The 112897-nt window shown below is 64.2% G+C and carries 103 protein-coding genes, 1 tRNA gene and 1 riboswitch (1 of these 105 running past the window's edge); of the genes, 65 read left to right on the top strand and 39 right to left on the bottom strand.

Annotation, left to right across the window (positions count from 1 at the left end; genetic code table 11):
* Positions 1-277 carry the beginning of a hypothetical protein gene (locus tag ACZYTC_RS02135; protein ID WP_488988798.1) on the bottom strand. Its footprint begins 332 nt before the window's first position, so the window shows 277 of its 609 coding nt (coding positions 1-277); the start codon lies at positions 275-277; its stop codon lies beyond the left edge, outside the window.
* 173 nt (positions 278-450) lie between these two features.
* Here ACZYTC_RS02135 and ACZYTC_RS02130 point away from each other — a divergent pair, with 173 nt between their 5' ends.
* The gene (locus ACZYTC_RS02130) at positions 451-2103 is read left to right on the top strand and encodes an FAD-binding dehydrogenase (RefSeq protein WP_441770373.1); all 1653 of its coding nucleotides are present in this window, start codon (positions 451-453) and stop codon (positions 2101-2103) included.
* A 47-nt stretch (positions 2104-2150) separates the two neighbouring features.
* Here ACZYTC_RS02130 and ACZYTC_RS02125 read toward each other — a convergent pair whose 3' ends face one another.
* Positions 2151-2492, bottom strand: coding sequence for a hypothetical protein (locus ACZYTC_RS02125; protein WP_434957721.1), 342 nt, complete (start codon positions 2490-2492; stop codon positions 2151-2153).
* A gap of 188 nt (positions 2493-2680) precedes the next feature.
* Here ACZYTC_RS02125 and ACZYTC_RS02120 point away from each other — a divergent pair, with 188 nt between their 5' ends.
* Complete coding sequence (locus tag ACZYTC_RS02120) at positions 2681-2995, top strand: DUF6665 family protein (RefSeq protein ID WP_434957722.1); 315 nt, start codon at positions 2681-2683, stop codon at positions 2993-2995.
* A 13-nt stretch (positions 2996-3008) separates the two neighbouring features.
* Here the strand turns inward: ACZYTC_RS02120 and ACZYTC_RS02115 are convergent, their stop codons facing one another.
* Positions 3009-3704 carry a GntR family transcriptional regulator gene (locus tag ACZYTC_RS02115; protein WP_434957723.1) on the bottom strand — a complete coding sequence of 232 codons (696 nt, stop codon included), beginning with the start codon at positions 3702-3704 and terminating at the stop codon, positions 3009-3011.
* A 437-nt stretch (positions 3705-4141) separates the two neighbouring features.
* On the opposite strand from ACZYTC_RS02115, the gene ACZYTC_RS02110 reads away from it, so the two are divergent.
* The 8 genes from ACZYTC_RS02110 (at position 4142) to ACZYTC_RS02075 (ending at position 12831) form a co-directional block, all read left to right on the top strand.
* On the top strand, positions 4142-4876 hold the full coding sequence (locus ACZYTC_RS02110) for a DUF969 domain-containing protein (RefSeq protein ID WP_441770371.1): 735 nt from the start codon (positions 4142-4144) through the stop codon (positions 4874-4876).
* Between the two features lies 1 nt (position 4877).
* Complete coding sequence (locus ACZYTC_RS02105; RefSeq protein ID WP_441770370.1) at positions 4878-5831, top strand: DUF979 domain-containing protein; 954 nt, start codon at positions 4878-4880, stop codon at positions 5829-5831.
* A gap of 23 nt (positions 5832-5854) precedes the next feature.
* Positions 5855-6538 (top strand): pyroglutamyl-peptidase I, encoded by a 684-nt coding sequence (gene pcp / locus ACZYTC_RS02100; protein WP_454815377.1) that lies wholly within the window; start codon positions 5855-5857, stop codon positions 6536-6538.
* 45 nt (positions 6539-6583) lie between these two features.
* Complete coding sequence (locus ACZYTC_RS02095; protein ID WP_441770369.1) at positions 6584-7360, top strand: LamB/YcsF family protein; 777 nt, start codon at positions 6584-6586, stop codon at positions 7358-7360.
* Positions 7360-9048, top strand: a complete 1689-nt coding sequence (locus ACZYTC_RS02090; protein WP_441770368.1) for a 5-oxoprolinase subunit B/C family protein — start codon at positions 7360-7362, stop codon at positions 9046-9048. The genes ACZYTC_RS02095 and ACZYTC_RS02090 overlap by 1 nt, the downstream gene beginning before the upstream one ends.
* A gap of 49 nt (positions 9049-9097) precedes the next feature.
* Entirely contained in the window at positions 9098-10822 is a 1725-nt protein-coding gene (locus ACZYTC_RS02085; protein ID WP_441770528.1) for an acetyl/propionyl/methylcrotonyl-CoA carboxylase subunit alpha, read from the top strand.
* A 215-nt stretch (positions 10823-11037) separates the two neighbouring features.
* Positions 11038-11709 (top strand): spermidine synthase family protein, encoded by a 672-nt coding sequence (locus ACZYTC_RS02080; protein ID WP_441770367.1) that lies wholly within the window; start codon positions 11038-11040, stop codon positions 11707-11709.
* 216 nt (positions 11710-11925) lie between these two features.
* Positions 11926-12831: a S1C family serine protease gene (locus ACZYTC_RS02075; protein WP_441770366.1), complete on the top strand. Its 906-nt coding sequence runs from the start codon at positions 11926-11928 to the stop codon at positions 12829-12831.
* Positions 12832-12971: 140 nt separating this feature from the next.
* On the opposite strand, the gene yghU is transcribed toward ACZYTC_RS02075, so the two are convergent.
* On the bottom strand, positions 12972-13832 hold the full coding sequence (gene yghU / locus ACZYTC_RS02070; protein WP_488988797.1) for a glutathione-dependent disulfide-bond oxidoreductase: 861 nt from the start codon (positions 13830-13832) through the stop codon (positions 12972-12974).
* Between the two features lie 311 nt (positions 13833-14143).
* On the opposite strand from yghU, the gene ileS reads away from it, so the two are divergent.
* The 3 genes from ileS (at position 14144) to ACZYTC_RS02055 (ending at position 18488) form a co-directional block, all read left to right on the top strand.
* The gene (ileS, locus tag ACZYTC_RS02065) at positions 14144-17233 is read left to right on the top strand and encodes an isoleucine--tRNA ligase (RefSeq protein WP_488988796.1); all 3090 of its coding nucleotides are present in this window, start codon (positions 14144-14146) and stop codon (positions 17231-17233) included.
* The gene (gene lspA / locus ACZYTC_RS02060; protein WP_434957733.1) at positions 17230-17736 is read left to right on the top strand and encodes a signal peptidase II; all 507 of its coding nucleotides are present in this window, start codon (positions 17230-17232) and stop codon (positions 17734-17736) included. The genes ileS and lspA overlap by 4 nt, the downstream gene beginning before the upstream one ends.
* 122 nt (positions 17737-17858) lie before the next feature.
* On the top strand, positions 17859-18488 hold the full coding sequence (locus ACZYTC_RS02055; RefSeq protein WP_488988795.1) for a hypothetical protein: 630 nt from the start codon (positions 17859-17861) through the stop codon (positions 18486-18488).
* 91 nt (positions 18489-18579) lie between these two features.
* Here the strand turns inward: ACZYTC_RS02055 and mutL are convergent, their stop codons facing one another.
* The 6 genes from mutL to ACZYTC_RS02025 form a co-directional block, all read right to left on the bottom strand.
* On the bottom strand, positions 18580-20382 hold the full coding sequence (gene mutL / locus ACZYTC_RS02050) for a DNA mismatch repair endonuclease MutL (protein ID WP_488988794.1): 1803 nt from the start codon (positions 20380-20382) through the stop codon (positions 18580-18582).
* Positions 20383-20665: 283 nt separating this feature from the next.
* On the bottom strand, positions 20666-21091 hold the full coding sequence (locus tag ACZYTC_RS02045) for a hypothetical protein (RefSeq protein WP_434957736.1): 426 nt from the start codon (positions 21089-21091) through the stop codon (positions 20666-20668).
* 217 nt (positions 21092-21308) lie between these two features.
* On the bottom strand, positions 21309-22550 hold the full coding sequence (locus ACZYTC_RS02040; RefSeq protein WP_434957737.1) for a M16 family metallopeptidase: 1242 nt from the start codon (positions 22548-22550) through the stop codon (positions 21309-21311).
* Between the two features lie 279 nt (positions 22551-22829).
* A complete protein-coding gene (locus ACZYTC_RS02035) occupies positions 22830-24137 on the bottom strand; it encodes a M16 family metallopeptidase (protein ID WP_441770359.1) in 1308 nt (435 codons plus the stop codon).
* A 411-nt stretch (positions 24138-24548) separates the two neighbouring features.
* Complete coding sequence (gene rsmD, locus ACZYTC_RS02030) at positions 24549-25109, bottom strand: 16S rRNA (guanine(966)-N(2))-methyltransferase RsmD (protein ID WP_488988793.1); 561 nt, start codon at positions 25107-25109, stop codon at positions 24549-24551.
* Positions 25110-25120: 11 nt separating this feature from the next.
* Positions 25121-27517: a pseudouridine synthase gene (locus ACZYTC_RS02025; protein WP_488988792.1), complete on the bottom strand. Its 2397-nt coding sequence runs from the start codon at positions 27515-27517 to the stop codon at positions 25121-25123.
* A 130-nt stretch (positions 27518-27647) separates the two neighbouring features.
* Between ACZYTC_RS02025 and ACZYTC_RS02020 the strand changes: the two genes are divergently transcribed.
* A complete protein-coding gene (locus tag ACZYTC_RS02020) occupies positions 27648-28091 on the top strand; it encodes a nucleoside deaminase (RefSeq protein ID WP_434957741.1) in 444 nt (147 codons plus the stop codon).
* Positions 28092-28130: 39 nt separating this feature from the next.
* Here ACZYTC_RS02020 and ACZYTC_RS02015 read toward each other — a convergent pair whose 3' ends face one another.
* Together ACZYTC_RS02015 and ACZYTC_RS02010 are read right to left on the bottom strand one after the other, a co-directional pair.
* The gene (locus ACZYTC_RS02015; protein WP_488988791.1) at positions 28131-29612 is read right to left on the bottom strand and encodes a sulfatase-like hydrolase/transferase; all 1482 of its coding nucleotides are present in this window, start codon (positions 29610-29612) and stop codon (positions 28131-28133) included.
* Between the two features lie 548 nt (positions 29613-30160).
* Positions 30161-31066, bottom strand: a complete 906-nt coding sequence (locus ACZYTC_RS02010; RefSeq protein ID WP_488988790.1) for an arginase family protein — start codon at positions 31064-31066, stop codon at positions 30161-30163.
* A 254-nt stretch (positions 31067-31320) separates the two neighbouring features.
* Here ACZYTC_RS02010 and hisS point away from each other — a divergent pair, with 254 nt between their 5' ends.
* The 4 genes from hisS to hisG are packed head-to-tail and all read left to right on the top strand — an operon-like array spanning position 31321 to position 35467.
* Positions 31321-32796: a histidine--tRNA ligase gene (gene hisS, locus ACZYTC_RS02005; protein ID WP_434957743.1), complete on the top strand. Its 1476-nt coding sequence runs from the start codon at positions 31321-31323 to the stop codon at positions 32794-32796.
* Between the two features lie 57 nt (positions 32797-32853).
* Entirely contained in the window at positions 32854-33333 is a 480-nt protein-coding gene (locus tag ACZYTC_RS02000; RefSeq protein WP_488988789.1) for a GIY-YIG nuclease family protein, read from the top strand.
* Between the two features lie 32 nt (positions 33334-33365).
* On the top strand, positions 33366-34481 hold the full coding sequence (locus tag ACZYTC_RS01995) for an ATP phosphoribosyltransferase regulatory subunit (RefSeq protein ID WP_434957745.1): 1116 nt from the start codon (positions 33366-33368) through the stop codon (positions 34479-34481).
* A complete protein-coding gene (gene hisG, locus ACZYTC_RS01990; protein ID WP_441770354.1) occupies positions 34481-35467 on the top strand; it encodes an ATP phosphoribosyltransferase in 987 nt (328 codons plus the stop codon). Before ACZYTC_RS01995 ends, hisG begins: the two co-directional genes overlap by 1 nt.
* 91 nt (positions 35468-35558) lie before the next feature.
* On the opposite strand, the gene ACZYTC_RS01985 is transcribed toward hisG, so the two are convergent.
* From ACZYTC_RS01985 to ACZYTC_RS01950, 8 genes are all read right to left on the bottom strand, one after another.
* The gene (locus ACZYTC_RS01985) at positions 35559-36476 is read right to left on the bottom strand and encodes a dihydrodipicolinate synthase family protein (protein WP_488988788.1); all 918 of its coding nucleotides are present in this window, start codon (positions 36474-36476) and stop codon (positions 35559-35561) included.
* Complete coding sequence (locus ACZYTC_RS01980) at positions 36473-37477, bottom strand: ABC transporter ATP-binding protein (RefSeq protein WP_488988787.1); 1005 nt, start codon at positions 37475-37477, stop codon at positions 36473-36475. The genes ACZYTC_RS01985 and ACZYTC_RS01980 overlap by 4 nt, the downstream gene beginning before the upstream one ends.
* Before the next feature lies 1 nt (position 37478).
* Positions 37479-38489 (bottom strand): ABC transporter ATP-binding protein, encoded by a 1011-nt coding sequence (locus ACZYTC_RS01975; protein ID WP_434959688.1) that lies wholly within the window; start codon positions 38487-38489, stop codon positions 37479-37481.
* A gap of 8 nt (positions 38490-38497) precedes the next feature.
* On the bottom strand, positions 38498-39442 hold the full coding sequence (locus ACZYTC_RS01970; protein WP_488988786.1) for a dihydrodipicolinate synthase family protein: 945 nt from the start codon (positions 39440-39442) through the stop codon (positions 38498-38500).
* A gap of 17 nt (positions 39443-39459) precedes the next feature.
* Positions 39460-40341 carry an ABC transporter permease gene (locus ACZYTC_RS01965; protein ID WP_434957749.1) on the bottom strand — a complete coding sequence of 294 codons (882 nt, stop codon included), beginning with the start codon at positions 40339-40341 and terminating at the stop codon, positions 39460-39462.
* A gap of 1 nt (position 40342) precedes the next feature.
* Positions 40343-41302, bottom strand: coding sequence for an ABC transporter permease (locus tag ACZYTC_RS01960; RefSeq protein WP_434957750.1), 960 nt, complete (start codon positions 41300-41302; stop codon positions 40343-40345).
* A gap of 218 nt (positions 41303-41520) precedes the next feature.
* Positions 41521-43098: an ABC transporter substrate-binding protein gene (locus ACZYTC_RS01955; protein WP_488988785.1), complete on the bottom strand. Its 1578-nt coding sequence runs from the start codon at positions 43096-43098 to the stop codon at positions 41521-41523.
* A 49-nt stretch (positions 43099-43147) separates the two neighbouring features.
* Complete coding sequence (locus ACZYTC_RS01950) at positions 43148-43882, bottom strand: FadR/GntR family transcriptional regulator (protein ID WP_488989968.1); 735 nt, start codon at positions 43880-43882, stop codon at positions 43148-43150.
* Between the two features lie 98 nt (positions 43883-43980).
* On the opposite strand from ACZYTC_RS01950, the gene ACZYTC_RS01945 reads away from it, so the two are divergent.
* From ACZYTC_RS01945 to ACZYTC_RS01935, 3 genes are all read left to right on the top strand, one after another.
* On the top strand, positions 43981-44949 hold the full coding sequence (locus ACZYTC_RS01945; RefSeq protein WP_434957752.1) for a Gfo/Idh/MocA family protein: 969 nt from the start codon (positions 43981-43983) through the stop codon (positions 44947-44949).
* Positions 44946-45941 carry a Gfo/Idh/MocA family protein gene (locus ACZYTC_RS01940; RefSeq protein WP_434957753.1) on the top strand — a complete coding sequence of 332 codons (996 nt, stop codon included), beginning with the start codon at positions 44946-44948 and terminating at the stop codon, positions 45939-45941. Before ACZYTC_RS01945 ends, ACZYTC_RS01940 begins: the two co-directional genes overlap by 4 nt.
* Positions 45942-46069: 128 nt before the next feature.
* Entirely contained in the window at positions 46070-46921 is an 852-nt protein-coding gene (locus ACZYTC_RS01935; protein ID WP_441770349.1) for an oxidoreductase, read from the top strand.
* A gap of 88 nt (positions 46922-47009) precedes the next feature.
* Here ACZYTC_RS01935 and ACZYTC_RS01930 read toward each other — a convergent pair whose 3' ends face one another.
* A complete protein-coding gene (locus ACZYTC_RS01930) occupies positions 47010-47504 on the bottom strand; it encodes a hypothetical protein (RefSeq protein ID WP_488988784.1) in 495 nt (164 codons plus the stop codon).
* 303 nt (positions 47505-47807) lie between these two features.
* Between ACZYTC_RS01930 and ACZYTC_RS01925 the strand changes: the two genes are divergently transcribed.
* From ACZYTC_RS01925 to ACZYTC_RS01905, 5 genes are all read left to right on the top strand, one after another.
* Positions 47808-48431: a Maf family nucleotide pyrophosphatase gene (locus tag ACZYTC_RS01925; RefSeq protein WP_434957756.1), complete on the top strand. Its 624-nt coding sequence runs from the start codon at positions 47808-47810 to the stop codon at positions 48429-48431.
* Entirely contained in the window at positions 48428-48643 is a 216-nt protein-coding gene (gene yacG / locus ACZYTC_RS01920) for a DNA gyrase inhibitor YacG (protein ID WP_434957757.1), read from the top strand. Before ACZYTC_RS01925 ends, yacG begins: the two co-directional genes overlap by 4 nt.
* Positions 48640-49710, top strand: a complete 1071-nt coding sequence (locus tag ACZYTC_RS01915) for an Ldh family oxidoreductase (protein WP_441770347.1) — start codon at positions 48640-48642, stop codon at positions 49708-49710. Before yacG ends, ACZYTC_RS01915 begins: the two co-directional genes overlap by 4 nt.
* Before the next feature lie 80 nt (positions 49711-49790).
* Positions 49791-50264, top strand: coding sequence for a nuclear transport factor 2 family protein (locus tag ACZYTC_RS01910; protein WP_441770346.1), 474 nt, complete (start codon positions 49791-49793; stop codon positions 50262-50264).
* A gap of 102 nt (positions 50265-50366) precedes the next feature.
* Positions 50367-50924, top strand: a complete 558-nt coding sequence (locus ACZYTC_RS01905; protein WP_441770345.1) for a TetR/AcrR family transcriptional regulator — start codon at positions 50367-50369, stop codon at positions 50922-50924.
* A gap of 5 nt (positions 50925-50929) precedes the next feature.
* Here ACZYTC_RS01905 and ACZYTC_RS01900 read toward each other — a convergent pair whose 3' ends face one another.
* On the bottom strand, positions 50930-51394 hold the full coding sequence (locus ACZYTC_RS01900; RefSeq protein WP_434957761.1) for an Lrp/AsnC family transcriptional regulator: 465 nt from the start codon (positions 51392-51394) through the stop codon (positions 50930-50932).
* A gap of 182 nt (positions 51395-51576) precedes the next feature.
* On the opposite strand from ACZYTC_RS01900, the gene ACZYTC_RS01895 reads away from it, so the two are divergent.
* The 3 genes from ACZYTC_RS01895 to ACZYTC_RS01885 are packed head-to-tail and all read left to right on the top strand — an operon-like array spanning position 51577 to position 54096.
* On the top strand, positions 51577-52296 hold the full coding sequence (locus tag ACZYTC_RS01895; protein WP_434957762.1) for an aspartate/glutamate racemase family protein: 720 nt from the start codon (positions 51577-51579) through the stop codon (positions 52294-52296).
* Between the two features lie 25 nt (positions 52297-52321).
* Positions 52322-52852 carry an L-2-amino-thiazoline-4-carboxylic acid hydrolase gene (locus tag ACZYTC_RS01890; RefSeq protein WP_434957763.1) on the top strand — a complete coding sequence of 177 codons (531 nt, stop codon included), beginning with the start codon at positions 52322-52324 and terminating at the stop codon, positions 52850-52852.
* Entirely contained in the window at positions 52849-54096 is a 1248-nt protein-coding gene (locus tag ACZYTC_RS01885; protein ID WP_441770344.1) for a Zn-dependent hydrolase, read from the top strand. Before ACZYTC_RS01890 ends, ACZYTC_RS01885 begins: the two co-directional genes overlap by 4 nt.
* 68 nt (positions 54097-54164) lie before the next feature.
* Here ACZYTC_RS01885 and ACZYTC_RS01880 read toward each other — a convergent pair whose 3' ends face one another.
* The 3 genes from ACZYTC_RS01880 to ACZYTC_RS01870 form a co-directional block, all read right to left on the bottom strand.
* Entirely contained in the window at positions 54165-55499 is a 1335-nt protein-coding gene (locus tag ACZYTC_RS01880; RefSeq protein WP_441770343.1) for an SGNH/GDSL hydrolase family protein, read from the bottom strand.
* Positions 55500-55780: 281 nt separating this feature from the next.
* Positions 55781-57070: an NAD(P)/FAD-dependent oxidoreductase gene (locus tag ACZYTC_RS01875; protein WP_441770527.1), complete on the bottom strand. Its 1290-nt coding sequence runs from the start codon at positions 57068-57070 to the stop codon at positions 55781-55783.
* Between the two features lie 113 nt (positions 57071-57183).
* Positions 57184-58617 (bottom strand): glutamine synthetase family protein, encoded by a 1434-nt coding sequence (locus ACZYTC_RS01870; RefSeq protein WP_434957766.1) that lies wholly within the window; start codon positions 58615-58617, stop codon positions 57184-57186.
* 350 nt (positions 58618-58967) lie between these two features.
* On the opposite strand from ACZYTC_RS01870, the gene ACZYTC_RS01865 reads away from it, so the two are divergent.
* From ACZYTC_RS01865 to ACZYTC_RS01835, 7 genes are all read left to right on the top strand, one after another.
* Entirely contained in the window at positions 58968-60155 is a 1188-nt protein-coding gene (locus ACZYTC_RS01865) for an ABC transporter ATP-binding protein (RefSeq protein ID WP_434957767.1), read from the top strand.
* Between the two features lie 12 nt (positions 60156-60167).
* Positions 60168-61118, top strand: a complete 951-nt coding sequence (locus ACZYTC_RS01860) for an ABC transporter permease subunit (RefSeq protein ID WP_488988783.1) — start codon at positions 60168-60170, stop codon at positions 61116-61118.
* Positions 61115-61933 (top strand): ABC transporter permease subunit, encoded by an 819-nt coding sequence (locus ACZYTC_RS01855; protein ID WP_434957769.1) that lies wholly within the window; start codon positions 61115-61117, stop codon positions 61931-61933. The genes ACZYTC_RS01860 and ACZYTC_RS01855 overlap by 4 nt, the downstream gene beginning before the upstream one ends.
* Positions 61934-62481: 548 nt before the next feature.
* Entirely contained in the window at positions 62482-63630 is a 1149-nt protein-coding gene (locus ACZYTC_RS01850; RefSeq protein WP_488988782.1) for an ABC transporter ATP-binding protein, read from the top strand.
* Positions 63630-64460 carry a carbohydrate ABC transporter permease gene (locus ACZYTC_RS01845; protein WP_488988781.1) on the top strand — a complete coding sequence of 277 codons (831 nt, stop codon included), beginning with the start codon at positions 63630-63632 and terminating at the stop codon, positions 64458-64460. Before ACZYTC_RS01850 ends, ACZYTC_RS01845 begins: the two co-directional genes overlap by 1 nt.
* Positions 64461-64517: 57 nt before the next feature.
* Complete coding sequence (locus tag ACZYTC_RS01840; protein WP_488988780.1) at positions 64518-65813, top strand: extracellular solute-binding protein; 1296 nt, start codon at positions 64518-64520, stop codon at positions 65811-65813.
* A gap of 158 nt (positions 65814-65971) precedes the next feature.
* On the top strand, positions 65972-66877 hold the full coding sequence (locus ACZYTC_RS01835) for a carbohydrate ABC transporter permease (RefSeq protein ID WP_434957773.1): 906 nt from the start codon (positions 65972-65974) through the stop codon (positions 66875-66877).
* A gap of 8 nt (positions 66878-66885) precedes the next feature.
* Here the strand turns inward: ACZYTC_RS01835 and ACZYTC_RS01830 are convergent, their stop codons facing one another.
* The 3 genes from ACZYTC_RS01830 to ACZYTC_RS01820 form a co-directional block, all read right to left on the bottom strand.
* The gene (locus ACZYTC_RS01830; protein ID WP_488988779.1) at positions 66886-68751 is read right to left on the bottom strand and encodes an AsmA family protein; all 1866 of its coding nucleotides are present in this window, start codon (positions 68749-68751) and stop codon (positions 66886-66888) included.
* Positions 68748-69062, bottom strand: a complete 315-nt coding sequence (locus ACZYTC_RS01825; RefSeq protein WP_434957775.1) for a hypothetical protein — start codon at positions 69060-69062, stop codon at positions 68748-68750. The genes ACZYTC_RS01830 and ACZYTC_RS01825 overlap by 4 nt, the downstream gene beginning before the upstream one ends.
* Before the next feature lie 93 nt (positions 69063-69155).
* Positions 69156-69830: a polyamine aminopropyltransferase gene (locus ACZYTC_RS01820; RefSeq protein ID WP_488988778.1), complete on the bottom strand. Its 675-nt coding sequence runs from the start codon at positions 69828-69830 to the stop codon at positions 69156-69158.
* A 265-nt stretch (positions 69831-70095) separates the two neighbouring features.
* On the opposite strand from ACZYTC_RS01820, the gene ACZYTC_RS01815 reads away from it, so the two are divergent.
* The 11 genes from ACZYTC_RS01815 (at position 70096) to ACZYTC_RS01765 (ending at position 82203) form a co-directional block, all read left to right on the top strand.
* Entirely contained in the window at positions 70096-72177 is a 2082-nt protein-coding gene (locus ACZYTC_RS01815) for an acetoacetate--CoA ligase (protein WP_488988777.1), read from the top strand.
* A 145-nt stretch (positions 72178-72322) separates the two neighbouring features.
* Complete coding sequence (locus ACZYTC_RS01810; protein WP_488988776.1) at positions 72323-72724, top strand: DUF2946 family protein; 402 nt, start codon at positions 72323-72325, stop codon at positions 72722-72724.
* Positions 72725-72813: 89 nt separating this feature from the next.
* Complete coding sequence (locus ACZYTC_RS01805) at positions 72814-74184, top strand: PepSY-associated TM helix domain-containing protein (protein ID WP_488988775.1); 1371 nt, start codon at positions 72814-72816, stop codon at positions 74182-74184.
* Positions 74185-74276: 92 nt separating this feature from the next.
* The gene (gene copC, locus ACZYTC_RS01800) at positions 74277-74669 is read left to right on the top strand and encodes a copper homeostasis periplasmic binding protein CopC (protein ID WP_488988774.1); all 393 of its coding nucleotides are present in this window, start codon (positions 74277-74279) and stop codon (positions 74667-74669) included.
* A complete protein-coding gene (gene copD / locus ACZYTC_RS01795; protein WP_488988773.1) occupies positions 74669-75550 on the top strand; it encodes a copper homeostasis membrane protein CopD in 882 nt (293 codons plus the stop codon). Before copC ends, copD begins: the two co-directional genes overlap by 1 nt.
* Positions 75551-75651: 101 nt before the next feature.
* The gene (locus ACZYTC_RS01790) at positions 75652-76281 is read left to right on the top strand and encodes a hypothetical protein (RefSeq protein WP_488988772.1); all 630 of its coding nucleotides are present in this window, start codon (positions 75652-75654) and stop codon (positions 76279-76281) included.
* Between the two features lie 90 nt (positions 76282-76371).
* Positions 76372-77085: a type 1 glutamine amidotransferase gene (locus ACZYTC_RS01785; RefSeq protein ID WP_434957783.1), complete on the top strand. Its 714-nt coding sequence runs from the start codon at positions 76372-76374 to the stop codon at positions 77083-77085.
* Between the two features lie 120 nt (positions 77086-77205).
* Positions 77206-78672 carry an FAD-linked oxidase C-terminal domain-containing protein gene (locus ACZYTC_RS01780; RefSeq protein ID WP_488988771.1) on the top strand — a complete coding sequence of 489 codons (1467 nt, stop codon included), beginning with the start codon at positions 77206-77208 and terminating at the stop codon, positions 78670-78672.
* Positions 78669-79847: a glycolate oxidase subunit GlcE gene (gene glcE, locus ACZYTC_RS01775; protein WP_488988770.1), complete on the top strand. Its 1179-nt coding sequence runs from the start codon at positions 78669-78671 to the stop codon at positions 79845-79847. The genes ACZYTC_RS01780 and glcE overlap by 4 nt, the downstream gene beginning before the upstream one ends.
* 2 nt (positions 79848-79849) lie before the next feature.
* Entirely contained in the window at positions 79850-81145 is a 1296-nt protein-coding gene (glcF, locus tag ACZYTC_RS01770) for a glycolate oxidase subunit GlcF (protein WP_488988769.1), read from the top strand.
* A 20-nt stretch (positions 81146-81165) separates the two neighbouring features.
* Positions 81166-82203 carry an alpha/beta hydrolase gene (locus ACZYTC_RS01765; RefSeq protein WP_488988768.1) on the top strand — a complete coding sequence of 346 codons (1038 nt, stop codon included), beginning with the start codon at positions 81166-81168 and terminating at the stop codon, positions 82201-82203.
* A gap of 165 nt (positions 82204-82368) precedes the next feature.
* On the opposite strand, the gene ACZYTC_RS01760 is transcribed toward ACZYTC_RS01765, so the two are convergent.
* Positions 82369-82758 (bottom strand): ArsR/SmtB family transcription factor, encoded by a 390-nt coding sequence (locus tag ACZYTC_RS01760; protein WP_434957788.1) that lies wholly within the window; start codon positions 82756-82758, stop codon positions 82369-82371.
* Positions 82759-82838: 80 nt separating this feature from the next.
* Between ACZYTC_RS01760 and ACZYTC_RS01755 the strand changes: the two genes are divergently transcribed.
* Positions 82839-84287 carry an MFS transporter gene (locus tag ACZYTC_RS01755; protein ID WP_454815466.1) on the top strand — a complete coding sequence of 483 codons (1449 nt, stop codon included), beginning with the start codon at positions 82839-82841 and terminating at the stop codon, positions 84285-84287.
* 269 nt (positions 84288-84556) lie between these two features.
* Positions 84557-86749, top strand: coding sequence for a malate synthase G (locus tag ACZYTC_RS01750; RefSeq protein ID WP_488988767.1), 2193 nt, complete (start codon positions 84557-84559; stop codon positions 86747-86749).
* A gap of 47 nt (positions 86750-86796) precedes the next feature.
* Here the strand turns inward: ACZYTC_RS01750 and ACZYTC_RS01745 are convergent, their stop codons facing one another.
* Together ACZYTC_RS01745 and ACZYTC_RS01740 are read right to left on the bottom strand one after the other, a co-directional pair.
* Complete coding sequence (locus tag ACZYTC_RS01745) at positions 86797-87450, bottom strand: tetratricopeptide repeat protein (protein ID WP_434957792.1); 654 nt, start codon at positions 87448-87450, stop codon at positions 86797-86799.
* 178 nt (positions 87451-87628) lie between these two features.
* A complete protein-coding gene (locus ACZYTC_RS01740; protein ID WP_488988766.1) occupies positions 87629-88384 on the bottom strand; it encodes a DUF3053 family protein in 756 nt (251 codons plus the stop codon).
* A 374-nt stretch (positions 88385-88758) separates the two neighbouring features.
* Here ACZYTC_RS01740 and ACZYTC_RS01735 point away from each other — a divergent pair, with 374 nt between their 5' ends.
* Both ACZYTC_RS01735 and ACZYTC_RS01730 read left to right on the top strand, forming a co-directional pair.
* The gene (locus ACZYTC_RS01735; RefSeq protein ID WP_488988765.1) at positions 88759-89637 is read left to right on the top strand and encodes a DUF975 family protein; all 879 of its coding nucleotides are present in this window, start codon (positions 88759-88761) and stop codon (positions 89635-89637) included.
* Positions 89638-89773: 136 nt separating this feature from the next.
* Positions 89774-91039, top strand: coding sequence for a hypothetical protein (locus ACZYTC_RS01730; protein ID WP_441770324.1), 1266 nt, complete (start codon positions 89774-89776; stop codon positions 91037-91039).
* Here the strand turns inward: ACZYTC_RS01730 and ACZYTC_RS01725 are convergent.
* A complete protein-coding gene (locus ACZYTC_RS01725) occupies positions 91032-91712 on the bottom strand; it encodes a TerB family tellurite resistance protein (protein WP_434957796.1) in 681 nt (226 codons plus the stop codon). The genes ACZYTC_RS01730 and ACZYTC_RS01725 overlap by 8 nt on opposite strands.
* A gap of 27 nt (positions 91713-91739) precedes the next feature.
* Positions 91740-92474, bottom strand: coding sequence for a 5,6-dimethylbenzimidazole synthase (bluB, locus tag ACZYTC_RS01720; protein ID WP_441770323.1), 735 nt, complete (start codon positions 92472-92474; stop codon positions 91740-91742).
* 43 nt (positions 92475-92517) lie between these two features.
* Positions 92518-92698: riboswitch (cobalamin riboswitch) on the bottom strand.
* A 137-nt stretch (positions 92699-92835) separates the two neighbouring features.
* On the opposite strand from bluB, the gene ACZYTC_RS01715 reads away from it, so the two are divergent.
* The 9 genes from ACZYTC_RS01715 (at position 92836) to ACZYTC_RS01675 (ending at position 101464) form a co-directional block, all read left to right on the top strand.
* Entirely contained in the window at positions 92836-93456 is a 621-nt protein-coding gene (locus tag ACZYTC_RS01715) for a cupin domain-containing protein (protein ID WP_434957798.1), read from the top strand.
* A gap of 137 nt (positions 93457-93593) precedes the next feature.
* A complete protein-coding gene (locus ACZYTC_RS01710) occupies positions 93594-94535 on the top strand; it encodes an ABC transporter substrate-binding protein (RefSeq protein WP_434957799.1) in 942 nt (313 codons plus the stop codon).
* Between the two features lie 86 nt (positions 94536-94621).
* A complete protein-coding gene (locus ACZYTC_RS01705) occupies positions 94622-95440 on the top strand; it encodes an ATP-binding cassette domain-containing protein (RefSeq protein WP_441770321.1) in 819 nt (272 codons plus the stop codon).
* Complete coding sequence (locus ACZYTC_RS01700) at positions 95437-96444, top strand: ABC transporter permease (RefSeq protein ID WP_434957801.1); 1008 nt, start codon at positions 95437-95439, stop codon at positions 96442-96444. Before ACZYTC_RS01705 ends, ACZYTC_RS01700 begins: the two co-directional genes overlap by 4 nt.
* A 2-nt stretch (positions 96445-96446) precedes the next feature.
* The gene (locus ACZYTC_RS01695; protein WP_488988764.1) at positions 96447-97535 is read left to right on the top strand and encodes a phosphotriesterase family protein; all 1089 of its coding nucleotides are present in this window, start codon (positions 96447-96449) and stop codon (positions 97533-97535) included.
* A gap of 130 nt (positions 97536-97665) precedes the next feature.
* Positions 97666-98454, top strand: coding sequence for a glutamine amidotransferase (locus ACZYTC_RS01690; protein ID WP_434957803.1), 789 nt, complete (start codon positions 97666-97668; stop codon positions 98452-98454).
* 3 nt (positions 98455-98457) lie between these two features.
* Entirely contained in the window at positions 98458-99372 is a 915-nt protein-coding gene (locus ACZYTC_RS01685; RefSeq protein WP_488988763.1) for a ribokinase, read from the top strand.
* Positions 99369-100211 carry a BtpA/SgcQ family protein gene (locus ACZYTC_RS01680; RefSeq protein WP_488988762.1) on the top strand — a complete coding sequence of 281 codons (843 nt, stop codon included), beginning with the start codon at positions 99369-99371 and terminating at the stop codon, positions 100209-100211. Before ACZYTC_RS01685 ends, ACZYTC_RS01680 begins: the two co-directional genes overlap by 4 nt.
* Positions 100208-101464 carry a Zn-dependent hydrolase gene (locus ACZYTC_RS01675; protein WP_434957806.1) on the top strand — a complete coding sequence of 419 codons (1257 nt, stop codon included), beginning with the start codon at positions 100208-100210 and terminating at the stop codon, positions 101462-101464. Before ACZYTC_RS01680 ends, ACZYTC_RS01675 begins: the two co-directional genes overlap by 4 nt.
* 48 nt (positions 101465-101512) lie before the next feature.
* Here the strand turns inward: ACZYTC_RS01675 and ACZYTC_RS01670 are convergent, their stop codons facing one another.
* A complete protein-coding gene (locus tag ACZYTC_RS01670; protein WP_488988761.1) occupies positions 101513-102247 on the bottom strand; it encodes a hypothetical protein in 735 nt (244 codons plus the stop codon).
* Between the two features lie 196 nt (positions 102248-102443).
* The gene (locus ACZYTC_RS01665) at positions 102444-105458 is read right to left on the bottom strand and encodes a PAS domain-containing sensor histidine kinase (protein WP_488988760.1); all 3015 of its coding nucleotides are present in this window, start codon (positions 105456-105458) and stop codon (positions 102444-102446) included.
* A gap of 183 nt (positions 105459-105641) precedes the next feature.
* Here ACZYTC_RS01665 and ACZYTC_RS01660 point away from each other — a divergent pair, with 183 nt between their 5' ends.
* The 3 genes from ACZYTC_RS01660 (at position 105642) to ACZYTC_RS01650 (ending at position 107250) form a co-directional block, all read left to right on the top strand.
* Positions 105642-106022, top strand: a complete 381-nt coding sequence (locus tag ACZYTC_RS01660; protein ID WP_434957809.1) for a phasin — start codon at positions 105642-105644, stop codon at positions 106020-106022.
* 571 nt (positions 106023-106593) lie between these two features.
* Complete coding sequence (locus tag ACZYTC_RS01655; RefSeq protein WP_149253972.1) at positions 106594-107043, top strand: phasin; 450 nt, start codon at positions 106594-106596, stop codon at positions 107041-107043.
* A gap of 130 nt (positions 107044-107173) precedes the next feature.
* Positions 107174-107250, top strand: a tRNA-His gene (locus ACZYTC_RS01650).
* 1050 nt (positions 107251-108300) lie between these two features.
* On the opposite strand, the gene ACZYTC_RS01645 is transcribed toward ACZYTC_RS01650, so the two are convergent.
* From ACZYTC_RS01645 to ACZYTC_RS01630, 4 genes are all read right to left on the bottom strand, one after another.
* The gene (locus tag ACZYTC_RS01645; protein WP_149253971.1) at positions 108301-108510 is read right to left on the bottom strand and encodes a cold-shock protein; all 210 of its coding nucleotides are present in this window, start codon (positions 108508-108510) and stop codon (positions 108301-108303) included.
* Positions 108511-108743: 233 nt separating this feature from the next.
* Positions 108744-109736 (bottom strand): FCD domain-containing protein, encoded by a 993-nt coding sequence (locus ACZYTC_RS01640; RefSeq protein WP_488988759.1) that lies wholly within the window; start codon positions 109734-109736, stop codon positions 108744-108746.
* A 33-nt stretch (positions 109737-109769) separates the two neighbouring features.
* Positions 109770-110639: a substrate-binding domain-containing protein gene (locus ACZYTC_RS01635; RefSeq protein WP_488988758.1), complete on the bottom strand. Its 870-nt coding sequence runs from the start codon at positions 110637-110639 to the stop codon at positions 109770-109772.
* Between the two features lie 25 nt (positions 110640-110664).
* Complete coding sequence (locus ACZYTC_RS01630) at positions 110665-111777, bottom strand: mandelate racemase/muconate lactonizing enzyme family protein (RefSeq protein ID WP_488988757.1); 1113 nt, start codon at positions 111775-111777, stop codon at positions 110665-110667.
* A gap of 298 nt (positions 111778-112075) precedes the next feature.
* On the opposite strand from ACZYTC_RS01630, the gene ACZYTC_RS01625 reads away from it, so the two are divergent.
* Both ACZYTC_RS01625 and ACZYTC_RS01620 read left to right on the top strand, forming a co-directional pair.
* The gene (locus ACZYTC_RS01625; RefSeq protein WP_434957814.1) at positions 112076-112375 is read left to right on the top strand and encodes a transcriptional regulator; all 300 of its coding nucleotides are present in this window, start codon (positions 112076-112078) and stop codon (positions 112373-112375) included.
* A complete protein-coding gene (locus ACZYTC_RS01620) occupies positions 112372-112698 on the top strand; it encodes a hypothetical protein (RefSeq protein ID WP_434957815.1) in 327 nt (108 codons plus the stop codon). The genes ACZYTC_RS01625 and ACZYTC_RS01620 overlap by 4 nt, the downstream gene beginning before the upstream one ends.
* Positions 112699-112897: the final 199 nt, after the last annotated feature.

Genomic DNA, 112897 nt, shown 5'->3' with positions numbered 1-112897 from the left:
GCACCACGGCCCGGCGCCCGGCCTTGATCGGGCGACCGTCGGGCAACGCCGTGGCGAGGGCGGCCGAGTTCGGCGTGACGAGCCAGCGCCCCGCCTCGACCGCCTGCCCGGCCCTCATGACCGGCACTTGCTCGGGATTGCGCAGGTGATAGAGCGAGGCGCCCAGCGAAATCGCGGCCGCTGCAAAACCGCCGATGCCGGTCAGCACCTTCGCCTTGAGGCTCTGGCGTGAAAACCCGGCGCGCAGCTTCGACAAAGTCCCGTTTGTATCGGCCATGAAACCGACTTAGTCGCTGAACGTCGCCTGGGCAAGATGCCGCGAACGGGGAGAAGACCGGACTCGCGCGCATTTTCTGCGCCATGCACGCGTCATGATCGTCACATTCACCGGGTTCTGCCGTCGCGGCATTCAGAGCATGATGTCTGATGTCGCGAGTCGCGGGAGGGAAGATGGCCGATGCGGATGCCATTGTCGTGGGGGCGGGCCTGGCCGGGCTAGTCGCGGCCACCGAGCTCACCACCGCCGGAAAGCGGGTAATCCTGCTCGACCAGGAGCCGCGCCAGAATCTGGGCGGCCAGGCCTTCTGGTCGCTCGGCGGCCTCTTCCTGGTCGACAGCCCCGAGCAGCGCCGCCTCGGCATCAAGGACAGTTTCGAGCTCGCCTTGCAGGACTGGATCGGCACGGCAGCCTTCGACCGCGAGGAGGATTACTGGCCCCGGCGCTGGGCCGAGGCCTATCTCGCCTTCGCGGCCGGAGAGAAACGTGCCTGGCTGCGATCGATGGGCCATCGGATTTTCCCGGTCGTCGGCTGGGCCGAACGCGGCGGCGGCAGTGCCGGTGGCCCGGGCAATTCGGTGCCGCGCTTCCACCTCACCTGGGGCACGGGTCCGGGCGTGGTCGAGCCTTTCGAAAGGCTCGCATTGGCGGCCGAATCGGAAGGCAGGCTGGCGCTGCGGTTTCGCCATCGCGTCGACGGCCTGATTCGGAGCAGCGGTGCGATCACCGGCGTGGAAGGCAGCCTGCTCGCTCCCAGCGAAGTCCCGCGCGGGGTCGCCACATCACGCGAGGTGGTGAGTCACTTCTCCCTGACCGCACCGGTGACGATCATCGCCAGCGGCGGTATCGGCGGCGACCTCGATCTGGTGCGCCGCCATTGGCCGCGGCGCCTCGGCCAACCACCCGAGACGATGGTCACCGGTGTCCCCGCTTATGTCGACGGGCGCATGCTCGCCCTCGCGGCACAGGCCGGGGCACGGCTGATCAATCGCGACCGCATGTGGCACTATGTCGAAGGTCTCAGGAACTGGGATCCGATCTGGCCCGGGCACGGCATCCGCATCCTCCCCGGCCCCTCCTCGCTCTGGCTCGACGCGCGCGGCAACCGCCTGCCCGGCCCGCTCTATCCGGGCTTCGACACACTGGGAACGCTGACCCATTTACGCACCACCGGCTTCGACCATAGCTGGTTCATCCTGACCCAGAGCATCATCCGCAAGGAATTCGCACTGTCGGGCTCGGAGCAGAACCCCGACCTCACCGGCCGCGACTGGAAATTGACGCTACGCCGCGCCATCGGCCGGCGGGCGACCGGACCGGTGGAGGCCTTCAAGCAGCATGGCGCCGATTTCGTGGTGGACGAGGATCTCGAACGCCTCGTCGCCGGCATGAACACCCTAACGAAAGAACCCCTGCTCGACGCCACCGCGATACGGCAGCTGATCGAGGCGCGCGACCGCGACCTTGCCAACGGCTTCGGCAAGGACGGCCAGATCATGGCTATCCGCAATGCCCGACATTATCTCGGCGACCGGCTGATCCGCACGGCACGGCCGCACGCTTTGCTCGATCCCGCCCACGGGCCCCTGATTGCGGTCAAGCTCAACATCCTCACGCGCAAGACTCTGGGAGGCCTGGAAACCGATCTCGACGGCCGGGTCTTCGGCGAGGATCTCGCTCCTCTGCCCGGTCTTTATGCCGCCGGCGAAGCCGCCGGGTTCGGCGGTGGTGGCATGCACGGCTATCGGGCCCTGGAAGGCTCCTTCCTCGGCGGCTGCCTGTTCAGCGGCCGGCAGGCTGGCCGTGCGGCGGCGGGCGCGGTGTAGTCGCGGATCTGTCTTGGGTGCGCCTCAGGCGCTGCCGAGGAAGCGGCTCACAGGCCGCCGAGGAAGCGGCCGAGATCGACGATGCCGACCGAATAGGCAAGCTGGACCAGGCAAATCGCGGCCGCGACTGCGGCAAGCGCCGTTCGCGGCAACCAGCGCTGCGCCCAAGGCCCGTCATTCCATAAGAGCCTGGCCGTGATGGCCAGGCCGATGCCGGCCAGCACAAGGCCGAGAATGTTGAAGCGCGACTGCGAGACCAATTGCCCGTTCACCGAGAAGCTCTCGGAGGTCCCCACGAACAGCCAGAGAGGCAGAATGCCAAGGACAAGGCCCGCCAATGGCGGGCGCAGACGCTGAAAGGGGGTCTGCGCTGCAAGGGGAAGCTCCATGTCACATCCCTCATGAAGACTGAACCGGGCAGCAGGCACGCTGCCAGCCCATAATTGACCTTGGGAGAAGGCACTCGCTGTTCCAAAAGGGACAGGCGCCGGCAGCACCCTCGCCCCCAGGGCTTCCCGGCGCCAGTTTGCCGCTCGACGATATCGACAAGCGTTCCAGGCGGCGGCAGAATGCCGGCATGAGCATTCGCCTGCCCCAGAACCTCTCCCCTGCTGCCGCGCGTACAGCCCTCGATGTCCTCGGCGCCGAAATCCACGTGGAGAAGGCCGCATCGCTGGGGCGCGCGGGCGAGGCCGCCGGCCGGGCCATGGCGGCGCTGCTGCGTGCGGCGCCCGACGATCCAGACCGCCCAAATCTGTTGGCTGAGGCCGTCGACGCGGTCTATGGCTATTTCATCCAGAGGGAGCTGATGGGCATGGCCTCCCATGGCGGTGTCATCCGCGAGCTCAAGATACCGCCCGAAGTGCTGGCGAGACTGGGCGTCAGGCGCTGACGCGTCCGATCACTTACAAGTCACCGATGCTGCCATCAGCCAGGCGCCGCGCATAGACGGCAAGGACCAGGCGCTCGGAATGGACGAGGTAATCGCCGAGCAATGCCGCCGCCTTTTCGAAACTGCCAGCTTCAGCCAGTTCGAGAATGGCGAGGTTCCTGTCGACGAAGGGAGCGTGCAGGAATTCGGCATCCTGCAGCATGCCGAAGGCGAGCCGCAGCTCGGCCAGGACCTGGGCGAACAACAGGTTCAACCTTTCGCTGTCGGCCAGTTCCACTACGGCCATATGAAAGGCCATGTTGGCGGTACCCACTCCAGGCCAGTCATCCGCCACCCGGCAACGCATGGCCTCTTCGAATGCATCGCGCATGCGCTTCTTGGCAGGATGGCGCGGATAGGCCTGCGCGAGAGCCTGACACTCGATCAGGCGCCGGACCCGGTAGATGTCGATGATCGAGGCGATACTCGGCACCGCCACGAACACACCGCGATTGGGAACATGCCTGAGCAGGCCATCCTTCGTCAGCACCCGGAAGACCTCGCGCAGCGTGTTGCGGGAAATGGCAAGATCATCGCTGAGCGCCTGCTCGGACAGCCGCTGCCCGGGCGCGAGTTCGCCTTGGGTGATCTTGCGCCGCAATTGCTCGGCGACGCGTTCGCCCAGCGTCAGGGCGAATGCCGCGGGACGGGGATCACCCCGCGGGGTCATGGGCGGTGCCTGGTGCCATTGTCCGATCTTCACTCAACGCTGCCATTCCGACTGTCCATGACGCCGGGCTGGATTGTAGGGCAATCCTGGGGATTCACAACGAGGCAGCGCCAAGATCTCGACAGGGATGGACCGTGGAGCTCCCCTTTGAGCGGAAGATGCGCTGGCCGGCGAGCCACACAAGGCCATCCCTGCGCAGACTAAAGCCCACCTGCCACCGGCTGCGGATTGGGCAGACCTGCCGCCTGCCCTTTCGGCCCCGCTTTTTGATCGCTCGGGAGCATCGACATATTGTTGAACAATATTAGTGTTACGTTCAATCAAAATGCTTGATCAAGCCATCAATTTAGATGATATTGCCGACAGATCGGGAAATATCACCCTACAAGAACCGGTCGAAATTCCAGACCATCCAATGTCCCCGGGGAGCGAACACCGTGCCTAGTGACATCAGCCTATGGCCCCTCATCGGCGTGGCCATCATCGTCGTGGGCTTCGTCCTGCGCTTCAATCCCATGCTCGTCGTGATCGTTGCCGCCATCGGCACGGCTCTCGCGGCGAGCTTTCCGCCACTGCAGGTTCTCTCGGCCATCGGCACCGGCTTCCTGAAAACGCGCAATCTGGCGGTGATCCTGCTGCTCCCGCTCGCCGTAGTGGGCCTGCTTGAACGCCATGGCCTGCGCCAGCATGCACAGGCCTGGATCAGCAAGATCCGCTCGGCGACATCGGGCCGCCTCCTCATCGTCTATCTGGCCGCCCGGCAATTGACCGCTGCGGTGGGCTTGACCAGTCTTGGCGGCCATCCCCAGATGGTAAGGCCGCTGATCGCGCCCATGGCGGAGGGTGCGGCCGAGGTTCGGCATGGCTCGCTCACCGAGCGCGTGCGCCATAAGATCAGGGCCTTTGCGGCCGCTACCGACAATGTCGGCCTGTTCTTCGGCGAGGACATCTTCGTCGCCTTCGGCGCCATCGTGCTGATGACGACATTCCTAAGAGAGGCTGGCGTCGAGGTCGAGCCGCTCCATGTCGCCCTATGGGGCATTCCCACTGCTGCCACCGCCTTTGTCATTCATGCGTTCCGACTGTCTCGCCTCGATGCGGCTATCGCCCGCGAGCTGGCCGAAGCGCCGTCCGAAACCGGCCTGCGGCCTGAAACGCAGTCGGAGGGCTGACATGATCCTCTCGCTTTCCCACCTGTTCTATCTCGTCGGGGCAATCCTGGCCGTCACAGCCGCCATGACCCTGGCCGACCGCAACCATCCCAAACGCTTCAGCAGTGCCCTGTTCTGGGGTCTCTATGCGTTGGCCTTTCTGGTCGGAGATTTCCTGCCGCCGGCCGTGGTCGGCGTGGGTGTTGCCGCCCTGGCGCTGATCGCGGGGCTCGGCGGAGTCGGCGCCGGCCACCACAGCATTCCTAGCGTCGCCGAAGCGGTGGCCAGTGCAAAGCGGCTCGGCAACAAGCTGTTCGTGCCGGCGCTCGCCATTCCGCTGCTGACCGTGGCGATCACGCTTTCGGGCCATTACGTCACCATCGGCGGCACGCCGCTGTTCGATCCCAAGAATACCACCCTGCTCGCCCTCGGCCTCGCCTGCATCGTCGCGCTGGGGCTCGCCTGCTGGCTGACGCGCGAAACGCCGGCACAGGGCCTGCGCGAATCCCGCCGTCTCACCGATGCGCTCGGCTGGGCCCTGGTCCTGCCCCAGATGCTGGGCATGCTTGGCCTGGTCTTCTCCGATGCCGGCGTCGGCAAGGCGGTCGCCCATCTCACCACCAGCTATGTCAACATGGACCTGCGCCTGGTGGCAGTCGCCCTCTATGTCGTCGGCATGGCATTGTTTACCGTGATCATGGGCAATGGCTTCGCCGCCTTCCCGGTGATGACGGGCGGGGTCGCCGTGCCGGTCCTGATCGGTGTCTATCACGGCAATCCGGCGGTCATCGCCGCCATCGGCATGCTGTCGGGCTATTGCGGTACGCTGATGACCCCCATGGCCGCCAATTTCAACATCGTGCCGGCCGCGCTCCTGGAAATCGACAAGAACGCGGTCATCCGTGCGCAAATTCCGACGGCGCTAGCCCTGCTCGCCGCCAATATCGTACTGCTCTATGTCCTGATGCCCCTGTAGGACACTATTCGCGGAAAGCCGTCATGAGTCCCAAAAAGCCGCCAGACAAGACGCCGCCAAACGTGTTGATCACCGGCTTCGAGGCGTTTGAAGACGATGAGACCAACGCCTCCTGGGAGATTGCCCGGGCGTTGGACGGCTGGATCTGCGAGGGAGCTCGCGTCCGCGCCGTGCAATTGCCCTGCGTGTTCGGGGCAGCCATCGAGCGACTGGACGAGGCTCTGAGGCAATGGCAGCCCCGTCTCGTCGTCAGCCTCGGGCAGGCGAGCGGGCGCCCCGAGATCACGCCCGAGCGCGTGGCTGTTAATCTCGACGATGCGCGCATTCCCGACAATGAAGGCCGCCAGCCGATCGATATCCCGGTGATATCAGGTGCGCCGGCCGCCTATTTTTCTTCCCTGCCGGTCAAGGCAATCGTGCGGGACCTCCGGGCGGCGGGGCTGCCGGCCTCGCTGTCCAACTCCGCCGGCACCTTCGTGTGCAACCACATCTTCTACGCCCTGATGCATCGGCTGGCGACACAACGCCCACTCGCCAAGACGCGAGGCGGGTTCGTGCACGTGCCCTGTCTGCCCGAGCATGCCGCACGCCGGCCTGGACTGCCGAGCTTGGCGCTGGGGACGCAGGTCGAGGCTATCAGACATCTCACGCACACCGCCCTCACCGTCCAAGAGGACGTGCGAGAGAGTGGCGGACAAATCCATTGAGCCGCCAGGCATCTGAGCAGCAAAAATTATCGGGAGCTTCGTGCCATGAACATCGATCTCAACAGCGATCTCGGCGAAAGCTTCGGCGCCTGGCGCATGGGTGATGACGAGGCGGTGCTCGGCATCGTCTCCAGCGCCAATGTGGCCTGCGGCTTTCATGCCGGCGATCCCACCGGCATCCTCGCCACGCTGCGGGCCGCCAAGGCCAAGGGCGTGACGGTCGGGGCGCACATCGCCTATCCCGATCTCGGCGGCTTCGGGCGGCGCAACATGGATGTCGCCAGCGAGGACCTGATCGCCGACGCCATCTACCAGATCGGCGCGCTCAAGGGCCTGGCCACCGCTGCCGGCACCACCGTGCGCTACGTCAAGCCACATGGCGCCCTCTACAACACCATCGCCAAGGACCGGCGGCAGGCCGAGGCCATCATCGAGGCGATCCGGCAGATCGATCCCGAGCTCACGCTGGTGGCCCTGGCCGGATCTCCCCTCATCGGCTGGGCTCGCGCCGCCGGCCTCACCGTGGTCGCCGAGGCCTTCGCAGACAGGGGCTATATGCCCGATGGCTCGCTGGTGTCGCGCCGCGAGCCCGGCGCGGTGCTGCACGACCCGCAGGAGGTGGCGGCGCGCATGCTCCACCTGGTGACGGAAGGCACGGTTCCCGCGATCGACGGCAGCGCGGTCCGCATCGAGGCGGATTCGATCTGCGTCCATGGCGACAGCCCCGGCGCCGTCGCCATGGCACGCGAAATCCGCGCCTTGCTGGAGCGATCGGGCGTAGCCATTCGCTCCTTCATGGCCTCGACGGGCGGAGAGCGTTGATGCGCTTCCTGCCGGTCAATCTCGATGCCCTCATGGTTGAGCTCCCAGACCTGCCGCAGACATTGGCTTTGCAGGCCTCCCTGGGCGCCGAGCCCATCGCCGGCATCGAGGATATCGTGCCCGCGGCCCGGACCCTGCTGGTGCGCTACCGTCCAGCGGCGATCACGCAACGGGACCTGATCACCGCCATCGGCCAGCGACGCCTCGATGCCGATGTCGAACAAAGCGGTACTCTGATCGAGATCCCGGTCCGCTACGATGGGGAGGATCTCGCCGAAGTCGCCGATTTCCTCAAAATTCCGGTCGAGGAGGTGATCCGGCGCCATACCGGCAGCGAATACGCAGTGGCCTTCACCGGCTTCGCACCGGGTTTTGCCTATCTCAGCGGCGGCCATCCGAGCTTCGATCTGCCCCGGCGTGCCACGCCGCGCCCGCGCTTGGCCGCAGGCTCCGTGGGCCTGGCCGGTCGCTTCAGCGCCGTCTATCCGCAGGCGAGCCCCGGCGGCTGGCAGATCATCGGCGTGACGGACCTGCCGATGTGGGACCTTGCACGCGAGCGCCCCGCTCTGCTGCAGCCCGGCGATCGTGTGCGCTTCGTCGAGGTTGGCGAAGGTAAGAGCCCCCACCCCCTCTCACCATCGGGGAGAGGGGAGATGGCGAGACCTGCACCCCTCTCCCCGGTGGGGAGAGGGGCCGGGGGTGAGGGAAACGACCCCACCTCCCCCCTCTTCGAGGTCATCAAGCCAAGCCCCCAGATGCTGTTCCAGGATCTGGGTCGCCCCGGCCAGGCGCGGCAGGGTGTCAGCGTTTCCGGCGCCATGGACCGCGCCGCCCTGCGCAGTGCCAACCGGCTGGTCGGCAACCCCGGCCCAATGCCAGGCCTCGAGATTGCCTATGGCGGCTGCGAACTTCTCTGCCTCGGCGAAACGGTGGTCGCCGTCACCGGTGCCGACGGGCCGCTCACTTTGACCACCGCCGAAGGCTCCCGCCACCCCGTGCCGCGTCACGCCGCCATCGCGCTTGCCACCGGCGACAGACTGCATTTCGGGGAGCCGCAGGCCGGCATGCGCTTTTACCTCGCCGTGCGCGGCGGTTTCGCCATTGCCCCGGTACTGGGCAGCGCCGCCACCGACACGCTCGCCCAGATCGGGCCGCCGGCCGTCGTGGTCGGCGATCGCCTATCCGGACTCACGCCGCCGCCCGGCGCCGTGACGGCGTTGCCGGATGTGCCACCCGTGCTGCCTAGGCTCGGCGAACCCGTCATTCTCGACGTCGTCATGGGGCCGCGCAGCGACTGGCTCTCCGAGGCAGCGCTCGAGGATTTTGCGAACCAGTCCTGGTCGGTGACGCCCCAGTCCAATCGCATCGGCATCCGCCTCTACGGCGAGCGGGCGCTGAAGCGCGCGCCGGCAAGCGAGGGCAAGGAACTGCCGAGCGAGGGCACGATCCAGGGCTCGGTCCAGGTGCCGCCCTCAGGCCAGCCGGTGCTGTTCCTCGCCGATCATCCGCTGACCGGCGGCTATCCCGTCATCGCGGCGGTCGCCCCCTACCATCTCGACCGCGCCGGCCAGATTCCCATCGGAGGGCAGATCCGTTTCCGGCCGATCACCCAATTTGCCGAAACGTCTTGCGACCTGGCGGAATCGCCTGGAGTCGCAAAGGCGCGTCGAACCAAAAAACCAGAGTAAACAAGCCTTTCCGCTTTAACGCGCTTTGCTCAAGGGGACGATAATGCCCATCAAGAAGGTCCTGATCGCCAATCGAGGCGAGATCGCCGTGCGCGTGATACGGGCCTGCGCCGATTACGGCGTCGCCTCGGTCGCGGTCTATGCCGATGCCGACATCGACGCGCTGCACGCCCGCATGGCGGACGAGGCCTATGGCCTGGAAGGCGACAAGCCAGCCGAGACCTATCTCGACATCGACAAGCTCATCGCCATCGCCCGCCGCAGCGGCGCCGATGCCGTGCATCCAGGCTATGGCTTCCTCTCCGAGCGCGCCGGTTTTGCGCAGGCCGTCATCGATGCCGGCCTGACCTGGATCGGCCCGCCTCCATCGGCCATCGAGCAATTGGGCGACAAGGTACAGGCCCGCAAGCTCGCCATGGCGGTCGGAGCGCCCCTGGTCGCCGGCACCGCCGATCCCGTTGGTGGCCCCGACGAAGTTCTCGCCTTTGCCGAACAGCACGGCCTGCCGATCGCCATCAAGGCCGCCTTCGGTGGCGGCGGGCGCGGGCTGAAAGTCGCCTGGCGCATGGACGAGGTCGCCGAACTCTATGACTCGGCCGTACGCGAGGCCGTCACCGCCTTCGGCCGCGGCGAATGCTTCGTCGAGCAATATCTCGATCGCCCCCGCCATATCGAAGCTCAGGTGATCGCCGACAGCCATGGCAATGTCGTGGTGCTCGGCACGCGCGACTGCTCGCTGCAGCGCCGCAACCAGAAGCTGGTGGAAGAAGCCCCGGCGCCCTTCCTCAGCGACGAGCAGCGCGCCCGCATTCACCAGGCGGCGCGCGATATCTGCGCCAAGGCCGGCTATGTCAGCGCCGGCACGGTGGAATTCCTGCTGAGCGCCTCGGATGCGATCTCCTTCCTGGAGGTCAACACCCGTCTGCAGGTGGAGCATCCGGTAACGGAGGAGACGGCGGGCATCGATCTGGTGGTCGAGCAGTTGCGCGTCGCCGACGGTCATCCTCTCAGCATCAGCGAAACGCCGGCGCCACGAGGCCATGCCCTGGAGTTCCGCATCAATGCCGAGGATGTCGGACGCGGCTTCCTGCCGACGCCGGGCCTCATCACCGCCTTCGAGCCGCCCTCCGGCCCCGGCGTCCGCCTGGATACCGGCGTCACTACCGGCTCGACCATTCCCGGCAGCTTCGATTCCCTGATGGCCAAGCTCATCGTCACCGGCGCGACGCGGGGCGAGGCCATTGCGCGAGCCCGGCGCGCCCTCGCCGAGTTCCGCATCGAGGGGGTCGCCTCGGTCCTGCCCTTCCATCGCACGGTGATCGGCCATACCGACTTTACCGGTGAGCGGGATTTCAAGGTCCACACCCGCTGGATCGAGACCGACTTTGCCGCCACCCTTGCAGCCGCCACGCGGCCAGAACCGCTGCCGGCGGCGACATTGCTGCGCACCGCCGTGGAGATCGACGGCCGGCGCGTCACTCTGGGTCTGCCCCCCGCCTTGCTGGGCGGCCTCCAGGCCGTGCCATCAGCGGCGCCGGCAGCAGCCGCGCAAGCCGAAGTCTCGCCCGATGCTGTGGTCGCGCCGATGGCCGGCACACTGCGCTCCTGGCAAGTGGAAGACGGCGCCGAGGTCGCGGAGGGCGATGTCGTCGCCGTGATGGAGGCGATGAAGATGGAAATGCAGGTCAAGGCACACAGGACCGGAAAGCTGGCGCAGGAAGTCCAAGCTGGTGCCACCGTGACGGCCGGCATGGTGATGGCGCGCATTGGATAGGACAACGATCTATAGGAAAGGCACGGATAGCCTTCTCCCCCTTGCGGGACCGGGCACTTCCGATAGAAGTGCCATGGGTGGCCGAGCGTAGCGAGGTCAGATGAGCGGTCGCACCATTCTTTAAGTACTGTCGCGAAACCCCTCATCCGCCCCTTCGGAGCACCTTCTCCCACAAGGGGAGAAGGCTATCCGCGCCTGTCTGGAAAGAGCCTGCCGTGATTCCCTGGAAACACCTCGACACCGCGACGATCCCCAATGGCGGCGCAGAACTGCGCCTCAAGCAGCGCGGTAGTGAATTCTCGATCAGGCTCGGCAGCATCGAGCTGATGAACAGCCGGCTCAGCGGCTCGGAAGAGGCGCTGGCGACGATGACCGCCGAGCGCCTGGCGGCACGCAAGCATCCGCGCATCCTGATCGGCGGGCTCGGCATGGGCTTCACCCTGCGCGCCGCCCTGGCAAGCTTTCCCGAGGATGCCGAGATCGTGGTCGCCGAACTGGTGCCCTCCGTCGTCACCTGGGCCCGGGGGCCCATGGCCGAGATCTTCGCAGGCAGCCTCGATGATCGGCGCGTCAGCATCGAGCTCGGCGATGTCGACAGAATGATCCGCTCCGGGCGCCGTTTCGACGCGATCCTGCTCGACGTCGACAACGGTCCGGAAGGGCTGACCCATGCCGGCAATGATCGCCTCTACAGCCTGGAAGGCCTCGCGGCGGCACGGGGAGCACTGACCGCAGGCGGCCTGCTGGCCGTGTGGTCGCAAGGTTCTTCCTCGGCCTTTGCCCGGCGGCTGCATCAAGCGGGCTTTGCGGTGGACGAAGTTCGCGTGCGCGCCAACAAGGGGCGCAGCGGCGCCCGGCACGTGATCTGGTTCGCGAAACGGAGCTGAGTGCGGTCCGGCCGATACGGCGCGAAACTCGCCAGGAAGAAGCCTTCAAGCGACCAGATCGGCCAGCCGCGATCGGCCTCCCGTCATCATGGCGCTTCCCCTTATGCCCTTGCAGCACGACGCCAGGCTGCATACCTCTAGGAAATCTTCATTGCCCGGATTGCGGGTATTGCGCATGCTGCCTTGCTGCAGGCGCCCTTCACCAAGATGAAAGCGATGACACTTCGTTCGATCATGCGCTCGGTCGTGGCCGTGCGGGCCAGGATTCCACAGGACGCCTTCACCGCGGCTGCGCTCGGCACCGAGCGTGAAGGCAGTGGCGTGGTCATCCGCGACGACGGGCTGGTGCTCACCATCGGCTATCTCGTCACCGAAGCCGACGAGGTCTGGCTGACCACGCAGGAGGGGCGTGTGGTTCCCGCCCATGTCCTGGCCTATGACCAGACAACAGGCTTCGGCCTGTTGCAGGCGCTCGGCCAACTCGGCCTGCCGGCCCTGGGGCTTGGCAGTTCCGGCAAGACGGCGGTCGGCGAGGAAGCCGTTTTCGTCGACGGCACGGGGCGCCATGTCGAGGCCCGCATCGTGGCCAAGCAGGAATTTGCAGGCTATTGGGAATATCTGCTCGATGAGGCGATCTTCATCGCACCCGCCCATCCTGCCTGGGGCGGTGCGGCGCTGGTTGGCGAAGACGGCAGGCTGCTGGGCATAGGCTCCCTGCTCCTGCAGATGGAACGGGGCGGCGAGGATTTCGACATCAACATGGTCGTGCCCATCGACCTCCTGCCGCCCATTCTCGACGATCTCCTGACGCGTGGCCAGGTCGATAAGCCGCCGCGTCCCTGGCTCGGCGCCTTCTCGGCGGAAAGCAACGGCAAGGTCGTGGTCGCCAGCGTGGCCAAGGGCTCACCGGCTGCCAAGGCGGGACTGAAGGCCGGCGACGTCATCTCCGACATCCGCAACGAGGAGGTCCAGGGCCTTGCCGACTTCTATCGCAAGGTGTGGAGCGGCGGGCCCGCGGGCGTAGAAGTGCCGATGCGCGTGCTGCGCGGTGGCCGGGAGAGCTGGCTTCGCGTCAAATCGGCCGATCGCAACGCCTTCCTGCGCAAGCCGCCCTTGCAGTGACGGGCAGCGCTTCCTGGGATCGCAGGCATCTCTGCCTGCTCTTCCCATCCATCTGTCGCAGTACTTCAAGAGCAGGCAATCGTGACAATCTTCGATGAGGATTGTCACTGAGATGCCGACGATCCCGAGAGGGTCGCGCCTCAGCTCGCCTGCGTCTTCGTCTCGAAATCGCTGGCGTCGTGCCGCTCGCGCAACTGGCTCGCCGGCTCGCCCGAGGTGCGGTTGACCATTCGCCCGCGCTGCACGGCCGGACGCTGGAAGATCGCCTCGGCCCAGCGCTGCACGTTCTTGTAGTCCTCGACCTGCAGGAACTCGGCCGCGCCATACTGCCAGCCCCTGGCGAGGCCGCCATACCAGGGCCACACCGCCATGTCGGCGATGGTGTAGTCGCTGCCGGCCAGATATTCCACCTGCCCCAGACGGCGATCGAGCACATCGAGCTGGCGCTTGACCTCCATGGCGAAACGGTCGATGGCGTATTCGATCTTGGTCGGCGCATAGGCGTAGAAATGGCCAAAGCCGCCGCCGAGATAGGGCGCGCTGCCCATTTGCCAGAACAGCCACGACATGCACTCGGCGCGCGCAGCGGCATCCTTGGGCAGGAATTCCCCGAACTTCTCGGCGAGATAGAACAGGATCGAGCCGGATTCGAACACCCGGATCGGTTCGGCGCCGCTGCGATCGAGCAATGCCGGGATCTTGGAGTTCGGGTTGACGTTGACGAAGCCCGAGCCGAACTGGTCGCCCTTGCCGATCTCGATCAGCCAGGCATCATATTCGGCGCCCTTGTGGCCGCGAGCCAGCAATTCCTCCAGCAGAATGGTGACCTTGACGCCGTTCGGCGTGCCTAGCGAATAGAGCTGGAGGGGATGACGGCCGACCGGCAATTCCTTGTCATGGGTGGGGCCCGCAATCGGCCGGTTGATATTGGCGAACGCACCGCCATTCGCCTTGTTCCAGGTCCAGATCTTCGGGGGCGTGTAGTCGGACGAACCGGTCATTCTCGAACTCCAGGTCAGAGCATGTCAGTGAAAGGGCCAGCAAGCGCAAAGGCTGCCTTCATGGCAGATAGGGAGGGGCTGAAGCTCATGCTAGGGCAACGTAGGCGGCTCTGCCCCAGAAAATCCCGGCCTCTCCTTCCCTCGGCGCTTTATCCCGAGCGCAGAGCCTGCTATCACGCGCGCTATGAATTACGCGTTGCGCATAGCCCGAATTATCGTCCCGGCTTCCGCGTGCGGGCTCGGCTGAGCTCCGCGGAAGGTCCGGGTTTGCGCCGCTTTTCCTTTTCCTCCGTATCGACGGATCCCTGTTCATGACCGATGTTGCGTCCCCCTCCAGCGAGACCGCCGAAGCCTCGAAGGCGAGTCCTGAGGGTTTCGACTATTCCAAGACCCTGTTCCTGCCGCAGACGGCCTTCCCCATGCGCGGCGGCTTGCCGCAGAAGGAGCCTGAGATCCTGGCGCGCTGGCAGAGTCAGAATCTGCGCCAGCGCCTGCGCGAGGCTTCGGCCGGCCGGCCGAAATTCGTGCTGCATGACGGCCCGCCCTATGCCAATGGCAACATCCATATCGGTCACGCGCTCAACAAGATCCTGAAGGATTTGGTGGCGCGCTCCCAGCAGATGCTCGGCTTCGATTCCAACTATGTGCCGGGCTGGGACTGCCACGGCCTGCCGATCGAATGGAAGATCGAGGAGCAGTACCGCGCCAAGGGCAAGAACAAGGACGAGGTGCCACTGGTCGAGTTCCGCCGCGAATGCCGGGCCTTCGCCGAGCATTGGGTTGGCGTGCAGCGCGAGGAGTTCAAGCGCCTGGGCGTCGAGGGCGACTGGGCTCATCCCTATCTCACCATGGCCTTCTCAGCCGAGGCGCAGATCGCCCGCGAGATCATGAAATTCGCCATGAGCGACCAACTCTATCGTGGCTCCAAGCCGGTGATGTGGTCGGTGGTGGAGAAGACCTCGCTCGCCGAAGCCGAGATCGAGTATGAGGATCATACCTCCGACATGATCTGGGCGAAATTCCCGGTGCGCTCGGGGGCCACGCGCGACGAGGTGGCCAAGGCTGCCTTCGTGGCCTGGACCACCACGCCCTGGACCATTCCCGGCAACCGCGCCATCGCCTACTCGAGCCGCGTCGCCTATGGCCTCTACCGCGTCACTGCTGCACCCGAGAACAATTGGGCTAAGGCAGGCGACAGCTTCATCCTGGCCGACAAGCTCGCCGAAGAGGTGTTCAAGGCCGCCAAAGTGGAGGCCTATGAGCGCGTGGGCGGCGTCGAGGCCGGTGAACTCGCGAGCCTTACGGCCGCCCATCCGCTGGCGGGCTTCGACCACTTCTATGGCTTTGTCGTGCCCCTGCTCGAGGGCGAGCATGTCACCGACGAGGCGGGCACCGGCTTTGTGCACACCGCCCCCAGCCATGGCCGCGAGGACTTCGACGTCTGGACCGCGCATCAGCGGGAACTGAACGCCCGCGGCATCAGCACCTATATCCCCTATCCCGTGGATGGCGACAGCTTCTACACCGCTGATGCTCCGGGCTTTGCCGGCAAGCGCGTCATCACCGAGAAGGGCGACAAGGGTGATGCCAACGACGCGGTGATCAAGGCGCTGGTGGCCGAAGGCAACCTCGTGGCCCGCGGCCGCATCAAACATCAGTACCCGCATTCCTGGCGCTCGAAGAAGCCGGTGATCTTCCGCAACACGCCGCAATGGTTCATCGCGATGGACAAGCCCATCGATGTCGTGCCGCCAGGCACGGTGCCGGCAGCGACGCCGGTCCGCATGGAAGGCGGCGCTCTGCGCAACGATATCGGGCCGACGCTCGGCGACGGCTCCTCGCTGCGCGAACTCGCGCTTAACGCCATCCGGCAGACGCAATGGGTGCCGGCCGCCGGCGAGAACCGCATCACCGGCATGATCGCCAACCGCCCGGACTGGGTGGTCTCGCGCCAGCGTGCCTGGGGCGTGCCGATCGCCGTGTTCATGCGCGACAAGCCGGGCGGCGCCGTCGAGATCCTCAAGGATGAGGCCGTCAACCAGGCCATCGCCGCGGCGTTCGAGGCCGAAGGCGCCGATGCCTGGTACCAGGAAGGCGCCGCCGAGCGCTTCCTCGGCGCGCGGGCCGGCGAAGGCTGGGTCAAGGTCGACGACATCCTCGACGTCTGGTTCGATTCAGGCTCCACCCACGCCTTCACGCTCGAGGATCCCAGGCACTTCCCAGGCCTTGCCGGCATCCAGCGCAAGATCGACGGTGGCGATGATACCGTGATGTATCTGGAAGGCTCCGACCAGCATCGCGGCTGGTTCCATTCCTCGCTCCTGGAAAGCTGCGGCACGCGCGGACGGGCGCCCTACGACATCGTCCTCACCCATGGTTTCACCATGGCGGAGGACGGCAAGAAGATGTCGAAGTCCCTGAAGAACGGCGTCGATCCCCAGGACGTGATCAAGCGCTCGGGCGCCGACATCCTGCGCCTGTGGGTGGCAACCTCCGACTATACGGACGACCAGCGCATCGGCCCCGAAATCCTCAAGACGGTGGAGGATACCTATCGCAAGTTGCGCAACACCATGCGCTGGATGCTGGGTACGCTCGCCCATTTCGAGGCCGGTGACACCGTTGCCGCCGCCGAGATGCCGGAACTCGAGCGGCTGATGCTGCACCGGCTGGCCGAACTCGATCGCGAAGTGCGCACCGCCTATGAAAGCTATGACTACAAGCGCGTGGTCGCACTGCTCGCGACCTTCATGACGGCGGACCTGTCGGCCTTTTACTTCGACGTGCGCAAGGACGCGCTCTATTGCGATCCGAAATCGTCCCTGCGCCGTCGGGCGGCGCTGAGTGTGGTCGACAAGCTCTTCACCTGCCTGGCCACGTGGCTGGCGCCGGTGCTGTGCTTCACCATGGAAGAATCCTGGACCTCGCGCTTCGGTGAACAAGCTTCCGTGCATTTGCAGCCCTTCGCGGCGGCCGATCCGGCCTGGATCGATCCGGCACTCGCCGAAAAGTGGGACCTGGTGCGCGAGGCACGCCGCGTGGTCACCGGCGCTTTGGAGCATGAACGCGCCGCCAAGCGCATCGGCTCCTCGCTGGAAGCCGCGCCAACAGTCCATGTCGCCGACGAGGCGACGCTGGCGGTGCTGCGCAGCGTCGATTTCGAGGATGTCTGCATCGTCTCAGGGTTGACGCTGGCGGCCGGCGAGGGTCCCGCCGAGGCCTATCGCCTCGACGGCGTCCCCGGTATCGCGGTGGTTCCCGGCCGGGCGGGTGGCGTCAAATGCGCGCGCTCCTGGCGCTATTTCGATCCCAGTACCGCTGATCCCGCCTTCCCCAACATCACGCCGCGCGATGCGGCGGCGATGCGTGAATGGCAGGCGGCGGCAGGGGCTCAGCAATGAAGTCCTGGTTTATCGGACGGCATTCATTCCTTGGCGTGGTGGCGGCAATTCTCGCCGTCGCCATCGACCAGGGCCAGAAATATTGGGCGCTCTATATCCACGACATCGCCAATTCAGGCCCGGTCGACTGGACTCCCAATCTGCAATTCGTGCTGGTGTGGAACCGCGGCGTTTCCTATGGCATGTTCCAGCAGGAAACCGAGTTCGGCCGCTGGGCGCTGATATCCTTCCGCATCGCCGCGGTGGTGCTGTTGCTGGCCTGGCTTGCCCGGATATCCACGAAAATCGGCGCGATCGCCATCGGCCTGATCATCGGCGGCGCACTCGGAAATGCCATAGACGGCGTGCTCTACGGCGCCGTCGCCGACTTCTTCCTGCTCCATGCCGGCGATTTTTCCTGGTATGTCTTCAACCTGGCCGATGTCGCCATCGTTGCGGGCGTGGCCCTGCTGTTGTATGACATGGTGGTGAACAAAGAGCCACAGACGCACGGGTCCTCCTGACTTTTCAGGTACTGGTTGCCCGAAAGTGTATCGGTTTCTTGGTTTTGACGCATTTTTCGGGCAGTAGAGCGAAGATCTCTCCCGGAATTTGCACCGAAATCTAGCAGTGATTGGGATATAGGATGCGGACAAAGATTTGGCTTGGCCTGGCTGCGGCGACGGCACTGGTTGCCCTGGCGCCGGCCGGCGCGGCGAATGCGCAGTCCCTTGGGCAGAACTTCTTCCAGAAGATGCTCGGCACCGGCGACGATGCCCCGGCTATCAACTATTCCGACCGTGCGCCGCTGGCAAAACCGGGCAAGCTCGACCTGCCGCCGCCTGGTACGGCCGCGACTTCCGACAATGATCCGAACTGGCCGGTGGACCCAGACTACAAGAAGCGCAAGGCCTCCGGCGTCATTCCGCGCGGCAAGGCCGAGCATGGCGATGGCCGTCTCTCCCCTGATGAGATGGCGGCTGGCCGCGTTCCGGGCGCCGGTCGGGTCGATGCGCCGGAGCCGTTCGACGCGGCCAAGGCCAGCTCCGTTCCGCTCAAGCCCAGCGAACTGCAAAAGCGCCTCAACCTGGGTGAGGACACCACACCGCTCGCCGCCGGCGTCGAGCCGCCGCGCCGCTCGCTGACCGAGCCGCCGGTGGGCTACCGCAAGCCGCTCGCCTCGGCGCCGCTGGCCGGCAATGAGCCCCTGCCCTCCGAAGGCAACAAGAGCGAGTCCTGGTACGACCGAGTGTTCAAGACCCAAAAGGTCAAGTAAGAAGCGCTCAAGCAAGCACAATGCCGATGGCCGGTCCAGCTCCATCTCTCGATGGCGCTGGACCGGCCTTTTCTTTTATATACCGCCGAGCTTATCGCCGCCCGAACAGGGCCTCGATGTCGCTGAGCTTCAGCGTCACATAGGTCGGCCGGCCGTGATTGCACTGGCCGGAATTGGGCGTGATCTCCATCTCGCGGAGCAGCGCATCCATCTCGGCTGGCAACAGGCGTCGCCCGGCCCGCACGGAACCGTGACAGGCCATGGTGGCGGCGACATGGTCCAGGCGCCGTTCCAGCACGATCTCCGACCCCCATTCGGCAAAGCCGTCGGCGAGGTCGCGGATGAGCGCAGCCGGATCGGTCGTGCCCAGTGCGGCCGGCGTAGCCCGGACTAGCAGGGCACCCGGCCCGAACGGTTCCACCACCAGGCCGAGGGCCGCCAGATCCTCACCCGCTGCCGTCAGGCGCTCGACATCGGCGGGATCGAGATCCACGACTTCCGGGATCAGCAGCAATTGCGACTTGGCGCCGGCAGCCGCGCGCTCCCGCTTCAAGCGCTCATAGACGAGGCGCTCATGGGCGGCATGCTGGTCGACGATGACGACGCCCTCCCGGGTCTGCGCCACGATATAGGTCTCATGCAGCTGGGCGCGCGCCGCGCCAAGCGGCCGGTCGAGGCTGTCGGGCGCGGGAGATACCACCGTGGCCCGCGCATCGGCGGAAGGCAGCACCAGCGTGTCGAATCCGGCCTGGGCCGGCGCGGCAAAGCCGCTTCCACCGCCGCCCGTGCCGATCCCCCCCGGGCGAGGCGCTGCGGGCGAAGCCCGCCAGTCCCAGTCGAGATCGGCGGGGCGCTCGAGACTGCGCGCAAGCAGGCCGAGGGCGACATCGGCATTGCCGCTCGAGCTGCGGCCGGACTCGCGTTCCAGCGCAGAGCGGATGGCCGAGACGATCAGGCCGCGCACCAGGCCGCCGTCCCGGAAGCGGACCTCGGCCTTGGCCGGATGGACATTCACGTCGACATTCTGCGGGGCAATGTCGAGGAAGAGGGCCAGAACCGGAAAACGGTCCTTGGGGAGATGATCGGCATAGGCGCCGCGTACGGCGCCCAGCAGCAGCTTGTCGCGCACCGGCCGCCCGTTGACGAATAGATATTGATGCTGCCCCGTACCCCGATTGAAAGTCGGCAAGCCGATATGGCCATGCAAGCGGGTATCGCCGCGCGTCACGTCGATGGCGATCGCATTGTCGATGAAATCGGCCCCCAGCAAGGTACCCAGGCGCGTCTCCTCGTCACCACCAGGCCAGGTTGAGGGCGAATGGTCTTCGCCCGCGAGGGTAAAGGCAATGGCGGGATTGGCCATGGCGAGGCGCTTGACGATATCGCCGATCGCCGCCGCCTCGGTACGCTGGGTCTTGAGGAATTTCAGACGGGCTGGCGTGGCATAGAAGAGATCGCGCACCTCGATGCGAGTGCCCTCCCCGATGGCGGCCGGGCGGATCGCCTGGTGCTCGCCCGCCTCGATGGCGATCATCGCCCCCGTCGCGGCGCCACGCTCGCGTGTGGTGATGCTGAGGCGCGACACCGAGGCGATGGACGGTAAGGCTTCGCCGCGAAAGCCCAGCGTGTTGATAGCGAGCAAATCTTCCGTCGGCAGTTTGGAGGTGGCATGCCGCTGCACGGCCAAGGCCAGATCCTCGGACGACATGCCCGAACCATCATCGACGATGCGGATCAGGCGCTGCCCGCCTCCCTCGGTGACGACCTCGATCCGACTGGCACCGGCATCGATGGCGTTCTCCACCAATTCCTTCACGGCGCTTGCCGGCCGCTCCACCACTTCGCCGGCAGCGATGCGGTCGATCAGGATCTGAGGAAGAGCGCGGATGGCCATGGGGCGAATCGTCCATCGGCGGCTGATTTTCACCAGTGAGAAATCAGGCGCGAAATCAAAGACTTGATACATTCTATCCCCCACCTGGGGAACGAATGCATCACGTGCTTGAGACAATACACCATGGGACCGGCCATCGGAACGGCCGGCAGACGCGCCTCAGACTCCAAGGCGTTTTGCGATGAGACGGACTCGCTTCACCGAGACGTTCCAGCCAATCCGTAGGATTGGCTGGAAACGAGGAGCTAAAGCATACAGGCGTTCAGTCATGAACGTGCTTTGCTCATTGCACGTCGACATTGACGACGACGTCGAGCACCTTGCCGTCGGGAAAAGCCTTGCGATAGGCAAATTGATCGGGACCATGATAGCCGGGGGCAGAGCTGTAGAGTACTTGCCAGACCGGCACACGCTTCGAATTGCAGCCGGCACTGGAATTGCCGGCCTCATAGGGCGAAAAGTCGCGCGCCCGGCGGATGCTCGCCCGGCCATAGGCTGCCTGCTTGGTGACATGGGCCGCAACGCCGGGCACTTCCCTGCAGGCGGGGGTGATGTAGGAAAATTGATCGATCTTGCTGACGCGCCCGGACGACACGGCAACGGCAGCGCCGCTGACGTCGGAACCACGCGAAGTTCCAGAACCACTGGTCGCACAGCTTGCTGCCATCAGGCCAACAAGGACGACAGCCGAAACACTCCAAAGCGTCATGACATCCTCCCGCATCAGCGACCCCCGCCGCTTCTCGACGAGCGACAGGGTGATGCAGACAGCCCCTTCGTGCAATAGTCAGTGTGACGTAAGCAGAACGATTTAACCTTGCTCGGCGAGAAGAGAACGATCGGGACGGCTCGCTTTTCTCGCCATTTCTTGCGGATCACCGCTATTTTCTTGGCGCTGTTCCGTTGGCCTCGCCGAAAAGCTCGGCTTAGGACAATCCCTCCGGACGCCCGACGGCGACGACGAAGGGCTTGCCGCCCCCGAACATGCGTCGAGCCACGCGCTTGGTATCGTCCAGTGTCACCGCTTCGACCAAGCCGTTGCGGCGGTCGATGAAATCGATGCCGAGCTGCTCGATCTGGATCATGGTGAGCTGGTTGGCGATCTTGGTCGATGAATCGAAGCGCAGCGCATAAGAGCCGATGATGTATTTCTTGGCGCTTTCCAATTCGGCGGCGGCGGGCCCATTGCGGGCGAGTTCGGCCATCTCAGCCTCGATGATGGCGAGACTTTCGGCAGCCTTGTCATTGCGGGTGGCGACGCCACCACCGACGAAGGCAGCCCGGGCAAGTGCGCCGAGCTGGGTGGAGACCGAATAGGCCAGGCCCCTCTCCTCCCGCACTTTCTGGAACAGGCGCGAAGAGAAGCTGCCGCCACCGTAGATGTGATTGAGCAGGAAGGCGGCCATGAAGTCTGGATCGTCGCGCTTCACGCCGGGCGTAGCGAATTGCAGCACCGTCTGCGGCACGTCGAGGTCAATAATCTTGCGCACGCCCAAGCCGGCGAGTTCCGCTTCGGGCACCGGCTGCAGCAGGGCCGTGGTCGGTAGCGAGCCGAACACCGTGTCCAGCATTTCCTCGGCGTCATGGGCATCAATGGCGCCGACGATGGACACCGTCAGCCCATCCTTTGCCAGCAGGCGCCGATGCTGCGCCGCGATCTCGTCGCGGCTGACGGCGCCGACGCTCTCCAGGGTGCCGCGCGACGGGCGGCCATAGGGATGGTCGGGGAAAAGCCCTGCAAAAAAAGCCAGCGATGCCATGGCGTTGGGATCACCGGCCTCGCGGCGCAAGCTGGCAAGCAGGCTCTGGCGCACGCGCTCGACCGCGGCTTCCTCGAAGCGCGGTTCGCTGACGGCATAGTGCAGAAGATCGAAGGCGAAGGCCTTGCGGTCGGCCAGGGTGCGCAGCGAACCATTGATCTGGTCGCGCGCGGCATGGAACGACAACTCGACCGCATTCTCCTCCATCAGGCGCTGGAAGGCCTCGTCGTCATGGGGACCGGCGCCCTCGTCGAACAGCGCCGACATGATATGGGCCAGGCCTGGCCGGTCGGCCGGATCCTGTGCGGCTCCCCCCTTGAAGGCGAAGTCGATTGCGATGACGGGCACGGCATAGTCCTCGACCAGCCAAGCTTCAATGCCAAGGGGCGAGACGATCTTCTGGATCATGGAAACACTCGTTCACAAAAGCCGATCGTCATGGCCGGCAAAGCCGGCAATGACGGCAAGAGCGTCTGGCGATCTGGCGGAACCGTCAAGAATCGCAAAGACGCGTTGAAACAAAGAGTTAGAGCAAAAAGACGTTTCCACTTAAACGCGTTTTGCTCCTGGACTGACGCGCCGCTGCAAGACTGTCCCGCCATTGGAGGCGCGGCGAAGCAATCCAGATAATCAAATGCGGCGCGGCCGGATTGCTTGGCTGCGCCCGCGATGGCGGTTCGAAACGGATCAGGCCTGCCCTTCGAGCAGGCCGACCACCGACTTGCCCTCCAGCAGGACGGCACGGCCCAGTTCCGGCAGCCGCCCGGCCGGCACAGCGGCGATGCGCTGCGGCCAGAGCTGCAGATCCTCCACCTTGCCGCCGACGGACAGGGTGGCGCCATAATAGCGCGCCAAGGTCGACTGATTGTCCTGGGCATAGATCGCATCGGCGACAAGGCGTGTCTTGGCACGCTCCAGTTCCGCCTCGCTGACGCCCTCCTCGACGACACGGCCGATCTCCTCGTCAACAGCCGCCTCCAGCGCTTCGAAGCTGACGCCTGGCATCGGGATGGCCCAGACGCCGAAGCGCGTCTCGTCCACGGCGGAGCCGCCATAAAAGGCGCCGGCCGCCGACGCCACCTTCTTGTCGACCACCAGGGCGCGATAAAGCCGCGAGGTCTGCCCGCCGCCAAGGATCTGCGACAGAAGATCGAGCGCCTCGCCCTCGCCATTGCGGGCCTGGATATAGGAAGGAGCGCGCCAATGACGCTGATAGATCGGCTGCTCCACCCGCTTGTCGGCCAGACGAACGCGGCGGTCGGCACGCTGCCTGGGTTCCTGCGGTCGCCGGCGTGGCGGCGGATCGGCGCGCCGGGCCACCGGGCCGTAATGGCTCTCGGCCAGTTCGCGCACCTCCTCGGCCGTCACGTCACCGGCCACGATCAGCGTGGCATTGTTCGGCGTGTAGAAACGGTTGTGGAAATCGATGGCGTCCTGCCGGGTCAAGCCCTCGATCTCGTCCTCCCAGCCGATGATCGGCGTACCATAGGGATGGTGCGTGAACAGGGTCGAGGCAATCTCCTCGGCCAATTGGGAATTGGGATCGTTGTCGACGCGCATCTTGCGCTCTTCGAGCACGACATTGCGCTCGGGATTGACGACCTCGTCGGTGAGGGCCAGCCCGGTCATGCGGTCGGCCTCGAACGCCATCATGGCGCCGAGATGCTCCTTGGCCACCCGCTGGAAATAGGCGGTATAGTCATAAGAGGTGAAAGCGTTCTCCTGCCCGCCGAGTTCGGCGACCTGCTTGGAAAAGCCACCCGGATTCTTCTCCGTGCCCTTGAACATCAGATGTTCAAGGAAATGCGCGATGCCCGACTTGCTCTTGGGTTCGTCCGCCCCACCCACCTTGTACCAGACCATGTGGGTGACCACCGGCGCACGGCGGTCGGGAATGACCACGACATGCAGGCCGTTGGGAAGCGTGAAATCCGTGATCGCCGGGCCCTGGGCATGGGAAGCACCGCCGAGACCGGGGATAAGCGCAAGCGTCATAGAAGGTCCGATCGGGAGGGAAAGCGAAGGGGTCCACCCAATATGGGTAGAAAACGGGTGAAGTGAAGTATCCCTTACCTCCTGGAGCATGGACCTAGCAAGGTATAGGTCAGAAGAAAGCCATCCTCCTGGCTTCTGCGATCCTTTTCGGCATGCTTCTCCAGATTGCGTATGTCGCCGATGCGCCCGTTCACGCCGCCATCTCGATGCTAGCAGGCATGCCGCGGCGCAGAGAGTTGGCCACCATGCACATCGCCCTTGCCCGCTCGATCACCGGTTGCTGATCGGACCCGTTACGCATGCGGCAACGCACTTCCAGCGTCACAGCCGTCGCGATAGCCTTTTCCCTCTCCGAGATGTCGTCGGACTAGGGCAGCAAGGCAGGGAGAGCGGAAGCGACTGAAGTAGCGGTCAGCCCGGCTCGTAGCTGAAGAAGGTCAGCCTGGTGCCCGTATAATCGCGCTGATCGGCCAGGGCGAAGGAGGGCGGCGCTTCCAGAGGCGCATCCGTCGCTTCCTCGACCACGCACAAGGCTCCCTTGGCCAGCCAGCCGCCATTGGCGAGGCTGGCGAGGGCAAGGGAAGCCAGCCCCTTGCCATAGGGAGGGTCGAGGAAGGCAAGCGAGAAGGGCTCGCTCGAGCCGATCATGCCGAGCTTGGTGGCGTCCCGGCGAAACAGCCGGGTGCGTCCGCCCAGGGACATCGCCTCGATATTGCCGCGGATCAGGCCGCGTGCCTCCGCGCCCTCGTCGACGAAGGTGGCAAAGCTGGCGCCACGCGACAGGGCCTCGAAACCGAGAGCCCCGGTGCCGGCGAACAAGTCGATCACCCGGGCATCGCGCACGGGATTGTCATAGCCATGGGTCAGGATGTTGAACAGGGTTTCACGCAGGCGATCCGAAGTCGGCCGGATCGCGTCCGACTTCGGTGTCGCCAATTGCTTGCCGCGAAATTGCCCGCCGACGATACGCATCGACCAGCCCGTCAACGCCCCCGGCGCGGCGAGCCGCCCGGCTTACCGCCGGGACGCGGCTTGGAGGGACGCTCACCGCCTTCATTGCGATCCCTGAAGGGGGCACGCGGCTTGAACGGACGATCACCGCTCCCCTCATCACGCGAGCGAAAAGGTTTGCGCGGACGCTCGCCATCTCCATCGCGGGAGGGAGTGCGCGGCTTGAAGGGACGATCACCACCCTCTTCGCCCCGCGGGCGGAAAGGCTTGCGCGGGCGCTCGCCACCTTCGTCGCGATCACGGAAGGACGGACGCGGCTTGAAGGGGCGATCACCGCCCTCCTCGCTGCGCGCACGGAAAGGCTTGCGCGGGCGCTCGCCACCTTCGTCGCGGTCACGGAAGGACGGACGCGGCTTGAACGGACGATCACCGCCCTCTTCGCTGCGCGCACGGAACGGCTTGTGTGGACGCTCGCCACCTTCGTCGCGATCACGGAAGGACGGACGCGGCTTGAACGGACGGTCGCCGCCCTCCTCGCTGCGCGCACGGAACGGCTTGCGCGGACGCTCGCCACCTTCGTCGCGATCACGGAAGGACGGACGCGGCTTGAAGGGACGGTCACCGCCCTCTTCGCTGCTGGCACGGAACGGCTTGCGCGGACGCTCGCCACCTTCGTCACGATCACGGAAAGCGGGGCGCGGCTTGAAGGGACGGTCACCGCCCTCTTCGCTGCGGGCACGGAACGGCTTGCGCGGACGCTCGCCACCTTCGTCACGATCACGGAAAGCGGGACGCGGCTTGAAGGGACGATCGCCGCCCGCCTCATCACGCGAGCGGACAGGCTTGCGCCGAGCCGGTTTGTCATCAGGAAGGTCGGTAACGCGCTGAACGAGCACACGGCGGCCATGTCGATCCTCGACCAAACTGCCGCGCATCACGCGTTCCTTGCCCCCTTCCTCGGACTTGACCCGCAGCCCGCGCACCGGACCGCCTTTGGCAGGCTTGGCTGCAGCCTTGGCCGGTTTCTCGCCGACGGCTTCATGGATCGGTGCTTCGAATTCGCAGCCGGCCTCGGCAATCAGGTCGGGACCGAGCTGATCCATCAGAACCCGGGTCTTCACTTCCTCGACGGCACCCTCGGCAAGATCGCCGAGTTGGAACGGCCCATAGGAAACTCGGATCAGGCGGTTGACCTCCAGACCAATGGAGCCCAGCACATTCTTGACTTCGCGGTTCTTGCCTTCGCGCAGCCCCAGAGTCAGCCAGGAATTGGACCCCTGCTCCTTGTCGAGGCGAGCCTCGATGCGTCCGTAGTCGACGCCGTCGATCGTCAGCCCTTCGAACAGTGCGTCGAGCTGGACCTGGTCGGTCTCGCCGAAGGCCCGCACGCGATAGCGCCGCAGCCAGCCGGTCTTAGGCAATTCGAGCTGACGCGCCAAACCGCCGTCATTGGTCAGCAGCAGCAGGCCTTCGGTGTTGATGTCGAGCCGGCCGATCGACATCACGCGCGGCAGGGACGGATCGAGGTTCTCGAACACGGTAGGACGCCCTTCGGGATCCTTTTCCGTGGTCACCAGGCCGCGCGGCTTGTGATAGAGCCACAACCGCGTGCGCTCACGCCGGGGCAGGAGCTTGCCGTCGACCGTGATCTTGTCATCAGCCAGAACGTTGAGCGCCGCGCTGGTCAGCACTTCGCCATTGACGGCAACCCGGCCTTCCTCGATCCAGGTCTCGGCGTCGCGGCGCGATCCGAGGCCAGCTCGCGCGATCACCTTGGCGACGCGCTCGCCGGCAAAGGCGCCTGCCTCGGCTGCGGCCGCAGCTTCGGCCTTGGGCTCGGCACGACGCGGCGGACGCTTCGGGCTGCGTTTTTCCTGCCCGCGTTCTTCCTGCCGATCATCGAAACGCGGCTCGAAAGCCTTGCGGCCGCCCTCCCGCGGTTCGACGGAAGTATCGAAGCGGCGCGGCGCGAAGGGCCGTTCCCCGTCGCCGGTGCTCCGGCCGGGCTTGCGGCTGAAGGAGCGCTCGCCACCCTCCCCGCGCTCTGCATCGCGGCGCGGCCGAAAGCCACCCTCCACGCGCTCGCCGCGGTCCTCGAAGCGGCGAGGCTTGGGACGCTCCTCGCCGCCGTCGCGCTCGCGGAACGGGCGGCGGGCGGGGCGGGCCTGGAAATCCCCACCTTCCCGCGGCTTGGAACGGGCCGGACGACGCTCGCCATCCTGTCGTTCGGCAAAGGAACGGGCCGGACGCTCCCGGCGGCTCTCGCCGCCCTCGTCGCGATCCCGGAAGGAACGGCGTGGGGGCGCGTCGCCATCCACGCCGCGCCGACGAGGTCCGGCGTCAGAGGAGGTCTTTTTGGGGCCAAATGGCTTCTTGCCCCCGCTTGGGGGCTTGCGGCCGCCGCCGCCAGATCGTTTATCGTCGGACATGGATTGTTGCTGGAATGGCCCCCGCTACCATCGTATCGGAGGGTATTCCAAAACTCCTTGAAAAGAGGGGCGTCCTTCCGATCCGCAGGGATCGTGAAACGCTTTAGCAGAAAAGGCGGCTTGTCACGAGATGAAGCGCTCGATCATGGAACTGGCGCTGGAGGAAGCACGTGCTGCCGCAGGTCGCGGGGAGGTACCCGTCGGCGCGGTTGTCGTCAAGGACGGAGTGGTGCTTTCGCGCGAAGGAAACCGCACCTTGGCGCTAAAGGACCCCACCGCCCATGCCGAAATGCTTGCCATCCGCGCTGCCGCGCAGGTGCTGGGCAGCGAGCGCCTCATCGGCGCCGACCTCTATGTCACGCTCGAACCCTGCCCGATGTGTACAGCCGCAATCTCCTTTGCCCGCATCCGGCGGCTCTATTTCGGCTGCGACGATCCCAAGGGCGGCGCAGTGGAGAACGGCGTGCAATTCTATGCTTCCCCCACCTGTCATCACCGTCCCGAAGTCTATTCCGGCATCCACGCCAGCGCGTCGCGCACCTTGCTGCAGGATTTCTTCCGCCAGCGACGTTGACCCGCGTCCACTTTCCGATGCGACGCTCTGTAAAATCCGTCAGGAGCCCAGATGTCCGGGCTCCCTCGGCACGCCCTTCAGCGAAAGATGTTCTGGAGGCTCGGCCGGCGAGCCGTCGCTGGCATAGTGGGAGATCTGGTATTCGTCGCCCGGCAGGCGCTCGACCTTCATGTATTTGGCCTGGCCGAAGGGCATGGTGCCGTTCACATAAAAGACCGACGGATCATATTGCTTGATCGCAACCGTCTTGCCCATCGCTTGCGCCGTCAATTGCATGAGCTGGAACTGGGTGGGACGATCGAGTTGGCGGAAGGCGTTGGCGATCGCCGAGTCCGGTCTGTTGGTCATCAGCATCACTGGCACGACTGCCGTCCGCAGGTGGCGGATCAGGTGTCCCCACAGCCCATCCTCGCCCATCAGCTCGTTATGATCGGAGGTGACGAAGATATAGACCGGATCCTTCTCGGCCAGCATGGTGTCGATGATATCGCTGGTGCTGCGGTCCCAGCACTGCAGGCCGGTGTCGTAGCGTGCCCGCCGCGCCTCGTCCGCATTGGCGTCGGGTGGCGAGAATACCTGGAACTCGCCCGCATATTTCTTGCAATTGTCGAGATAGGGCTCGTGATCGGCGCGCTGATGGACATAGACGAAGCGCCGCGCGGCCGGCGGCACGCCCTTGACGTCGTCGGCAAGCGACTCCTCGGCCGATTTTTCGGCCGTTTCGTCATAGGTCTCCACCGTCTTCGACTCACGGGCATGCCGGGCTCCACCGGCAATCTGCATGGTGTGAATAGCCTGTGCCGAATAGTAATAGCTGGCGAAATCGCCATCCTTGGCGATGTCGAAAACGTTCACCGGCTGCCGTTCCGGCAAATTGGGGAAATAAACGAGCCTCAGAGCGGAGGGAACGCTGGCAAGCGTTGCCACGCCGCCGGAAAAGCCAATCTTGGCAAACATCCGCCACCCTGCCGGCGGCTCCCGGAACAGGTGATCGAGACGGGGGGTGGTCTGTCGTGCCGCGCCGAAAAGCGACATCCGCACCGGATTGATGGATTCCCCCATCACGAACACGACGGTCGCCCGGCCCTCCGGTATCTCGGCCCCGCCGAAGACATGATCGGCCAGGCCATTGAGGGAAGCCGGAGGCGCGGGCGCCCGGCTGGCGCGATACGCCAGCACACCCGCATTGGCACTGGAGATGAAGGAAGCGGAATAGGTATTGGCCTGCACCACACTCGGCAATTTGTGCAGTTCCCATCGCGCCGCGACGCCGCCGAGCGCCAATACGAGCAGGAAGGAGAATGCCCAGGATCGACCGGTCCGCAAGGGGCGAAGCAGCGTGAGCGCCCCGAGCAAGACGGCCGTTGCCAGTGCCAGAAGTATCGGCAGCAGGAATTCGCTCTGGACCTGCAACCCGGTCGAAACGGAATCGGCCGTATCGCTGAAAAACAGCCTGACCTGCTCGGGCGTGAGCGGCGCCCCGAAATAGGCGAGAGAACTTAGCCAGATGGCCTGATTCAAGAACACCACGACAATGATGAGTATTCTGAACCATGTGCCGGCCGAGAGGGCGAAGAGCACAGAAAATGACAATAATGTTACAAAATATTCCCTTGTCCGGAACGGAGCTATATCCCACCCGAAATAAGAAAATATTACATCAGGAATACTCAAGAGAGAAACCACAAGGCCAATCTCTAGTATCTTTTTAGCAAAGATTCGTGAAAATGAAGTCATGTAAACCGCGTGCATCAAGATTATATTCTTAGATCCGATGCACCTGCCAAGCGCATCTGTATCGGTCCGGCTGAAGATTTAATCCAAATTGCTTAAAAACAGAACAATAATGACAAAATTAGGAACTGCCCCGTGCATTGGCAAGGGCCGCATCAAACGCTGTCACCCCAGCGTCACTCCTGCTAACCTTCAGGTTCTCAAATTCTGGAGGTCACCATGGGCGGGTTCGCGATCATACATTGGCTCATCCTGATCGCGCTTCTTCTCGCCTTCATCTATGTGGTGCGTATCGTCACGCGACGCCGCTGAAACGCCGTTTCGCTCCGGCCCGGTCAGGCTTCGGTCGCCAGGACATCGACGAGCCATTCGATCAATGCCTTCCCGGCTGCGTGTCCGGGATCGCGGCTGGGATCGTAGATCGTCACCTGCAGGCCAAGAGCGCCACGTTTCAGGGCCGTGGCGAGCAGCGCAGCCGCCTCCTTCCAGTCAAGGCCGTCCGCCTGCGGGGAGTCGACCGCCGGCATCAGCCGGCTGTCGATGGCGTCGACGTCGAAATGGATCCAGAACCCTTCCCTGTCGGCATCGATCAGGTTCAGGGCTGCGTTGACACAGGCCCCCACCCCCTCTGCGCGGATCTGCTCCAGGGGCCTGTAGGCCATGCCGGACTCGGCAATAGCCGGAATAGAGCTCGGTGGCGCCCCCTCGTGATCGCGATTGGCCAGGGCGGCGACCCGCCGTGTCGTTACATAGGGCCAGCGCCCTTCCAGGTCGGTCAGGGCCGACGGACCCCATCCGGTCACCAAGGCCAGATCCATGCCGGCACCGCCGCCCGTGGCCGATTGCTCGGGCAGGTAGAAATCCGTATGGCCGTCGACATAGAGGAGAGCGGCCTCACGCTGCCGCGCCAGGCCGAGCATCGAACCGATCAGGATGCTGCAATCGCCGCCGAGGACCAGGGGAAAATACCCGGCCTCGACAGCCTCTTCCACGGCATCGGCCAGACGTATGGAATACTCGGCAATGGCGTCGATGTTGCGGATATTGATGCGACGTTGGTCGTCGCGGCTATAGGGCGGCGGCTCCACCGTGATGACGTGCTCCGCTGCCAGCCGGTCATGCAGGCCGAGCTGGCGCAACGTTGCCGGGGCATGCCGCGTTCCCGGCTCCGCATCGTCGCCCAGCGCCATCAATCCCAGATTGCTGGGGGCCTCGATGATCGCCAGCCGTCGTTTCGTCATGCCGTCCAGCCTCCCCGCCACGATCATTCAGCACGCCCAAGAGATTCTTCCTGATATTGCCCATTCGTGGGTGATATCGGGAGGCTGTGCTTAGGGTTCCGCTATTTGACCCAGCAAGGCAAGACACAGACTGCGTCTTCATCGCAGGCTTTTGACCGGCAATTGCGGATCGCCAGCGATAATTCTTGCGCCAAAACTTGCCCCAGCCGGTTTTGCTGCCTAAACAGCGGCAAGAATTTTGAAGGTTTGCAGCGATGTCGGGCGAGAAGAAGCAGAAATTGAAGGCAAGACAGGCACGCGGTTTCGTCGACCGCAATGCCGGCGAAATCGCGGCAACGCGCGCCATGGTTTCGGTGATCCAGGAAGTCTATGAGCGCTATGGCTTCGACCCGGTCGAGACGCCCTTCGTCGAATATACCGATGCACTCGGCAAATTCCTGCCTGACCAGGACCGGCCCAATGAAGGCGTGTTTTCCTTCCAGGACGATGACGAGCAGTGGCTGTCGCTGCGCTATGACCTGACCGCACCGCTCGCCCGCTACGTCGCCGAGAATTTCGACGCCCTGCCCAAACCCTATCGCAGCTATCGCGCCGGTTATGTCTTCCGCAACGAAAAGCCCGGCCCCGGCCGCTTCCGCCAGTTCATGCAATTCGATGCCGACACCGTGGGCTCGGCTTCTGTCGCGGCCGATGCCGAGATCTGCATGATGGCCGCCGACACCATGGAGAAGCTCGGCATACCCCGCGGCTCCTATGTGGTGCGCGTCAACAACCGCAAGGTCCTCGACGGCATCATGGAGGCGATCGGTCTCGCCGGCGATGAGAACGCCGCTGGCCGTCTTACTGTGCTGCGCGCCATCGACAAGTTCGATAGGCTGGGCCTGGAGGGCGTCAGGGCGCTGCTCGGCGCCGGCCGCAAGGACGAGTCCGGCGACTTCACCAAGGGCGCCGGCCTCGATGACAGCCAGGCGCAGACCATCCTCGACTATGTGGCGGGGCAGAGTGGCAGCAACGCCGACACGCTGGCGCGGATCCGTCCGCTGGTCTCGGGCTCGGCCACGGGCAGCGAGGGCGTCGAGGAACTCGCGCGTATTGCCGAGCTGGTCGAAAAATCGGGCTACGACACCGACCGCATCCTGATCGACACCTCGATCGTGCGTGGCCTCGAATATTACACCGGTCCTGTCTACGAGGTGGAACTCACCTTTGAGGTCAAGGACGAACAGGGCCGGCCGGTGCGCTTCGGTTCGGTCGCCGGCGGCGGGCGCTATGACGGCCTCGTCGCCCGCTTCCGCGGCGAGCCGGTACCGGCGACGGGCTTTTCCATCGGTGTCTCTCGCCTGCTCTCGGCCCTGACCGCGCTCGGCCGGGTCGACACGGCCGGTGTCGCCGGACCTGTGGTGGTCTGCGTGATGGATCAGACCCGTCTCGCTGATTATCAGGCGATGGCCAACGAATTGCGCCAGGCCGGCATCCGCGCCGAGGTCTATCTCGGCGGTTCCGGCATGAAGGCCCAGCTCAAATATGCCGACCGCCGCAAGGCCCCGGTTGCGGTGATTCAGGGCTCGGACGAGGCCGAGAAGGGTGAGGTCCAGCTCAAGGACCTGGCGCTCGGCGCCGAAATGGCCAAGGGCATCGAAGGCAACACCGAATGGCGCGAGGCACGGGTCGCCCAGCGCCTGGTTCCGCGGGCCGAGTTGGTCAAGGTGGTGAAGGAGATGCTGGGGTAGGCGACACGCTGTCATCCCCGGCGAGCGAAGCGAGGGAAGGGGATCCAGGGGCCGAGAATGCGTTCTAGCCTCAGGATTGCTTTTTCCGGCGACAACCCCGCCAGAAATGGTAGGAAAGCCCAAATACTGGAGCGGCGCGCGCGATTGTACTTCGTCTACATGCTCGCCAGCCAACGCAACGGAACCCTCTATGTCGGTGTGACAAACGATCTTCATCGACGTATCGAGCAACACCGCTCCGGCACTGTTCCAGGTTTCACAAGGAAATACCGTGTTTACACTCTCGTTTGGTTCGAGATTTTCGAACGCATCGACGAAGCCATTATGAGAAAGAAGCAGCTCAAGGGATGGAATCGCGCCTGGAAACTCAAGCTCATCGAGGATGCAAATCCTCAATGGCTCGTATGGAATATAGCATACCGAACGAATGAGGCTGCGGCCCCTGGATCCCCTTCCCTCGCTTCGCTCGCCGGGGATGACAACTCGCATAAACCTCGTTTGCCCTTTCCAGTCGCACCCCGCCGCCTGCCCTGCTAGAAGACCCCCGACATTCACTATGGACCGCCGGCATGCCCCATCCCGCCTATGAAGCTTTCGACGCGCTCGCCTCGCGCTCGGGCTATCAGCTGGTCGATCCGCCGATCCTGCAGCCGGCGGGCCTGTTCCTCGATCTGCTCGGCGAGGACATGCGCCGCCGCGCCTTCCTGACCACCGATGCCGAGGGCGGAGAATTCTGCCTCAGGCCCGATTTCACCATTCCGGTGTCGCTGCATCATCTCAAGGCCGTAAAAGCCGGGGATGTCGGCGCCTATGCCTATCGCGGCCCGGTGTTCCGCTTCCGCACCGACGGTCCGAGCGAATTCCTGCAGGCCGGGTTCGAGAATTTCGGCCGCAACGACAAGCCGGCCGCCGATGCCGAAATGCTGGCCATCGCACTGGAAGCGGCTGGCGATCTCGGCCTTGCCAGACCAGACATCCGCATGGGCGATGCCGGCATCGTCACCGCCATGCTCGATGCACTCGATTTGCCGCCGGTATGGCGCCGGCGCCTGACCAGCGACCTCAGGCGCTCCAAGGACCTCGACGAAGACCTTGCCCGCCTCGGCAGTTCCGCGCCCAAGAATGGCGCTGCCGCCTATGCCGGCTTCCTCGCGGCCCTCGAAGGCTCAGACCCGGGTTCGGCCCGTGCCGCCGTCGCCGACCTCCTGTCGATCGCCGGCATCCAGCCGATTGGCGGGCGCAGCGTAGACGAGATCGCCGACCGCTTCCTGGAACAGGCGGCGCTGTCTTCCGGTCTTGGCGTCGATGCCGACAAGGTGGCGATCACCCGGCGGATCTTTGCCGTCACCGGCGATCCCGACAGCGCCAGCACCGAATTGCGCGCCATCGCCGGCGAAGCCAGGCTCGACCTCAACGCGGCTCTCGATGCCTTCGACGAACGCACCGGCTTCTTCGCTGCCCGCGATATCGACGTTGTCAGGATCAAGTTCGCCACCGGCTTCGGGCGCCGCCTCGATTATTATACCGGCTTCGTCTTCGAGCTGACCGATCCGGCAGAGCCGGAAGCCCCGGCCCGCGTCGGCGGCGGACGCTACGACCAGTTGATGGCGCAGCTCGGCGCCGCCGAGGCCGTGCCGGCGGTGGGCTGTTCGATCTGGCTCGACCGGTTCGGCGGAGACGCATGATGACTAACCCCCCTCCCTCCCCGCTGCTTCTGGGCATCCCGTCGAAGGGCCGGCTGCAGGAAAACTGCACTTCCTTCTTCGAGCGCGCCGGCATCCGTTTCGTGCAAGAACGCGGTGCACGCGACTATCGCGGTTCCGTGCCCGGCATGGACGATGTGGAGGTGCTGTTCCTCTCGGCCTCCGAGATAGCCGGCCAGCTCGCCTCGGGCGCCATCCATTTCGGCGTCACCGGCGAGGACCTGGTGCGCGAGAACATTCCGCGCGCCGATGAACGCGTCACGCTCGTACAGCCGCTCGGCTTCGGCCAGGCCAATGTCGTGGTCGCGGTGCCCCAAGCCTGGATCGACGTGCGCTCCATGGCCGACATCGAGGACGTCGCCGCGAGCTTTCGCCAGCGCCATGGCCGCCGTCTCAAGGTCGCGACCAAATATATCAACCTCACCCGCGCCTTCTTCTCGGCGCACGGCGTCGCCGACTATTTGATCGTCGAGAGCCTCGGCGCCACCGAAGGTGCCCCGGCCTCCGGGGCCGCCGATCTCATCGTCGACATCACCACCACCGGATCGACACTCACCGCTAATGCGCTGAAGGTGATCGAGGACGGCATCATGCTGAAGAGCCAGGCCAATCTCGTTGCCTCGCTCGGTGCCGACTGGAACGAGCGTGCCCGCGCCGGCGCGGCCGCCATGCTCGGCCGCCTCGCCGCCAAGGCCAAGGGCAGCGCCCAGCGCGAGATCCGCTGCCTCCTGCGCGGCGTGAACCAGCAGCATCTGCGGGATGCCGGCGAGCTCTTCGGCGCCAGCGCTCCCTTCGGCCTGCCAGCCCAGGGCCAGCCCCTCACCTTCCTCGTCCCGGCCGGACAGGTCTTCGACTTCGCCGCCTGGCTGACGGCACAGGGCGCTGCCTCGATCGCAGTGACCAGCCTCGATTTCGTCTTCGAGCCGCAGAGCGCGCTTTACGCGGAGCTGGAAAAGAAGCTGGGATAATCCCTGGGATCGCATCTCTGCCGGCTCCTGGAAACATCGCAGTTTCAGGACAGAAAGAGCAGGCAGGCGTACCTGCGATCCCCGAAAGAATTCACGCCTCGAACAGTTCCGGCAGGAGCGCCTTGGCGACGGGACGCAATCGCTCCGCCTCGCTCTCGGCAATCCAGCGGTAGGGACGCCTGAGGCGCGGGCCGACCGGGCCCCAGGCGCCGATAGCCGCCAGGAGCTTGTCCAGTGCGGCGTTGGAATAGCCGAGATCGCGCCTGAAGGGTACGATGTGCTCATCCATGAAGCGGCGGAGCCGCCGCTCCAGATCGAGTGCGGCCTCAATGTCGTCCGTCATGCCATCGGTCCAGGCCTGCGCACCGCGGGGGTTGAGGCAAGCGACATTGGAAAAGGCGCCGGCCGCCACGCCCGCCTTGATGCCGGTGGCGAGATGATGGCCGGGAACGAAAAGCGCGATGCCGGCCAGATGCCGGCGCGCAGCGGCGTACCAGGCTTCATCCCCATCGGCGAGCTTGATGGCCTTGACGGATGGCACCGCCCGCGCGAGCCCACCGAGCGCCTCCGGCGGCAGGACGCGCTTGGCATGCGGCGGATTGTAGAGCACCAGCGGCAGGCTCCGCGCCGCCTCCGCCATCATATCCAGGAAATCGATCGCTTCCTCGTCGGTCACCGGCCACCAGTCCGGCAGGATGATTTGGATCGCCGCCGGTTGCAGCCCGGCCGCCCTCCGCACCCGCTCCAGCGACTGGCGGGGATCGCCCTGGCAGGCACCGATCACGAAGGGCATGCCGGCCGCTTGGCATTTTTCAGCCAGCAAAGCCTGGATCGCCTCATATTCGGCTTCGGTCTGGTTGTGGAACTCGCCGGCCGTGCCGTTGGAGTAGATGCCGTCGACGCCGGCCGCGATCAGGAGGTCGATCTCTTCGCCGAGGCGGCCGAAGTCGATCGCATCGTCGGGTGCGATCGGCAGCAGCAGAGTCGCCCAGTTGCCGCGAAGGATCATGCGCTGATGTCCTGGCGAATACAGGCCTTGAAATGACCCGGCTCGACTTCCTCGAGCTTGGGGATTTCACGGGCGCAGGCCTCGATGGCGTGCGGGCAACGGGTGCGGAAGACGCAGCCCGAGGGCGGATTGGCGACGGAGGGAATGTCGCCCTTCAGGATCTGGCGCTGGCGCGGCCGATCGGGGTCCGGTTCCGGGATCGCCGACAGCAGCGCCCGCGTATAGGGGTGCTTGGGCGCCTCATAGAGCCGGTCGCAAGGCGCGATTTCCATGATGCGGCCGAGATAGAGCACGATGACGCGGTCGGCGATGAACTCCACCACGGCAAGGTCATGTGAAATGAACAGCATGGTCAGGCCGAGGCGGACCTGGAGATCGCGCAGGAGATTGACGATCTGGGCCTGGATCGAGACGTCGAGGGCAGAGACCGGCTCGTCGGCGACGATCAGGTCCGGTTCGAGGATCAGCGCCCGCGCGATGCCGATACGCTGGCGCTGACCGCCGGAAAATTCGTGAGGGTAGCGATCGAGCGCATCGGGCGGCAATTCGACCGCTTCGAGGGTGGCGCGAGCCTTGCCGAGGCGCTCGCGCCGGGTGCCGATGCCCTGGATGGAAAGCCCCTCCATCAGGATCTCTCCGATGGTCATGCGTGGCGACAGGCTGGCGAAGGGGTCCTGGAAAATATACTGCATGCGCCGGCGCTGCCGGCGCAGATGCCCGGCCGACAGGCGGGCGATGTCGTTGCCGTCGAACAGAATCTCGCCGGCGCTCGGCTCTATCAGGCGCAAAATCGAACGTCCGATCGTGGTCTTGCCGGAGCCGGACTCACCGACAAGCCCGACCACCTCGCCGCGCTTGACCTCGAAGGAAATATCCTCGAGCACCCGTACCGGCGCTGATCGACCGGAGCCACCGTACTGCTTGGCAAGTCCACGCACACTGAGAAGCGGCGTGAGCGCACTGAGAAGCGGTGAAGATGGGCCGAGAGAAGACGTCTCCATGTCACAACTCCTGCGAACGGATGCAGCGGCTGGCATGCCCGGCCCCGATTTCGGCCAGCGCCGGCATGGCCTCGCGGCAGGCCGGCAAAGCAAGGGAGCAGCGGGGCGCGAAGGCACAGCCCTGCGGCATGGTGGCAAGGCTGGGAACGGCGCCGGGAATGGCGGCCAGGCGCCCGCCGGCCTTCTTGAGCCGCGTCGCCTCGCCCAGCCTCGGCACAGAGGCCAGCAGGCCCTTGGTGTAAGGATGTCGGGGATGTCTGAAGACATCGCGAACGGAACCCTGCTCGACGATGCGGCCGGCATACATCACCGCGACACGATGGGCGATTTCGGCGACCACGCCGAGATTATGGGTAACGAACAGGACACCCATGCCTTTCTCCGCCTGCAGGCGCTGCAAGAGGTCGAGAATCTGGGCCTGGATGGTAACGTCGAGCGCCGTCGTCGGCTCGTCGGCGAAAAGCAGCACGGGGTCGCAAGCGAGCGCCATGGCGATGGTCGCCCTCTGCCGCATGCCGCCGGAGAGTTCGTGCGGATATTGGCGGGCCCGGCGGGTGGGATCGGGGATGCCCACCTTGTCGAGCAGCTCGACGGCGGCGGCCATGGCTGCCTTGCGCGACCAGCCCTTGTGCACGCGGAGCGGCTCGGCGATCTGGTCCCCGATGGTATAGACCGGATTGAGGCTGGTCATCGGCTCCTGGAAGATCATGCCGATCTCGTTGCCGCGGATGCGCCGCCGCGCCTCGGCATCCAAGGCGACGAGATCGCGAGTGGTGCCATCCCTGCCCCGGAACCGCATCGTCCCGCCGGCCACGCGTGCGATCTTGCCGGGCAGCAGCCCCATGATGGACTGGCCGGTCACCGATTTGCCGGAGCCGGACTCACCCACCAGCGCCAGCGTTTCGCCGATGCCGATGGCGAGGTCGAGATCCGACACAGCCGGCACTTCGCGCCCGCTGACGCGGAACACCGTGTTCAGGCCTTCGATGGCGAGGATCGGCTGCGCGGCCATCGCCATGCTCAGCTCAACAGGCCGGTCTGGCGCAGGATCGTCTCGATCGTGGCCGCCTCGGCTTCGTTCAGCGCCCGCTGCGGACGCGCCATCTCATTGGTTTCGATGATGCCGAGCCGGCGCATCGCCGTCTTGAAGGCACCGACGCCTGCCGAACCGGCACTGACGCGCGGGGCCGCGACCCAGACCATCTCGAACAGGCGGCAGAGGCGCTCCTGTTCCTGGCGCGCACCTGCCCAGTCACCCTTGCGGCAGAGGTCATAGAGCCGGACATAGCCGGCTGGGTCGACATTGGCGAGGCCGGGCACGATGCCATGGGCGCCCATCAGCAAGGCACTGTCGCAGACGATTTCCGAGCCCGTCATCATCATGATCTCGGGACGGTCGGCGAGATCCATCAGGGCATAGCGGAAATTGCCGTCGTCGCCGCTCGAATCTTTCAGGCCGACGATGCTGCCCTCCTGGGCCAACGTCACCACCGTATGGCGGTCGAGCTTGAAATGCACGCAGACCGGTATGTCGTAGGCGACCACTGGCACGTCGATCGCCTGGCGCAGATAGCGGAAGTGGTGGATCACCTCCGGCGCGCTCGTACGGGCATAGAAGGGAGCGGTGGCGACCACGGCGCTCACCCCGATCGACTGGGCCGTCCTAGCATGGGCGATGACGCGATCGGTGGTGGGATCGACGACGCCGGCCAGAACCGGCACCCGGCCGTTGACGGTTTCGACCGCGAATTCCAATACCTTCCGGCGCGTCGCCTCGTCGTGAAAGACGACCTCGCTGGTCGAGCCCAGCACGAAGAGGGCGTGCACGCCGCCGGCGATCAGATGCTCGATCACCCGGGCGAAGGAGGGATAATCCACTTGGAGATCGGCGGTCAGGGGCGTGACGACCGGCGGCACGACGCCATGAAACAAAGGGGATGGAAACAGAGGGGATGCGGGGGACATGGAGAACCTTTTTGCAATCAGTTGAGTTCGGAACGAGGATCGAAGGCATCGCGCAGGCCGTCGCCGACAAAATTGATGGCGAGCACGGTGAGGACGAGGGCGCCTCCGGCGAACAGCCATTGCCAGGGGTATTGCTCCAGCACGACGGTGCTGCGGGCGGCGTTCAGCATGTTGCCCCAGCTCGCTTCCGGTGGCGGAATGCCGAGGCCGAGAAAAGAAAGGCCGGCCTCCAGCAGGATGGCGGCGGCGAACTGCAGGGCGGCATAGACGACGAGGATGTCGATCGTGTTCGGCAGGCCGTGGCGCCAGAGCAGATGGCCGAGCGAGGCACCCATGCCGCGCGCGGCGATGACGAAGTCGCGCTCGCGCAGTTCCATCAGCCTGGCCCGTACCATGCGCGCCAGGACCGGCCAGGACAGTAGCGAGATCACGGCAATGGTGGAGACGATGCCGGCGCCGGTGATCGAGGCGATCACCAACAACAGGATCACCGGCGGCAGTGTCATGGCGAGGTCGACCAGGCGCATGACCACGGCGTCGACGATGCGCCCGGCCATGGCGGCGAGCGCGCCGACAACGTAGCCGATTACCAGCGAGATCACCACCGAGCTGCCTGCCACCAACAGGGAGATGCGGCCGCCGCGCAGGACGCGCGCGAGAATATCGCGCCCGACACCGTCCGTGCCAAACCAATGGACAGCGCTGGGGCCCTTGTTGATGGCCAGGAGATCGATATCGTTGGGCTTGTAGCGCAGCAGCCAGGGATGGAAGACCACCAGCGCCAGCATGATCAGCAGAATGGCCAGGCCCACCAGCGTGACTGAGTTGGCGGCAAAGCGTCTCATCGCCCGAGCGAGCGGGCCGTTGCCGCGGGACCGGAGCTGTGTCGAAACCGCCATCTCAAGCAACCTTGATGCGCGGATCAACAGCCGCATAGGCGACGTCGGTGAGGATGTTGACGACGATGACGCAGGCGCCCACCACCAGGGTCGCCCCCATGATCACCGGATAGTCCCGGGTCGAGACCGCGTTGACCAGCAGCAGGCCCATGCCGGGCCAGTTGAACACGCTTTCCAGGAAGATCGCGCCGCCCACGGCAATGCCGATGGTAGAGCCGATCAGCGTGACCACCGGCAGCAGGGCGTTGCGCAGCGCATGCTTGACGATGACCCAGAACTCCTTGACGCCCTTGGCGCGCGCAGTGCGCACATAGTCCTGGTTGAGAACTTCCAAGAGCGAGGCGCGCATGTAGCGCATGATCAGGGCAGCATGGCCGATCGACAGCAGCAGGGCCGGCAGGATGAGATGGCGCAGCAGGTCTCCCACCGAAAAGGGCGCGCCCGGGGTGAGCATGCCGCCCGAGGGTGCCCAACGCAGCAGCACCGAGAAGACGTAGAGACCGACCAGGGCCGTCAGGAAGGCTGGACTGGAGATGCCGAAGAAGGCAGCGATCGACAGACTCACATCCGTCGGCGAGTTGCGCCTGACAGCACCGAGAATGCCCGTGGCGATACCGACGACGATGGCGATCGCCAGGCCTGCTCCCATCAGCAGCAGTGTCGGTCCGATACGGTCGCCGATCAGGCCCAGCACGGTGTCGCCATTGCGCTGCAGCGAGAAACCCAGGTCCCCCCTGGCGGCGCTGGCGAGCCAGGCGGCGTATTGCACCGGCAAAGGCCGGTCGAGCCCGAGCCGGCTGCGCACGGCTGCCATTTCCTCCTGCGACATCGCGACATTCGGATTGATATAGGCGTCGATCGGATCGCCGGGCGCCAGGCGCAGCAGCACGAAGACCAGCAGGCTGAGGGCGACGAGCATGGCGGCCCCGACCAGCAGGCGATTGAGGTAATAGCGCAGCATGGCGTTCCTCGTTGGGAGCGGGGTTTGATCTATCGAGGTTCCAGGATAGCGCGCGAGAATCCTTCCCCGACTTCGGGGAAGGTGTCGACGCGTAGCGTCGACGGAAGGGGGAGAGTGGTGTAGGTGATCGGAAGAAGGCGAGACCGCACCACTCTACCCCACCCGAGCCGGCTCTGCCGGCCCACCCTCCCCGAAGTCGGGGAGGGATTCTCGCCTCTCTATTCCACCGCCCATTTCTCCGGATGAGCCGCATAAGGCCCACCGCCGGGAGCGGGCAGCCACACGAAATTCTTGAGCTTGCTCGAAGCCACGCCATAGCGGTTGGCGACCCAGAGCGTCGCCCAGGGCAGGTCCGCATTCATCGCCTTGCACACCGCCTGGTAGCGTTCGGCCTGCTTGGCGTCATCGGCCTCGTTCAAGGCCGCGTCGAAGGCCCCACTCACCGACGGCATCTTGATGCGCAGGAAATTGGCGCCCTGCGGCGGGATCTGCTTCTCGTTGAGGCCCATGTTGAGGCCGCCGGGATCCGGGCCGTTGCGCAGGCCGGCATAGACCAGCGGGAATTGCGACCAATCCGGCTTCTGGGCATAGATGGTGCCGTTATAGGTCGGCGTGTCGACGGCACGCGGCACCACGTTGATGCCGACCTGGGACAACATGGCCTGCACGGCGGCAAGCACATTGGTGGCCTGTGGGGTATTGTAATAGGTCAGCAGGGTGATCGGCTTGTCGCCATTGATCTTGTCCCAGCCGGCCTCGGCCAGCAATTGCTTGGCCTTTTCAGGATCATAGGCATAGGGGTCGAGATCGGCGGACTGAAGCCGGTCCGCGACATAGCCGCAATTGGCTGTTTTGGCGGCCCCGCCATAGAGGCTCTGGACGATCGCATCGCGGTTGATGGCATGCATCACCGCCTGGCGCACCTTGAGGTCCTTCCACAGGGGCGCTTCCTGGTTGAAGCCGAGATAATTGACCACGAAGGAATTGCCGTCGATGACGCGATAGGCTTCGTTGCCCTTGAAGGAGGCGGCGTCATCGGCCTCCACATAGCTGAAGCTGATCTCCCCGGCGCGCAGGGCCGCTACGGCTGCCGCCGTATTGGCGAAATAGCGATTGATGATGCGCCCTGTCACCGGTTTGCCGCCGCGATAATCGTCATTGGCGGCGAGTTCGACATATTGGTCTGTGACATAGCGCGAGAACTTGTAGGGGCCGGTGCCAACAGGCGTCTTCGACCACCAGGGGTTCTTGGCGAGCGTCTCCGCCGGAATGTCCTTGAGCGCGTGCTGGGGCAGCATCATCAACTGGGTCAGCGTGTCGAGCAGGCCGGCATTGGGGGCCGACAGCTTGAGGACCACGGTACGGGGATCCGGGGTCTCGACCGCCTGGATCGCCGCCAGGCGGGCGGCGAAGACCGAGCCGCTGGCGCCGTTCTTGGCGGTTTCGATAGTGAACTTCACATCTGCCGAGGTGAAGGGCTGACCATCATGCCATTTGGTGTCGGCCAGGGTGAAGCTGTAGGAGAGTCGGTCGGCACTGACATCGAACTTGGTGGCCAACGCCCCCTCGATCTTCTCCAGCTTGCCGTCATAGATGACTAGAGGCTCGAAATAGAGATTGAGCCAGGTGAAGCCACCGGTGGCCGCCAGGGGGTTGAAATTGCCCTGGAACCCGCCCGGGCCGACATCGAAAGCGCCGGTTATCGCCGGACTGTCGGCGGCTTGGGCCTGTCCGGCGGCAGGTATTGCCATGATCGTCGCGGCCAAAAGCGCGAGCGCGGTCTTCCTCAGTGCCATGATCTCTCCCTTCGTCTCTTCTTGTTTGATCGCGCCGGCCGCAAGGCCCTCAATCGGGCGTCGGCGCTGTCTTCCTGGTCGCAAGCAGGCGGGCGATGCCGTCATAATGCTGGTCGAGGCGGCTGCGGGCGGCCTCGACGTCCCGCGCGGCCACGGCGGCATAGATGTCGTAATGATCCTGCCAGGTGGCCATCGGATCGATATTGGCCAGGTTGACGAAATCCGAGGCCTTGTAGAAGGCCAGCCAGAACACGTCGATCAGGCTGGTCAGCATGCGATTGTCCTGGCAGCGGAACAGCAAATTGTGGAAGCGCTGGTCTTCCGCGGCGAAGCTCTGATTGCGCTCGGCGGCCTGGCGCATCTGCTCGACCGTCTGGCGCAATTCCTCGACGTCGTCCTCGCCGATCAACGCAATCGTCTTGGCGATCAGCCCGACTTCCAGCACGCGGCGGATCTCCAGCACCTCCTCGACCTCGCGCAAGGCTCCGCCCAGGCCATAAGCGAGATTGTCGAGCAGCGGCGCAAAGGAGAAGGCCTTGACGAAGACGCCGATACCGCGGCGCGTTTCCAGGATACCGATCGATTCCAGCGCCTTGATCGCTTCGCGCACCGAATTGCGGCTGACGCCCAATTGCTGCCCGAGGAAGCCTTCCGGCGGCAGCGCCGAACCGGGGCCAAGCTGATTGTCGGCGATGTAGCTCTTCAGGCTCTCCTGCACGGACACATGCAGAAGCGGCGGCCGGTCGAGCGGCTTGATCGCCTTCACCTTGCCTGCCCTCGTCATGTCTACAGCCATTTGCCCGCCTCGTTGTCCGTTGCTTGATAGTGATTGACTTGTAGGATATCTGTCAAGTCAATCTTCAAAAGATGGAGGAAGCGACCATGCGCATCGCCCTTGCCGGCGTCGGACATTGGCATGCGAGCATGCAACGGGAGGCGGCCCATCATGCCGGAGCTACCGTTACGGGCGTCTGGGACGAGGATGCCGACATCGCAGCGCGCTTTGCCCTGGAAAACGGCATTCAGGCCTATCTTTTCTTCGAAGCCGTGGTGGCGGCCCGGCCGGATCTCGTGGTGTTGATGGGCAGGCCGGCAGGTTTGGTGGAGCGCGCGCTTGCCCTGGTCGATGCGGGCCTGCCCGTGCTGCTGGAGAAGCCGGCAGCGCTAAAAGCGTCCGAACTCGAACCGCTCAGGGACCGCGGCCGGCATGGCGCCTTCATCGCCGTGCCGCTTCCCAATCGTTGCAGCCCGATCTGGGCGCGCATGACAGAACTTGCCGCAAGCGACCGGCTTGGCAGACTTTCCCACGCCCAGTTCCGCCTCGTGAACGGGCCGCCGGAGCGCTATCGCATCGATGGCGTGCCCTGGCTGCTGGCGCCGCAGGCCAGCGGCGGCGGCGCCTTGCGCAATCTCGGTATCCACGGCATCGACGCCGCGCTGGCCCTGGCGGGTGACAGCGACCTGGAACTGGTTTCCGCCTCTCTCGGCCATCTGCATGGCGAGGCGGTCGAGGACTATGCGGTGGTGACCCTGCGTAGCCGCCAGGGCCTGATCGTCACGGTGGAGGCCGGCTACACCTACGCCTCGATGGCGGCGGGCGGCGACTTCGAATGGCGGGTCTCCAGCGCAAACGCCTACCTCGTCGACCGCGGAGACCATTGCCGCATCACGACGCTCGACGACGAGGTCACACGCGAAGAACCGCCCCTTCCGCCAGGCGAGCGCTACAGAGCCTTCATGGCAGATACGCTCGGCCGCCTGTCGCGGGGCGAGGCCCCACTCGTCGGCATCGAGGATTATTGGCGGGCCATGGCAATGATCGACGAGGCCTATGGGACGGCGATGGCATGATCGGCATCGGCATCATCGGCGCAGGCCATTTCGGCACGGTTCACGCCAAGGCGATCGCCGCAACCCGAGGCCTGCGTGTCGCAGCCGTCTGCCGCGAAGACGCCGCGGCGGCGCAGACCTTCGCCCGCGAACATGGTGGCAACGTCCACACCGACTGGCGGGCAGTGCTCGACGATCCCGCCGTCGACGCCGTCGTCATTGCCACGCCCCATCAGTTGCACGCCGAGATGGCCGTGGCGGCGGCTGAGGCCGGCAAGCATATCCTCCTGGAAAAGCCAATGGCGCCGACGATCGCCGAATGCGACACCATAAATGCTGCGGCTCAGCAGGCCGACATTCAACTGATGGTGGGCCATGTCATGCATTTCGCCCGTCCTTGCCTCATCGCCCGGGAGATTCTCGACAGCGGGACGCTCGGTCAGCCGGTGCTCGGCAGCAGCTGGATGATCAAATTGTGGATGGAAGCCAACCGGCGCCCCTGGCATCTCTCCCACGCATCGGGCGGCGGCATGCTGATGACGGCCGGTATTCATGCCCTCGACCGCCTGGTCTGGCTGATGGGCGGCGAGATCGCCGCGGTGAGCGCTCTCTCCGGTACCTGGTTCCACCGGCAGGAGGCCGACGACAGTGCCTTGATGCTGCTGCGCTTCACGGATGGGCGCATCGGCCAGGTCGCCAGCATCGGCTATCGCGATGGCGCCGTGAGCTTCGCCATGGATCTCGTCTGCGAAGGCGGCACGCTACGCATCGATTTCGAGCACGGCGTCTCGATCGGGCGTGGCGGCACGTGGACCCCGATCGCCCATTCCGCCGATCCCGACTGGATGCAGCGTGCCGTCGAAGCCGAATGGCGGGCCATGGCGGCGGCCATCGAGGGAAACACGCCGGTTCCCGTCGATGGGGCCTATGCACGACACCTGATCGCCTGCCTCGACGCTGCCAACCGCGCCAACACCGAAAGGCGGGAGATAGTCCTGACCCGATATGGTTAAAAAAGGACAATTAAAAGCCGGCTATTCATCAGCCAAACTATATGGCCTATATGATTTTACCGCGCTTATTGAGACAGGCCCCTGCTTCTATGTAAGATGCCTCACCTTTGCTTTCCAAAGAGATTGTCATGTCAGAAATTGCAAAGCCCGTCTGGTTCATCACCGGCTGCTCCACCGGTTTCGGCCGCGAACTGGCGCGCCATACGCTTTCGCTGGGCTATCCCACCGTGGTCACGGCCCGCAACCCTGCCCAGCTCGAGGACTTCGTCATGGAGTTCGGGGACACGGCGCTGGTGCTCAAGCTCGACGTGACGAAGCAGGCCGATATCGATGCCGCCCTGGCCGTGGCACTGGAGCGGTTCGGCCGCATCGACGTCCTCGTGAACAATGCGGGCATCGGCTATTTCGGCTCGTTCGAGGAAAGCGACCTCGGCGAGGTCCACAAGATGTTCGACATCAATGTCTGGGGCCTGACGGCGATGACGCGTGCTGCGCTTCCGGCGATGCGCGAGCAGCGCTCGGGAACCATCGTGAACATCTCCTCGCTCGGCGGGCTTCGGGCGGCCCCCTCCGTCAGCTTCTACACCGCCACCAAATTCGCGGTGGAGGCCCTGTCGGAAGCCCTGTCCCAGGAGGTCGCTCCGCTCGGCCTCAAGGTGCTGATCGTCGAGCCCGGCCCGTTCCGGACCGATTGGGCCGGGCGCTCGGCCAACGAGGCGCCGCAGACCATCGACGCCTATCGCGAGACCTCCGGCGCCCGCCAGAGCCAGATTCGCGGCTATAGCGGCCATCAGCCTGGCGACCCCGTGCGCGCCGCCCAGGCGATCATCAAGGCCGTCGAAGCCGACAGCCCGCCCCTGCGCCTGCTGCTCGGCAACATCGCACTTGAAGGCGCGCGTACCAAGATCGCCCAACTCACGCAGAACTTCGATGCCTGGGAAGAGGTGACCAAGGGCGCCGATTATCCCGAAGGACAGTAAGCGGAACGGCGCCATTCATGCGCGCCGCCTCCGGCCTTGCCTAAGGCGTCGTGCGATTTGACGGGATCGCCGAGAATCGCAAGGCGCCCTAGCGATAGCGAGCCACGCATTGCATCAGCGCGCTCAACGCTGACGATGTGCCGTTCAGGGTGACCGAGAAGGACTTGTTGCCGCGAGGCTGGAAATAGAGGACCCGGCCGCCGCGGATCTCCTGGAAGAGCTGGGTCGAGTCGGCCAGCGGAATCAGCAACCGGGTCGGCGCCGTGGCTTTGGCGCCACTGGCACGCGAGCGGTAATTGTCGACCCAATAGGTGACATCGCCGCGCGAATCCCTGACCCAGTTCCAGTTCGGATTCTCGATGACCATGCCCCAGGCCGTCTCGCGGGTCAGCAGGAAATGCACCGCCGCTCCCCTGGAGTATTTGCCGCTGGAAGCGCAATATTCGAAGCGGCCATTGCTGGCATTGGCTTCGATCACCCATTGCCCCAGGTCGTAACGGCCGATGACCTCGCTTTTCGCGCTTCCGATCGGGAGCAAAGCAATACTCGCCGCCACGAAAGCGATATAACCTTTATGTTGCATGCCAGCCCCTTCCCTGTTCACGATTCAATCGAAATCGTCGGAGATCATTCGAGCTTGCTTTCGTGCTCGGCAGGAACTCCTCAGCCCCTCGCAATGAAATACATGCCACGGCATTTATAAGTGTCGGCGGGACTTAGTATAGATGCGGGGTCAACCTCTGTTCCCTGCGGAACTTTTTATAAACCGACTGCGCTTTTCGAATGACGCTTCCTCCCAGGAAGACAAACCGCAGCCCCAGGGCCCGGGTTCTAATTCTCAGCCAACTCTGGTCCAAACAGGACGAATCCTGCTATTGCGCCTGTCATGACTGACCGTCCCAAGCTCGTCCTCGCTTCCGCCAGCCCGCGCCGTCATGCCCTGCTCGAGCAGGCAGGTTGCGAGCCGGATGCCTTGCTGCCCACCGATATCGATGAAACGCCCCGGCGTGGCGAGGCGGCGCGCATGCTGGTGCAGCGGCTTGCCAGGGGCAAGCTCGAGGCGGCCCTGACCACTCTCGCCAGCCGGCCCGATCTTGCCGGCGCCTATACGGTGTCGGCCGACACGGTGGTGGCCTGCACCGGGCGGATCCTGCCAAAGGCCGAGACCCGCGAGGATGCCGAAGCCTGCCTCAGCCTGTTGTCGGGCCGCAGCCATATCGTGATGACCGGTGTCGCCGTCGCCGATCCGCATGGCACAATCCGGACCCGGCTGGTGGAAACACGGGTGCGCTTCAAGCATCTGTCGCACGACGAGCTCAATGCCTATCTCGATTCCCGCGAATGGCACGGCAAGGCGGGCGGCTACGCCATCCAAGGCCGCGCCGGCGTGTTCGTATTGCGACTTGTCGGATCCTACACCAATGTCGTCGGCCTGCCGCTCTATGAGACGGTGAGCCTTCTCGAAGGGGCGGGCTTCCCGGTCCGTGGTACCTGGAGGGACGAATTGTGAGCGAACCGACCCCAACCCCTCTGCGCAAGCGCAAATGCCCGATCTGCGGCAAGCCCAGCGTCGAGGCCAGCAAGCCTTTCTGCTCGAAGCGTTGCGCCGACATCGACCTGTCGCGCTGGCTGAAGGGCGTCTACGCCATTCCCGGCGAGGAGACCGACAAAGTCGATCCGAGCGACCAGGATGATTATCCGAAGACAGAGCATGACCGATGAGCGAACCGCAGCGTTATACGAGTAGCAGCCTCGAACCCTTTCTCGAATCCGCCCTCCTGGCCGGCGGAGCCGACGTGCCCTCGGCACGGGCCGCCACCCGCGCCATGATGCATGCCTCGCGCCTCGGCGTGGACAGCCATGGCGTCCGACTGCTGCCCTATTACCTCTCGGTGCTGGCCAGTGGCGAGATCAACGGCCATCCGCAGCTCGAAGTATCACGCGGCGAAGGTGCGACGGCCATTCTCGATGCGGATGGCGCCATCGGACACCTGGCCTGCTACCGGGCCATGGAAGTGGCCGTCGACATCGCCAGGACGCAGGGCATCGGCGCCGTCACCATCCAGCGCTCCTCCCATATGGGCGCTGCCGGTGCCTATCCGATGTGGGCTGCCGAACAGGGTTTCATCGGCTTGCTCACCGCCAATTCCGACGCAGCCGTGCGGCTGTTCGACGGGCGTGACGCCTTCCATGGCACCAGCCCGATCGCCATCGGCGCCCCGGTCCCCGGCCAGCGCCCCTGGCTGATGGACATGGCGACCAGCGCAATCCCGCAAAACCGCGTGCTGCTTTACCGTTCGCTCGGCCTCACTCTGCCTCAGGGCGTGGCCGTCGACGAGAAGGGCGTCAACACCACAGATCCCGAAGCGGCCCGCGTGCTCTCACCGGTAGGCGGCGAGCAGGGTTTCAAGGGCGCCGCGCTCGCCGGGCTGGTGGAGATCCTGTCCGCCCCCCTCACCGGCATGGCACTCTCCACCGAGCTGGTGCCGATGTACGGCCAGCCCTCGACCGGCGCTCCACGCGACATGGGAGGCTTCGCCCTCGCCATCAATCCTTCGGCCTTCATCGCACCCGAGATCTATGGCGCGATCATGACACGCTACCTCGCCAATATCCGCGCCGCCATGCCGGCCGAGGGCGCGAGCGGCAAGCCGATGGCGCCGGGTGATCGCGAATGGGCCGTGGAGGAAGAACGGGCGCGCAAGGGTGTGCCGGTCGATCCCGTCAGCGAGGAGGCCTTCGTCGAGCTCGCCGCCAAATATGGGCTGACCTTGCCGCAGAAGGCGTGAAGTCCGCGCTCCAAGGAAGTTCTTGACTCTTGTACCGATTGGTCCGCATTGTACCAACCGGTACAGATAAGGAAATTGCCATGCCCGAACAACGCGCGCCGTTGCCTCCCTTCACCCGGGAAGCGGCGATACAAAAGATCCGCGCCGCCGAGGATGGCTGGAACAGTTGCAATCCCGAGCGCGTCTCGCTCGCCTACACGACTGACAGCCGCTGGCGTAACCGCTCCGATTTCCTGACCGGACGCACGGAGATCGTGAGCTTCCTCACTCGCAAATGGCAGCGTGAGCAGGACTATCGCCTGATCAAGGAGTTGTGGGCCTATGGCGACAACCGCATTGGCGTGCGCTTTGCCTACGAATGGCATGACGATGCCGGCAATTGGTTCCGCTCCTATGGCAACGAGAACTGGGAATTCGACGAGAACGGCCTGATGGCAGTGCGCCATGCGTCCATCAACGATGTGCCGATCCGCGAGAGCGAGCGCAAGTTCCGCTGGGATCGCAGCGCTCCGCGCCCCGCCGACCATCCCGGACTCAGCGATCTCGGCCTTTAGAGCAAAACGACTTCTCTCCGAATAGTCGTTTTGCTCTAACTCTTTGTTTTGACGCTTTTTCTTAATCGAAAAGTCTGTCAACTTTTCTGGAAAACGCTCTAGATGAAGACGGTCCGCGAGCGCGCCGACATCCTGCCCGCCCTCACCGAGGTCTTTCGCAGCCATGGTTATGAGGGCGCCAGTCTCGCCCTCATCGGCCAGCAGACGGGCCTTGGCAAGGGCAGCCTCTACAACTTCTTCCCGGGCGGGAAGGAGGAGATGGCGGGCGCCGTGCTCGACCATATCGACGGCTGGTTCCGCACTCATGTCTTCGAGCCATTGCGGACCACTGCGGATCCTGAAGTGGCGATCGCGGCCATGTTCGAGGCGACGGACCGCTATTTCCATTCGGGCGGGCGTGTCTGCATCGTCGGCGTGTTTGCCCTGTCGGATGTGCGTGACCGTTTCGCAGAGCGCATCAACGGCTATTTCGCCGAATGGCGCGACGCGCTGGCGCAAGCCCTGCAGCGCCTCGGCAAAGATCCGGATTCCGCAAGCGAACTTGCTGAGGACATCGTCGCCGGCATCCAGGGGGCGCTGGTGACGGCGCGCGCCCTCGGCAACCCCTCCCTGTTCGGCCGCAGGCTGGCGCGGCTGAAAGCGCTCATTCCGTTGCGCTGAAGCCTTCAGGCATTGGACAGCGGCAGCACCGTAGTGTCCTTGAACATCTCCATCGAGATATAGGAAGAGATGTCGTTGAATTGCAGCTTGGCGACCAGCTTCTTGTAGACCAGGTCGAGGCTTTCGACGTCGGGCAGCACGATCTTGAGCAGATAGTCGATATCCCCCGTGAGGCGGTGCATTTCGACGATCTCCGGCGTGTCGGCGACGAGAGCGCGAAAACGCTCCAGCCAATCCAGTGAGTGGTTCGCCGTGCGGACCATGACATAGACCGTGGTCGGCAGCCCCACCTTCTTGCGATCGAGCAGCGCCGCGCGCCGCACAATGTAGCCCTCCTCCTCCAGGCGCTTGACGCGCCGCCAGCAAGCCGAGGGCGATAGATGAGTCTTCTCGGCGAGATCGGCGAGAGGATGGTCGGCCTGGAGCTGCAGCAGGGCCAGGATCTGTTTGTCCCGATGGTCGAGCTTCATGACTCCCTCACGCATCCAGATTGTGTAGAAGAAATCTACGACGCAAAATCTTTGCCTGTTCTAATTTCAGACGCAATATACTTGTTCCTTCAGCATCCCAAACGCCCAAAAAATGCAAACCATTTTCATCCATTTCGAGGCATTATTCAGGCATGATAATCAACCCCGGATGGGAGACGGATATGCGGAAAATCGGCCTGATCGGCGGCATGAGCTTCGAGAGTTCGGCGATCTATTACAAGCTCATCAACGAGGCAGTGCGCGCTCGGCGCGGCGACCTGCATTCGGCCGAGGTCATGCTGCATTCGGTGAATTTCCAGGATATCGTCGACATGCAGAAGGCCGGACGCTGGGATGTGGCGGCCGAGAGGCTGGCAAGCGTGGCCCGCGACCTCGAAGGCGCCGGTGCCGGCTGCGTGCTGATCTGCACCAACACCATGCATCTGGTTGCCCGCCCGGTGCAGGAGGCGATCGCCTGTCCGCTGATCGACATCATCGACGAAACCGCCAAGGCATTGACCGCAGCCGGCCGCAGCCGGCCTCTCCTGCTCGCCACCCGTTACACCATGGAACACGGCTTCTACGCCGACCGCATGGGCCAGCATGGCATCGAGGTGATGGTTCCCGATGCCGAGGGCCGGGCCATCGTGCATGATGTAATCTTCTCCGAACTCTGCGCCGGATTGGTGAAGGATAGCTCGCGCCGCAAGCTCGAGGCCCTGATCGAGCGGGCCAAGGCCGAAGGCGCCGACAGCGTGATCCTTGGCTGCACCGAGATCTGCCTGATCCTCTCCCCCGACAGCCTCGGCCTGCCCGGCTTCGACTCCACCACGATCCACGCGGCCGCCGCCGTCGATTTTTCGCTTGCGCCAGGCCCCAACGCTGCCCAACTGGCAGCATGATGGATCAGCGAACAGGAGGCAGGTCATGAAGCAGGCAGCAGATCCCGACAGGACGGAAAGCGCGAAGGCCGTCATGGAGGGCGAGATCGGCATTCTCGCCCGCCGGCGGATCGAGGCCGGCATCATCGCGCCGATCTATGAGGAAATGCGTGAACGCCTCGGCGAGGAACTGGCGCAGTCGATCCTTGATTCCGCCATCCGCAAGGCCGCCATCGCGGCCGGCCGCAGCTTTGCCGCCAAGACCCCGGGCGGCACCGATCTGCGCAGTTTCCAGGATTTGCAGGCCCTGTGGACCCAGGACGACGCGCTGGTGATCGAGGTAGTCAAGGCCACCGACACCGAGTTCGACTACAACGTCCATCGTTGCCGCTATGCCGAGACCTACAAGGAGATGGGGCTCGGCAAGATCGGGCACCTGTTGTCCTGCAACCGCGACGGCGTGTTCTGCACGGGCTACGATCCGCGTATCACACTCGAGCGCACGCAGACGATCATGGACGGCTCCAGCCACTGCAATTTCCGCTACAAGCTGCAAGAAGCCGCCAAGGCGGAATGATGGACCAGCCTCTCGCCAGCCGGATCGGCCCGACGCCCCTCCTCGATGCGGCGCAGCTCAATGCCGATATCGAGGCCACCGCCCGTTTCGGTGGCACAGGGAATGGCGGCGTCTCCCGCCTCACGCTGACGCCGGAGGACAAGGCCGTCCGGGACTGGTTCGTTGCCCGCGCCAGCGAGCTCGGCTGCAGCGTGACCATCGATCCGATCGGCAATCTGTTCGCTTCCTATCCCGGGCGCAATGCCGCCCTGCCCGCCATCATGACCGGCAGCCACCTCGACACCCAGCCAGGTGGCGGGCGCTATGACGGCATCCTCGGCGTGCTGGCCGGGTTCGCCGCTCTCCGCGCCCTGAAGAGCTCAGGCCTTGTCACCGAGCACCCGCTGACGGTGGTGAACTGGACCAATGAGGAAGGCTCGCGCTTTTCCCCGGCCATGTTCGGCTCGGGCGTGCATGCCGGCGCCATCGCGCTCGACGAGGCGCTCGCGATCCGCGACCAGTCCGGCGTCAGTGTCGGCCAGGCCCTCGACTCCATCGGCTATCGCGGCAGCCGATCCCATACGGAGAATCCGGCCGCCTATGTCGAACTCCACATCGAACAAGGACCCGTTCTGGAGGCCGAGGGGATCGCGATCGGCGCCGTCACCGGCGTGCAGGGCCTGCGCTGGTTCGACGTGGAGATCAAAGGCACCGAATCCCATGCCGGCTCGACCCCGATGGCGAACCGGCGCGATGCGCTGACCGCCGCCGCCCGCCTGATCCTCGATGTCGAGGCGATCGGCCGCGCCCATGCCCCCGGCGTGCTGACGGTCGGCCGCGCCGGTGTCTTCCCGAACTCCCGCAATGTCGTTCCGGGTCGGGTCAGCCTGCAGATCGACATGCGCCATCCCGGCAAAGCCGGGCTGGAAGCTATGGAAACAGCATTGCGACAGGCCGTTGCCGGCCAGACCGACAGCCGCATCGAGCGGATCTGGGCCAAGAAACCGGTCGCTTTCGATCCCGCCTGCATCGATGCTGTCCGCCAGGCCGCCGCCGATTGCGGCCTGTCCTGCCGCGACATCGCATCCGGCGCCGGCCATGACGCCGCCCATCTGGCGACCCTCGCGCCGACGGCGATGATCTTCATCCCGTCCCGCGACGGGCTTTCCCACAATGAACGCGAATATTCATCGCCCCGGCAATGCGCCGACGGCGCCGAGGTGCTGCTGCGCACCCTTCTCAAACTCGACCGTCGGCTGGCCTAGCGCCACCCGTCAGACGCCGTAGAGCGTCCCCGGCGCAATAGCGCCGCCGGGGCCTTTGCATCTCTCTGCTACTGCTTGGGTACCAGCACACCGAGATCGACGGCCTTGGCCATGGCCTCGTAGCCGGCGTCGTTGGGATGCAGGTGGTCGCCGCAATCATAGGCAGGATTGATGCGACTGGAATCCTTTGTATCCTGCAATACCTTGTCGAAGTCGATCAGCCCGTCCGCCGTCTTGTTGGCCCGGATCCAGGCATTCACCTCCTGGCGGATCTTTTCCTTCTCCGGCGTGTAGTAACCGGCGGTCGGCAACCCCTTGAAGGTGTCGACGAAGGGCGAGAGGGTGACGCCGACGAAACGGATGCCATGGGCATGGGCGCGATCGATGATCTGCTTGTAGCCGGCGATCACGTCCTCGGCCGTCGGTTCGGGATCGGCCGGGGTGATGGCATCCTTGCCCGGCCAGCCGATATCGTTGATCCCCATCATCATCACCACGGTCGAAACCTTGGGATGGCTGAGCACCGACATGTCGAACCGGCTTAGGGCGTTGGTTCCCATGCCGTTGGAGAGCACGCGATTGCCCGAATAGGCTTCGTTGACCACCGCAACATCCTGATGCCCCTCGGCCTGCAGCCGCTCGGCGATATGATCGGGCCAGCGATTGTTCTTGTCCGGCGAAGAACAGGCGCCATCGGTGATGGAATCGCCGAAGAATACGATGGCCTTCGACTCCGGCTTGGCCGTGGTCAGGATACGGCTGAGCAGCAGGCGCGACTTGTTGGTGCTCACCGCCTTAAAATCGGCCTCCTTGGTCTTGTCGCCGGGCTCTGACACATAGCCGGTCTGGGCCCCATCCCAATGAACGGAGGTGATGCCGGCCCTGTTGGGCAGGTAGAAGCTGACCGCCAGGCTCGACAGGGCCTTGACCGGCAGATCCACGGGGTCGCTGAGCAGGGGCGCGCCGGGCGGAATGACGGCCGATGGCTTACCGCCGAAAGTCAACGGCTTCACGGAGCCCTCGTCGATGGCGCTGCCGCCCTTGGACAGCGCCACGCTGGCCGAGCCAATCGCAACCGGACGCGTGCCGAACTCGTTGGAGATGACGACACGCACCTGTTCGCCCCCGACGCTGATGCGTGCGATCTGGCGGACGGTCTGATCGCCGAGCACCTCGGGCACATCGAAGGGCGCCGGCAATTCCTCGGCCCAGCGTGGGGCTGGCGTGGCGGCCCATGTCGTGATCCAAGGCTCCGGGCCTTCCGCGCTTGCCGGGGTCGCAGCCACGGCCAGGGTCAGTGTCCCCGCGACAAATGAAGTCCTGGCGGCCCATCCGATCAATCTGGCATGCGTGATCCGATGCAGACTTAATCCGGGCCAATAATAATCCGAATAGGAAACCATGGCGCTTTCCATCCCGCTTTGACAATATTGTAGAATGACGTTGTCTTGATTGCGTATAGAGATGAAGTATCCGGCATTGCAGCCCGGGAGACTTCTAAAGCGCCGGGAGAGTGTGACGTTTTCCTGGATCTTGCAAGCTGAATACCGGCCGGCATGCTCGCACCGGCCCGATGGGCGAGAGGCCGGAGCGTGGCGGTCGACGTGTCGGATCCCTGTGTGGAACCGCTTAAACCTGGCATGGGGCAAAACGCGTTCCGCTCGAACACGCCTCGCCCGGGGGCTCAGAGCCGGTCCCTCAGCGCATAATAGCTCATGCCGGCCACCAGGGTCGGCCAGCGCAGCAGGCGCCCGCCCGGGAAGGGCGGTGTCGGCAATGCTGCCAGGCGGTCGAACTCGCCGAGGGTGGCGGCGGTGACATCCGCCAGGATCTTGCCGAAATAGGGCGCCAGCATCACCCCCTGCCCCGAATAGCCCGAGGCCGTCAGCACGTTGGGCGCCAGCCGCCGCACGAAGGGCAGACGCGTAGCGGTGATGCCGAGCGTGCCGCCCCAGGCATAGTCGATGCGCTTGTCGGCAAGCTGGGGGAAGACCTTGAGCATGCGCTTGCGTACGAAGGCCTTCATGTCGGCCGGAAAGCCCGAGCGATAGTTCTCGCCGCCGCCGAAGATCAGGCGTCGATCAGCCGACAGGCGATAATAGTTCACCACGAAGCGGCTGTCGGCCACGGCATAATCGTTGGCGATCAAGGCCCTGGCTTCATTGTCCGAGAAAGGTTCGGTCGCCAAGATGAAATTGTTGATCGGCATCACCCGCGCCTCGGTATAGGCGTCGAGCCCGGAGAGGTAGCCATCGCCCGCCAGGATCAGCCAGTCGGCGGAAACGCTGCCTTGCGCAGTACGGACCACCGCCCTGCTGCCCTCGGCCCGGTAGCTGACGGCACGCGAACGCTCGAAGATCCGCACACCGGCGCCAATCGCGGCCGCGCCCAGCCCCAGAGCCAGGTTCAGTGGATGGAGATGGCCGCCATCATGATCGACGAAGCCACCGTAATAACCGGTCGCACCGAGGACGGCGTCGAGCTCGGCCTTGCCGATGGCCTCGACCTTGTCATAGCCGTAGACCGTCCTGAGCTTCTCGGCATAAGCGTGCGACATCGCCACATAATGCGGCTTGTGGTCGGCGATCAGGATGCCCTGCTTGTAGTCGCAGGCGATCTGGTGCCTGACGATCAGGCCCTTGAGATGGGCCTTGGCGTCCTCCGCCATCCGCCATAACGCTTTGGCGCCGTCCAGGCCCGCCAGTTTCTCCAGATAATCCTGGTCGCGGCGCTGGCCCGAATGAACCTGGCCGCCATTGCGCCCCGAGGCTCCCGAGCCGATCTCGGCAGCCTCGAGCACGATCACCGAAAGCCCTTTTTCGGCGAAGGCGAGCGCGGCGCCGAGCCCGGTATAGCCGGCGCCGACGATACAGACATCGGCCCGCTCCTCGCCTAGGAGCTGAGGCTGGGCGGGAAGGCGGTTGGCGGTGGCGGTGTAATAGGAATTGGCCGGATGGCCGGTGTTGTCGGTCATGATCCTGGGAGCGCGGACATCCTGTCCGCCCTTGGAAACGTTATGCCAAGCGATGGGAAGAGCGGACATCGCGACATGCCGGCATGTCGCTGTGAAAGTCCGCGCTTCGAATTCTACACGTTCAAGAGCAAATGCTCGCGTTCCCAGGGGCTGATCACCTTCATGAAGGTCTCGTGTTCCTGGCGTTTGATCGCGGCATAGGCGGTGACGAAGGAAGTCCCCATCACCTGGCGGATCGCCTCGCTCTCGTCCATTTCCGCGACCGCCTCGAGCAGGCTCTGGGGCAGCTCGAAATCGCGGTTCTTGGCATCCGACTCGATCGGCGCCGTCGCATCGAGTTCTTCGGTCATGCCGAGATAGCCGGCCGCCAGGCTCGCGGCGATGGCGAGATAGGGATTAGCGTCCGAGGAAGGAACCCGGTTCTCGACGCGCCTTGCGTCGGGGCCCGAGGGCGGCACACGCAGGCCCGCCGTGCGGTTGTCATAGCCCCATTGCACGTTGATCGGTGCCATGGAATCGCGCGTCAGCCGGCGGTAGGAGTTCACATAGGGCGCCAGCATGCACATGATCGCCGGCAGATATTTCTGCTGGCCGGCCAGGAAGGAGAAGAACAGCGGGGTCGGCCCGCCCGTCTCCGGATCGGAGAAGATGTTCTGGCCGCTTTCGGCGTCGACGATCGACTGGTGGATGTGCAGCGCCGAGCCCGGCTCGCCCGACATGGGCTTGGCCATGAAGGTGGCATAGATCTTGTGCTGCAGCGAGGCCTCGCGGATGGTGCGCTTGAACAGGAAGACCTGGTCGGCCAGTTCAAGCGGATCGCCATGGCGCAGATTGATCTCCATCTGCGCCACGCCGTCCTCGTGGATCAGCGTGTCGATCTCCAGGCCCTGATGTTCCGAATATTTGTAGATGTCCTCGAACAGGGCGTCGAATTCGTTGACGGCCGAAATCGAATAGCCCTGACGTCCAAGTTCCGGGCGGCCGGATCGGCCGATCGGCGGCTTCAGCGGATAGTCGGGATCGGTGTTGGGCTCGACCAGATAGAACTCGATCTCCGGCGCCACCACCGGCTGCCAGCCCTTCTTGCGGTAGAGTTCGCGGATGCGGCGCAGCACCTGGCGGGGCGCCTGCTCGACGGGGCGGCCGTCGCGCGTCATCGCGTCGTGAATGACCTGCGCTGTCGGATCCATCGCCCACGGCACCGCGGTCAGGGTCGACCAATCAGGCTGCATGAACATGTCGGTATCGGCTTCCACCGCGTCCACCAGACCGTCATAGGCGGGATATTCGCCGGTGATGCACTGATAGAAAATCGAAAGCGGCAGGTTCATCACCGGCGAGGCCAGGAATTTCGACACCGGCATGATCTTGCCGCGGGCCACCCCGCCCTGGTCTGGAACGAGGCACTCGATTTCCTCGATATTGCGGGCGCGAAACCAGTCTCTCGCGTTCTCCATACCGGAGATGCCACGCGCGGATTCGATATCCGGCACGCTAGAATGCTCGGGCTTGTCTGACTTTTTCTTTTTGCTCATCGTCGCACACATGCGGCTTCCACCCCGCAGGAAATGCGGAGCGGCGACCCGAAACAAGCGCCGGCGACCTGTTTGACAGCCCACGAGGGGCCATCACGCGACTAACCTCCGGTTCGGGCCCTTGGTTTAGGAGGGCGGAGGCGCACGCGCCGCGCATCGGGGAAGACGCGCAAAAGAGGCATCGGTGGACCGACGCTGGCGCACACTGCCTTTAGCCGCGTCCAAAAGTCAAATGGGTTGGCCAAAAAATGTGATCACAAAAAATGTGATCACATTTTTGCGTTGAATCGCATTTCCCCTGTAGACCACCGCCGACTTCCCGGTCTAGGCTGGAACCAATCACCACAAACAGATGGGATACCATGCGTGATACAGGCGGGGATGGCGCTACGGCGCCCGTGAAGTCGCAGAAGGCGATCGGGGGCGTTCGCCGGAAATTCCAACCCTGGTCCGATCCAACCGCCGTTCCCCTCATTCGCTTCGAGAACGTCACCAAGCGTTTTGGCGATTTCGTGGCGGTGAACGACGTTTCGCTGGACATCCATCAACGTGAATTCTTCTCCCTGCTCGGCCCCTCTGGCTGCGGCAAGACCACCTTGATGCGCATGCTGGCCGGCTTCGAACAGCCGACGGGCGGACGCATCACCCTGGCGGGCAAGGATCTGGCCGGCGTCCCGCCCTATGAACGCCCGGTCAACATGATGTTCCAGTCCTACGCGTTGTTCCCGCATATGAGCGTGGCCGACAATATCGCCTTCGGCCTGAAGATGGACAAGATGCCCAAGGCCGAGATCGACACGCGCGTCGGGCAGATGCTGAAGCTGGTCAAGCTGGAGAAATTCGCCAGCCGCAAGCCGCACCAGCTCTCCGGCGGCCAGCGCCAGCGTGTCGCCCTTGCCCGTGCCGTCGCCAAACAGCCCAAGGTGCTGCTGCTCGACGAGCCACTGGGCGCCCTCGACAAGAAATTGCGCGAGGAAACCCAGTTCGAGCTGATGGACATCCAGGTCGAGCTCGGCATCACCTTCGTCATCGTCACGCACGACCAGGAAGAGGCGATGACGATGTCCGACCGCATCGCGGTCATGGACCATGGCAAGCTGGTGCAAGTGGCGCCGCCCGGCGAAATCTACGAGCAGCCCAATTCACGCTATGTCGCCGACTTCATCGGCAACATCAACATCCTCGAAGGCAAGATTTCCGCCCAGAACGGCAGTTCCCTCACCATTACTTCGCCGAGCAGCCAGGCCTTCAGTGTCGACAGCGCCGAAAGCTGCTCCGTCGGCCAGAGCGTCTTCCTGGCCATCCGCCCCGAAAAGATGCGCATCTCGCTCGATGCGCCCACCACACCGGGCAATTGGCTGGCGGGAGAGGTCTTCGACATCGGCTATCTCGGCGACTGGACCAATTATCTCGTCGACATCGCCGGCACCGGCCAGCGCATCCGGGTGTCGCAGGCCAATATGAGCCGCTTCGTCGAGCGCCCGATCACCTGGGAAGACAAGGTTCATGTCAGCTTTGCGCCGGATGCCGGCGTCGTCCTGACCAAATAGGAGGGCGGCGGGATGACCGACAATCTGGCCGACAAGACCCGAAAGGGCTTCTTCTCCGGACGCACCGGGGTGATCGCCATTCCCTATCTGTGGTTGACGATCTTCTTCGCCCTGCCCTTCCTGATGGTGCTGAAGATCTCGCTGAGCCAGACGGCGCTGGGACAGCCGCCCTATACACCGGTCTTCAATTTCGACGGCACCTGGCAGAGCATTACGGGCTTCATCTCCGAGCTGAGCCTCGACAATTACTGGACGATGTTCAACATCTGGGGCGAGGACGGCGATACGCTCTATCTGAAAGCCTACCTGTCCAGCGTGATGATCGCCTTGGTCTCGACGATCCTGCTGCTGATCGTCGGCTATCCCATCGCCTATGGCATGGCGCGTGCCCCCAAGAGCGTGCGTCCAACCCTGCTGATGCTGGTGATCCTGCCGTTCTGGACCTCGTTCCTGATCCGCGTCTATGCCTGGATCGGCATTCTCAAGCCGGAGGGCCTGCTCAACCTGGCGCTGATCAAGCTCGGCATCATCGACCAGCCCCTGCAGATCCTCAACACCAATTGGGCGATTTTCATCGGCATCGTCTATTCCTACCTGCCCTTCATGATCCTGCCGCTCTATTCGACCCTGGAGAAAATGGATGACACTCTCCTGGAAGCGGCGGCCGATCTCGGCTGCAAGCCGATCAAGGCCTTCTGGCTGGTGACCTTCCCGCTCTCCCTGCCCGGCGTGATCGCCGGCTGCATGCTCTGCTTCATTCCGGCGGTCGGCGAATTCGTCATCCCGGATCTGCTCGGCGGATCTTCCACGCTGATGATCGGCAAGCAGATGTGGGACCTGTTCTTCTCCAACCGCGACTGGCCGGCGGCCTCCGCCGTCGCCGTGATCCTGTTGATTATCCTGGTCGTGCCGATCACCTATTATCAGCACAGCCAAGCCAAGGCGCTGGAGACCGACCGATGAGAAAGGGTTCCTCCTGGTTCAGCATGACCTCGGTCGCCCTCGGCCTGGCCTTCCTCTACCTGCCGATCGTGATCCTGGTGATCTATTCGTTCAACGACTCCAAGCTGGTGACGGTCTGGGGCGGCTGGTCGACGCGCTGGTACGTCGAACTCTTCCACGACGAAGCCTTCATGAACGCCGCCAAGATCACGCTGATCGTGGCCGCCGTATCAGCCACCATCGCCACCATACTCGGCACGCTCGCCGCCGTGGTTCTGGTGCGCATGGGACGCTTCCGCGGCCGCATGACTTTTTCGGCCATGGTCTATGCGCCGCTGGTGATGCCCGAGATCATCATCGGCCTGTCATTGCTGTTGTTCTTCATCTCGCTGGGCATCGACCGCGGCTTTTGGACCATCACCCTGGCCCATGTCACACTCACCATGTGCTTCGTGACCGTGGTGGTGCAGTCGCGCCTGCTCAGCTTCGACCGCTCCATCGAAGAGGCGGCCCTGGATCTGGGCTGCCATCCCTTCAAAGCCTTCTTCCTGATCACGCTGCCGATCATCGCGCCGGCCGTGATCTCGGGCTGGATGCTGGCCTTCACCTTGTCGCTCGATGATCTCGTGCTCGCCAGCTTCACTTCCGGCCCGGGCTGGAACACGCTGCCGATGCGCATCTATTCGTCCGTGCGCCTCGGCGTGACGCCGGAGATCAATGCCGCCTGCACGCTGATGCTGGCCGTGGTCGCCCTCGGGGTGGTGGCCGCCGCCATCTATACCAGCCGTGCGGAGAAGGAGCGCGAACGCGCCGAGAGGCTGGCCGCAGCCGGCTGATCCGGCCCAACCATCAGCAGCCCGAAGCTTCAGGCCCTCGCCCCCTCCACGGGGCGGGGGCCTTGTCATTTACGGGCATGTCCCAACGTGGCAATGGCCGAACCACCCATCGCTTCACTGTAGATTCACGGGCCGAGACAGATTCTAACATTTTCTAACATAATCGCTCTTGCGATGTTATATTTTGTTGAATAGCATGCCTCATCAATCGTGGAGTCGGGGCTCGCCTCTGATGACGAATACGACATCAGACCAGGTGAATAACCGCCGCGCACCTCAGTTTTTGGGTGTTCCCCGTCAGAAAAAGGGAGCAACATCAAAGAAATGAGGAGCAAGATTGTACCAGGGAATGGAACATTGGTAGTCGGAATCGTTGCTTTACATGTTTGATTCTGTTCTTTCCTGTGTCTCGACGCCCGCCCCTCTTGAACGTCGCCGCAGCGTCTTGTGATCTGGCGAAACCGCCGAGACTCGCAAAGACGCGTCAAAACAGGGAGTTAGAGCAAAAAGGCGTTTTCAGTTAAACGCGCTTTGCTTGGGAAGGCACCATGGCGTCCATCGAACTCGATCATGTTTCCAAACTCTACGCCAATGGCGCCTATGGCGTACGCAACGTCGACCTGACCATACCGGACGGCGAGTTCGTCATCTTCCTCGGCCCCTCCGGCTGCGGCAAGTCGACGACGCTGCGCATGATCGCCGGGCTCGAAGGCATTTCTTCCGGCGATCTGCGCATCGGCGGCAAGAGCATGACCCATGTCGCCCCACGCGACCGTAACATTGCGGTGGTGTTCCAGAGCTACGCCCTCTATCCGCATATGAGCGTGCGCCAGAACATGGCATTTGGCTTGAAAATGCGCGGCGTCGACGCCACCACCATCGATGCCAAGATCGCCGACGCCGCTCACTTGCTCGGCCTGCAGAACCTGCTTGGCCGCAAGCCGGCGGCGCTTTCGGGCGGCCAGCGCCAGCGCGTCGCCCTCGGCCGCGCCATCGTGCGCGAACCCGCCGCCTTCCTGCTCGACGAACCGCTTTCCAACCTCGACGCCCAGCTTCGGGCCGAGATGAGGCTCGAGCTCATCAAGCTCCATCGCCGCCTCGGCCGCACCATCGTGCATGTCACGCATGACCAGGTCGAGGCGATGACGATGGGAGACCGCATCTGCATCATGCGCGAAGGCCAGCTGGTCCAGGCCGGGCGACCGCTCGAGGTCTACGCCAACCCGGCCAACACCTTCGTCGCCCGCTTCCTGGCGACCCCGCCGATGAACCTGATCCCGGCTAGGCTGGAGAGCGCGCCAGCGGAAGGCCTTGGGGTGGTGACCGACGCGGGCGCGAGGTTGAGCGTGCCGGCCCGCCACCACGGAGCCTATGGTGGCCAGGCCGGCCGCCGCGTCATCCTCGGCATCCGGGCCGAGGATTTCTACGAAACCCAGCAGCACCCCGAGTGGCAGAAGATGCCGATCCGTGTGGTCGCCATCGAAGCCCTCGGCGCCGAGAACATCCTGATCGGACAGATCGCCGGCGAGCAGGAGACCGGTGACAGACCCCTGGAGATCGCGGCGCGGCTCGGGCGCAATTTCACCGCCCCGATTGGATCGACGGTGGAACTCTATGTCGATGCGCTGCCCATGCACCTGTTTGACCCCGAAACCGAACAGGTGATCGCCAGGCCGGCGCTGACGGGAGGGATGTGATGACGATGCGCTGCGACAGCCAGACCGTTCCCTTCCGCCGACGTTTCGGCTTGCATTTCGGCCTTGTCCTCGTCTGCGCCCTCATCCTGCTGCCGCCACTCTGGGTGCTCAGGACCAGCTTCCTGCCCGAGCAGCTCTCCTATAGCAACGAGTTGATGCCGGCCTTCACCACCGAGAACTATGCGGCGCTGATCTCCAGCCGTTTCGGCGGTTCCTATCTCAACAGCCTCATCGTGGCACTCGGTTCGGTGCTGGTTGCCCTGCCCTTCGCGGCGACCACCGGCTATGCCTTCGCCCGCTTCCGCACCGGCGGGCGCTGGGCACGCTTCATCGTGCTGGCCACCCAGATGCTGCCGCCGGTGGCGCTGGTACTGCCGACCTTCACCCTCTTCCGCAGCCTGGAACTCTCCAATTCGCTGACGGGGCTGATCATCGTCTACGCCGCCCTCAACCTGCCCTTCCTGACCTGGATCCTGATGGGTTTCTTCGAGGGCGTCCCGATCGACCTCGAATGGGCCGCCATGACCGACGGTGCCACCGCCTGGGGTGCGTTCTGGCGCATCGTGCTGCCGGTGTCGCTGCCCGGCATCGCCGCCGCCGGCGTGCTCGGCTTCATCCTGGCCTGGAACGAGTTCCTGTTCGCCCTGGTGCTGAGCGGGCCGACCACGGCGACGATACCGGTGGCACTCGCCGCGCTGCAGACCTCCAACGGCGTGCAGATCGCCAAGGTCTCGGCCGGCGTCATCCTCGCCATCCTGCCCCTGGTGATCGCCTCGCGTTTCATCCAGCGCTTCATCGTCCAGGGACTGACCTTCGGCAGCGTCAAATAAGCCAGCAATATGGAGAGCGGCGACAAAGCCGCACATTACGGAGAGAGGGATAGAGCCATGATCTGGAGCGAAAATCGCCTGAAGACGACCCTGCTGGCGGCTGCCGGCGCGGCGATGCTGCTGGGGGCGTCGCTGTCGTCGGCCGCCGCCGAGACCGTTACTCTGCGCGCCCTGATGGAGGACGTACCGGAGACCAAGATCATCGAGGCATTGCTGCCGGAATTCGAAAAGAAGACCGGCATCAAGGTCGAGTTCGAGAAGATCGGCTATCCCGACATGCACGACAAGCTGGTGGCCCAGCTCACCGGGCCGCAGAGCTACTACAATCTGCTGGAGGTCGACTTCCTCTGGGCCGGCGAATTCCCCGCGGCCAACTGGCTGGTCGACCTCAAGCCATTGGCCGAAAAGAGCAAATACGACCTCGGGGCCTTCATCCCTTCCACCATCGAGTTGCTCGGCGGCAGCCAGGACAAGCTCCATCTCATACCGATGTACAATTATTCGATGGGCCTGCTCTATCGCAAGGACCTCATCGCCGACGAGAAGCTGAAGGCGGCCTATAAGACCGCCACGGGCAAGGAGCTCGCTCTGCCCGCCACGCTGGAAGACTATGTGGCGATCTCCAAATTCATGAAGGCCAATGCCAAGGTCGCGGGTGCGGCGATGCAGGGCCAGCGCGGCGATCCGAACAGCATGGAATTCTCCAACTATCTGTTCTCGGCGGGCGGGGCCTATCGTGACGCTGGCGGCAAGGCCAATTTGAACACGCCGGAGGCCAAGAAGGCACTCGACCTCTATGTCGACAATATCCAGAACGGAGCCCAGCAGGGCGCGATCTCGGCCACGCTCGACGACACCATGCGCCTGATGTGTTCGGGTTCGGCCTTCAGCATGGTGACCTATTGGTGGATGCTGCCGCAGATGGACGATGCCGCCAAATGCCCGACGGTGGCCGGCAAGGTCGGCCTTGCGGTGATGCCCGGCGGCCATGGCGAGAGCGGCGGCTGGGGCTGGGGCATTCCCAAGAACACCACACCGGAAGAGCAGGAAGCGGCCTGGACCTTCATCCAGTGGGTGCAGAGCAAGGAGGTCTCGGTGAAGCGGGCCCTGCAGGGCCACGCGCCGGTGCGCAGCGATGTCTACAAGGACGCCGAAGTGCTGAAGAAATACCCCTTCTACCAGACGGCCGAATCCGTGGTGGCGAGCGGCAAGTCCTTCCCGATCTTCACCTATTCGGCCCAGTACGAGGACGTGCTCGGCACGCAGCTCTCGCTTGCGGCCGGCGGCCAGGCGACATCCGAAGCGGCCCTGAAGGCGGCCTCGGACGGCTTGCAGCAACTGCTCGACAAGTGACCTTCTTCCGGCGCGGCCCTTCGGCCGCGCCGGTTCTACAGACCTGAGCAAAGTGCGATTCTCTAAATTGCATCTTTTCTCTAAATCCTTGTTTTGACGCGTTTTCTCGATCGAAAAGTCTATCAACTTTTTTGGAAAACGCTCCAGTGGTGTAACAGATGAGCGCGATGGGATTGGCCGGACGCAGCCGGGAATGGCGGATCGGATGGGCTTTCGCCCTGCCCGGCCTCTTGCTGCTCGCTATCGTGATGGGCTTTCCGCTCGTTTATGCCTGTATCCTGTCGATCTCGTCGATGACGCTGATCAAACCCAGCCTGATGCCGCTGGTCGGCTTCAAGAATTTCGCGTCGATGCTGGCCGACCCGCTGTTCTGGAACGCCCTATGGCTCACGGTACGTTATTCAGCCATCACGGTGATCGGCGAATTCGTGATCGGGCTCGGCATCGCCTTGATGCTCAACCGCACCGTGCACATGAAGCCGGTCTATTTTGCCATCCTCACCATCCCGATGGCGATGTCGCCCATCTCGGTGGCGCTAATCTGGCGCATGCTGCTACAGCCCAATCTCGGCATCGCCAATCATCTGATGGAAAGCTTCGGCCTGCCCCGGCTCGACTGGCTGGGCACGCCGGGCATGGCGCTATGGACAATGGCGGCCATCGACATCTGGCAGCAGATGTCCTTCGTGGTGCTGATCCTGGCCGCGGGCCTTGCCGCCCTGCCGCGCGACCCCTACGAGGCGGCCGAGGTCGACGGTGCCAGGGCCTGGCAGCAATTCTTCTACATCACCCTGCCAATGCTGCGGCCGGTGGCGGCCATCACCATCATCATCCAGCTCATCAACGAATTCCGCACCTATGACCTGCCCTATGTGCTCACCAAGGGCGGGCCCGGCAACGCCACCGAGGTGCTGAGCTTCTTCGCCTATCGCCGGGCTTTTCTCGGCCTGTCGCTCAATGAAGGTGCGGCAGCGGCCTTCGTGCTGCTGGTGATCGTGCTCGTCCTCACGGTGATCTTCTTTGCCGTATTGGAACGCTCGCAAGCCAGCGAATCGGGGCGCTGAAACGTCTCCTACTGCGCCGCCGAGGCAGGTGGATTCTTGCCGGTGTCCTGCGTGACGTCGCGGCCCGGCCGGATGAAGCTGCGCAGCAGAGGAGCGGCGGCACCCGAACGGCGGATCAGCGCCTCGGTATCGGGCTCGACCACCGGCACCTCCCAGCCCCCATAGACGCGGAAAGGCAGTCGGAAGGGATTGGCGGCATCGGCGTCGCTCCAATTGGCCACGCCAGCCATGTCGAGGCTGCGCAGGGCGATATTGGCATCCCCCGTCAGCGAAACTGAAAGGGAGCCGTTCTCCATGCGGCAGTCGGCGGTCTTGGCCATGCCGTCGGCGATTTTGAAGCTGGCCTTGGCAAGGTCGAAGGTGGTGCGGCCGCCATAGGAAGATTCAAAACGGGCAGAGAGCGGCCGCCGCTCGATCTTCTGCATCAGGCTGGCGAGATCGATGCCGACTAAAGAGCCTCCGGAGACGCTGATATTGGCCTGTCCCTGCAGCGAGCGCGACAGCTCGGCGATGGAAGCGCCGGTGCCGTTCACCGCCATCGTTCCCGTGCCGGTTCCTTCCAGACGCCGAAAGGCGAAGAGATCGCCCAGCGCACTGCCCATGTCGATGCCTTCGAAGCTGGCAGTCGCGGCGAGTACGGTCATTTTGTCAGCGGGCTTGAGCGCGATATTGCCCTTGAGCGTGCCGCCATAGGCGACAGCCTCGCTGAGGGCGAGTTCGAGCTGGCCGTTGCGGGTGGAGACGGTGGCCGCAGCACGGCCGAGATGGACCTTGTCGATGGTTGTCTCGCCGGCGGAAATGCGCAGATCGAGATCACTGACCAGCAGACTGTTGATGCTGATATGATCGGCACGCCATTTGCGTGGCCGACCGTCCGCGAGCTGGAGTTCGTTGGAATAGGCACTCAGATCGAGCGTATCGGCGGCAAGCGTGCCGCTGACCTTCGGGCGCTCCCTGCCGAATTCGACGGTGAGCGAGCCTTCGGCTTCATTGCCGTCGAGCGAGAGTTGCACCTCGTTGAGGGAAATGGCGCTGCGGTCGAGCGACAGCGGCGACTGCAGGTCATAAGCGGCAAGGCTGTGTCCGGCGGGCAAGGCAAATCCGAGCCAGCGCAGCGTGTCACGCAGCGAAGCGCCGCTGGCCGAGACCTTGCCGTCAAGCCGCCCCTCCCCGTCCAGCATGCCGCTGGCGGCAAGGTTGAGCGTGTCACCCTTGATGCGTGCCCGCAGATCCGACTTGCCGCCGGCAATCAAGCTGGCGGGATCGGCAAGCGCCACGGCGATCTCGGTCTCACGGTCACGCCAATTGATTATGCCGGCCGCCGACATCGCGTCACTGCGGCCCGCCCAGGCGAAAGTAACATCGCCGACCGAAACGGAGGTCGCCCGGCCCGAGGCATTGTCGTTATAACGAATGGTGCCGTCCACGAGCCGGATGGTCTTGACCGGCATCGGCTTGTCGAAGTGCCCGGCAGCCGCCTCGGCCAGCACACCTTCCTTGAATTCCCAAGAGCGCGCGCCACCCTTGCCCGCGGTAAGGCCAATGCTGGCACGCTTGAGCATCAGGCTTGATATCTCGATGCGTCCGATCACCAGCGGCGCCAGGCGGAGCGTGCCCTGCATCTTGTCGGCCACCAGCAATGGCGGCAGGCCCTCCTGCCCGGGAATGGTCACCTTCTCGATCATCAGCGTCGGCAGTGGCGCCCAGGCCAGATGCACCTGCCCCTCGATAATGGGCGTGCGGCCGGTCAGGGCGACGATTTCGCGGGTGAACGTGTCACGCAACACGCTTTCCGGCGTCAGCCAAGGAACGGTCAACACCAGTGCAACAAGCGCAGCGGCGATAGCGGCCAGGGATAGCCCAATACGCTTCATGCCGTTTCCGCGCCTCGCTCGATCAAAGAGTGGTTGGTGACATTTGCCATGCGCCCGGGCGACGGAGCTGAATCACAAACTCGATCCATTATAAATGGCAGTCCATCATGGTAAAAGCGAGGCTTGGTTGTGGCAAAGCCGCCATGCGGGAAAAGCGGCGCAGCAGGTCGTCGACCAAGCACAGTTTTCTGGCGCGGTCCACGGATGCGTCGCGCCTGAAAACTCTGCAAATGTTCGATATTTTGCAAATTCCTCCTGATCGTGCCCATGGGCACGATCAGGAGGAATTTGCTTAGACGGGTACGATACAATCGCGTGCCTCCAATCCCGCCATGATGGGTCGGCATGGTTAAGAAAGCCGGAAGAGAGAGGCACCGTGTTTGGCCCTGCGGCTCGTGCATTTCTCATCCGGCAGGCGCGCCGATCACATATACCACGTGAAACGGCTCCTGCCCCGGTTCCCCAAGCGATACCCGCTCGCGCCGCCAGGGCCATGCCGAGGCCACCAGATTGGCTTCGAAAGCCGCCGACTGGGTGGCCGACCACAGGCCGGCGATACCGCCCGGTGCGAGGGCCCGAACAATGCGGGCAATTCCCTCGCCTGAATAGAGCGCGTGGTTCGGCTCGTGCACCACATAATCGGGGCCGTTGTCGGTATCGAGCAGGATGGCATCGAAACCGCCGGGCTTAGCGGCAATGATATCGGCGACGCTACCGGTGCGGACCTCCACACGGGGATCGGCCAGCGGATACCCTGCGAGCGGCGCAAGTACGCTCCGATTCCAGGCGACGATCTCAGGCAGGAGTTCGCACACCAGGATGCGCGCCCGAGGGCCGACGGCGTCGAGCGTCGCCCTCAGCGTGTAGCCCATGCCGAGGCCGCCGATCAGGATGCGCGGTTCCTCCTCGCCCAGACACTGGCAGACGGTTCGAGCCAATGCGATCTCCGAGCGGGGATCATGGTTCGACATCAGCTCCCAGCCGTTGAAACGGATGTCAAACAGACCGCCACGCCGGCGCAAGGCGATCTGGTCGCCATCCGCCGTCACCACGCTGTCGAGTTCCGTCCAGATCTCCATCGGCCCTGCTCCCCGGCCCGAGAAGCGGCCCTTATAGCAAGAGTAATGGCAAAGGGGCGGTCTTTGGAGCGGTCGGGATGAATATCGCCGAGCCTCGCCGGCACGCCTTCTTTGGCAAGCTCGAGATAAATACATGCCTTGCCGATATCCCGCCGAAACCATCAAGCCTCTTCCTTAGCGAGCAAAATCGTCATACTGCAGTTGCGAAGAGCGATGCGCGCTGTGGCTTAGGGAAGCGCCGAAGCAAAGGGAAACAGCCGAGGACATGGTCAAGGAAACCACTGCCAAGGAAACCACCAGCAAGGAAACGACGGCCAAGGACGACAAGGCCCGGAAACCATCCAAGCCAGTGTCCGACGAAGCGCTGGCCGATGCCGCAGAGGCGCCTGCCGAGCCGGCCGACGATAAGCCGTTATGGATCCCCTCGCCGGCGCGTGTCGCGGGAACGCAGGTCGCGGCCTTCATCGCCACCGCCAATGCCCGGCATGGCCTGTCGCTGAAGACTTATCACGACCTGCATCGCTGGTCCGTCGAGAGCGCCGCCGACTTCTGGAACCTGATCTGGGACGACAGCGGCATCAAGGGCGAGAAGGGCGAGCGGGTCGCCAGCGATCTCGACGACATGCTCAAGGCGCGCTTCTTCCCGGATGCCAGGCTGAATTTCGCCGAGAACCTGCTGCCGCGCAGCGACGACGAGCCCGCCTTGATCTTCCAGGGTGAGGACAAGGCAAGCCTGACCCTGAGCTGGCGCGAGCTCACCGACCTCGTCTCGCGCCTGCAGCAGGCGATGCGTGCCGAGGGGGTCCAGGTGGGTGACCGTGTCGCCGCCATGATGCCAAACCGTCCGGAGACGGTGGCAATCATGTTGGCAGCCGCCTCGATCGGCGCAATCTTCTCCTCCTGCTCGCCCGATTTCGGCGAGCGCGGCGTGCTCGACCGCTTCGGTCAGATCGCCCCCAAGCTGTTCTTCGCCATCGACGGCTACTGGTATGCTGGCAAGCGCATCGACAACGGCGCCAAGGTGATCGCGATCGCCGCAGAACTCGGCTGCAAGACGGTGGTGGTGCCTTATCTCGGCGAGGCCGAGACGGTGGCGGCCAAGATCCCGGAAGGCACCACACTGGCCATCCTCACCGCGCCCTACCGGGCCAAGCCAGTGGTATTCGAGCCGCTGCCCTTCAACCAACCCCTGTTCATCCTCTATTCCTCCGGCACCACGGGCGTGCCCAAATGCATCGTGCACGGCGCCGGCGGCTCGCTCCTGCAGCTCGTCAAGGAGCATCGCCTGCAATGCGATTTGCGGCCGGGCGAGCGCAGCTTCTACTTCACTACTTGCGGCTGGATGATGTGGAACTGGCTGATCGCAGGCCTGGCCAATGGCGAGACGCTGCTGCTCTATGACGGCTCGCCCTTCCACCCCGGGGCGAGCGTGCTGTTCGATTTCGTCACGCGCGAGAAGGGCGTGATGTTCGGCACCTCGGCCAAATATATCGATGCGGCCCACAAGGCCGGGCTGAGCCCGCGCCAGACTCACGACCTGAGCGGGCTGAGGCTGATGACCTCGACCGGCTCGCCCTTGTCGCCCGAGGGCTTCCGCTGGGTCTATGAGGACGTGAAGGCCGATCTCCACCTCGCCTCCATCTCGGGCGGAACAGATATCGTCTCCTGTTTCGTGCTGGGCGATCCCACCGGGGCGGTGTGGTCAGGCGAGATCCAGGCGCCGGGCCTGGGCATGGCGGTCGACGTGTGGAACGACGACGGCAAGAGCGTGCGCGAGGAAAAAGGCGAGCTGGTGTGCACCCGTCCCTTCCCCTCCATGCCGGTGATGTTCTGGAACGATGAAGGGGGCCACAAATACCGAGCGGCCTATTTCGAGCGCTTCGACAACATCTGGCACCATGGCGATTTTGCCGAATGGACGGTTCATGGCGGGCTGATCATCCATGGCCGTTCGGACGCCACGCTCAATCCGGGCGGGGTGCGCATCGGCACCGCCGAACTCTACGCCCAGGTGGAGAAGATCCCGGACGTGCTGGAATCGCTCGCCATCGGCCAGGATTGGGAAGGTGACGTGCGCATCGTGCTGTTCGTGCGCCTGCGCGAGGGCGTGGCCCTGGACGATGCCCTCATCGACCGCATCAAGCGCCAGATCCGCACCGGTGCCTCGCCACGCCATGTGCCGGCCAAGATCATCGCCGTCGCCGATATCCCGCGCACCAAGTCCGGCAAGATCACCGAGCTTGCCGTGCGTGACATCGTCGCCGGCCGCACCGTCAAGAACCAGGAGGCCCTGGCCAATCCCGAGGCGCTGGCCCTCTACAAGGACCTGCCGGCGCTGAGGGATTGACCCCCGCGGGTCGGCATGCACCGACTCGGCTTAAGATACGCGACAAAGTTGTTTCTTGCCGGGCCGAGCCCGGCAATGACAAGATGATCATGGCGCCGGCATTCATCCGGCGCGCCTCGGCAAGACCCATCAGGAACCGGCAGCAGTGCTCGCTTCGCGCATAAGCAGGGACATCACGAAGGCCGTCATCACGGCCCTCGCTGTCTATGCGCTGCTGGTCAACAGCCTGCTGATGGGCGTGCTGATGGCCCCGCAATTGCGGGCCGACACACTCGACCGCAATCTCGCCGCGCTCGAAATCGTCTGCGCCGGCGACGGCATGGGAATCACCGATGCGGGGTCTGGCCCGCCCGCAGACCATCGCGGCCATGAGGCCGAGTGCTGCATACTTTGCCCCGGCTTCGGCGGGCCTGCCTCGCCGGCCGGCATCGACCTGCCGCGGCGCTTGGCCGTCCTGGCGGCCCTCGCCCCCTGGGCGGCGGACACCCACATTCCTCCTTCCCTGCATCGCACGGCCGCCCAGCCGCGCGGACCACCGATGGCGTGACCTGAGAACGACCTCCCTTTTGTTTTCGGCCTGACGCCGTACGCAGCCCCTTGGCTGTGCGCGGGCGAAGGGCAACTCAGGACACAACCATGACCGTCTCCCATGGCGCGGACGCCCTCGCGGTCGCTCCGCCTTCGCGCCTGTCGCTACAGCGCGCCATCTGGCGCTGGCATTTCTATGCCGGCCTGCTTTGCGTCCCCTTCATGATCCTGCTGGCCGTCACCGGCTCGCTCTATCTGTTCAAGGACGAGATCAACCACACGCTCTTTGCCTACCGCACCATCGTCGCCAATCCCGGTACGCCGGCCTTGTCGCCGGAAGAGCTGGTCGACAAGGCCCTCGAAGGCAAGCCCGAGGCCGCCGCCACCGCCTATACCGAACCCGCGGACGCAACCTCCTCGGCCAAGGTCACCTACAAGGACGACGGCGGCAAACATTATGTCTACCTCGATCCCTATAGCGGCGCGGTGCTCGATGCCGTGCGCGCCGACCGTGAGCCGATGTGGCTGATCAAGAAGATCCACAGCCTAGAACTGTTCGGCACCTTCACCAACCGGCTGATCGAGGCCGTCGGCGGCTTTGCCCTTATCCTGGTAACGACGGGGATCTATCTGTGGTGGCCCCGCGGCCAGAGCGGCGGCGTGGTGAGCCTTCGGGGCACGCCGGCACGCCGGGTGTGGTGGCGTGACCTCCACGCAGTCACCGGCGCCTTCGCCGGACTGGTGATCTTCTTCCTGGCGGCAAGCGGCCTGCCCTGGGCCGGGTTCTGGGGCAAGCAGCTCAATGGCTTCGCGACCCAGGCGGGGCTGGGCTACCCCACCCAGCTCTGGGACGAGACGCCGACGTCCACCGTGCCGCTACAGGACGTCGTCAGCAAGGCCGGCTGGACGGTGGAGAATTCGCCGGTGCCCCAATCGGCCCAGCCCTACACCCATGCGATCGGGCTCGACCGCGCGGTTGCCGTCGCGCGCGGTTTGGGCATCGCACCCGGCTTCGAGATGGTGCTGCCGACCGAAGAAAACGGCGTCTACACCGCGGCGATCTTCCCGGACGAATTGGCCAAGGAGCGCACCATCCATATCGACCAATATTCGGGCAAACCGATCGTCGATCTCAAATTCGCGGATTTCGGCGGCGTCGCCAAGGCGATCGAATTCGGCATCAACGTGCATCAGGGCCAGCAATGGGGCCTCGCCAACCAGCTGGTGATGCTGGCGACCTGCCTTGCCATCATCCTCGCCAGCGTCTCCGGCGTGATGATGTGGTGGAAGCGCCGCCCGAGCGGCAGGCTCGGCGTGCCGCCCTATCCCAGCGATCCCCGCGTCTATCGCGGCCTGTGGATCGTGGCCATCGCCGTCGGCCTCGCCTTTCCCATCACGGGGCTCGCCATCGCCGTGATGGTGGCGCTCGATCTCCTGGTCATCCGCACCGTGCCGCCTTTGCGCCGCGCCTTTGCCTGAACGGCGCCATTCGCAGCTTCGAGGCGGCGGGGTCTGCCTTCACCGCCTCGCTATCGCTTCCATCCTGCCCCGCCGATGATGGCGGACTAACCATGAAAGTTCACATCATGTCTCTCATGCGCAATCCCTCGCTTCTTTCGCTCACCGCCGCCCTCAGCCTGACGGCAGCCGGCTCGGCTCTGGCCCACGCCCATCTGAAATCTGCGGCACCGGCCGACAATGCCGTGGTCGCGGCTGCGCCCGCCGCATTGGAACTGCATTTCAGCGAAGGCGTCGATCTCAAATTCTCGGGTGTCAGCCTGACCGGTCCGGATCAGAAAGCCGTCGCCACCGGCGATCCCACCCATTTCGGCAATGACGAGGCCAGCCTCTCCGTGCCCGTTACAGCCAAGCTCGCGCCGGGCAAATATACGGTGCAATGGCATGTCCTTTCCAAGGATGGCCATAAGGTCAAGGGCAGCTATTCCTTCGACGTGAAGCCCTGATGGATCTCGAAACCGCTCTCCAGGCCTGCCGCTTCCTGCATTATGCCGCAGCGATGGCCCTGTTCGGTACCAGCGCCTTCCTCGCCATACTGGCGCCGAAGCAACTGGCCGAACGGCTCGTAGAGCGGTTGAGAATTATACTGGTCGTGGCGGCCGGCCTTGCCGCCGCGACCACCCCGGCTTGGCTCCTGCTGAAAACCGGCGAGATCGGTGACGGTTGGGCCGACACGCTCGATCCAGCCCTGATCACCTCGGTGCTGACCGACAGCAGCTTCGGTCGCGCCTGGCAATGGCGCCTCGTCTTTGCCGCGTGTCTGCCAGCCGTGTTTCTGCTTGGGCCGCGCCGGTTGCCCGCACTTGCCCTCTGCTCGGGCCTGCTTCTCGCCAGCCTGGCCTTGACCGGTCACTCCGCCATGCTGAGCGGCTGGCCTGGCCTGCTGCAGAGGGGCAACCACATGCTGCATCTGCTCGCGGCAGGCGCCTGGCTCGGTGCCCTCATCCCTCTCCTCCCTTGCCTGATCATGCTCGGGGATGCCTTTCCTGCCCCTCCCGCCACCCAGGCGCTTCGCCGTTTTTCGACCGTCGGCCATGTCGCGGTGTCGCTCGTGGTCGTCACCGGCATCGCCAATACCACCCTCGTTCTCGGCCGCGCACCGACGGATTGGTCCTCCCCCTACCAGGCCCTGCTCGCCGCCAAGATCGGCCTCGTCGGTATCATGATCGCGATCGCCCTGACCAACCGTTACTTCCTCGTTCCCCGAATCCGCCTGGCGCGGACGAGGTCGCTGCGGCTGCTGAGCTGTCTCACCGTCGCGGAATTGCTGCTCGGAGCCGGCGTACTCGTCCTCGTCAGTCTCTTCGGCATGATCGAGCCGACTTGACAGGCAGGCCGTATCACGGTTTGCCTTGCCGGAGAGCTGCCCTCGGGGGCAGAGGCAGTCGAAGGCAGGGCCGGATGCCGGGCAGGAATACAACAAGCGGAGTGCTCAGCCTCGCCGGCCGCCTCATCGGAGCCCTGCTGCTTGCCCTGCTGGCGACCTCCGCCTTCGCCCATCGCCAAACGTCCGATGGCGATGGTACGGGGGCAGGCATTCCCATCCCCAATCTCACCCATGGCCAGATGGCTGTCATCGCCGACAATATGCTGGCGATTCTCGCCGTCGCCGACCGCCAGACCGGCCTCGACGAGACCGCGCGCCGGCTACGCGCCTTCGTCGACTGGCAGTATTTCTTCTGTTTCCGTGGCCTGGTACCCGGCAGCCTGAAGGACGAGGAAAGCCCCTTCAACGAATGCAGCCATGCCTATCTCGCCGGCACCCAGGCCCTGCTGCTCGAACTCAGGCAGACCCGCGGAGACCGCGCTGACGTGCGCGCCCTCGTCGACAAGGTCGGGCTCGACATGGTCAGGAACAATGCCGCACTGGTGCTTTGCCGTTTCAGCGGCGAGGCGTTCAACACTGCCGACGTCGTATCGCCGCGCTGGAGCGAGGTGCCCGCGCATCCGCCAAGCCTGGCAACCTTCGGCGGCTTCGCCTTTCTGGTCGGCGGTGTCCTCTGGCTCGGCCTGCGGCGACGCACCGCGCCTGTTTCGGGGCCTTTGCCGGCCGGATGAGGGTTTTGGAGCGACAATAGGGCTTGCACGAAGCGATGATTGCTTGTCGGATGGTCTGACCATTCGATTATTGACGGCTTTCATCCCGCCATGCGCATCCTCGTCCTCCAGCATCTTGCCTCCGAGCATCCCGGCATTTTCCGCTCCTTCTTCGCCCGCGACGGCATCGAATGGGATGCCGTCGAACTCGACGAAGGCGGCACCATCCCCGCGCTCGATCCCTATGATGCGCTCTGGGTCATGGGGGGTGCCATGGATGTGTGGGACGTCGACCAGTTTCCCTGGCTGGTCGAGGAGAAGCGTGTCATTCGCCGCTGGGTGCGCGAGCTCGGCAAGCCCTATCTCGGCATCTGCCTCGGCCATCAGCTTCTCGCCGACGCGCTTGGCGGGACCTGCGGGCCGCAGACACCGCCCGAGGTCGGCGTCTTCGATGTGGATGTAACGGAAGCCGGCCAGGCCGACCTGTTGTTCGAAGGCTTCGCGCCGCGCTTCCGCGCCCTGCAATGGCATTCGGTGCGCGTCGCCCAGCCGCCCGAGGGCGCCGCGGTGCTGGCCTCTTCGCCCCTTTGCCCGGTTCAGGCCATTCGTGCCGCGCCACGGGCCTGGGGCATGCAGTATCATGTCGAGGCCGAAAACGCCGCCGTGCAGCAATGGGGCTGCGTGCCCGAATACAGGACCGCGCTCGAGCGCACCAATGGCGAAGGCGCCATGGAGCGCCTGCAGGCCGACATCGCTGCCCATGCCGAGGGCTTCGAGGCCAACGCGGCCATTGTCTATCGAAATTTCATGCGGCTCGCGCGATAATGGCGGCAAAAATTCAATAAAGCATGCATGGTTACTACCTTGAGGCCGTAAAAATGGCCCCTGGTAGGGCCTGACACATCGGCGCGATGCCGGATTCGGCATCGCTGGAGGAAACCAACCATGCCTGAAGGCACGCCATCGACCACCGGCATTCCAATGCCGCCTCCCGACCCCGCCATCCTGGCGCGGCGGCAGGCTGTCATCGAGGGCCTGGCCAAGCTGGTGCCCGCGGCGAACCTGATCATCAGCGAGGACGAGCGCCGTGCCTATGAGACCGACGCCTTCACCGCCTATCGGGCCGTACCGCTCGCCGTGGTGCTGCCCGAGACCACCGAGGAAGTCGCGGCGATCCTGAAATTCCTCAACCAGGATGGCGTTCCCGTCATCCCGCGCGGCGCCGGTACCTCGCTCGCCGGCGGTGCCCTGCCCCAGGCGGACGCCGTGGTCGTCGGCCTCTCCAAGATGAGCAAGGTGCTGGAACTGCGTTTGCCGGACAGGCTTGCGCGCGTGCAGGCCGGCATCACCAATCTCGGCATTTCCGGCGCCGTGGCGCATGAGGGCTTCTTCTACGCGCCCGACCCTTCCAGCCAGCTCGCCTGCACCATCGCCGGCAACATCGCCATGAATTCCGGCGGCGCCCATTGCCTGAAATATGGCGTCACCACCAACAACATCCTCGGCGTACGCCTGGTGACGATGGCAGGCGAGATTCTCGACATCGGCGGCGACGCCATGGATGCCGACGGCTATGACCTGCTCGGCATCGTCATCGGCTCAGAAGGCCAGTTCGGCATCGTCACCGAGGCGGTGGTGCGCATCCTGCCGATGGCCGAGGGCGCCCGGCCCATGCTGGTGGGCTTTGCCGCACCCGAGGAGGCGGGGCGCTGCGTCGCCGCCATCATCGCCTCTGGCATCATTCCCGTCGCCATCGAATATATGGACAGGCTCGCCATCGAGATCACCGAGGATTTTGCCCATGCCGGCTACCCCCGCGATGCCGGCGCCATGCTGATCATCGAGGTCGAAGGTTCGGACGCCGAGATCGACCGGCTGCTCGACCTGATCTCGACCATGGCGCGCCAGCACGGAGCCACCACCATCAAGATCTCGAAGTCGGAGGCCGAAAGCGCGGCGATCTGGAAGGGACGGAAATCGGCTTTCGGTGCCACCGGCCGCATCGCCGACTATATCTGCATGGATGGCACCATCCCGACCGGCCAACTGCCGATGGTGCTCAAGCGCATCGATGAGATCACCGCAGCCCATGGGCTGCGCGTCGCCAACGTCTTTCATGCCGGCGACGGCAATCTGCATCCCCTCGTACTCTACAATGTCAACGACGCCGACCAGCGCGAAAAGGCCGAGGCCTGTGGCTTCGACATCTTGCGCCTATGCGTGGAAGCCGGCGGCTGCCTGACCGGCGAACACGGCGTCGGCATCGAGAAGCGCGACCTGATGCGCGAGCAGTTCGATCAGGTCGATCTCGACCAGCAACGCGACCTCAAGCTCGCCTTCGATCCCAAATGGCTGCTCAACCCGGCCAAGGTCTTCCCGCTCGACATGAAGCCGGGAGGCTGGGCGGCATGACGGCGTTCTCCCCTACCAGCGAAGCTGAGCTGGCCGGCATCGTCACCGAGGCCTTCCGGAACAAAATTCCACTCGCCGTGACCGGCGGCGGCTCGAAGGCCGGCATCGGCAGGCCTGTGGATGCCTCCGCCATCCTGGAAACACGCGGCATCACCGGCATCACGCTCTATGAACCGACCGAGATGGTGATCGGCGCCCGGGCCGGCACCTCCCTGGCCGAGCTCGCCGCAACCCTCGACGCCCGCGGCCAGATGCTGCCCTTCGAGCCGGGCGACTGGCGCCGCCTGCTCGGCACCGCCCCGACCGAGCCGACGATCGGCGGCCTAGTCGGCGCCAATCTCTCCGGTCCGCGCCGGATCGTCACGGGTGCCTGTCGCGACAGCCTGATCGGCGTCCGCTTCGTCAACGGCAAGGGCGAGACGGTCAAGAGTGGCGGACGGGTGATGAAGAACGTCACCGGCTACGACCTGACCAAGCTGATGGCGGGATCCTGGGGCACGCTGGGCATCCTTTCCGAGGTGATCTTCAAGGTCCTACCCAAGCCGGAGGCCAGCACCAGCCTGGTCTGGCAAGGTCTTGACGACAACCAGGCCATCGAACTGATGTCCTCGGGCCTCGGCAGCCCCTTCGAGGTCTCGGCCGCCGCCCATGTCCCGGCCGACCTCTATGCCGGCACGGCTCTGACCGTGCTCCGGCTGGAGAATTTCGAAAGTTCCGTCGCCTATCGCCGGGACCAGCTTGGCCGCCTGCTCACGCGCTTCGGCGACCATGCCGTGCTCGACCGTGACGATTGCCGCAGTTTCTGGTTCGATATCGCCGATGTCGCGCCGCTGGCGCAGCAGGACGGCATGATCTGGCGCCTCTCGGTGGCCCCTTCCAAGGCTGCCGCCCTCGGGGCCTCGCTGCGCTGGCTCGGCGAGATCAAGCTGTTCTACGATTGGGGCGGCGGCCTGATCTGGCTGCTGGCCCCCGAAACGACGGAATTTTCCAAGGCGATCGTCTCGGCAACCAAGGCCGAGGGCGGCCATGCCATGCTGATCAAGGCCAGCGCCGATTTCCGGGCCGAGGCCTTCCATTTCGGCGCGCAGGAGGGTCCGCTCGCCGCCCTGAGCGCCAGGGTGAAGCAGGCCTTCGACCCCGCCAACATCCTCAATACCGGGCGCCTGGGAGGCTGACCGTGCAGACGAATTTCTCGCTCGCCCAACTCGCCGACCCGCATATGAAGGAATCCGAGCAGATCCTGCGCACCTGCGTGCATTGCGGCTTCTGCACCGCTACCTGCCCAACCTATGTGCTGCTCGGCGATGAGCTCGATTCCCCGCGCGGGCGCATCTACCTGATCAAGGACATGCTGGAAGGCGGCAAGCCGGCCACGGCCGAGGTGGTCAAACATGTCGACCGCTGCCTGTCCTGCCTGTCCTGCATGACGACCTGCCCCTCGGGCGTCAATTACATGCATTTGGTCGACCACGCCCGCGCCCATATCGACAAGACCTATCGCCGCCCGGCCGGCGAAGCCCTCTTGCGCACGCTGATGGCCAAGGTCCTGCCCAACCGCCGGGCCTTTCGCTGGAGTATGGCGCTGGCGCGGCTCGGCCGTCCCTTTGCGGGCCTTGCGGCGAGGCTTCCCCAGGGCAAGCGGCTGGCCGCCATGCTGGCTCTCGCACCGACGTCCCTGCCATCAGCCTCCTCTGCCACACGCCCCGGCAGTTTCGCGCCGAAGACCGCCAGGAAAGGCCGCGTCGCGCTCCTCACCGGCTGCGCCCAGGCCGAGCTCGCCCCCGGCATCAACGAGGCCGCGATCCGCCTGCTCAACCGGCATGGTATCGAGGTGGTGCTGCCCAAGGGCGAAGGCTGCTGCGGCGCGCTCGTCCACCACATGGGCAAGGAAAAGGACGCCCTCGCCTACGCCAAGGCCAATATCGACGCCTGGACGGCGGAAATGGCCAAAGGACTCGACGCCATCCTGATCACTACGTCGGGATGCGGCACCACCATCAAGGATTACGGCTTCATGCTGCGCGGCGACCCCGCCTATGCGCAGAAGGCGGCCGCGGTTTCCTCCATCGCCAAGGACATCAGCGAATATCTGGAGACGCTGCCGCCCCTGCCGGTGACGGTCGAGACCGGCCAAAGCGTCACCTACCATGCGGCTTGCTCGCTGCAACACGGCCAGCAGATCAAGACCGCGCCCAAGACCTTACTCAAGCGCGCCGGTTTCCAGGTGAAGGAGGCGGCAGAGGCCCATCTGTGCTGCGGCTCGGCCGGCACCTACAACATGTTGCAGCCCGAGATTTCCGAGCGCCTGCGCGAACGCAAGCTCGGTAATATCGCCGCCACCAGGCCACAGATCATCGCCGCCGGCAATATCGGCTGCATGACGCAGTTGGCGCTGGGGACCACGACGCCGATCGTGCATACGGTGGAACTCCTGGATTGGGCGACCGGAGGACCGAAACCGAAGGGGCTGTAATTCCTGGGATGGAGAACTCGATGACGAAGCTCGGCAGCCTGTTCCTCGCCATGCTCCTTGCCTTGACTGCCAGCGCCTTCGCTCAGGACGAGCGGTCTCCCAACGAAAAGCCGGTCAAGGTCATCGCCGACGGGCGCATTGCCGTTCCCGGCGGCGGCGAACTGCCGCTCTATGTCTCGGCGGACTGGTCCAAGCCGTTGCCGCAGATCGATCGCGCTGTCCTGGTGCTGCATGGGAGGCTGCGCGATGCGGATGTCTATTTCCGCTCCGCCCTCAAGGCCCAGGCTGCCGCCGGGCCTGCAGGGCAGACAGCCTTGATGATCGCGCCGCAATTTCTCGCCAAGACGGATGTGAAAGCCTTCGACCTGCCGCCCGATATCCTGCGCTGGACGCTGACGAGCTGGCAGGGTGGCGAGGATGCCCTCGGCCCCAGGCCGGTCAGTTCGTTTGCAGCCCTCGACGCCATCCTGGCGCGCCTCGCCGACCGTCGGCTGTTCCCGCATTTGCGGGAAGTGGTGATTGCCGGCCATTCCGGCGGTGGGCAGGTGGTGCAGCGCTACGCCATTGCCGGCAAGGGCGAAAGCACCCTAGTCGCGATGGGCATCGGCGTGCGCTATGTCGTCGCCAATCCCTCTTCCTACGCCTATTTCTCGTCTGAACGGCCAGCGCCTGATATCGCCGCCTCCTGCCCGGGCTTCGACGACTGGAAATACGGCATGCAGGCCCGCCCGGCCTATCTTGCCTCCCCCTCGCCGGATATGCTGGAGAAGACCTATACCGCCCGGCGCGTGATCTATCTGCTCGGCACGGAGGATACCGATCCCAATCATCCCGCGCTCGACAAGACCTGCATGGCCGAAGCCCAGGGTCCTTATCGCCTGGCCCGCGGCGAGGCCTATGTCTCGACGATGCGCCAACGCGACGGCGGTACGCCCCGTCACAGCCTGTGGCTGGTGCAGGGTGTGGGCCATAGTGGCGACAAGATGCTGACGTCGTCCTGCGGCCTCGCCGCCCTGTTCGACCTGCCGGGCTGTCCGACAGCGAAGGCGTCGCCCTGAAGGCTGTTTGCTTCCGCTCTCACGACAGCCACGTTTCGGCCATCACCGAAGCATCCCAGTCTCCGCGCTGCTAGATTCGAGCATCTCAAAAGCATTTCGCTCTCGGAGATCTCCCATGCGGTATACTGAATTCCAAATCTCTGCGCAGCTCTCGAAAGCCCACTCTCAACTCGGTGTGGCCTCGACCTCGGCAACGAGCCAGGCTAGAAGGCCGGGAAATTTCGCCTCGATATCCGCCCGGCGCAGATAGGTCTTACGGCAATTGCCATAGTCGACCATGCCGATCAGGCCAGCCTCGCGCAGCATGCGGAAATGATAGGTACGGGTCGCCTTGGTCACCGGCAAGCCAAAGGACGAGCAGCCGATCTCCGTGCCATCGGGGGCAAGGACGAGCGTCGCCACCACGCGTCGCCGATGCGGATCGGCAAGGGCTGCCAATACAGGGCCGAGAGTGATCTCCTCGCGGCTTGGAGGATCGTCCTGGTCAGGTATTGCCGCCTCCGTTGCGATCCAAGCCCCATCCGAAGAAGTCGTCCCGCGTTGGCTGATTGCCAATGGGTGCACTTCCAGGTATGAATAATATCATACTTAAATGACATCGCAGATGCGATAAATTTTCAAGAAGAGATTTCATCATGACAAGCCTGCAGCCGGCTGTATCGGAACCATGCGCAGCAGGAAGCGAGCCGGTTTGGGCCTCGGCAGCCGGGTCGACCGGTTCCGGGCTCGGCAGGCCGATCCGCCCAGCGGCTCGGCTGACCGCTCTCAGCCTCGGGGTTGCGCTGGTGCAGCTCGACGTCAGCATCGTCAATGTCGGCCTCGACCAGATGCGCGGCCTGATGGCGGGCGGCGTCGCCGGGCTGCAATGGGTGGTGAACGGCTATACGCTCGCCTTTGCCGGGCTCCTGCTCACCGGCGGCGCGCTCGGAGACCGGTTCGGTGCCAAGCGCCTCTATCTTCTCGGTCTCGCGCTGTTCACGCTTGCCTCGCTCGCCTGCGGCCTCGCACCGAGCGGCACCACTCTCATCGCCGCTCGCGTGCTGCAGGGCATCGGCGCCGCCCTGTTGATGCCTCCTTCGCTGGCCCTGGTTGTTCATGCCTATCGCGACCCCTCCGAGCGCGCCAAGGCCATCGGCGTCTGGGGCTCCGTCGGCGGTCTTGCCATGGTGGCCGGCCCTGTCCTCGGCGGACTGTTGATCGCCCTGTTCGGCTGGCGCAGCATCTTCCTGATCAACCTGCCCGTCGGCCTGCTCGCCCTTTGGATGGCGTATCGCTTTACCGAGGAGACGCGCGAGCGCCATGCTCGCGCCATCGATTTGCCGGGCCAGGTTCTCGGCATCATCACCGTGGTGGCGCTGACGGCGGCGATCATCGAGGGAGAGCCCCTGGGTTGGAGTCACCCTGTCATTCTCGGCGCAGTTGCCGTCTTCCTCCTGGCGGGCGCACTATTCCTAGCCGTTGAATCCCGTACGGCGGAACCCATGATGCCGCTCAGCCTGTTCCGCAACCCGATCTTCACGGCCGCAGCCCTGGTCGGTACCCTGCTCAATGTCAGCTTCTACGGCACCATCTTCCTGCTCAGCCTGTATTTCCAGGACGGTCTCGGCATGTCGCCACTGAACGCAGGCCTCGCCTTCCTGCCGATGACCGGTCTCATCGCGATCACCAATATCCTGTCGGGACGCGTTGCCGTGCGTTGGGGCAATCGGTTGCCCATCGTGCTCGGCCTCGCCATCGACACTTTCGGTTTCGTCGTCCTCGCGCTGCAGCTGCGAGGTGATGCCGGCTACGGTCATATCTGGTGGCCGCTGCTGCTCATCGGCTGCGGCATGGCGCTCGCCGTGCCCGCCATGATCGGCGCCCTGCTCGCCACGGTCGAGAAGACCCGGGCTGGTATTGCCTCCGGCGTTCTCAACGCCCTGCGTCAAACCGGAGGAGCGGTCGGCGTGGCGGTGTTCGGCGTGATCGGCGCCGGCGGCAGCTCCCTCTCCGGCATGAGCACGGCGATGTGGGTTGCCGCCATCGGCCTCTTCATCGTCATGCTGCTCGCCGCCTTGTGCATCAAGCGAACACCCGCGCCATAAGACAAACATGCCTATGTGACGGCGAGCGTGGACAAGCGCCCCGCCGCACCCGCAGACAGGCAAATCGTGAGAAAAGTGGTGGGCCGCCAGAATGAAGCCCCGAATCCACTGCCAAACTGCGGATTCGCCGAAACGCCCATTGCCTTAGGACGATGAGGCCGTCGCAAGGTTTCCGTCAGATGGAAATTCGATACCCAACCGTGGATGTTTGGCGTATCCACACGGAACCCGCCATGATCATGACAATTGCTGACTGATAAGGGAGCACCATGAACGATACGGCTGAAGCCGGACACTCGGCCACTCGCGTGGCGCGCGGCGATTTGCTTGTCGCGCCCGAGCTTGCATCCTTTCTGGAGCAGGAGGCCCTGCCCGGCACCGGTTTGGAGGCGCAGGCCTTCTGGGATGGGTTCTCAGCGCTGGTCCGTGAGTTCGGACCGCGCAACAAGGCGCTTTTGCAGCGGCGCGACGAACTGCAGGCTCGGATCGACGCCTGGCATCTCGCGCGCCACGGCCAGCCGCATGACCGCAATGCCTACAAGGCTTTCCTCACCGAGATTGGCTATCTGCTGCCGGAGGGCGACAACTTCACCATCGCGACCGAGAACGTGGATCCCGAGATCGCCACGGTCGCAGGTCCCCAACTCGTTGTGCCGATCACCAATGCGCGATTCGCGCTGAACGCCGCCAATGCGCGCTGGGGCAGCCTCTATGACAGCCTCTACGGCACCGACGCAGGGGGCGGGCCACCGCCGGCCGGCAGCTATAACCGGGGCCGCGGCGCCCGCGTCGTGGCCAAGGCACGGGTTTTTCTCGACGAGGCCTTCCCACTCGAGGGCACGAGCCATGCGGATGCCCGGCGCTATCATGTCCACAACGGCGCGCTTCTTGTCGACGACATGCCACTGGTCGAGCCGGAGAAATTCATCGGCTATCGCGGCCATCCGCGCGCGCCCGACGCCGTGCTGCTTCGCAACAACGGATTGCACGTCCAACTGATCTTCAACCGGGCCCACTCGATCGGTAGTCGCGATCAGGCCGGTCTTGCCGACATCCGGCTGGAAAGCGCCATCTCGGCGATCATGGATTGCGAGGATTCGGTTGCCTGTGTCGATGCCGAGGACAAGGTGGTCGCTTATCGCAACTGGCTGGGGCTGATGCGGGGCAACCTGACGGAGACCTTCCGCAAGGACGGTGCCGAGATGACGCGCAAGCTCAACCCCGACCTGACCTTCACGGCACCCAATGGCGGCGAAGTCACGATCAAGGGTCGGGCGCTGATGCTGGTGCGCAATGTCGGCCATCTCATGACCAATCCAGCCATCCTCGACCAGGATGGCGGAGAAGTCTTCGAGGGCCTGATGGATGCGATGGTGACCACGCTGATCGCAATGCATGACCTGAAAAAGTCCGAGGGCCTGCGCAATTCGGTCGCCGGCTCGGTCTATGTCGTCAAGCCCAAGATGCACGGGCCCGACGAGGTCGCCTTCGCCGACAAGGTCTTCGCCCATGTCGAAGCAGTGCTGGCCCTGCCCAAGCACACGGTCAAGCTGGGGGTGATGGACGAAGAACGGCGCACCAGCGTCAACCTGATGGAGTGCATCCGGGCGGCGAAGCATCGCATCGTCTTCATCAATACCGGTTTCCTCGATCGCACCGGGGACGAGATCCATACCTCGATGGAGGCCGGCCCGTTCAGCCGCAAGGATTTCATCAAGCGCAAGGACTGGATCGTCGCCTACGAAAACCAGAACGTCGACATCGGCCTGCAATGCGGCTTTTCGGGCAAGGCCCAGATCGGCAAGGGCATGTGGGCGATGCCGGACCGGATGGCGGCCATGCTGGAAGCCAAGATCGAGCACCCAAAGGCCGGCGCCAATTGCGCCTGGGTACCGAGCCCGACGGCGGCCACGCTCCATGCCCTGCATTACCACAAGATCAACGTCTTCGCGGTGCAGGCCGCGCTGGCGAAAGGCGGCAGGCGCGCCTATGTCGAGACGATCCTCGAAATTCCGGTCGCAAGCTACCAGAAGTGGCTGCCCGAGCAGATCCGCCGTGAGGTCGAGAACAATGCGCAGGGCATCCTCGGCTATGTCGTGCGTTGGATCGATCAGGGCATCGGGTGTTCGAAGGTGCCGGATATCAACGATGTCGGGCTGATGGAGGATCGCGCGACCTGCCGCATCTCGGCGCAGCATGTCGCCAACTGGCTTCACCACGGCATCGTCGATGAGGACGAGGTCAGGCAGATCATGCGTCGCATGGCGGAGGTCGTGGATCGCCAGAACGCCGGCGATCCCCACTACCGTGCGATGGCTCCCGCTTTCGACGGGGTGGCATTCCGTGCGGCATGCGATCTGGTCTTCGAGGGCCGCTCGCAGCCGTCGGGCTATACCGAGCCGCTGCTTCATGCGCGCCGGCGCGAATTCAAGGCAGCCCAGGCGCTTAGTTCTGCTGAGTGAAAGAAGCATCCTTACCCTCTTCTCCCGAGGAGGGTAAGGAAGGCTGGTTATCCCAGCTCGGACAGGGTCTGCCTGGCCTCCACATGCTCGGGGTCGAGCTCGACCAGCCTCTCGAAGATCTTCCGGGCTTCCTCGCTCTTGCCGAGGGCGCGTGCCGAACGGCCAAGGCCGACAAGGGCCTCCGGCGAGGAGGGCCTCAAGGCCACGGCCTGCTGGTAATGGGCAGCGGCCGGCTCGGCCCGTTCATTGTGCAAGAGGAGATCGCCAAGGCCGATATGGGCTTCGGCATGGTTCGGTTCGAGCTTCAGGCAGGCAAGATAGGCCTGCAGCGCCTCGTCGCCTCGCTCGAGCGAGGCAAGCAGATTGCCGTAATTATAATGGGTGTCGGCCGCCTTGGGATCGAGCTTCAAGGACGAACGGAAGCAATATTCCGCACGCGAGGCATTGCCGAGGCCACGATTGGCGAGGCCCAGCCGCATCTGTGCGTCGGCGCTGCCGGGATTGATCTCGACCGCCCGGCGGAGCACCTTCTCGGCCTCGTCATGCACGCCGCGCTGCAGCAAGAGCGTGCCAAGCAGGTTCAGGGCGTTGAAATCCCCGGCGCGACTGGCCAGGATCTCGCGATAGCCGGCCTCGGCGGCATCGAGCCGGCCTTCGCGATGATGCTCGACGGCTTTCTTCAACTTTGCTTCGGCGGCCATGCTGCGGTGTCCGGGTGGGGCGGGAGGGATTGCCGGACCTTGTGGCGGATCGGGCTGCAAAGGTCAATCCAGACCCGCACCTAAGCGTTTTGCGATTTGGTAGATTCACCGAGAATCGCAAAAGCACAGCGAAACAAGGGCTTAGAGCAAATGGACGTCCACACTCGAGGCGTTTTGCTCAGAGGGCGTCGAATGCTTTGTTCAATGCGTCCTGCCTGGCATAGAGATCCTTCAGGATGCCCTGCATCTGCGCCAGGATCGCCGGATCGTCGGTGAGCAGACCGTTGCCTTGTACCTGGATCTTGCTCTGGTTCTGCCGCACGAAGGTGACGAGCTTCTTCATCTGGTCGGTCACCCCCGTCCATTGCGGCTCCAGATTTGCCCAGTCGCGACCGCGCTTGGACACAGTACGATCATAGGCCTTGTCGTAGACGGCCTTCAATTCATCCGGCAACTGCAACCGGGCCCTGGCCGTATCCGCCGTGTCGACCAAAATCTTGGTTTCCCTGGCTCGTCGCAGGAAGCTTTCACTGAACTTGTCGAGCAAAGTCGGATCGGCGATCAACTCCGGTGCGCCGGGCATGCGCATGGCCTTGTTGCCGTTGCGACCCACGCCCGTGCGCTGGTTCATGCCATCGAAGAACGCCTGCATGACCTTGAAGCTGTCCGCGTAAGGGCCGAAGGCTTCTTCCTGGCGGGGTGTCATGACCGGAAATGTCGTCTCATCCTTGTTATCGACCAAGCGGGCCTGCAAAAACTCCATATAGGCCTTGCGCTGCTCTGGCTCCTTGCTGAAGCAAGCCGCTAGAAGCAGGCACAGCCCGATGGACAGCCACAACGGCGATTTGCGAAGCATGGTTTTCACGTGACCCTTGATTGGAAATGAGTGGATAGGGCTATGGAACAGCTGCCCTTGTTTTGGCAATAGGCTCATCCGCCGAAATTACCTTCCAAGAATGTTGGGAATTTCTTCGGTAACTGTCCTTACGGAATCGCTCCAATGATCTCGGACAATGACGCTCCTGACGTGCGTCTTCTGCCAGATCAGAGCACAGAACATTGTCATTCTCGCGAGAATAACCCTACGTCTTAGCGAGCCGTGCCCCCGCTTGGTTGATATGGGGGTGTAGTCGAATACTCCTTGTCCACGACACCTGGATGTAACGTACGGGACTCTGTTTCTCCATCGGAGCCACTAGGATAGCTTGCGTCAGGGCCCCCAGCCTGCCGAAATGCATACTCACTTCTATTGAATTGTGCTGGCGCCTTGCTCGTATAGGCTGGCGCGAGTGCGCTCCGGAATTGATCATGAGCAAAGGAACTCTCATGTCCGTCGTCTCGCCGTCATCCGACCAGCCAGGAAGCAAGCCTCTAGGCATCGGACAGATCATCGCCGATGCCTTCAGCGTCAGCCTGAGGAATTATGGCTGGGTGTTCCTGCTCCAGCTCGCGGTGTTCGCCATTTTCTTCGGCTTGCTCGGCTCGTTTTTCTGGGCGGCATTGAGCGGTGACCGGTTGGCGGCCCAATTGGCGATCCAAAGGAACATCGCCTTATTCTACCTGCTGCTCCTGGCGGCGGGCTTCCTGTCGCTCGCCTTCTATTGCGCGATGATCCGCTTGCTTCATGATCGTTACGCCGATCCCGCCAAACCTTTCATGGCAGCCTGCTTGGCCGGCGCCAGGAGATTCCTGCCCGTCTTCGGTTTATTGCTGATCTATATTCTTGCCTACATCGCGTTCTACCTCATCGCCGCTTTGATCAGCCTTGTGTTCCTTGGCATTGGCGCTCCGCCCGGCTTCCTCATCGTCGCTGCGTTGATCATCGGCATTCTTGGTCTCTTCCTGGTCTTTCCCTACCTTCTTTCCTTCGTCATCTGCATCAACGAGGATGTGGGGCCAATCCGCGCGCTCCGCCGCAGCCGCTATCTCAGCGCCGGATACCGCTGGCCTCTTTTCGGCATGATGCTCCTCACCTGGGTGATCTGGCTCGCTTATCTCGTGGTCGTGAATGTCCTGGCTCGCATATTCGGTCCCGGCGGCGGCATCGCGGCTTTGATCATGATGCTGCTGATTTTGCCCCTGATGTATGCGTGGCCGATCGGGGTCTATTCGATCGCGGCCTATCGCCTGCGCCTGCTCAAGGACGGAATCGATTTGACCGGCTCCGTCGCGAATGTGTTCGATTGAGACCTCGTGCCTAGAAAAGTTCCCTCCTCTTAGACTCGGGCCGCGAAGCCGTTGCGGCGCTCGCGGCCTCTGCTTATCCAACGATCTTTCAGGCGGGCGGCATCCGATTCCCGGTATGCGCCCTGCCGATCCGGGAATGACGATGCGCTATTTGCTGACATGGGCCGCGGCCGTCACGATGACGGTGGTGTTCTCCTTCGCACCGGCCAGGGCCGACAGCCCGGCCTCGGCCCTGTTCCAGAGCTATCTCGGCCAGGGGCGTATCAGCGAAGCGGACGAACAGATGCTGGCCCTCGCCACCAAGGCCAGCAGCAATGCCGACGCCAGGCTCGGCCTCGGCATGGTGCGCACGGCGCGGGCGCTCGAACATTTGTCGCAGGCCCTCTACAAATATGGCTTCGCCACCGAAATGCCGGCGATGCGGGTGCTCGGCCTCTCGGGCACCGTCTTCAGCACCAATCCCGATCCGCAGCCCATCACCTATAAGGACTTTCGCGGCATCCTCGCCACGTTCCTGGCCGATCTCGAAAAGGCCGACCAGACCCTGGCTGAGGTCGGCGACAGCCCCGCCAAGCTGACGGTCGATCTTTCCGTCACCCGCTTCGACTGGAACGGCGACGGCATCATCGACGAGCGCGACCATATCGGAGCAGCCATTTCCGACATCGACGATGCCGGCAAGCCCAAGCCCTTCATCGTCGCCTTCGACACTGCCGACGCCAAATGGCTGCGTGGCTACTGCAATTTCCTGATGGCCCTGACCAAGACCCTGTTGTCGCACGACATGTCGCGCAGCTGGGACGCGGGCTTCGGCAGCCTGTTTCCACATGCCGTCAGCGGCCTTGCCAAGGCCAATGGCGGCGATGGTGGCGACGGATTGGGCATGACCCTGTTCGGCACGAGCAAGCGTGACACCGACGCTATCGCCGATCTGATCAGCCTGGTGCATACGATCGACTGGCCGGTGGCCGACAAGGCGATGTGGCTGGAGGTGCGCGACCATATCAAGACGGTAATCCGGCTCAACCGTGAGACCTGGGCGCTGATCGGCAAGGAGACCGACGACGATCACGAATGGCTGCCCGGCCCGCGGCAGAAGAGCGGCGTCCTGCCCTCCCTCGACGTAACGCAGGAGCGTATCGACTCATGGCTTGCGCTGCTCGGCCAGGTCGAGCAGGTGCTGGACGGCAAGCTGCTGATGCCGCATTGGCGTTTCACCAAGGGCGTCAATCTCGCCAGGGTCTTCGAGCAGCCCGGCAATTTCGACCTGGTGCTGTGGATCACCGGCCCAGGCGCCTTGCCTTTCCTCGACAATGGCAAGGTGATGGATGCAGAGGCCTGGGGCCAGGCGACCAGTATCTTCGGCGGCGACGTCGCGAGCTACGCCTTCTATTTCAATTGAGCGGGCGCCCGGCCGCGGCATCCGGCGCAAGCAGGCGTCTCTTCAGGCGAACGATCGCCTCGCGCTGCAAATCGCTGGCCTCGCCATAGGCATTGGCGACCTCGCCCAGCATATCGATAAGCTGTTGGCGCTCCGGCAGGGACAGGCGCGCCCGCAGAAGGGGCGCCAATTCCTCGGCGACCGGCGTGAACACCCGGCCGCGATCCGTCAATTGCAAGGCCTGCTCATAGACATGCTCGCGATCGCCGATCCCGAGTGGATCGGCCATAAGAGCGAGGATCGTGTCCCGCTCGGCCCGGGTCAGCAAGCCATTGGTGCGGACAAGCTGGATCATCAGGACGACGGCCGCGAGCCTCGGATCATCGATGGTCTTGAGAGAAGCGCGCTCGAGCGCCTGCGGCCGAACCGTGTCGGAACCCCGGTCGAGCGGAAGGGGGACAACTTTCGGCACGGTCTCGAGGCGGCGGCCCGCCGCCGGCTTGCGGGCCTTGCCGCGCAACAGCCAGAACAGACCGACGAGGGCGGCCACGAATGCCCCGATCAGGATCGCCCTCGGCCCCTCCAGCAAGACCAGGCTGGTAATCAGCAGTGCGATAATCCAGATCGCATTCTTACGCAGGAAATCCATCGGCCGTGCCACCCGATCGAGACGGCGCGCATCTGCGCCGGCCACCCCAAAGCGTCTTTGCGCTTTGCTCTATCAACCAGCATTCCCCATAGCCGTCCGCATGGCGGCGAGCAAGGGATGGTCGGGCCGCTGGCCGTCCCAGGCGTCGAAGCTCAGCACGGCCTCCGGCGGCAGGCGCTGGCGCCAGCCCTTCACTTCCAGCTCCGGCCGGGCATAGGCTTCGTGCACATAACCAAGGCACAGATAGGCGACCGGAATTACGCGCTCGGGAATGCCCAGTGCCGCACGCAGGCGCACGGGATCGACGATGCTGACCCAACCGACCCCAACGCCCTCGGCCCGTGCCGCCAGCCAGATGTTCTGCACCGCGCAGACAGTGGAGTAGCGGTCCATGGCCATGTCATGGGTGCGGCCGAGCACCACGGGGCCGGCGCGGTCTGGATCGCAGGTGATGCACAGATTGACCGGGGAATCGAGGATGCCGGCAAGCTTCAGCGAGCGGTATTGCGCCTGCTTCTGCGGCGGAAACATCGCCAACGCTTCCGCATTGGCCTCCTCGAAGAGGGCCTGCACCTTGCCCCGGGCCTCAGGGCACCGCAGCACCAGGAAACTCCAGGGCTGCATGAAGCCGACCGACGGCGCATGATGCCCGGCCACGAGGATGCGCGCGAGGACATCGTCCGGAACGGGCTGCGGACTGAATTGGCTGCGGACGTCCCGCCTGGTGAAGATGGCGCGATAGACGGCGTCGCGTTCGGCCGGTGAAAACGGCCCGGAGGGCGCAAGCGCTCCCGTGGATGGGTCCATCGTCATTCCCCTTGCGATGGCAATCGCCGCGCCGTCCACGCGCGCCGATCTATCGCCTCCGGCCGGTCTTCTGACTCGGGATCCACCCATCCGGACGCCTTCCCCGCAGAGCGAGTGGCCTGAAACCTGCCCGGATAGTCCCCCTTACAGCGTTGGGCACGTCGCGGCTTCAAACCGCGTTCCCGATTCTCCCGCAAGCGGGCACCGAAGGTCTTGCGGATGTAGCATGGGAGGTGCCGACTGCCCAGCCGTTTGGGACGCTGATGCCGAGCGGCCGGCGGCGAAGTGGACAGGGTGCAGGCTTGTGGCCTAGAATCGTCGGCTAGGCTTTCGGGCAATGAAGCATCCTGGCAATCGCGCAATGAACAAGATCGACCTCAAACGACGCGCCGGCGATCACCCCGATCCCCTGGAACAGGCCAATCCCGTGCGGCTCGGCACCCGCCTTCGCCTGGCCCGGCAGACAAGGGGGCTGACGCTGAAGGCCCTGGCGACGGCCGCGGACTGTTCGGAAAGCCTGCTGTCCAAGATCGAGAACGGCAAGGCCTCCCCTTCCCTGCCCATGCTGCATCGCCTCGTGGAGGTCCTCGGCACCAATATCGGCTGGATGTTCGAGGAATCGGATAGCGAAGAGGGTATCGTCTTTCGCGCCGGCTCGCGCCCCCTGATCTCGCTGGACCCGCTCCGCCGGGGCGAGGGCATCTCGCTGGAACGGGTGATCCCCTATTCGCCCGGTCATCTCCTCCAATGCAACATCCACCACATCGAGGCCGGCGGCGAGAGCGCCGGGCCGATCCAGCACCAGGGCGAGGAAGTCGGCTATGTGCTGACCGGAACCGTGGAGCTGATGGTCGGTGAGCGTACCTTCAAGCTCTCTGCCGGCGATACCTTCGTGTTCAAGTCGGAATTGCCTCATTGGTACCGCAACACCGGAACGGAGCGCGCGAGCATCTTCTGGGTCAACACGCCTGCCACCTTCTAACGCCTCACGCCGTCGGCGTTTCAAGAATCCCCGAGACCGCCATTCAAGTAACTTGACATGAATTCAAGTCTCTTGAATGATGCTGATGTCAGAACTGAGAATGAGCCCGGCACGGGCCATCCATGAAGGGAACTGAAATGCGGCTTTCAAAATATCTCGCCGGCTGCTCGGCAGCGGCAGCCCTGGCGCTGTCCCTAGGATCGGTGTCCGCTTTGGCCGACACCTTCGCCCTGGTCACCATCAACCAGCAGGCCCTGTTCTTCAACCAAATCAACGAAGGCGCTGAGGCCGCCGCCAAGGCGGCCGGCGCCAAGCTCGTCATCTTCAACGCCAACAATGTTCCGAGCGCCCAGAACGATGCGATCGAGAACTACATCACCCAGAAGGTCGACGGCATCATCCTGATCGCCATCGACGTCAACGGCGTGAAGCCCGCCATCACCTCCGCCAAGAAGGCCGGCATCCCCGTCATCGCCATCGATGCCCAGATCCCCGACGGCGACAATGTCTCCTTCGTCGGCGTGGATAATCTCAAGGCCGGCGAGGACATCGGCAAGTTCTACGCCGACTACGTCAAGTCCAAGCTGGATGGCACCGCCAAGATCGGCGTGGTCGGCGCTCTCAATTCCTACATCCAGAACCAGCGGCTGGATGGCTTCAAGAAGGCGGTGACGGCCAGCGGCCTCAAGGTCACCTTCCTCGACACCGTCGACGGCCAGAACGTGCAGGACGTGGCGCTGAGCGCGGCCGAGAACCTGATGACGGCCAATCCCGACATGACCACGCTCTATGCCACCGGCGAACCGGCCCTTCTCGGCACCGTGTCCGCCGTGACCAGCCAGGGGCGCACCGAAGGCGTCAAGGTCTTCGGCTGGGACCTGACCAAGCAGGCCATCGAAGGCATCGACCAGGGCTGGGTCACCGGCGTGATCCAGCAGGATCCGGCCGGCGAGGGCAAGGCCGCGGTGGAAGCCCTGGCCAAGCTCAAGAAGGGCGAGAAGGTCGAGCCGATCATCAACGTTCCCGTGACGATCGTGACCAAGGAGAACGTCGACAAGTTCCGGGGCATGTTCAAGTAACGGGCTGACAGGCCCCCACGCATAGTTGGGCCCAGGCCCGCTGCTCTTCGAGCCGCGGGCGGGGCATCTCATTGCCAGGCGGAACCATGATGGACAGTGGCGAACCCTACCGCGTCAAGATGACCGGTATCTCCAAGCGATACAACACGATCCAGACCCTGGACGACGTATCGCTGATGCTCAGGCCCGGCGAGGTGCTGGGACTGGTCGGCGACAATGGCGCCGGTAAATCGACCCTGAGCAAGGTGCTTTCGGGCGCCGTGATCCCCGACACCGGCGCGATCGAGATCGACGGCAAGGTGCAGTCCTTCGCCTCCCCTGCCGATGCCCGCGCGGCGCGGGTGGAGATGGTCTATCAGGACCTGTCGCTGTGCGACAGCGTCGATGTCGCCGGCAATCTCTTCCTCGGCCGCGAGCCCAGGCACCGCATCCTCGGCGTTCCCTTCCTCGACCAGCGCCGCATGCACGACCAGGCCCGCGACATGCTCGACAAGCTCGGCATCGTCATCGCCGATACCAGGCTGAAGGTCGAGAACCTCTCCGGTGGCCAGCGCCAGTCGATCGCCATCGGCCGCGCCGCTTCCTTCAATCCCTCCGTGCTGATCATGGACGAGCCTACGGCCGCCCTGGCCGTCGCCGAAGTCGAGGCGGTGCTCGAACTGATCCGCACCGTCAGCGCCCGCGGCGTCAGCGTCATCCTGATCACCCACCGCCTGCAGGACCTCTTCCTCGTCTGCGACCGCATCCAGGTGATGTATGAGGGTCGCAACGTCGCCGAGCGCCGGATCGAGGACACCAATATCGAAGAGGTGGTCAACCTCATCGTCGGCCGCAAATTCAACGCCCGCTCCGCCGGCGCCGCCCAAAAGAACGGCTCTCCCCAGGACAACGGAGCCCGCGCATGACGGCCTCATCCACCACCCCCGCCCATCGCCCCCGCGTCCACAAGGCGCGCTGGCGCGACAAGGCGATGGCGAATGGCAGCATCATTTCGATCGCCCTGTTCTTCATCTTCGTCTGCCTGGTCTTCTCGATCTGGACCGACGCCTTCCTCACCACCCCCAACCTGCTCAACATCGTGCGCCAGTCGGCACCGCTGCTGATCGTGGCGGCCGCAATGACCTTCGTGATCACGACGGGCGGCATCGATCTTTCGGTCGGCTCGGTGCTGGCGCTCGCGGCGACTCTGTCGGCGGCCTCGCTGCAGGCCGGGATTCCCTGGCCCCTCGTCATCGTGCTGATGCTGGCAATGGGCGGCGTGATCGGCGCCATACAGGGCTTCTTCATCGCCTATGAACGCATTCCCGCCTTCATCGTCACCCTGGCGGGCCTGTCGGTGATCCGAGGCCTCGCTCTCCTGATCACCGCCGGCTATTCGATCCCGGTCGAGGCCCAGAGCCCCTTCACTGCGATCGGGCGCGCCTGGTTCCTCGGCGTGCCCGTGCCCGCCCTGATCGCCCTCGTGGTGCTGGTGATCGCCTTCCTCGTCTTCAACCGGACGCCCTTCGGCCGCTATGTCACCGGCGTCGGCGCCAATGCCGAGGCTGTCCGGCGCGCCGGCATCAACACCCGCTTCGTGGTGCTGTGTGTCTATATCCTCTCCAGCATGGCGGCCGCCGCGGCCGGCGTCATCCTGGCGGCGCGCCTTGGCTCCGGCTCCTCCAATGCCGGCCAGGGTTTCGAGCTCGACGTCATCGCCGCGGTGGTCCTGGGCGGCACCAGCCTGTTCGGCGGGCGCGGCACCGTTGTCGGCACGGTGCTGGGCGCCCTGACGGTGGCGGTCATCGCCAACGGCCTGGTGCTGGCGCATATGTCACCCTTCCTGACTCCGATCGTCACCGGCTCGATCATCCTGATCGCCATCTGGCTCAATTTCCGCCTGTTCAAGGGCGCGATGAGGAGCCATTGAGCATGGATCACCTGTTCCAGCCCCGTCCCGCCGAACGCAAGCCGATCGGCATCCGATCCGGCACCGCCATGACCGTGCTCGGCCCGGTGCCGGTGGACGACCTCGGCATCACCCTGATGCACGAGCACATCCTGCTCGATGGCGCCCGCACCTGGAAATGCCCCTGCCATCCGGACGAGAAAGCGATCGCCGAGCAGGCGGTGAATATCGAGATCATCGGCGAGTTGCGGATGAACCCCTATATGAATCGCGACAATGTCTCGCTCGACGACAGTGACCTCGCTTTGTCCGAGCTCAAGCGCTTCCAGGCGCTCGGCGGCCATACGGTGATCGAGGCCACCAATATCGGCATCGGCCGGGCACCCGAGAAGCTGGCACGCATCTCCCGCGCTTCCGGCATGAAGATTATCATGGGTACCGGCTTCTATCTGGAGCCGACCCATCCGGACTGGCTGAAGGCAATGGATGTCGAGGCGGTGACGCAGTTCATCGTCAACGATGTCGGCGGCGGGCAAGAGCAGCCGCAGATCATGGCGGGGATCATCGGTGAGGTCGGCGTCAGCAAGGATTTCACGGCGGAGGAGGAAAAGTCGCTGCGCGCCTCGGCGCGCGCAGCCGGGATAACCGGCCTGCCGCTCTCCATCCATCTGCCGGGCTGGGAGCGTCTCGGTCATCGCGTGCTCGACATTGTCGAGGCAGAGGGCGCCGATCCCAGGCATACCGTGCTCTGCCACATGAATCCGAGCCATGCCGACCTATCCTATCAGCGGGCCCTGGCCGAACGCGGCGCCTTCCTCGAATACGACATGATCGGCATGGACTATTATTTTGCCGACCAGGACGCCCAGTCCCCTTCCGACGAGCAGAACGCCACCGCGATCCGCGCGCTGGTCGACATGGGCTTCACCGACCGCCTGCTGCTGTCGCAGGACGTCTTCCTGAAGATCATGCTCACCCGCTATGGCGGCTTCGGCTACGGCTTCATCCTCAAGCATTTCGTGCCCCGCCTCCTGCGCCACGGCGTGGAGCAGGCCGCGATCGACCGCGTGCTCGTCGACAATCCCAAATCCGTGTTCTCCGCCGCGGTGTGAGCCCACGACCCCTTTTCCTGGAGCAAAGCGCTTTTTATCGAAAACGCACTTTTGCTCTAACTCTTTGTTCGAACGCGTCTTTGCGATTCTTGGTGATCCCACCAAATCGCAAAACGCTATAGGAGTGACCATGTCCAAGAAGAAGATCCTGCTCGCCGGCGAATCCTGGGTCTCGACCTCGACCCATATCAAGGGCTTCGACCAGTTCCCGACCGCCACCTATCACACCGGCGCGGACGAGCTTCTCGCCGCCCTGAAGGACGGCGCCTTCGACGTGACCTTCATGCCTGCGCATGAGGCCCAGCGCCATTTCCCACAGACGATCGAGGCGCTTTCCGCCTATGACGCCGTCGTGCTATCCGACATCGGCGCAAACACGCTGCTGCTCCATCCCGATACCTGGATCCACTCCAAGCCCACCCCGAACCGCCTGCGCCTTCTGCGTGACTATGTGCAGAACGGCGGCGGCCTGTTGATGTTCGGCGGCTATTTCAGCTTCCAGGGCATCAATGGCGGCGCGCGCTACCGCAAGACGCCGGTGGAGGACGTGCTGCCGGTCGAATGCCTTGCTTTCGACGATCGGGTGGAAGTGCCCGAGGGCTACGCCCCCGTCGTCACCGGCGCGGCCGATCATCCGATCCTGCAGGGTCTCGGCACGGAATGGCCCATCCTGCTCGGCTACAACGAGGTGACGCTCAAGCCGGGCGCCGAGGTGCTCGCCACGGTCTCGTCCGACTATGGTTCCCAGCCGCTGCTGGTGACCGGCACCTACGGCAAGGGCCGCACCGTGGCCTGGACGTCCGATGTCGGCCCGCATTGGCTGCCGCCGGGCTTCATCGCCTGGGACGGCTACAAGAAACTGTTCGAGCAGATGCTGGCTTGGGCGACCGAGAAGAATCGGGCGACCACGAAGGGCTGAACCATGGCAGTGCATGTCGTCGGCAATGTCTGTGTCGACACGACCTTCCGGCTGGAGCGTTTCCCGGTTCCCGGCGAAACGCTCAATGCCTCCGGTCACGCCGACGGCATCGGCGGCAAGGGCGCCAACCAGGCCATTGCCGCCTCCCGCACAGGCGCGGACGTGACGCTGTGGGCGGCTGTTGGCGACGACCTGGCGGGAGGTTGGATCACCGATCGTCTCACCGCGGAAAGTCTCGCCGGCCGCCTCACCGCCAAGCCCCTGCCCACGGATCGCTCGGCGGTGCTGGTGGAAATCGGCGGCGAGAACATCATCGTCACCGGAAGCCTGTGTGCCGAAGCCTTCGATCCCGACGCGGAAACGGATATCGCCGAGCGGATTGCGCCCGGCGATATCGTGGTGATGCAGGGCAACCTATCGCCCAGGGCCACTGCAGCCTGCCTCGACCTGGCCATACATCGCGGCGCCCGCACGGTTCTCAATCCCAGCCCTCTCCCCGCCGAAACAGGCCCGGCACTGCCGTCGGCCGATATCGTCATCGTCAATGAGGGGGAAGCCCAGGCGCTGACCCGCTGCGACGATCCCGAGCAGGCCGCCGCTGAACTCCTCCGCCAGAAAGCCGGCATCGTCCTCGTCACCCTCGGCCCCCGCGGCTGCCTCATTGCCGAGGGCAGGACCGGAAGCATTCGCCGCCTGCCGGCCCCGGCGGTCACCGCTATCGATACCAGCGGCGCGGGCGATGTCTTCTGCGGCATCTTCGCCGGCGGCATCGATCTCGGCATGGCGCCCGTCGAGGCGACCAGCCTCGCCATTGCCGCCGCTGCCATCGCGGTTGGCCGCAGCGGCACATCGGAGTCCTGCCCCAGCCGGGCGGAGATCCGCGACCTCATCAGGAAATTGGAAACGGAAAAGCCATGACAACCTCCTCCAAACCCATCGGCCAGGCCGCCGGCGACGCGCTGACGAGCCTCTATGGCAGAACCAAGGTCGTCATCGGCGTGGTGCATCTTGCTCCCCTTCCCGGTTCCCCGCGCTATCAGGGCGAGACGGTGGAAGCCATCTACCAGCGTGGCCTCGACGACGCGAAGGCCTATCTGCATGGCGGCTGCGACGGCGTGATCGTCGAGAATCACGGCGACGTCCCCTTCGCCAAGCCTGACGATATCGGCCCGGAAACCTCGGCCTATATGTCGGTGATCTCCGACCGCATCCGGCGCGAACTCGGCCGTCCCATCGGCATCAACGTGCTGGCCAACGCCGCCATCCCCGCCCTTTCCATCGCCAGCGCCGCCGGCGCCGGCTTCATCCGGGTCAATCAATGGGCCAATGCCTATGTCGCCAATGAAGGCTTCATCGAGGGCGAGGCCGCCCGCGCCATGCGCTTCCGGGCCAAACTGCGCGCCCATGGCATCCGCATCTTCGCCGACGCCCATGTGAAGCACGGCGCCCACGCCATCGTCGCCGACCGGCCGGTGGAGGAGTTGGTCAAGGATCTCGTCTTCTTCGACGCCGATGCGATCATCGCCACCGGCCAACGCACCGGCCATGCCGCGGATCTTGGCTATATCCGCATGATCAAGGAGGCAGCCGGCCTGCCGACCCTCGTCGGCAGTGGCGTTACCCCGGACAATGCCAACGACATCCTCTCGATCGTCGACGGCGTGATCATCGCCAGCGCCCTCAAGCATGACGGCGTATGGTGGAACCCGGTCGACCCCGCCCGTGTGACCGCTTTCATCGCCGGGCTGGCCCGATGACATCTCCGGCTATCAATGCCGAACGATTGCAGCAGCGTCTCGAGGCCTTCGCCCGCATCGGTGCCACGCCGGCGGGCGGCGTCAACCGCCAGGCCCTCAGCCCGGAGGATCGCGCCGCGCGGCGCCTGCTGGCCGAACTGGCCCAGGCCCGAGGCTTCGGGGTCTTCCAGGACGCCATGGCCAATCTCTTCATCCGCCGCGGCGGGCGTGACGACAGCCTGCCGCCTTTGCTGATCGGCAGCCATCTCGACAGTCAGCCCACCGGCGGGCGCTATGACGGAGCGCTCGGCACACTGTCGGCCTTCGAGGCACTCGAAGCATTGGAGGATGCAGGCCTGCAGACGCCGGGTCCCGTCGAGGCAGTCGCCTGGACCAATGAGGAAGGCAGCCGCTTCGCACCCGGCGTGATGGGATCGATGGCCTTTGCCGGCGCTGCGGATCCGGCGCAATGGCAGTTCCTGACCGGGAGCGACGGCGCCTCCTTCTCGGGCGAGTTGGCCGCGACGCTTGCATCCCTGCCTGAAGCGGCCCTGCGCCCCCTCGGCCCCCCCCTGTCGGGCTATATCGAGCTGCATATCGAGCAGGGCCCCTCGCTCGAAAAGGAAGGTCTCGCCATCGGCGTGGTCACGGGCGTCCAGGGCACGCGCTGGCTCAAGGTCACCGTCACCGGCGAGGCCGGCCATGCCGGCACCACGCCGCTACCTTATCGCCGCGACCCGATGGTGGCGGCCGTCGGCATGATGCATCAACTCCAGACCAGCGTGATGCCCTCCGATGCCGATGCGAGGCTGACGGTCGGGCGGATCGCCACCATCCCGGGATCGGTCAACGCCATACCCAAGGCCGTGATCTTCAGCCTCGACCTGCGTCATCCCTCGGCTGGCCGGCTCGAAGCCATCGAGGGCGAGGTGCGGGCCATCTGCCGCGCCGAGGGTGAGAAGCAGGGCTGCTCGGTCGAGATCGCCACCGCCTTCGACATGCCGCCCGGTGTCTTCGCGCCAGAGATGATCGACACCATCGAGGCAACGGCCAACCGTTTGTGCCTGCCCAGCAAGAGGATGGTCTCGGGCGCCTTTCACGACGCGCTGTTCCTTGCCCGCGTGGCGCCGACGGCAATGATCTTCGTACCCTGCCGAGACGGCATCAGCCATAACGAGGCCGAGCATGTCGAGCCTGCGAGCATAAGGGACGGTGCTCGGCTGCTGCTCGAAGCGACGATCGCGGTGGCGCATGGATCGGCAAGGACGGCGTGAAGAAACCTGGTCGGGAAAGAGCACGCTATATGAATAGGACAGGCTGCTCTATTTGATGAATTGGCCCTGCCAGTCTTTGGGACGCCAGCCGGGCTCATCGACCCAGAGCTTGAACGTCAGGGGCTTGTCCGTATCGCCGTTGACGGCAAGGCGGCGTGCATCGCGCAGGGCGATGGCTTCATCGTAAAGTGCCATGTCGCTATCCATAAAGCGGACTTCGACGACATAGTGAGGCGGGGCATCGGCCGGCCGTTGCGCGGTGAGGGCTGCGGGCTCCATCATCCCCGGTCGCACATCGCTATGATTGACCAGGGCAATGGCGGCCACGAGGCCGGCTTCATTGCACGGCACCCATTCGCCGAGCTTCTCCTGCGTCTTGTTGGGACCGTTTTTGCCGAAATTCTCCGCCGCAATGGCGGCATTGTAATTGAGGCGCTTCCAACCCGCCTTGTCGAACCTCGCAGCGATCTCCTGCGCCAGAGCCATCATTTGATCGAACGACAGTGGTTCACGCGGCAATGTCGCGGCAAAATTCGTCAGAAAGCCAGCCGTCTGCCCGAAAAAGACGTCACGTCCGGCCGGCAAGGAGACCGCACAATCGCCTTTCTCATAGCGCAGGATATAGCCATCAGGCTCGGCCGGCCGATCGGCGAAGGCATGGAGAAACATAAATCCCATATCGGGTAATTCGGCCTCGGCTTGCCCGAGATGGGGCTTGGGATCGATGGTCGGATTGGCGGCGAAGAATTGGCCAGCCGCCTGACCCAATTGAGCGGTGACCATGATGATTGGCCTCGCGGCTCCAGGCTCTACGGAGGCCGCTTCTTGGGCGAAAGCTCGGGCGCCGGCAAGGAGCTGAAAAGTCAAGACAGGCACGACGAAGGCAACCGTCAGAAACGCCCGGCAAGAAGTTTTCGTCGTGGGCAAGGAACCCATACCGGCTCGCTCCTCCAAACTCACCAATTTCGGCTGGAGCCCCCTACTCCGCCAACACCCGCGTCGAGGGGAAGGTCACTTCCACCAGCGTTCCCGAATTCTTGGTGGACTGGATGGTGAAGCTCGCCCTGTTGGCTTCCACCAGCGCCTTGGTCAGGGGCAAGCCAAGACCCGTGCCGCCCAGGGTGGTCGAGGCGACCTGGCGGAAGGGTTCCATGGCGATGGTGAGCTCGCGTTCGGTCATGCCGACGCCGGTATCGCGTACGCGCAGCACCGCTTCGCCACGCTCCGACAGTGTGGTGGAGATGATCGCCTGGCCGCCCGCCTGGGTGAACTTGATCGAGTTGGACAGCAAATTGAGCACGATCTGGCGGATGCTGCGCCCATCGGCCACGACATTGGGCAAGTTCCCGGCCAGCGCCATGCGGATGATGATGCGGTCGCGGCTGGCCTGGGGCTGCATCAGGCTGACCGACTGCTGCACCACCTCGTTGAGATTGACGCTGGAGAAGCTGAGGTCGAGCTTGCCGGCCTCGATCTTGGAGAGATCGAGCAGATCGTTGACCAGGCTGATGACGTGCTCGCCGGAGGTGTGGATGTCGCGTGCATAGGAGCGGTAGCGCTCGTTGCCCATTGGACCGAAACGCTCCTCCATCATCACCTCGGCAAAGCCGATGATGGCGTTGAGCGGTGTGCGCACCTCATGCGAGATCTTGGCAAGGAAATCCGATTTCTGCGAAGAGGCTTCCTCGGCCTGACGTTTGGCGGCCGTCAGCTCGCTTTCGGCCTTCTTGAAGCTGGTGACGTCGCGCAGTACGGCGCAAAAGCGCTTGGCCTCCTCGCCCGTCTTCTCGCTCCCGAGCCGGCCGATGGTCATGAACAGCGGCACGGCGCCACCCTGGCGCACGCGGCCGATCACCTCGCGGCCGTCATTGAGCAGGCTCGCCACGCCGTTGGAGCGTAGGCTGTCGAGATAGTCGAAGGCCGCGCGATGGCTCTCCGGCGCGAACAGCAGCAGGAGGTCCTTGCCGATGATCTCGCGCTGCTCATAGCCGAACAATGCCTCGGCGCTGCGGTTGATGCTGACGATGCGTCCTTGCTCGTCGAGAATCACCACGCCGTCGGTCGCCGTGTCGAGCACGGCTTGAAGTTCGTCGGCACGCCGTTCGGCCGCATGCAGCTTGTCGGCACCGACCTCGCCGAGCGGACGGCGAACGGAAATGAGTAGAGCGCTCTCCCCATCCCAATGCGTGGTCTGCACGCGGCCGTCGACGGCGATCGTCTCGCCCGAAGCGGTTTTCAGGAGCACGCCGGGATTGGTATCCTCGCCCGTGGCAACGGGTCCGCTGCCGGCAAAGACATGGTCGAGGCCGCCGGCCTGGCGGATCGCCTCGACATCGGGATAGCCCAGCAGTTCGAGCATAGTCCGATTGGCAAATTGCAGTTCCTCGCCGCGCGCGATGAAGATGCCGATCGGAAGCCGGTCGATCAGGGCGACCGGCACCTTGTCGAGACGCCCAAGCTTGATCGGGCGCGCCACCGGCTCTGGCTCGCCTGCGGGCAGCGTTTCGGGCGAGACTGCATCCGGTTCGGAAGCGGCGTCCTCCAGCCAGCGGATCTCGTCGGCACTCAGGGCCGGCGCAACGGCGGGGTCGGCGGGCTTGGGGTCGGCGGACTTGGCGTCGGACTTTTCAAGGCGCGTTTCCGGTTCCGCGCGAGCGACCGGTTGCTCCAGACCAACCTGATCGGGTTCGGCGGCCGAGCGCGCTTCCTGCTTCGCCGGTTCGACCCGACGTTCACCCTCGATACGCGCCCCCAAGGCCTTGGCAATCTCGTGGAAAGCGGTCCGTTCCGTCGCCGTCAGGCTGTGCCGCTCCGGCCCAGACCGTTCGGATATATGTTTTTCAGATACAGGCCGCTCGGGTGCGTGTTTTTCTTGGGTCACCTTGCTCGGCAAGCGTACCACATTGCTGTCGGCATTCCGCGGGGGCGTACGAACCGACAATGGTTCAGGAGCGGGTGCCGGTTCCTGTCCATCCGCCGGGTCGGCATCCTGCCAGACGATCGCGGCTTTCGCCGGCGGCACTTCAGCCTCGATCGGGGTGGATAGCGCCCGCGGCATACCGGCAATGCCGAAGCCACGGAAACCGGCGAACTGACCTTCGCCCTGGAATTGCGGCGAAGCGCTCAGGCTGATCGGCGTTTCCTGTCGGGTGGCAGCATCGGGCCAGAGCACGGACAGCCCGGTCCAGGTCCGGCGCCCGGCAAGGGCCGAGACGATGGCCGTGCTGTCGCGCAGACCATGCGCCGCTGCGATATCGGCGAAGCGCCGGCCGGTCCAGTCGGCGGCCCGCTGGCCCAGGGCCTGCGCCAGTTCGGCCGATACGGAGACGAAACGTCCCTCGGCATCGGTCTGGAAGACGAAGCGAAGAGGCTTGGTGCGAGCGATGGGCAACGGCTCGGCGGGCTTGTTCTGCGCGGCCTCCACGGGCGAGGACAGCGGAGCGTCCGGCCTTGCCGGCTCGCTGCGCTCGCCTTCGGCTTCGACCCAGCGCCAGGCGCCGTTCTGTTCGAAGGGTTTGGCCGCAGCCGAGTCACCGGACGGAATTGCCTCCGTTCCTGCGGCCGGTAAGGGCGGCAGCGTATCCGTCACCGAGGGCGGAGCCCAGCTCTGCTGCCGCCGTCCGCGCGGCAGATCGAGCGATTGCACGAGCAGTCCCAGAAACCCTTCCGGACCGTCGAAGGATCGGCAGGCGCAGGACAGGGTGTCGAGCGCGCCCATGCCGGGCAGGCGCAGGCGATCGAGCCGCATGGCCCCTGGCCTCGGGAGTTTGCGGGCGATGGCCGCGATCTGCGGCGAGAGCGAAACCAGGGCGGAACTCGATTGCTGACGCAGGATGTCCGCCGGCGCCAGGCCCAGGCTCTGGGCTGCGGCGCGGTTGGCCCAGGCAAGCGCACGCCCGTCCAGATGCCAGACGAAGGCTGGGCGCGGGTCGTCCATCAGCGCCTGCAGGCGCTGATCGGCCATCAAAGCCGTCCGCAACATCGCCTCGATCATGCCGTTTTCCAAGAACCTGCCGAAATGACTAACAAAGTATGAATACAGATGGAAAACAAAAGGGTAAATCGCCGGCCCGCCGTCATCCCCCGCTGATCTCAGGCATGGTTAAAACGCCAAGCCTGCGCTATCGTCACCTGCACCGTCACCGGCCTGGGGGCGGGGGCAACGGAGGATACGCCAATGACAACCAAGCCGCCGAACTTCGAAATACCGTCCGAGATGCGCGACATGGCGGAAAAGAGCGTCGATCAGGCCAAGAAGGCATTCGACGGTTTCATGGGCGCGGCCTACAAGGCAGCCGGTACCCTCGAAGGCACCAGCGATGCAATTCAGACCGGCGGCAAGGATATCGGCCGCAAGGCCCTGACCTATGCCGAACAGAACGTGGCGGCTGCTCTGGACTTCGCCTCGAACCTCGTCAAGGCCAGGGACCCTCAACAGGTACTGCAACTGCAGAGCGACTTCATCAAGGCGCAGCTCCAGGCTTTCGGCGAGCAGGCCAAGGATATTGGTGCCACGGCCAGCAAGGTGGCTTCGGACGTCGCCAAGCCGAAGAAATAGAGATTATCAAGGCAGCCGGGCCGGGATTGCCCTGACGGGCAGCCCCGGCAGTGCCGCATTCCTATCTCAACTGGCGCGGGTGCGAGGTAATATATTGCTTGGGCCCCGCACGCTAATAATTCAAAATAACTGAACTATTCTTGGCGACCCTGCAAAAAGACAGCCCTGTCTTGCAATCCCGGCATATCTCTTCGTCGCGGTGATACGCAATACTTTCCGCTGCGTAACGTTGCGTCTCTCCTCTATGGCGGCAAAGCGCTAATTCGGCCACCAATTGTCATAAAAGTGGCAATTGCAGCGCAATATCGGGTAAAAACCCGTCAATCACCCCTGATCTGACCAAGCGAAAAATTCACCAATAGGCATAATTTTGGGCATGAATCGCCCAAAAATTGCGCTTTGATCTGACGATTGTGCACTGCAACAAAGTTATTGCATCGCACAAAGGCATTTGATATAGATTGCGGCAGGTGAGGTCGCCGCTCGTTGCAGCACGTCATGCCGACGCTTCCTCAAAGTCGTTTCGTTAAGTCCACTAATCCAATTTCACCCTTATCCCAAGGAGCGTTCTATGGTTGCCGCCAAGAACAAGACTGAAACTGAGCTGGCCTTCGAAAATCTCTCCAAGCTGGAAATCCCTGCTTCCGTCCGTGACTTCGCCGAGAAGGGCGCTGCCCAGGCCAAGGACACCTATGCCAAGATCAAGGTTGCTGCCGAGGAAGCTTCCAGTGCTTTCGAAGGCGCTTACAGCACCGCTTCCAAGGGCGCTTCGACCCTCGGCCTGAAGGTTCTGGAGTCAGCTCGCACCAACACCAACGCTTCCTTCGATCATGCTATCGCCCTGTTCGGCGTGAAGACCTTCTCCGACGTGATCGAGCTCAACACCGCTTTCCTGCGCAAGCAGGCTGAAGCCGTCTCCGCTCAGACCAAGGAATTCGGCGAGCTCGCCCAGAAGGTTGCCAACGAGGCGATCGCTCCGGTCAAGGCTCAGGTCGAGAAGACCTTCAAGAGCGTCGCCTGATTTTTCAGCACGTACAGCTCTTTCGAGGCCCGGACATGGTCCGGGCCTTTTCTTTGAGTGGGACGGATTAAAAAATCCCGCGTGCCACACTTGAAATAGCGGATCGATCCCGCTAAACGCATGCCCAGATGCAGTTGTAGCTCAGTTGGTTAGAGCGTCGGATTGTGGCTCCGGAGGTCGGTGGTTCGAGACCACCCAACTGTACCATCACAAGGCTTGATGCCGTGGTGGTGCTTGCGACGTGACCGTCGAGAAATTTCTCCGGTTTGACGTCATTTAAATCAGGTCAAGTCGAGTTCACGCGGATCATGCTGCGCGTCTTGCCTCGACAGCCCGGCAAAACTCAATTTCACTCATGCGATCGATGAAGATTCCCACACCAGCGCGACAATAGACCATTCGATGGCTATTTTGCGCGGATAGACTCATTTCCATCACCATAACAGCCATATCGGGCCCGGAAGGAATCACGACCAAAGCAGGCTCGATATCCCTGCTGGCCGGCGACGAAACTTCTTTCACCGGTACCCGCCACTCTCATCATCGGGCACAGTTGGTCTATGCGGCGAGCGGCGGCGTCTCCGACACCACCGATCGCCGCGGCACCTGGGTTGTGCTGCCGAACAGCGCCGTGTGGGTGCCTGCCCATGTCGGCATACGGCTGTCGCGCGAGTTCCGTGTCGTGGAAATCTCACCATTCCTGCGTGAGTCGATTCTCAGGCTCGACGGCGGCAGGGCCTGCTCGTGCTGATTTTGCCGGGCGCCTTTCGGCGTTGCTCGTCGAGGAGCTGGTCTTCTTACCCACGAACCGCTCGGCCCGCCCTTGCCGCGGGCAGCGCAGTTCGGCCAACTCAGCGGAAGACAGTCTCCTGTCAGTACCTCAGCCCCCGACGGCGACCAGGGCGATCACGCTGGCGAGCCCAAGCAACCTGCCGAGTAAGAAGGGACTTAGGAGGTCCGCCTAGTCGGCGAACGCTGGTCGCGTCGGAAGTTGCCGGGGTCGGAAGTCGCTGGAGTCGTCACAGATTGTTCTCGGCTTTGGACGTCGATGGCTCGGCCGCCCCGGCGCTGCGCCGGGATCACCCATTCGAACCGTCGGGACGGCATCGGAGAACAACTTTTGTCGAGAACATGCCAGCCGTTCTGGCAGAGCCCTCAGGCAATAAAAAAACGCCCCCGGCCATCGCCGGAGGCGTCAAACGAGCGTTCGCCCGTCTTGAATTGAATCAGACGCGTCCTGCGACGCGCCCGCAGGGCTTAGGCAGCCTGGAGGCGATCAGCCGACATCTTGCCGGAACGACGATCCTCGACCAGCTCATAGCTGACCTTCTGGCCTTCCTGCAGATCACGCAGGCCGGCGCGCTCCACGGCGCTGATGTGAACGAAAACATCCTTCGAGCCGTCATCCGGCTGAATGAAGCCATAACCCTTCTGGGAGTTGAACCACTTAACGGTACCTGTGCTCATGACGAACCTTTCCTATGGGCACGATCGAACTTCCTGCAACCGACCGGCGGCACGAAGCTCCATGGGTCGAAATTGGTAGGAAGGTCATCAGCGAGCGTGGTCGCAAAACCACACAGCCAAAACGTCCGGCCGAGATCGATGGGCTTTTATGCTGATATCGGCGCAAAAATGCAAGCGTGACCGTGCCCGTCATATTTGACATTGATTTCGCCTCGAATCGAGCCGTTTTCAGGTCAAATCGGGTCAAGATAGGGGTATAACTGCTTCGGACCGAGTGTGGGCAGATCCGCAAGGCGTGCTGGATTCTCGCCACGCGAGTGCCACAAATGGCTTTTTAGGGCGAGCGCCGCCTCTTCCACCCGCCCCCCGGCAAGATGTTCCAGCACAGTTTTATGCATCCCGATCATCTGAGGAATGTCGGTGCGCTCGCCATAATTACCGAAAGACAGATGTACCGAAATCAGCGGTAATTGACAGCGATAAAGCGTGGCACGCAACTCCTCATTGGCACAGCGCAGCACGATGTCCTGATGCAGGTCCGTTTCGAGCCGGTGCAACAAGGATGCATCCGATCGCGCCTCGGCGGTGTGCGCCTGCGACACCCGTTCGAGTCTTTCCTCGATTATCGACGGTTCGAGCCCTGGCGCGGCCTGCCGAAGGGCGGCCGGCTCCAGCAGGATGCGCATTTCGTAGAGCTCGTCGATTCGAGCCGGTGTCAGTGGGCCCGCATACCAGCGCGCATTGGCCTCCTGGCGCACCAGGCCGACGCGTTCGAGCCTCAGCAGGAGTTCATGGGCAACGGTGCGGCTGACGCCGAAATGCTCTGCCAGTGCGAGGGTACGAATCTGGAAGCGTCCGAACAGCAGGCATGACGCGACCTGGCGCTCGAGCGTGGGATAGATCAGGCTGCGCCAGTTGCGCTGCCCGAGCTCACTGCCAAGGCCCTCCGGCAGCGTGACGTGGCCGGCGAGATCACCCGGCCTTGCCGGCACCGCTTGGCTGAGGCCGACGACCACCCCCCGCAGCGCCGGCCTGCGATGGACCAGGCGTTCCGCCTCCAGGCGGGTCAGCGCGACCACGGCCGGCATGCGGCCGACACCGAACAGATCGGTGACTGCCTTTTCCCGGATGACGAACCCGGCCGGCAGCGCACCGGAGCGAATATGGGAGGCCAGCGTTTCGCCGACGATCTCGTTCAACCGTCGTCTTGTCGCCGGGATGCCCATGCCGCCCCTCCCCTCGCATCGTGCGTCACCCGCTCAACGGTAGCCCGCTTCCGACAGGGCCCGGATCCGGGCTGCATTGTCGCGGTCGACGATGGCGGCTCCGGCATCTAGGCTTGCCGGCATCAAGCCATACCGCAGATTGAGCACGAGCTGAATCACCGGATAGAAGCCCTGGGCATAGGGTTGCTGGTCGATGGTGAAGGCAAGCTGTCCCGCTTCGATCAGCCGCAATATGGCGGGCGACAGGTCGAAGCCGGCGACATAAAGCGCCCGGCCTTCCTGTTCCGCCGCCAGCCCGGCTGCTTCGGTGTCGGCCTGCCCGGTGGCGAGAATCGCCGAAATGCCGGGCTCTCTGGCCAGGACCGCCTGGATATGCCGGGTGGCCTCCTCGACCTGATGACCGGTTACCGTCTCGATCCACTCGATGCCAGATCTTTCCAGGGCGGCCGTGATGCCGTCGCGCCGTTCCTCCAGCGCCGAGATGCCGGCATCGTGGAGAGTGAGCAGCACGCGGCTGCCTGGAGCGATGGAAGCGGCTGCCCGCCGGCCAAGGGTCCGGCCGGCCGCGCCGAAATCCTGCGCGATACCGCTGAGCGTGCCGGCGCTGCCCCTGCCCTGGTCGATGTTGAAGGCCACCACCGGAATGCCCCTGGCATGGGCCTCGGCGACCACGGGAGCGAAGGCGGCGCCGTCGAAGGCGACGAGTGCCAGCCCGTCCACACCATCAGTCATGCCCCGGCGGGCGAGCTCGGCCATTTCCTCGGTGTCCACCCCCTTGGTTCCCGTGAACACCGCCTCGACATCCATCAGGGCGGCGGCATCCATCATGCCCTTGCGGACGGGGCGAAAGAAATCCTCGTCACAGGTCACGGCGATGAACTGGAGCCTCAGCCGCCTTGCCATGACATTCCTCCTTCCCCTCTTTCGATCAGCGCGCCGTGATCCGCCTCGCCGACCCCTCGGCCTGCAAGGCGGCAAGGGCCCCTTCGTCCCAGTCGATACCCAGACCCGGCTCTGGGGAGGGCAGCGCATAGCCGGCTTCGATGCGCATTGCTTTGCCCGTCACGCCGTCGAGCTGGGGAATGTATTCCACCCAGCGTGCATTGGGCACGGCACAGCACAGACCGACATGCAGTTCCATCAGGAAATGCGGGCAGACCGCGACATTGAAGCTCTCCGCCATATGCGCCACCTTGAGCCAGGGCGTGATGCCGCCGATGCGGGCGACATCGACCTGCACCACCGAGCAGGCGCGCCGCTGCAGATAATCGCGGAAATGGGACGGGCTGTAGATGCTTTCCCCAACCGCGATCGGGATCGAAGTGGAAGCGGCCAGGCGAACGTGCCCATCGACATCGTCGGCCGGCAGCGGCTCCTCGAACCAGCCGATATCCGCCTCGCGATAATGATGGGCACGCCGGATCGCCTCGTCCACAGCGAAGGCCTGGTTGGCATCGGTGAAGATTTCGAAGCCCTCGCCGACGGCTTCACGCACGGCGATGAGGCGATTCACGTCTTCGCGCACCGGACGGCCAACCTTGATCTTGCAACCGCCGAAACCGTCGGCCTTGGCCTTGAGGGCGTCGGCGACAATGGCCTCCTTGTCGAGTTGCAGCCAACCGCCCTCGGTGGTGTAGAGCCGGACCCTGTCCTGGGCACCGCCGGCCATGACATGCAGGGGCAGGCCGGCCTTGCGGCAACGCAGGTCCCACAGCGCCGTATCGACCGCGGCAAGAGCGAGCGAGGTAATGGCGCCCACCGAGGTCGCATGGCTGAGGAAGAGCAGATCGCGCCAGATCTGCTCGACCATGGCGGCTTCGCGCCCGATCAGCGCCGGCGCGAACGTGCGCGCCAGGAGTTCCAGGACGGAATGCCCCCCCGTGCCGATCGTATAGCTATAGCCGATGCCGACGGCACCATCGCTGTCGAAGACGCGGACGATCGGTGTCTCCTGGGCCACGAAGGACTGGATGGCGTCGACCCGCTTCACCTTGGGTTCGAGCACCACCATCGACAATTCGATGCGTTCGATCCTGGCCATGCGAGGCCTCCCTCTTTCTTGCCGAGGCATTCTGCTATCCTGGATCCCGGCCCGCGCAGACGCGGCTGAAATCAGAATATGTCCTGGCTCTGTTTCGAGGTCATCAGAGCGGCCGGCATACGCAAAGTCAAGCATAGTGCATGGAATATGCATTATGACACGGGCATCGTCTGGGAGGGGCTGCAGGAATCGACGGATTTGTCGGCGCACCCGCCATGCAACCGGTTCCGTCCCATCGGCGGGCAGCGTATAGTCGTGATCGCTATCCGATCATCCGATAAGAGAGGGGACTGACGTCATGCATGCTACCCCGATTACCGGTGCGCAGATCCGGGCCGGCCGTGCCCTGTTGCGCTGGACTGCCCAGAAGCTGGCGGATGCCTCGAGCCTCGGCGTGGCGACAATCCGGCGAGCCGATGCCTTTGACGACATTCCGCAGATCACCAGCGCGAACGCCGCCGCCATCCGCCGGGCGCTCGAAACCGGAGGGGTGGAATTCATCTCGGAGCATGGCCGGGGCGTCGGCGTCCGCCTGGCCCGTCATCGCCTGCTACAAGGCGCGCAATTCGATCATGTCAGCGACGGGAATGAAGGGTGAGGAAGTTTTATCTGGCGGCGGCAGCGGCGGCTTTCATCGGTACGCCGACCGCCCAGGCTTATGACTATATGGCGCTCGGCCTCGGCACGATGCCGTGCAAATATTGGCTCTCCACCACCCGCCTCGAAGGGGAAGGCAATAGCTGGATTCTCGGCTGGTGGACCGGGCTCAACAGCCGCAACGACAATCACTGGGTCGGCAGCCGCACCGATGGCAACGGCATCATCCTGGCGGTGAAGAGCGAATGCCAGCACCAGCCCGACAGGCTGCTGATGAACGCCATAGACAGCGTATTCAAGAAGATGGCCAATCCGAGCAAATAGGCTGCCCCTTCGGAGAAATACCGGAAATTTACCACATAGTCCGCTGTGCGAGCCTATTTTGGCCCGGCAGATTCGTGTGCATTGACACCTGTCGCTTGTATCCCTATACCGGATAACGTAACATTCCCTTACGTTACATAGGCTGGGCGGCAGTTAATATTCACCAACGGAGACGGATACTATGTTAAGAATTGTAAAG

It is taken from the genome of Labrys sp. F242 (assembly GCF_057813875.1).
This window is presented reverse-complemented; position numbering and strand designations above follow the sequence as displayed.

What these genes read in the sequence shown, in the direction of transcription:
- ACZYTC_RS02130 (WP_441770373.1), top strand. Translation starts at nt 451, where the DNA reads ATGGCCGATGCGGATGCCATTGTCGTGGGGGCGGGCCTGGCCGGGCTA.
- ACZYTC_RS02125 (WP_434957721.1), bottom strand. Translation starts at nt 2,492, where the DNA reads ATGGAGCTTCCCCTTGCAGCGCAGACCCCCTTTCAGCGTCTGCGCCCG.
- ACZYTC_RS02120 (WP_434957722.1), top strand. Translation starts at nt 2,681, where the DNA reads ATGAGCATTCGCCTGCCCCAGAACCTCTCCCCTGCTGCCGCGCGTACA.
- ACZYTC_RS02115 (WP_434957723.1), bottom strand. Translation starts at nt 3,704, where the DNA reads ATGACCCCGCGGGGTGATCCCCGTCCCGCGGCATTCGCCCTGACGCTG.
- ACZYTC_RS02105 (WP_441770370.1), top strand. Translation starts at nt 4,878, where the DNA reads ATGATCCTCTCGCTTTCCCACCTGTTCTATCTCGTCGGGGCAATCCTG.
- pcp (WP_454815377.1), top strand. Translation starts at nt 5,855, where the DNA reads ATGAGTCCCAAAAAGCCGCCAGACAAGACGCCGCCAAACGTGTTGATC.
- ACZYTC_RS02095 (WP_441770369.1), top strand. Translation starts at nt 6,584, where the DNA reads ATGAACATCGATCTCAACAGCGATCTCGGCGAAAGCTTCGGCGCCTGG.
- ACZYTC_RS02090 (WP_441770368.1), top strand. Translation starts at nt 7,360, where the DNA reads ATGCGCTTCCTGCCGGTCAATCTCGATGCCCTCATGGTTGAGCTCCCA.
- ACZYTC_RS02075 (WP_441770366.1), top strand. Translation starts at nt 11,926, where the DNA reads ATGACACTTCGTTCGATCATGCGCTCGGTCGTGGCCGTGCGGGCCAGG.
- yghU (WP_488988797.1), bottom strand. Translation starts at nt 13,832, where the DNA reads ATGACCGGTTCGTCCGACTACACGCCCCCGAAGATCTGGACCTGGAAC.
- ileS (WP_488988796.1), top strand. Translation starts at nt 14,144, where the DNA reads ATGACCGATGTTGCGTCCCCCTCCAGCGAGACCGCCGAAGCCTCGAAG.
- lspA (WP_434957733.1), top strand. Translation starts at nt 17,230, where the DNA reads ATGAAGTCCTGGTTTATCGGACGGCATTCATTCCTTGGCGTGGTGGCG.
- ACZYTC_RS02055 (WP_488988795.1), top strand. Translation starts at nt 17,859, where the DNA reads ATGCGGACAAAGATTTGGCTTGGCCTGGCTGCGGCGACGGCACTGGTT.
- mutL (WP_488988794.1), bottom strand. Translation starts at nt 20,382, where the DNA reads ATGGCCATCCGCGCTCTTCCTCAGATCCTGATCGACCGCATCGCTGCC.
- ACZYTC_RS02045 (WP_434957736.1), bottom strand. Translation starts at nt 21,091, where the DNA reads ATGACGCTTTGGAGTGTTTCGGCTGTCGTCCTTGTTGGCCTGATGGCA.
- ACZYTC_RS02040 (WP_434957737.1), bottom strand. Translation starts at nt 22,550, where the DNA reads ATGATCCAGAAGATCGTCTCGCCCCTTGGCATTGAAGCTTGGCTGGTC.
- ACZYTC_RS02035 (WP_441770359.1), bottom strand. Translation starts at nt 24,137, where the DNA reads ATGACGCTTGCGCTTATCCCCGGTCTCGGCGGTGCTTCCCATGCCCAG.
- rsmD (WP_488988793.1), bottom strand. Translation starts at nt 25,109, where the DNA reads ATGCGTATCGTCGGCGGGCAATTTCGCGGCAAGCAATTGGCGACACCG.
- ACZYTC_RS02025 (WP_488988792.1), bottom strand. Translation starts at nt 27,517, where the DNA reads ATGTCCGACGATAAACGATCTGGCGGCGGCGGCCGCAAGCCCCCAAGC.
- ACZYTC_RS02020 (WP_434957741.1), top strand. Translation starts at nt 27,648, where the DNA reads ATGAAGCGCTCGATCATGGAACTGGCGCTGGAGGAAGCACGTGCTGCC.
- ACZYTC_RS02010 (WP_488988790.1), bottom strand. Translation starts at nt 31,066, where the DNA reads ATGACGAAACGACGGCTGGCGATCATCGAGGCCCCCAGCAATCTGGGA.
- hisS (WP_434957743.1), top strand. Translation starts at nt 31,321, where the DNA reads ATGTCGGGCGAGAAGAAGCAGAAATTGAAGGCAAGACAGGCACGCGGT.
- ACZYTC_RS02000 (WP_488988789.1), top strand. Translation starts at nt 32,854, where the DNA reads ATGCGTTCTAGCCTCAGGATTGCTTTTTCCGGCGACAACCCCGCCAGA.
- ACZYTC_RS01995 (WP_434957745.1), top strand. Translation starts at nt 33,366, where the DNA reads ATGCCCCATCCCGCCTATGAAGCTTTCGACGCGCTCGCCTCGCGCTCG.
- hisG (WP_441770354.1), top strand. Translation starts at nt 34,481, where the DNA reads ATGACTAACCCCCCTCCCTCCCCGCTGCTTCTGGGCATCCCGTCGAAG.
- ACZYTC_RS01985 (WP_488988788.1), bottom strand. Translation starts at nt 36,476, where the DNA reads ATGATCCTTCGCGGCAACTGGGCGACTCTGCTGCTGCCGATCGCACCC.
- ACZYTC_RS01980 (WP_488988787.1), bottom strand. Translation starts at nt 37,477, where the DNA reads ATGGAGACGTCTTCTCTCGGCCCATCTTCACCGCTTCTCAGTGCGCTC.
- ACZYTC_RS01975 (WP_434959688.1), bottom strand. Translation starts at nt 38,489, where the DNA reads ATGGCCGCGCAGCCGATCCTCGCCATCGAAGGCCTGAACACGGTGTTC.
- ACZYTC_RS01970 (WP_488988786.1), bottom strand. Translation starts at nt 39,442, where the DNA reads ATGTCCCCCGCATCCCCTCTGTTTCCATCCCCTTTGTTTCATGGCGTC.
- ACZYTC_RS01965 (WP_434957749.1), bottom strand. Translation starts at nt 40,341, where the DNA reads ATGGCGGTTTCGACACAGCTCCGGTCCCGCGGCAACGGCCCGCTCGCT.
- ACZYTC_RS01960 (WP_434957750.1), bottom strand. Translation starts at nt 41,302, where the DNA reads ATGCTGCGCTATTACCTCAATCGCCTGCTGGTCGGGGCCGCCATGCTC.
- ACZYTC_RS01955 (WP_488988785.1), bottom strand. Translation starts at nt 43,098, where the DNA reads ATGGCACTGAGGAAGACCGCGCTCGCGCTTTTGGCCGCGACGATCATG.
- ACZYTC_RS01950 (WP_488989968.1), bottom strand. Translation starts at nt 43,882, where the DNA reads ATGACGAGGGCAGGCAAGGTGAAGGCGATCAAGCCGCTCGACCGGCCG.
- ACZYTC_RS01945 (WP_434957752.1), top strand. Translation starts at nt 43,981, where the DNA reads ATGCGCATCGCCCTTGCCGGCGTCGGACATTGGCATGCGAGCATGCAA.
- ACZYTC_RS01940 (WP_434957753.1), top strand. Translation starts at nt 44,946, where the DNA reads ATGATCGGCATCGGCATCATCGGCGCAGGCCATTTCGGCACGGTTCAC.
- ACZYTC_RS01935 (WP_441770349.1), top strand. Translation starts at nt 46,070, where the DNA reads ATGTCAGAAATTGCAAAGCCCGTCTGGTTCATCACCGGCTGCTCCACC.
- ACZYTC_RS01930 (WP_488988784.1), bottom strand. Translation starts at nt 47,504, where the DNA reads ATGCAACATAAAGGTTATATCGCTTTCGTGGCGGCGAGTATTGCTTTG.
- ACZYTC_RS01925 (WP_434957756.1), top strand. Translation starts at nt 47,808, where the DNA reads ATGACTGACCGTCCCAAGCTCGTCCTCGCTTCCGCCAGCCCGCGCCGT.
- ACZYTC_RS01915 (WP_441770347.1), top strand. Translation starts at nt 48,640, where the DNA reads ATGAGCGAACCGCAGCGTTATACGAGTAGCAGCCTCGAACCCTTTCTC.
- ACZYTC_RS01910 (WP_441770346.1), top strand. Translation starts at nt 49,791, where the DNA reads ATGCCCGAACAACGCGCGCCGTTGCCTCCCTTCACCCGGGAAGCGGCG.
- ACZYTC_RS01905 (WP_441770345.1), top strand. Translation starts at nt 50,367, where the DNA reads ATGAAGACGGTCCGCGAGCGCGCCGACATCCTGCCCGCCCTCACCGAG.
- ACZYTC_RS01900 (WP_434957761.1), bottom strand. Translation starts at nt 51,394, where the DNA reads ATGAAGCTCGACCATCGGGACAAACAGATCCTGGCCCTGCTGCAGCTC.
- ACZYTC_RS01895 (WP_434957762.1), top strand. Translation starts at nt 51,577, where the DNA reads ATGCGGAAAATCGGCCTGATCGGCGGCATGAGCTTCGAGAGTTCGGCG.
- ACZYTC_RS01890 (WP_434957763.1), top strand. Translation starts at nt 52,322, where the DNA reads ATGAAGCAGGCAGCAGATCCCGACAGGACGGAAAGCGCGAAGGCCGTC.
- ACZYTC_RS01885 (WP_441770344.1), top strand. Translation starts at nt 52,849, where the DNA reads ATGATGGACCAGCCTCTCGCCAGCCGGATCGGCCCGACGCCCCTCCTC.
- ACZYTC_RS01880 (WP_441770343.1), bottom strand. Translation starts at nt 55,499, where the DNA reads ATGGTTTCCTATTCGGATTATTATTGGCCCGGATTAAGTCTGCATCGG.
- ACZYTC_RS01875 (WP_441770527.1), bottom strand. Translation starts at nt 57,070, where the DNA reads ATGACCGACAACACCGGCCATCCGGCCAATTCCTATTACACCGCCACC.
- ACZYTC_RS01870 (WP_434957766.1), bottom strand. Translation starts at nt 58,617, where the DNA reads ATGTGTGCGACGATGAGCAAAAAGAAAAAGTCAGACAAGCCCGAGCAT.
- ACZYTC_RS01865 (WP_434957767.1), top strand. Translation starts at nt 58,968, where the DNA reads ATGCGTGATACAGGCGGGGATGGCGCTACGGCGCCCGTGAAGTCGCAG.
- ACZYTC_RS01860 (WP_488988783.1), top strand. Translation starts at nt 60,168, where the DNA reads ATGACCGACAATCTGGCCGACAAGACCCGAAAGGGCTTCTTCTCCGGA.
- ACZYTC_RS01855 (WP_434957769.1), top strand. Translation starts at nt 61,115, where the DNA reads ATGAGAAAGGGTTCCTCCTGGTTCAGCATGACCTCGGTCGCCCTCGGC.
- ACZYTC_RS01850 (WP_488988782.1), top strand. Translation starts at nt 62,482, where the DNA reads ATGGCGTCCATCGAACTCGATCATGTTTCCAAACTCTACGCCAATGGC.
- ACZYTC_RS01845 (WP_488988781.1), top strand. Translation starts at nt 63,630, where the DNA reads ATGACGATGCGCTGCGACAGCCAGACCGTTCCCTTCCGCCGACGTTTC.
- ACZYTC_RS01840 (WP_488988780.1), top strand. Translation starts at nt 64,518, where the DNA reads ATGATCTGGAGCGAAAATCGCCTGAAGACGACCCTGCTGGCGGCTGCC.
- ACZYTC_RS01835 (WP_434957773.1), top strand. Translation starts at nt 65,972, where the DNA reads ATGAGCGCGATGGGATTGGCCGGACGCAGCCGGGAATGGCGGATCGGA.
- ACZYTC_RS01830 (WP_488988779.1), bottom strand. Translation starts at nt 68,751, where the DNA reads ATGAAGCGTATTGGGCTATCCCTGGCCGCTATCGCCGCTGCGCTTGTT.
- ACZYTC_RS01820 (WP_488988778.1), bottom strand. Translation starts at nt 69,830, where the DNA reads ATGGAGATCTGGACGGAACTCGACAGCGTGGTGACGGCGGATGGCGAC.
- ACZYTC_RS01815 (WP_488988777.1), top strand. Translation starts at nt 70,096, where the DNA reads ATGGTCAAGGAAACCACTGCCAAGGAAACCACCAGCAAGGAAACGACG.
- ACZYTC_RS01805 (WP_488988775.1), top strand. Translation starts at nt 72,814, where the DNA reads ATGACCGTCTCCCATGGCGCGGACGCCCTCGCGGTCGCTCCGCCTTCG.
- copC (WP_488988774.1), top strand. Translation starts at nt 74,277, where the DNA reads ATGAAAGTTCACATCATGTCTCTCATGCGCAATCCCTCGCTTCTTTCG.
- copD (WP_488988773.1), top strand. Translation starts at nt 74,669, where the DNA reads ATGGATCTCGAAACCGCTCTCCAGGCCTGCCGCTTCCTGCATTATGCC.
- ACZYTC_RS01785 (WP_434957783.1), top strand. Translation starts at nt 76,372, where the DNA reads ATGCGCATCCTCGTCCTCCAGCATCTTGCCTCCGAGCATCCCGGCATT.
- ACZYTC_RS01780 (WP_488988771.1), top strand. Translation starts at nt 77,206, where the DNA reads ATGCCTGAAGGCACGCCATCGACCACCGGCATTCCAATGCCGCCTCCC.
- glcE (WP_488988770.1), top strand. Translation starts at nt 78,669, where the DNA reads ATGACGGCGTTCTCCCCTACCAGCGAAGCTGAGCTGGCCGGCATCGTC.
- ACZYTC_RS01765 (WP_488988768.1), top strand. Translation starts at nt 81,166, where the DNA reads ATGACGAAGCTCGGCAGCCTGTTCCTCGCCATGCTCCTTGCCTTGACT.
- ACZYTC_RS01755 (WP_454815466.1), top strand. Translation starts at nt 82,839, where the DNA reads ATGACAAGCCTGCAGCCGGCTGTATCGGAACCATGCGCAGCAGGAAGC.
- ACZYTC_RS01750 (WP_488988767.1), top strand. Translation starts at nt 84,557, where the DNA reads ATGAACGATACGGCTGAAGCCGGACACTCGGCCACTCGCGTGGCGCGC.
- ACZYTC_RS01745 (WP_434957792.1), bottom strand. Translation starts at nt 87,450, where the DNA reads ATGGCCGCCGAAGCAAAGTTGAAGAAAGCCGTCGAGCATCATCGCGAA.
- ACZYTC_RS01740 (WP_488988766.1), bottom strand. Translation starts at nt 88,384, where the DNA reads ATGAGCCTATTGCCAAAACAAGGGCAGCTGTTCCATAGCCCTATCCAC.
- ACZYTC_RS01735 (WP_488988765.1), top strand. Translation starts at nt 88,759, where the DNA reads ATGAGCAAAGGAACTCTCATGTCCGTCGTCTCGCCGTCATCCGACCAG.
- ACZYTC_RS01730 (WP_441770324.1), top strand. Translation starts at nt 89,774, where the DNA reads ATGACGATGCGCTATTTGCTGACATGGGCCGCGGCCGTCACGATGACG.
- bluB (WP_441770323.1), bottom strand. Translation starts at nt 92,474, where the DNA reads ATGGACCCATCCACGGGAGCGCTTGCGCCCTCCGGGCCGTTTTCACCG.
- ACZYTC_RS01715 (WP_434957798.1), top strand. Translation starts at nt 92,836, where the DNA reads ATGAACAAGATCGACCTCAAACGACGCGCCGGCGATCACCCCGATCCC.
- ACZYTC_RS01710 (WP_434957799.1), top strand. Translation starts at nt 93,594, where the DNA reads ATGCGGCTTTCAAAATATCTCGCCGGCTGCTCGGCAGCGGCAGCCCTG.
- ACZYTC_RS01705 (WP_441770321.1), top strand. Translation starts at nt 94,622, where the DNA reads ATGATGGACAGTGGCGAACCCTACCGCGTCAAGATGACCGGTATCTCC.
- ACZYTC_RS01700 (WP_434957801.1), top strand. Translation starts at nt 95,437, where the DNA reads ATGACGGCCTCATCCACCACCCCCGCCCATCGCCCCCGCGTCCACAAG.
- ACZYTC_RS01695 (WP_488988764.1), top strand. Translation starts at nt 96,447, where the DNA reads ATGGATCACCTGTTCCAGCCCCGTCCCGCCGAACGCAAGCCGATCGGC.
- ACZYTC_RS01690 (WP_434957803.1), top strand. Translation starts at nt 97,666, where the DNA reads ATGTCCAAGAAGAAGATCCTGCTCGCCGGCGAATCCTGGGTCTCGACC.
- ACZYTC_RS01685 (WP_488988763.1), top strand. Translation starts at nt 98,458, where the DNA reads ATGGCAGTGCATGTCGTCGGCAATGTCTGTGTCGACACGACCTTCCGG.
- ACZYTC_RS01680 (WP_488988762.1), top strand. Translation starts at nt 99,369, where the DNA reads ATGACAACCTCCTCCAAACCCATCGGCCAGGCCGCCGGCGACGCGCTG.
- ACZYTC_RS01675 (WP_434957806.1), top strand. Translation starts at nt 100,208, where the DNA reads ATGACATCTCCGGCTATCAATGCCGAACGATTGCAGCAGCGTCTCGAG.
- ACZYTC_RS01670 (WP_488988761.1), bottom strand. Translation starts at nt 102,247, where the DNA reads ATGGTCACCGCTCAATTGGGTCAGGCGGCTGGCCAATTCTTCGCCGCC.
- ACZYTC_RS01665 (WP_488988760.1), bottom strand. Translation starts at nt 105,458, where the DNA reads ATGATCGAGGCGATGTTGCGGACGGCTTTGATGGCCGATCAGCGCCTG.
- ACZYTC_RS01660 (WP_434957809.1), top strand. Translation starts at nt 105,642, where the DNA reads ATGACAACCAAGCCGCCGAACTTCGAAATACCGTCCGAGATGCGCGAC.
- ACZYTC_RS01655 (WP_149253972.1), top strand. Translation starts at nt 106,594, where the DNA reads ATGGTTGCCGCCAAGAACAAGACTGAAACTGAGCTGGCCTTCGAAAAT.
- ACZYTC_RS01645 (WP_149253971.1), bottom strand. Translation starts at nt 108,510, where the DNA reads ATGAGCACAGGTACCGTTAAGTGGTTCAACTCCCAGAAGGGTTATGGC.
- ACZYTC_RS01640 (WP_488988759.1), bottom strand. Translation starts at nt 109,736, where the DNA reads ATGGGCATCCCGGCGACAAGACGACGGTTGAACGAGATCGTCGGCGAA.
- ACZYTC_RS01635 (WP_488988758.1), bottom strand. Translation starts at nt 110,639, where the DNA reads ATGGCAAGGCGGCTGAGGCTCCAGTTCATCGCCGTGACCTGTGACGAG.
- ACZYTC_RS01630 (WP_488988757.1), bottom strand. Translation starts at nt 111,777, where the DNA reads ATGGCCAGGATCGAACGCATCGAATTGTCGATGGTGGTGCTCGAACCC.
- ACZYTC_RS01625 (WP_434957814.1), top strand. Translation starts at nt 112,076, where the DNA reads ATGCATGCTACCCCGATTACCGGTGCGCAGATCCGGGCCGGCCGTGCC.